The following is a 112726-nucleotide window of genomic DNA, read 5'->3' as shown; positions in this document are numbered from 1 at the left end:
CGGAGGATGCGGAGGCGCTCGCGCAGACGGGGGTGGTGGAGCCCAATCCGGAAGAGTCCATGCCGCCGATGCGGCCCGAGGAGCGTCACCCCGAGCCGCGCAACGAGAACGCGCGCAGCGCGGGCCGCGGCTCGGAGCGCAAGCGGCGCCGTGACGAGGAGGAGGAGGGTCGGGGCGGCAAGCGCCGGCGCTTCCCGCCGCTTCCCGAGGTGGCGTTCGAGGTGCTCAGCGAGGCCGACGAGCCGCTGCGCGCCGAGGAGCTGCTCGAGCGCGCCCGCAGCCGCGAGCTCGCCGCCGAGGACCTGGCGGTCGAGGCGCTGCTCACCGCGCTGCTCGAGGACAACCAGCGCCGCATCGACGCCGGTCGCCGCCCGCAGTTCTCCTTCTCCGGCGAGACGCGCCAGCTGGCGCTCGAGCGGGGCGGGGGGGCCGAGGGCGCCAACGCGCAGGAGCTGCAGGCCGCCTTCGCCGCCGCGCTGGGCATCCCGCTGGAGGCGGGCCGCCCGGTGCTGGGCAAGCCCGCGCCCGCGGCCGCCGCAGCGGAGGCCGCGACGGATCCCGCGCTCGCGCTCGCCGCGCGCACCGCGCTCAAGGACGCGCGCCGCGCCGTCGCACGCGCGCTGCGCCGCCGCCTCGCAGAGCTCGAGGTGGGCACCTTCGAGAAGTCCGTGGTGAAGATGATGCACGCCCTGGGCTTCCGCGAGCTCAAGGTGGCCAAGCGCTCCAAGGAGGGGCCGCTGCTCACCGCGCGCAAGCGCGAGGGCAGCGTGGAGCTGCGCTACGCCGTGCGCATGGTGAAGGGCGCGCCCGCCATCGACCGCAAGGCGGTGCAGGAGCTGCGGCGCGACCTGAGCCACTACTCCGCCCAGGTGGGTCTGCTCGCGTGCGCGGGCGACGTGCGCGGCGACGCGAAGAGCGAGGCCCAGGCCTCCGGCGCGCTGGTGATGCTCTGGTGCGGCGACGCACTGGGGGAGAAGTTCCTCGAGGCGGAGACGGCCGTCACGGTCACGCGCGTGGAGCTCTTCGACATCGACGAGCGTTTCTTCGACGCCGCCAAGGTGGAGGCCGAGGAGGCCCAGAAGCGGCGCGAGGAGCGGCAGAAGGAGCGCCAGGCGCGCGAGGACGGGGGCGCCGAGGCGCCGCCGCGCCGCGAGGCCGCCGAGCGCGAGGAGGACGAGGAGGTCTCGGCCGCGGCCCCTTCGGCGCGTCCCGAGCGCGCCCCGCGTCCGGCGCCGGCCCCGGCTGCCGAGGCCGCGGCGCCTGCCGCTGCAGGCTCCGGCTCGGACGAAGAGGAGGGTGAGGAGGGCGACGAGGAGGGCGACGACGAGCAGGAGGGCGCCGGAGGCGCACGCGCCGAGGGTGCGGAGGGCGCTCCGGGTGAGCGCAAGCGCCGCCGCCGCCGCCGCCGCGGGCGCCGCGGGCGGGGCAACCGTCCCGAGGGGACTGCCGAGGCCGGCGCCGCGCCGGCTTCCGACGCAGCCGCCGCGACGCCTCCGGGCGAGGCGGGCGCCGCGCCTGCTCCCGAGGCCGCTGCGGCCGCGCCGACGGAGCCCGCCGCTCCCGAGGCACCGGCTCCGGCCGAGGGCGGCGCGCCGCCCCAGGACGCTGCCGCGAGCGTCACCGAGGTGCCCGCTCCGCCGGCCGCCGCGGGTGACGAGCTCGCTCCCGCGCAGGCGGCCGCACCGGGCGAGGGCGAGGAGGCGCGCCCGGTTCCCGGCGTCCCGCCCCCGGCTGCTCCGGAGGGAGGGGGCGAGGACCGCTGAGGTGCGTGAGGCGGCGGGGCGAGTGGGTTAGGCTTCGGATGTGTCCATGAAGCCGCTCCACCTGCTCGTCCCCGTCCTGCTCGCGCTCTGTCTCGGCGCCTGCCGGGAGCGGCCCGCCCGCTTCCCGGTGGCCCAGGTGCAGCTGACCGGGGCCACGCTGGTGGACAACTCCCTGCTCGGCCTGGGGCGCGAGCAGGTGCAGCACCAGCTGCTGGAGGTGCTCGAGCGCACCGAGCGCTTCGAGCTGCCGGATGCGAAGCGCGCCCTGCACACCTCCCCGCCGTGGAAGCTCACGCTGGAGGTGCCCTTCACGCGCGAGGCACAGCGCGAGAGCAGCCCGGGCACCTACGCCGAGGTGGGCGCCTCGCTGGTGCTCGAGCAGAGCGGCTCGGACGGCGCCCCCCGCTACGAGGTGGTGGGGCTGGGCGAGATGCCCGTCTCGAGCCAGGCCGGCCCGGATGCGCGCCGCGAGGCGCTGCGCGCGGCGCTCGCCAGCGCCCTGGTGCAGGTGGCCGAGGCCGCGGTGCTGCAGCTCAGCGCGGTGGAGCGTCCCAACGATGCGCTGGTGAAGGACCTGCAGGCCGGAGATCCCCGGGTGCGCGAGTTCGCGCTGCGCGTGCTCGCGGATCGCCGCCAGCCGCAGGCGGCCCCGCTGCTCATCGAGCGCCTGCAGGACGGGGATCCGCTCGCCGTGCGCCGCGCCATCGGCGCGCTCGTGGAGATGCGCACCCCGGAGGCGGTGAGCGCGCTCATCGAGCTGTCGCGCGGCAAGGACCTCGGCTTCCAGCAGGAGATCCTCTTCGCGCTCGGGGAGATCGGCGGCGACGAGGCCGAGGCCTACCTGTACACCGTCTCCCAGGGGCACGATCAGGCCTCCGTGCGGGCCGCCGCGCGCGACGCCCTGGACAGCCTGCACACCGCCCGGAAGCTCCACTCCGGCGCGCGCGGCGAGGGCCGCGCCGCCCAGCGAAACCCCCCTCGATGACCACCCCCATGCCCCTGCACCCCTCCCGCCGCCGCTGCGCCCTCCTGCTCCTCGCCCTCGTCGCGCTCGCGCCCGCCTGCGCCCACCGCGGGGAGGGAACGTCCGCCCAGCAGGCCCCCGCCTCGGTCGAGGCCTACTACCCGCTCGCCGTGGGCAACCGCTGGACCTACGCGCTCAACGGAGCGAAGGACAAGCCGGTGGAGGTCTCCATCCTGCGGCAGGAGGGACCCTTCTTCGTGGACAGCCGCGGCGCGCGCCTCGCCCACGACGCATTCGGCCTGCGCGACGGCGACACCCGCTACCTGCTGCGCGGTCCGCTCGAGGTGGGCAAGAGCTGGACGAGCATCGTCTCCGTCTCCTCCACCGAGCGCTACCAGATCACCGCCACTGGCGTGCCCTGCGAGGTCCCGGCCGGGGCCTTCCAGGACTGCGTGCAGGTGGAGGGGCGCACCCGCGGCGCGGGCGACCGGGTGCTCGCGGTGCACTACACCTTCGCGCCGCGCGTGGGCCTGGTGCGCATCGAGACGGTGCTCGAGGAGGGCCAGCGCAAGCTGCCCCAGCTGCGCCTGGAGCTCGCCTCCTACGCACTCCAGGGAGACACCTCCGCGAAGTAGGCGCCAGGCAGGCAGGCGAGCGCCTGCTGGGCCGCGGAGCGGCGGGATTGAAAGCGTTGCAGCCGGCCTTTACCCTTCGGGCTCCCAGACGAGAGGCAGCTCCCATGGCCCCTGAGATTCTCGAGCAGACGCAGGAAGAGCTCATCCTCGGCTTCCTGTCGGAGAGCGGAGAGGACTTCACGTCGGGCGAGGCCCTCTCGAACAAGCTCGGCCTCTCGCGCACGGCCGTCTGGAAGCACGTGGAGAGCCTGCGCACGAAGGGCTACCGCATCGAGGCCCTTCCCGCGCGCGGCTACCGGCTGCTCGCCATCCCGGACCGGCTCACCGAGCTGGAGATCTCTCCGCTCCTGGACACCCACGACCTCGGGCGCACGCTGCACGCGCACGAGACCTTGCCCTCCACGAACGTGGAGGCCTTCCGGCTCGCGACCGAAGGGGCGGCGCACGGCGAGGTGGTGGTGGCGGACCAGCAGACGGCCGGCAAGGGCCGCCGCGGCCGGGTGTGGGTCTCGCCCCCGGGCCTCAACCTCTACTTCTCCGCCATCCTGCGCCCGGAGCTCCCGCCGCAGCGCGCCCCGGAGCTCACCCTCGTCGCCGCGGTCGCGCTCGCCGAGACGCTGCAGCAGACGGGCGTGGCGGCGCGCATCAAGTGGCCCAACGACGTGCAGATCGACGGGCGCAAGGTGGCAGGCATCCTCACCGAGCTCTCCGCGGAGCCCGAGCGGGTGCACTTCGTGGTGCTCGGGGTGGGGGTGAACCTCAACGCTCGCCCGGACGACTTCCCCGAGGACGTGCAGTCGCTCGCCACCTCCGTGGCCGAGGCCCGGGGCGGGGAGCGGGTGCCGCGCGCGGCCTTCGCCGCGGCCCTCTGGACCCGGCTGGAGGAGTGGCTGGACCTGCACGCCGAGGAGGGCTTCGGCATCGTCCGCCGGCGCTGGAAGGAGCTGTCCTCCACGCTGGGCCAGGAGGTGCTGGTGCGCACCGCGCAGAAGGAGCTGCGCGGGGTGGCCGAGGACGTGGACGAGGTGGGTGCGCTCCTGGTGCGCACCCCCGAGGGCGCCCTGGAGCGGGTGCTCGCCGGGGACGTGGAGCAGCTGCGCCCCAGGCTCGTACGCTAGTCGGTACCGCCGGGGTGGGGTCGCGCTAGACTGCGTGGCTCCATGCTCCTGGTCATCGACGTCGGCAACACCAACACCGTCCTCGGCGTGTACGAGGGCAAGAAGCTGCTGGACAACTGGCGGGTGGAGACGAGCGCGCGCCGCACGTACGACGAGTACGGCATCCTCCTCAACCAGCTCTTCCAGCTCGCGGGCATCGCGCCGAAGAGCATCGACGCGGTGGCCGTCTCCAGCGTGGTGCCGCCGCTGCAGTTCAACCTCGAGCGCATGAGCGAGCGCTACTTCCACTGCCGGCCCATGTTCGTGGGCCCCGGCGTGAAGACGGGGATGCCCATCCTCTACGACAACCCGCGCGAGGTGGGCGCGGACCGCATCGTCAACGCGGTGGCGGCCTACGAGAAGCACCACGGCGGACTCATCGTGGTGGACTTCGGCACGGCCACCACCTTCGACGCCGTCACGCCGCGCGGCGAGTACCTGGGCGGCGCCATCTGCCCCGGCATCAACATCGCCATGGAGGCGCTGTTCCAGAACGCCTCCAAGCTGCCGCGCGTGGAGTTCGCGCGGCCCCCGCACGTGGTCGGGCGCAACACCGTGCACTCGATGCAGTCCGGCCTCGTCTACGGGTACGTGGGGCTGGTGGACGGCATCTGCGCCCGGATGCAGGCGGAGCTGGGCTTCCCGCTCAAGGTGGTGGCCACCGGCGGCCTCGCCCCGCTCGTGGCGAGCGAGTCCAAGGCCATCAGCGAGGTGGACGAGTTCCTCACGCTCGAGGGCTTGCGCATCATCTACGGGAGGAACCACGGCTCATGAGCAGCCCTGCCGACGCACCGGACACCGCACCGGCCACGCCCCCCTCCAGCGCCCCCGGCGCGCACGTGGGCGTGCCGCCCGGCTGCCCCATCAGCGCCGAGTTCATCCCGGTCAACCTGCGCAAGCACGTGGACCCCGCGGCCCCCGTGCCCCTGCGCATGATGGGGGCCAAGAGCCTCGTGCCCCTGTCCCCCTCGGACATGCTGGGGGCGCTCTACATCCTCACCTACGACGCGGACGCCGGAGTGCGCGAGACGGCGGCCAAGACGGCCGCGAACCTGCCGGACCGCATCCTGGGCGGCGCGCTGCGCGACGAGGGCGTGGCCCCGCCGGTGCTCGCGTGGTTCCTCTCCCTGCTCAAGGGGAAGGAGGCCTACGCCGAGATGCTGGTGCTCAACGCCTCGACTCCGGACGAGGCGGTGGCGCAGGTGGCGCGCGAGTGCTCGCAGCGGCTCGCGGAGATCATCGGGCAGAACCAGCTGCGCCTGCTGCGCCACGAGGACATCGTGCGCGGCCTGTGCGCGAACCTCAACGCGAGCGCCGCGCTGCTGGACTCCGTCTGCGACTTCGCGGTGCGCAGCGGCGTGAACCTGCCGGACGTGCCCCAGATGCAGGCCGCGCGCGTGCGCGTGTTCGGCCCCGAGGTGGCCGCGCGGCCGCCGGACCCCGGCCCCACCGCCGAGGAGGTGATGCGCGACCTGGAGGTGGCGGACGAGGAAGCGCCGCCGATGGAGGAGGGCAAGAAGCTCACCCTCACCCAGCGCATCATGAAGATGAGCATCTCGGAGAAGATCAAGCTCGCCACGCTCGGCAACAAGGAGGCGCGCAGTCAGCTCATGCGCGACAGCAACAAGCTCGTCGCCGTGGCCGTCATCCGCAGCCCCCGCATCACGGACGGCGAGGTGCTCGGCGCCGCGGCGAACCGCGCGATCAACGAGGAGGTGCTGCGCGTCATCATCGGAAACCGCGAGTGGACGAAGAAGTACCCGGTGAAGCTCGCGCTGGTGAAGAACCCGAAGACGCCGCTCGCCGTCTCCATGAAGTTCCTCTCCACCCTGCGCGACAGCGAGGTGAAGGACCTCTCGCGCGACAAGATGGTGCCCAGCGGCGTGCAGCAGCTCGCCAAGAAGCAGCTGGAGAAGAAGAACACCCCCAAGAAGGACGAGAAGTAGCCGTCCGTTCCCGGGGGTGTGGGGGAGGGTGCCGCGGGGCTGTCTAGGCCGCGGCCTCCTCGTCGGCGTCGATGCCGGCAGGCTGCTCCTCGAGCAGCTGCTGCGCGATGCCCAGCGCCTTCTTCGCGCGCTCGCGCGTGGCCTCGTCCGCCTTGATGCGGGCGTAGAGCTTGGCCACGCGGTCCTCGTGGCGCACGTGGGACTCCTCGAGCTCCGCGATGCGCAGGCGGAGGCCGTCCGCCTCCTCGGCGGCGCTCGCCGCGAGCGCGTTCACCTCGCCGCGGGCCTCGGCCAGCTGTGCCTGGGCGTCCGCGAGCTGGGCCTGGACGTCCGAGGCCTCGGCGCGCGCGACCTCCAGCTCGTCGCGCAGGCTGTCGCGCTCGGACTGCGCGCTCGCCACGGCGGCCTCCAGCTCGGCGCCGCGGCTGCGCAGCCCCTCGAGCTCGGCCTGGCTGGACTCGTGCTGGGCGTGGAAGCCGTCCAGCTCCGCCTGCAGCGCGGCGAGCTTGCCGGTGGCGGCGCGCGCCTCCTCGCGGGCGGCCACGAGCTGCTGGTCCACGCGGCGGCGCTCCGCCGTGAGCAGGTCCGCCTTGCCGGTGAGCGTCTTGATCTGCGCGTCGCGCTTGGCCACCTCCGCGGTGGCGTCGTTGCCCTGCTGCTCGAGCTGCAGCTGCCGGTCGCGCAGCTCCACCAGCTCGTGCTCCTTCTCGTTCAGCTCGGCCTTGAGGCGCAGGATCTCCTTGTCCTTGCGATTGGCCGCCTCGCGCAGCGCGAAGGTGTCCTTGTCCGAGCGGCCGCTGCTGGCGCGCGCGGTCTCGAGCTCCGCGGAGCGCGCCTCCAGGTCCGCCTCGAGCGCGCGCGAGCGCTCCTCGGCGCTGCCCGCCTGGGCCTGCGCGTCCTCGAGCGCGCCCTGCAGCTCCACCACGCGCGCGCGCAGCGAGCGCAGCTCGGCCGCGTCCGCGGCGCTCAGGCCGGCCGCAGGCGCGCCCGTGCGGGGCAGGGAAGCGCCGAGGGAGGCCGCGGCCAGGGGCGCCGCAACGGCGCGCAGCGGGGCGGGCGCGGGCCGCTCGGCGACCGGCGCCGGAGGGGGCGCCGCGGGCGGCTCGGCGTGGAGCTCCTCCTCGAACACGTCCAGCGCGCCGTCGTCATCCGTGCCGGCCACCGACTCGAGCGGAGGCAGGCTGTCCACCTCCTCCATCGCGCCCTCGGGAGGCGCGACCACGGGCTCCTCGCCCGCGTCGATCTCCAGCGCGCTGCCGGCGAGCCCGCCGTCCAGGTGGTTCTCCAGCTCGGTGGTGTCCACCGTGGTGGAGATGTCGTCGAAGGCGGCGTCGAGCATGTCCAGCTCGGTGTCGCCCGCGGCGGCCGGGGCCGCGGCGTCGCCGGACTCCACGGAGATCTCCTCACCGCCGAAGTCGCCCAGCCCGTCGGCCGAAAGGGGCTCGTCGAGGCCGGGCAGGTCCAGCCCGTCCTCCACCAGCTCCGCCTCGCCCTCGGGGGCCGGCGGGAAGCCGATCAGCGCGCCCACGCGCTCCACCAGCAGGTCCGCGTCCACCGGGCGCGAGACGTAGTCGTCCGCGTGCGCCTTGAGCTTGCGGTGCTGCGCGAAGCCGTCCGGGTTGCCGGTGATGATGATCGGCACGCCCTTGAGATCGTCGTCCTTCTTCAGCTTGCCGCAGATGAGGTAGCCGTTCTGGCCCGCGCCCAGCTCCACCGCGAGCACCACCAGCTCCGGGCGATCCCGCCGCACCTGCTCGACGCTGCCCTTGCCGTCGGTGGTCTCGTCCACCGAGAAGCCCCGCGCCTCCAGCGCTCGGCGCAGGGTTGCGGAGAGGGCGGTATCACTTTCGACGATCAGGATTTTCTTGGACATGAGGGCAGCCCCGCTCGGGGTGTAGGGCGCGAAAAAGCGCTCCGCGTGCGACGGGGAAGCAGCGCCGCGAGGCTATCGGCAGCCTCTGGGACCGTCAATGTTGCGCCTGCCTGGACGCTCCCGCACCGACGGCTGCCGTGCAGGCGGCCAGGCTCAGCGCAGAAGGCCTCGGGGAGCTACTGCGCCGTGGTGTGCACCACGGGGCTCACCGCGACGCCGGGAGCCATCTGCGGCTTGGGGGCATCGGCCACGCGCGGCGCGCTGCTCGCGTCCGCTGCTGCCGCCGCCTTGTCCGCGAGCATCTTGCGGATGTCCGACTCGTCCAGGTCCGTGACGAGCTCGTAGACGATCTCCCGGTCGCGCCACACGGCCACGTTGTAGCCGTGGCTCGAGTCGACCTCGGCGGCCGCGAGATCGTTCGCCTTGATCTCGCGCTGCGCGTCGTCGAACACGAAGAGCCCGATGCGCCGGGGCGGCGCGTCCGCGCGCGCAGGCTGCGCCTCGTAGCTGATGTACGCCGCGGGCCGGTCCGTCACGTTGGAGATGCGCGCGCCGGAGAGGGTGGTGTTGGGCAGCCGCGGAACGGAGACGCGGTGATCCAGCTTGCCGCCGAACCAGGCCTCCACGCTCTCCGGGGTGGTGTCCGCGATCTCCACCGGCAGCCGCTTCGCGTGCCGCTTCGCCGCGTCATCCACGAAGCGCTGCTGCGCCTCGGGGCGCAGCGCCATCCAGGCGCCGCCCGCCGTGGCCACCGCGAGCATCACGCAGCTCGCCCGCAGCCACACCGCCTGCTGCGCGCGCCGCACCTCCTGCCTCAGTCCCCCCTGCAGCGAGGCGCGCAGCGCATCCGGCGCCCGGGTGCTGCTCACCGCGTGGCGCGCCGCGCGGCGCAGCGCCTGCTGCACCTGCGCCTCGGTGTGCACCCGCTGCGCACAGGCCGCGCAGGTGCTCAGGTGCGCCTCGACCTCGAGGCGCTCGTCCGGCTGGAACTCGCCGTCGAGGTAGGGGTAGAGGAAGGAGTCGAGTTCCTGGCAGGTCATTCGCGCTCGGGGATGGGCTGCGTCGGGCACCACCAACCGGCGACTACCCGGTCTTCTTCCTGCGCCGGTACTCGTCCAGATCCGCCGGCGCGGGCACCGGGTGGCCGTTCTCCCGGAAGACACCCTGGCCCTCTGCGTATTCCTTGAGCGTCTTCTGCAGCAGCTTGCGGCCGCGGAACAGCCGGCTCATCACGGTGCCCACCGGGCACTCGAGGATCTCGGCGATCTCCTTGTAGGAGAACTCCTGCAGGTCCGCGAGGATCACCACCAGCCGGAAGTCGATGGGCAGCGAGTCGATCGCGCGCAGCACGTCATCCGAGAGGAGCCGGTCGAAGAAGTACTGCTCCGGGTTCGCGGCGAAGTCGGTCGCGTCGCGGGACACGAAGCGCTCGTGCACCGCCTCGCGCTCCACGCCCTCCACCACGCTGCGCTCCTTCACCTTGCGCCGGTAGCGGTTGATGAAGGTGTTGGTGAGGATCTTGAAGAGCCACGCCTTGATGTTGGTCCCGCGCTCGAACTTGTCGAAGAAGCGGTAGGCGCGCATGCAGGTGTCCTGCACGAGGTCCTCGGCGTCGCGCTCGTTCTTCGTCAGCCGGAGCGCCGCAGAGTAGAGCGGGTCCAGGTGCGCGAGCGCCAGCTCCTCGAATTCCTGCTTCGTCCGGTTGGGTTGCCTGAAGTCCAGCATGCTCCCGCCTTCCAAGGGCCCGTAACTACTGGCGATTAGGTTGTGTCTTAACCGTCAATGTATGCACGGGAACATCCTGGGCAACAACCCTGTTCGCCGCGGGGGGCCGAGCGCCCGGCCCCTCGCATGCCCTACAGACCCCGCCCGGGCTTCTTTATTCCCGGGCGGGTTTCAGCAGGTGATTCTAGCGGGAAGCGCGCTTGGCGGCGGGCTTCGCGGCCTTCTGCGCCTTCTTGCCGCCGGAGGCGAGCGCCTGCTCGGCCGGCACGTAGTCGTAGCCGAGGTCGCGCGCCACGGCCTCGTACGTCACCTGGCCGCCGTGGGTGTTGAGGCCCTTGAGCAGCGCGCGGTCCTGGCGCAGCGCCTCGTGCAGGCCGAGGTTCGCGATGCGGGTCGCGTAGGGCCGCGTCGCGTTGTTGAGCGCGAAGGTGGAGGTCTGGGGCACCGCGCCCGGCATGTTCGCCACGCAGTAGTGCACCACGTCGTGCAGGATGAAGGTGGGCTTGTCGTGCGTGGTGGGCTTGCAGGTCTCGATGCAGCCGCCCTGGTCCACCGCCACGTCCACCACCACCGAGCCCGCGCTCATCTCCTTGATGAGCGCCTCGGTGACCAGCTTCGGCGCCGCGGCGCCGGGGATGAGCACGCCGCCCACCACCAGGTCGCTCTCGCGCACCGACTTCGCGATGTTCTCGCTGTCGGATGCCATCACGGCCGCGCGGCCCATGAAGATGTCGTCGAGGTAGGTGAGGCGCTCCAGGTTCACGTCGAGGATGGTGACCTCGGCGCCCATGCCCACGGCCACCTTCGCGGCGTTGATGCCCACCACGCCGCCGCCGATGATGGTCACCTTCGCGCGGCGCACGCCGGGCACGCCGCCCAGCAGGATGCCCTTGCCGCCCGCGTGCTTCTCGAGGCTCGCGGCGCCCACCTGGATGGCCATCTTGCCGGCCACCTCGCTCATCGGCTTGAGCAGGGGGAGGCTGCCGTCGTCGAGCTGGATGGTCTCGTACGCGACCGCGCTCACCTTCTTCTTGAGCAGCACCTTGGTGAGCTCGGGGTCCACGCCGGACAGGTGGAAGTAGGTGTAGACGATCTGGCCGTTCTGCATGCGCTCGTACTCGGGCGCGATCGGCTCCTTCACCTTCACGATCATCTCGGCGCGGCTCCAGACCTCGTCCACGCTCTTCACGATCTCAGCGCCCACGCGCACGTAGTCCTGGTCCGAGATGCCCGAGCCGATGCCCGCGCCCTTCTCGACCAGCACCGTGTGGCCCCCACGCTTGAGCGCGGCCACACCCGCCGGAATCATTCCGACGCGGTTCTCACGGGTCTTGATCTCTTTGGGAACTCCGACGATCACAGCAGCCCTCCGGGGCAAAAAATGGTGGCGCACCGTATCCCCCCGAAGGGGAGAGTCAAGGCAAGCCGGGGCCACGCGCCGCGTCATGTGCGACGGGGCAGCGGTGACCCCTCTGCCTCCTCCGCCAAGGGGGGCGCCCGGGCGGGCGCACACGCGGGTCGAAGTAGCGCGGCCCCGGTGGTAGTTAGACGCGCATGGCGTCTCTTCCCAAGCTGCTCGTCGCGGACCCCAAGGGCCGCGTGCTCGAGCACCCCTACCTCGTGGCCACCCTGCGCAGCGGCGAGGACCTCGTCCCGCCGCAGGATCGCCCCATCCCGCTGCCCGAGGCGGGCCGGCTCGTCCACCTGCCGGGCCGCCTGCCGGTCGGCATGCACCCGGAGACCGGCGAGCTCGAGCTCGTGCGCGAGTTCACCGTGGACGGCAAGCGCTTCGTCCCCAACGCCGTGGGCGCGCTGCTGCCCCCCGGCTACACCCGCACCTTCCTCCCCGGCGAGGTGAAGGGGGAGGGCGGCCCCGTGCTCCCGCAGTGGGCCTACACCGCCGCCGCCTGGGGCGAGGAGGGCGCGGTCGCCTGGGCCATCCATACCGACCGCCGCGGCCACTGGGATCCCCAGCTCTACTCCACGCCGGACCTGAAGAAGGCGGTGGACGCGCACCTCGCGCGCTATCCGGACAACCGCGTGCTCAAGCAGCTCAAGACCTGCGCGCTGCTGTACCGCTGCTTCACCAGCCAGAACATCTTCTACGCGCGCGACGAGGGCGCCATCCCGGCCTCCGTCATGTGCAACGCGCGCTGCGTGGGCTGCATCTCGGACCAGCCCGCGGACGGGCCGCCCGCGAGCCACGAGCGCATGGACGACGGGCCCAGCGGCGAGGAGATGGGCAAAATCGGGCTCTACCACCTGCAGCACGCGCCGGGCCGCACCATGGTCAGCTTCGGGCAGGGCTGCGAGGGCGAGCCGCTCACGCGCTACAAGCAGATCGCCGAGGCCATCCGCTACATGCGCGCCCACACCCCCGTGGGCTCCATCAACATCAACACCAACGCGAGCCTCACCCACGGGCTCGAGGCCCTGCTCGACGCGGGCCTGGACGCGGTGCGCGTCTCGCTCAACGCGGCGACCAAGGGGCTCTACGAGGCCTACTACAAGCCGGTGAAGTACACCTGGGAGGACGTGGAGCGCTCCATCGCGCTCGCCCGCGAGCGCGGCGCCTACCTCTCGCTCAACCTGCTGCTCTTCCCCGGCGTGACCGACCGCGAGGGCGAGGTGCAGGCGCTGGAGAACCTCGTGTGCCGCTACCGCGTGGACCAGGTGCAGACCCGGCCGCTCGCCATCGATCCGCTGCAGTACATCGAGGTGGCGCGCGGGGTGGGGGCGGGCGGCGAGCCGGTGGGCATCCGCGAGCTGCTGCGCCGCCTGAAGGAGGCGCGCCCGGGGCTCATCATCGGCAACTTCTCGCGCGGCCTGCAGGAGCGCCACAACGCCGCGGGCGCACAGCGCAGCGCCTGAAGCGCGGCCGCTGTGCGGAGTGCAGCGGGGGCCTCAGCCCTCGCTGCTCGAGGGTGGCAGCTCGCTCGCGACCACCTTGCTGAGCACCGCGTCCTTGGGCACGTAGCCGTCCGCGCCCGCCTCGCGGCAGATGCGCTGCAGCTCCGCGGGCTCCTCGCCCGAGCACAGCAGCACCTTGATGCCCTTGAAGAGGCTGTTGCTCTTGATGAAGCGGCAGAACTGCTCGCCGTCCACGTTGGGCATGCGCACGTCCAGGAGCACCAGGTCCGGACGGGTCTGCTTCTTGAGGATGATCTTCGTGGCCTTGTCCGCCGTGTCGGCGACGTGCACCTCGAAGCCCTTGGTGACGAGGTCCGCCTCGATGATGCGGGCGGTCATCTCGCTGTCGTCCACGATGAGGATGCGCGGCTTGCGCGCGCCGGGCTTGGGCGCGGCCGGCGCGGCGGCGGCGGCCGCAGGCGCGGCGGCGGCCGGAGCGGCCGCGGCGGCGGGAGCGCCCTTCGGAGGACCCGCGAGCTGGGTCACCCCGGCGAGCACGGCCTCGAGGCCGCCGCCCTTGAGGATGTAGCCGTCCGCCCCCGAGGCGCGGGCCTTCGCGGCGAGCTCCGCCTCCGGGATGTCGGAGTAGAGCACCAGCTTGGACTGAACCTTCTTCTGTGTGCGGAGGTACTCCACGACGTCGTCGCCGAACATCTCCGGCATGTTCACGTCCATCAGGATGAGGACGTAGGGCCCCTCCACGAGGCGCTGCTCGAGGCTCGCCAGGTCGAGCGCACCACTCGCCTGGTATCCGGCCGAGTTCAGGGCGCCCACCGTGAGCTCCACCAGCATGGGGCTGTCATCGATGACGAGTACGCGGGACATCGCTCTCCTCTGGAATAGCCTACCAACCCTACACCGTTGGGGTGGGGCCCACCACGCGAAACTCGGCCCCTTGCTTGACCGGCCGCAACTGAGTTCCGGATACTTCGCTGCCTTGATCACCACACCCCTTCAGCGCGCGCTCCGCAACGCCCCTGATCGTGCCACCGTGGCCCAGGCGCGTCCGGACCAGGAGTTCTTCTGCTTCCGTCTCGGTGAGCTGCGGCTCGCCGTGCCGAGCGAGAACGTGCTCGAGGTGCTGCGCGCAGGCCTGCTCACGCCCCTGCCGCGCACCCCCGCCTACGTCATGGGCGTCACCGGTCACCGCGGCGAGGTCCTCCCCGTGGTGGACATCCTGCGCTTCCTCGGCAAGGGCGAGGCGCGCATCGGTCCGCGCACGCGGCTCTTCGTCGGCGCGAGCGGCGCCTTCGTCGCCGGCGTCGTCGCGGACGCGGTGCTCGGCCTCAAGCGCTTCTACGTCTCGGACATCCTGCCGCCGCCGCTGGGCGGGGACTCCGCCGCCGAGCACCTGCTCGGCGTGGTGCAGGGCGCGAGCGCCAGCGAGGGCTTCAGCCTGCTCAACTTCCCCAAGCTGCTGCAGACGGCGCGTCAGCGGGCGGTGGCCCGGTGAGCGACGTGCGCGCGGACGCGGAGGTCGCGGCCGAACAGGTGGACCTGCTCTTCTTCGAGGTGGGCAACGCCGTGTACGGCGCGGACGCCTCCCAGGTGCTGCGCATCGACCGCGCGCTGCCCGACGACTTCTCCGTGCCCGAGCTGGGAGTGCTGCGCCAGGGCGCGCGCGCGCTGGTGTTCCAGCTCCCCGAGGGCGAGGGCCACCTGCGCGTGGACGCGGTGCGCGGCGTGCGCCCCGTGCCGCTCAACGCCCTGCGGCGCATGCCGCCCCCGGCCGGCGCACCGCCCTACGCGGTGGGGCTGTGCCTGGATGCGGCGGAGGACCCCGCGCAGGACTCCGCCCCCGTGCTGCTCATCGATCTCGCTGAAACCGTGAATTCTGCAGTCTGAAGGAAGGCACCGACTCACATGTCCCTCGACACCCCCAACGCGAAGCCTGCGGCCAAGGGCCGCGCCCCCAAGAAGGCGAGCTCCGCCGCCAAGGCGGCTGCTCCCAAGACCACGAACGTGGTCTCCGCGGCCGACCCCGGCCTCGCCGCCATCGCGGACGCGCTCACCCGTACGCTCTCCGGCGACTGGACGGCGCGCGCCCCCGCGGAGGGCCTGGATGGCCAGGCCGCGCAGATCGCGCAGCTCTTCAACCGCTTCGTCGACCAGATGTCGATCGCGGAGCACCGCAAGCAGGTGGCCTCGCAGGAGATCGACCGCGCCATCGACGCGCTGATCATGCTGGTGCGCGAGGGTGACCTCTCGCGCTGGAACACCAGCACCGAGGACGCGCAGCTCGGGCCCCTGCTCGAGGGCTTCGGCAAGGTGATCGAGACGCTGCGCACCTTCGTGCGCGAGATCAACGAGGCCGCCCTGCGGCTCTCCTCGTCCGCGAACCAGGTGCTCGCGGCCAGCACCCAGCACGAGACCTCGTCCACGGAGCAGGCGGCGGCGATCCACGAGACCACCGCCACCATGGAGGAGCTCAAGCACGCGAGCGCGCAGATCGCCGAGAACGCCGGCGCGGTCGCCCGCGTGGCGGAGGAGACCCTGGGCGCGGCGCGCGCGGGCCGCGGCGCCATCGGTGAGTTCATCCAGGCGATGCAGCAGATCCGCAGCGACGGCGTCGCGGTGGCGGACTCCATCACCAAGCTCAGCAAGCGCGTGGAGCGCATCGGCACGGTGGTCGAGGTGATCGACGAGATCGCCGACCGCTCGGACCTGCTCGCGCTCAACGCGGCGCTCGAGGGCAGCCGGGCGGGTGAGGCCGGCAAGGGCTTCTCCATCGTGGCGGCCGAGATGCGCCGCCTCGCGGAGAACGTCCTGGACTCCACCAAGGAGATCAAGAACCTGATCACCGAGATCCGCGAGGCCACGGCCGCCGCGGCCGGTGCGGCGGACGCCTCCAAGAGCGCCACCGAGAGCGGCGAGCGCCTGGGCGCGGTGGCCGCGCAGGCCGTGGAGGGCATCCTCTCCGGCGTGCAGGAGACCAGTGACGCGGCGCGCGTCATCAACCTCGCGACCCAGCAGCAGCGCACCGCCACCGAGCAGGTGGTGGCGAGCATGGCCGAGATCGAGGACGTGACCCGCCAGACGACGCAGGCCTCCAAGCAGGCCACGGGCGCCGCCTCCGAGCTCACCGGGCTCGCGGGCCGCCTCGCGGAGCTCATCAAGCGCTTCAAGGCCGACTAGGGAGAGGGGAGGGGCGAGCGGCACCCGTCGCCCCTTCTGCCATGGACACCGAGGCCCTCAAGAAGTCACTGCTGAAGAAGTTCCAGGAGATCACCGCCGACCGGCTGCAGAAGATCCAGCTCGGCGTGATCGACCTCGAGAAGCCCACGGCCGCGCAGGCCGCGGACGACGTCGCGCGCGAGCTGCACACGATGAAGGGCGAGGCCCGCATGCTGGGCCTCGGCGCCATCGGGCAGCTCGCCCACGCGGCCGAGGACGTGCTGCGCAGCGAGCGCGAGGGCAAGACGGCCACCGCCGTGGCCACCGACCTGCTCCTGCGCGCCTGCGACGTGCTCTCGGACCTCGTCGAGGACATGCCCAGCGCCCACACGGGCACCTCGGCCACCGAGGAGATGTGCGCCGCGCTCGCGGCGGCCTCGGGCAGCCCCATCCCGCACCTGGGCCCCAAGCCCGCGGCCGCCAAGGCCGCAGCGCCCGCTCCGGCGCCGAAGCCCGCGGCGCCCGCGCCTCCGCCGGTCCAGGCGGCGCCCGCGCCCGTCGCGGCTCCTGCGGCTCCGGTACAGGCACCGGCCGCCGCGGAGGACGCGGCCGCGGCCAAGGCGAACCCGGTCGCGGATCGCACCATCCGCGTGAACGTGGAGACGCTGGACGCGCTGGGCCTGCTCGCGGGCGACCTGCTCGTGGAGAGCGCGCGCAACCAGCTGCGCGGCGAGGACATGGCGCAGATCCTCGAGCGCTTCAGCCGCATCTCCGACCGCTTCCTGCACTTCGGTGAGCAGCTGCAGCTGCAGGCCGAGGAGCGCGCGCAGCTGGACCGGCTCGAGAGCGACCTGCACATGCTGCGCGACGACGCGTTCCGCTTCGTGCGCCGCAACGAGGACGGGGTGAACACCCTGCACGGCAGCCTCGCCATCCTCGCGGACCACGTGGCCGACGCGCGCCTGGTGCCGCTCGCCAGCGTGTTCGACGCCTTCCCGCGCGCCGTGCGCGACCTGAGCCGCCAGCAGGGCAAGGAGGTGGACCTCGTCATCGAGAACAGCGACGCCGGCGTGGACCGCTCCATGCTCGCCGACGTGCGCGATGCGATGGTGCACCTGCTGCGCAACGCGGTGGACCACGGCCTGGAGAGCGCGGACCTGCGCACCCAGCTGGGCAAGCCCGCCACCGGCCGGGTGCGCATCCGCGCCCGCGTGGACGGCGAGATGCTGCACCTCGAGGTGGACGACGACGGGCGCGGCATCGACCCCGACCGCGTGAGGGCGAGCGCCGTGTCCAAGCGCCTGCTCACCCAGGCGCAGGCGGACGCGCTCAGCGAGCGCGAGGCGATCGAGCTCGTGTTCCGCCCCGGCTTCTCCACCCGCGAGGAGGTCAGCGAGATCTCCGGGCGCGGCGTGGGCATGGACGTGGTGAAGCGCAAGGTGGAGTCCCTGGGTGGCTCCGTGTCGCTCAAGAGCCGGCTGGGCCGCGGCCTCACCGTGTCGCTGCGCCTGCCCCAGTCGCTCGCGCTCATGAAGGTGCTGCTGGTGCGCCTGGGCGACGACGTCTACGGCATCCCCGCGGCGGACGTGGAGGCGGTCATCCGCCTCAAGCCCGAGGACCGGCTCGAGGTGTTCGGCACGCTCGCGGTGAAGCACCGCGGCAAGCCCACCGCGCTCGTCGCGCTGGGGCCCCTGCTGGGCCTCAACGGCGGCAACCGCTTCGACCGCCCCCCGGCGGTGGTGGTGCGCCACGGCGCCGACGAGGCCGCCCTGGTGGTGGACGGCTTCGTGGACGAGCGCGAGGTGGCCGTGAAGCCCTGCGGCGGCGAGTTCCTCAAGGGCGCGCCCTTTATCGCAGGCACTGCGGCGCTCGAGGACGGGCGCATCGCGGTGCTGCTGCACGTGCCGGACATCATGACCGAGGTGCGCCGCATGGCACGCCCCGTCACCCAGGCGCCCGCGACGAAGCGGCTGCGCGTGCTGCTGGTGGACGACTCGCCCATCGCGCGCGCCACCGAGAGCGCGCTGGTGAAGGCGCTCGGCCACAACGTGGAGGAGGCGCAGGACGGCGAGGAGGCGTACGCCAAGGCCCAGGCTGCGAGCTACGATCTCATCCTCTCCGACGTGCAGATGCCCAAGCTGGACGGCTTCAGCCTCACGCGCCGGCTCAAGAGCACCGCCTCGCTCGCGCGCATCCCGGTGATCATCCTCTCCTCGCTCGCCTCTCCCGAGGACAAGCGGCGCGGCCTGGACGCCGGCGCGGACGCCTACCTCGTGAAGGGGGAGCTCGGGGTCGAGGTGCTCGCCCAGGCCATCGATCGGCTCACCTGATTCCATGTCCGGTGTCACCGTGCGCGCCCTGCAGCAGCTGGCGGCGCTCCTGCTGGAGCGCGCCGGGCTGAAGATCAACCCGGACGGCTACCACAGCCTCCGGCTCGCCCTCAGTGCGCGCATGCCCGCCCTGGGCATCTCGGATGCCGAGGAGTACGTGCGCCGCCTGCGCGAGCTCGCGGGCGAGCACGAGCTGCGCTCGCTGCTGCCGCTGGTGACGGTGGGCCACACCGAGTTCTTCCGCGACGCGAAGCAGTTCCGCGCGCTGGAGCGCCGCATCCTGCCCGAGGCGCTCAGCCGCGCGCGGCGCGACGGGCGGCGCGTGAGCGTGTGGAGCGCGGGCTGCGCCACGGGCGAGGAGCCCTACAGCGTGGCCATGGTGCTCGCAGAGCTGGGCGCCACGCACCTGGACGTGGACCTCTACGCCACGGACCTCAACCCCGCCGCGGTGGAGAACGCTCAGCTCGGGCGCTACTCGGCGCGGCGCATGGCGGGCATGTCCCAGGAGCGGCTGCAGCGCTTCTTCCAGCCCGTGGACGACGGCAACGAGGGGCAGCACCAGGTGCAGGCCGGCCTCAAGCAGTACGTGCGCTTCGGCGGGCAGAACCTGGCGGCGCCGGTGTTCTCCCACGTCAAGCCGGACTCGCTCGACGTGCTGCTGTGCCGCAACGTCATCATCTACTTCGACCTGCCCACCATCCGGGCGCTGATGGACCGCTTCCTCTCCGTGCTGCGCCCCGGCGGCATCCTGCTGCTGGGCTACTCGGAGAGCCTGTTCAAGGTCTACGACCGCTTCGAGATGATCGAGGTGGAGGGCTCCTTCGTGTACCGCCGGCCCCTCGAGGCCCGGCCGCCGCCCCCCGCCGAGTTCGTGGCGCCGCCCGCGCCCGCGCCCGTGCGCACCCCGGCGATGCTGCCCCCGCGCCCCTCGGCCGTGGCCATGCCCTCGCTCGCGCCGCGCTACCCCACGCCGGGCCGGGGCTCGCCGCCCATCGGGCCGCTCGCCGCGCGCGAGGCCCCCGCGCCCCCGCCGCGCACCCCCACGGCGCCCACCCCTGCGCCCCGCGCGGCGCCCCCGCCCGCCCGTCCCGCCGAGCCGGCCAGCCCCGCGGCCAGTGCGAGCGCCCTCGCCGCCGCGGACAAGGGCCGCTCACCCGCGGCGCGGCTCGAGACGGCCGTGCGCCACATGGAGCGCGGCGACTTCCCGGCGGCGCTGGCGGGCGTGAAGCGCCTGCTCGCGGACGAGCCCAACGACTTGGACGCGCTGCTCACCCTGGGCAACCTGCAGTCGCTGCTCGGCAACCTCGCGCACGCGCGCGAGGCCTTCTCCCAGGCGCTGCAGCGCGAGCCCTTGTGCGTGGAGGCGCGCGTGTTCGGTGGCGTGGCGGCGCTGCAGGGCGGGGAGCTGGTCGAGGCACGCTCGGAGCTCGCCAAGGCGCTGTTCCTCGAGCCCACGCTCGCCATCGGGCACTACCTGCTCGCGCAGGTGAACGAGCGCAGCCGCGACTTCGAGGGCGCGCGCCGCTCGTACCGCAACGCGATCGCGCAGCTGCGCTTCCCGCAGCGCACGCTCGCCGGGCACTACCCCGAGATGCCCGAGTCCTCGGATGCCATCTCCCGCGCGGCGCGCTACGCGCTCTCCGCGCTGGAAGAGGTGCAGCACTGACGGGCGCTGCACCCCGCGGCCCGGGGCGCTAGTCCTGGCTCACCGCGTCCGCGGCGCTCTTGCTGGGGTCCAGCACCGCGCTGAACTTCTTCTGCAGGTAGCTCTTGGCCTGGCCGCGCAGCAGCATGCCGGGGTCCGTGCCCTCGCCCTGGATGGCGCGGTCGGTCACCTGGAAGCTCGCGTCCAGGTTGATGCCCATCACCTTGCCGGTGACCTTCGCCGCCTCGCCCACCCAGGCCGCCTTCACCCCGTACTTGCCGCCCCAGTACTGCAGCAGCTGCTCCACGCGCTTCTTCGCCTCGGCCTGGGGCAGGGAGTGGGGGACCTCGAACTTCATCATCGCCATGGTGCCGCTCCTGTGTCCGCGCCTGCGCTGGCCCCGTCCCGGCGGGAGTGCCGGGTGGAGCGGTGAGCTGCAGGGTAGGTCCGTTCTGCCCGGCCGGGCGGGGAAGTCAACACCCTCGGAGCTCATACGGTCTTCCGTCGGCCACGGCGGCGCGGCCGCCTTACGGGCGCATCCGTGCTGCGCGCGCTGCAGGTTTCTGCGCGCGTTGCACCCGGGTGGTCAAGGTGCGCACCGGGTGCGCGCCTTCCGCGCGCCGGAGCTGCGGGAAGGTCCTTCACGCGCCGCGTCGCTGGGGTAGCGTGGCTGCGAACGTCTGTGGCCTGCAGCCGGGCCGAAGAAGGAGCGCCGTCGTGTCGCCAGTGCGGAAGTGCCTCGTCCTCGCCGTCCTCGTCCTCGCAGCGCTGCGCCCGGGCACCGCCCACGCGCAGGCGCCGGCGGAGCCCCCTGCTGCGCAGCAGGAGCAGACCCCGCCGCCCACGGACGAGAGCGCGCCGCCTCCGGTAGAGGACCCGCAGGAGCAGGCGCCGGCGCAGCAGGAGGGGAGCGAGCCCGCGCCCACGCCGCCTCCCGGCGCGCGCATCCGCTCGGATCCGCAGGCGCCGCTCGTGAGCCAGGACCCGACGGACCTGCCGCCCTCTGCGCAGCAGGACGGGGCGCAGGCCGCGGCCACCGACTCGCGCGCGATGCTGGACGGCAAGCCCCGCCAGGGCGCCTTCCTCGCGGGCCCCGGCAGCCTCACCTTCCTGCTGCACCACTCGATCATGGGCGCCGCGGGCGGCTTCTTCACCCAGGCCTTCGCGCAGGACCTGAGCTTCGACCAGGCCTCGCGCGAGCGCATGCTCGCGGGCACCTTCATCGGAGCGGGCCTCGGCTTCGGCGTGGCGGCGTGGTGGCAGTTCAACCACTACATCGACACGCCCATGGCCAACTTCGGCATCGTGAACTCGGCCATCGGCGGCATGTTCCTCGGCGGCTTCATGGACCTGCTGTCCACGGACAAGAGCCTGCTCACGTGGTCCGCCTTCGTGGGCAGCGAGCTGGGCGCGTGGCTCACCGCCACGGTGGGCGGCGGGCAGATGCGCGTGGACGACGGTCTGCTCATCGCGTCCGGCGGCGCGTGGGGCCTCGCATACAGCGCGCTGCTGCTCGCGATCGTGCACTTCTCCGGCACCGAGGTCTCGGGGAAGAACTGGGCGGACGCGCTGCTCATCGCGCCGGGACTCGGCGCGGGGGCGGCTGCGCTCGCCTCCATGCGCTTCAACCCCACGACGAACCAGATCTTGCGTGCGGATGCCTTCGGCGCGGGCGTGGGCGCGGTACTGCTGGTGGTCTCCTCGCTCGCGCTGGGCGGCTTCGACAACTCCACCCCCTACGTGCTCGCGCTGCTCGGCTCCGCCGGCGCCATCACCACCGTGAGCCTGCTGTGGGAGGAGAGCGCGGAGAAGGGCAGCGCGTACCAGCGGGGCAACCCCTACTACCGGGATCCGGAAAAGCACCGGCCCTACCGCACCGTGTGGTGGTAGCCCGGCCCGCATAGCCCGGCAGGCGGGCAGCCGAGCGGGCGGAGTGGCAGGGGCCGGGCGGCGGCCCCACCTTCACGCGTATGGCGCGTGTCCTCCCATTCCCCGCCCTCCTGTCCTCGCTCGACGCTCAGCTCCCGCCGCAGACGGCGAGCGTGCTCGGGGCTCGCGGCCTCCAGCCCGCCCACGTGCGCCCGCTGCTCGAGGCGGTGGACCCCTCGGCCGAGCTGGGGCGCTGGCGCGACTCGGGCGCGGTGCTGCGCGACGCGCGCCCCGCGCTCTACCTCCTCGAGCTGCTGCCAGAGGGGGCGCCGGCGCGCGCCACGCCCGTGCGCTACCTGCTGTGCGGTCTGATGAAGGACTCGGCCGAGCCACTCGAGCACGAGCCGTACATCCCGCGCTCCGCGCAGGTGGAGCCCGCGATCACGCTCGCGGCGGACGACCACGGGGTGCTGCGGGACCTGCTCGCGGAGGCGGCCGAGCGCAGCGTGCTGGTGTGGCGGGGCGGCTTCGACGGCCAGCAGCTCGCGCTCAAGCGCATCGAGCCCTCCGCCATCTCGAAGCGGCTGCAGGCCGCGCTGGACGAGGCGCCGCTGCGGCCGCTCAGCGCGCTGGACGAGCGCGGTCCCAGCCTCGCCGCCATCGTCGCGCTCTCGGACCCCGGGCTGCACTTCGCCCCGGTGCACCGCGGCGTGCGCAACCTGGACACCTTCAACGAGGACACCTTCCTGCAGCTCGTGGCGGGCTACGCGCGCTCCTACGATCTCGACGAGCCCCTGGACACGGCACGCGGGCTGGAAGCGGCGCAGGAGCGGCTCGCCACGCTGATCACCGGCCACCACGCCGTGCTCCTCGTGCTGCCGCAGGGACGCGGCCGCATCCTGCGCTTTCGCCAGGGCCTGGACCTCGCGCACATCAAGGCTGCTCCGCGAAACCCCACGCTGCGCAGCCTGGACCTCGCGCTGCTCAACGCGCTCGTGCTGCGCACCGTGATGGGCATCCAGGACCCGGAGGCCCCGGGCCACCCCAACGTGTTCGCCGTGCACAGCCTCGAGCAGCTGGTGGAGGAGGTGCAGCGCGGGACGTACCAGGTGGGCTTCGGCCTGAACCCGCCGCCCGTCTGGGAGGTGCGCGCGGTGATGGAGGCCGCCGCCACGCTGCCGCCGCGCACGCTGCGCGTGGACCCACTGCCCCCCGCGGGCCTCCTGTTCCTCGACCGGGAGGCGTGAGTCACCGTGAGGGTGCTCGCTCCATCGTCCCCTGCCTGGCCCGAGCCCGAGGTGCCCGCACGGGCCGCTCCCGAGGCCCCGGGGCCCGGCGAGACGCTCGACGCCATCTGCGGGGGCGAGGTGCAGGTGCTGCAGCGGCGCACCGGCTACCGCTTCAACCTCGACTCGCTGCTGCTCGCGCACTTCGCCGTGCAGACGGGCGGAGCGGGCAGGGGGCGCATCATCGACCTGGGCACGGGCTGCGGCATCGTGCCGCTGTTGCTCTCGCGGCGCCTCGGCTGCACGGACGTCACCGGCCTGGAGCTGCAGCCCGGCCTCTTCTCGCTCGCCCAGCGCAACGTGCACCTCAACCGCTGCGAGCACTCGGTGTCGCTCGTGCTCGGAGACCTCTGCCAGGTGGACCAGAAGTTCGGCCGCGGCAGCTTCGCGCACGTGCTGTGCAATCCGCCGTACCGCGCGCCGGCCTCGGGAAGGGTGAACACCGAGCGGGAGCGGGCGCTCGCGCGGCACGAGCTGACCTGCGCGCTGGTGGACGTGGTGCGCGCCGCGCGCTACCTGCTGGAAGCGCGCGGCGGGCTCTCGCTGGTGTACCCGGTGAGCCGCTTCTCCGAGCTCGCGACCACGCTCAAGGCCGAGCGGCTGAGCATGCGCCACCTGCGCCTCGTGCACCCGCGGCCCGACCGCCCCGCGAAGCTGCTGCTCCTGCACGCGGTGCGCAGCAGTCGCGCGCCGCTGGTGGTGCTCCCGCCCCTGGTGGTGCACAGCGCCCCGGGGCCCGCGTTCAGCCCCGAGGTGAGCGCGATGGTGGGCTAGGGCGCGCCCGCATCGGGAGGCGCGGAGCAGAACGCGAGCTTCTGCTTGAGGTAGTCGAGCGGCAGCGCCACCTCGAGCTGGAAGGTGTCGCCCTCGGGGCGCACCCGGGCGAAGTCCAGCAGCTGCGAGAGCTCCTGCGAGCCCTCGGCCTGCGCCTTGAGCCGCGCCACGCTCAGCGCCGCGCCCAGCGACTTGCCCAGGTCCTCCACCTTCGCCGCGTCCGCGCCCTTCACCTCGGCCACCACCGCCACGTCCGAGCGCGCGTCGATGTGCAGCTCCACGTGGTCCGCCACCTCGCGCAGCCGCTGCAGCAGCTCGGGCTGATCGTTGCCCAGCATCTGAGACAGCTGGTCCACCGACACCACGCCGTACATCTCGCCGTAGGTGCTGTCCTCGCCCAGCAGCGGCTGCTCGCCGTCGCCTGCGCGCCCCTCCACCCGGTCGATGACCTGCTGGGCGCCCTGCGGCGTCTTGCTCACGACGAAGAGCTGATCGTTCCAGCTCGCGAGCGAGCCGCGCGGCGCGGGCGCGTCTGGGCCCACCCGGGGCTCCTCGCCGCCCTCGGGCGCAGGGGGCTCGTAGAGCCGGGCGCTGTCGCCGTAGCTGCGCGCCGTGGCCCGCGCGAAGAGCTCGGAGGTGCGCGCCTTGGCGAAGTTGCCCGAGAGGATGACGCCCTCGTCGGTGACCACGAGCCGGTCCAGGTCCTCCAGCGGATCGACGCCGGTGCGCTCGCGCACTTCGCGCAGCTGCTTGCCGCCGTCGCGCATGAGGCAGGCGAGCAGCAGCTCTCCCACCGGCGAGTGGCGCAGCGCATTTGCCTCGAACACCACGGCGGTGTGCCCCTTGCCACGCGGCAGCGCGGCGAGCACGGGGTCGCGCGGGGCCGCGGGCTCCGGCGGGGTGCCCGGCTCCGGCGTGGCCACCGGCACGCGCTGGGTGCGCCGCGCCACGGCGCGCTCCTGCTCGGCGTCGCGCAGCGCGCGCGGGAACTCCACCTGCGGCGGGGGCGGCGCGTCCCGGTCTCCCTGGCCCCAGAGCATCAGCAGGGCGCCCAGCGCGAAGAGCACCGCAGCCGCGACCAACCACTTCCTCTGCCTGCGCATCAGTAGTCCTTCCCCTCGAAGCGCCACAGGCCCACGGCGAGCGTGCCCAGGCCGAACACCGCCACCCCCGCGAGCAGCCCCGCGAGCGAGCGAACCCCCAGCGGCGCGGACGCCGCGAGGCTCGCGCCCGCGTCCGCGAGCGAGGCGATGCGCGGCAGCAGCAGCGTCACTGCGCGAAAGGCGCCGCGGCTCGGGCCCTCCTCGAGCAGCGGCGCGATGGAGGCGCGGTAGCTCGCGAGGATGCCGCCCACGAGGCACAGCCCCCCGGCCGCCGCGCACAGGGCGGCGCTGCGCACCAGCGTGGCGGTGGCGAGCATCACCGCGTACACCGCCGCGAAGCCCACGCTCGCGAGCAGCGCGGCGTAGAGCGGCCCCGCGGTCCAGTAGCCCGTCTTCACGCCCAGGATGAGCACCAGCCCCACCGAGCCGTAGAGCGCGCCGGCGAGCGCGAGCGCCACCACCCCGAGGAAGGTGCCCAGCAGCAGCTCCCAGCGGCGCAGGGGCAGCGCGAGCAGGTGCTCGATGCGCCCGGGCGACAGCAGGCTGGGGGCGAAGTCCGAGTAGGCGAGGATGCCGAAGAGCAGGCCGCCGTAGAAGACCAGGTAGGCCGCGGCGCGGTAGATGGGACGCAGCGCCACGTCCACCGCCACGATGTCGTGGTGCGCGAGCGTGCCGAACAGCCGCGTGGCGGCGAGCGCACCGTCGAGCACCTCGAGCTTGAGCGAGAGCGCGAGCGTGACGAGCAGCAGCGTGATGCCCAGCACGAAGGCGAGGATGAACTTGCGGCTGCGCGCCTCGCGCAGCACGTACCCGGCGATTCCGAGCGCCCCGTTCATGCCGCCTCCCCGAGCGTCTCGCCCACCGCGGTGGTGAGCACCGCCTCCAGGTCCGCCCCCTCGCGCCGCAGCTCCACCAGCAGCGCCCCGGCGGCGCGCGCGCGGTCGAGCACCGCGTTGAGCGCCGCCGCGTCCGGCGCCTCGAGGAGGAAGGTGTGGGGATGGGGGCCGGGGCGCAGGCCCAGCGCGGAGAGGGCGGCCGCGTCGGCGCCGGGCGCGAAGCGCACGCTCCAGGCGCTGGAGGCGCGCGCGAGCTCGTCCAGGCGCCCCTCGCGCACCACGCGCCCGTCCGCGAGGATGGCGACCCGGTCGCAGATGCGCTCGGTCTCCGCGAGCAGGTGCGAGTTGAGGAAGAGGGTGGCGCCGCGGCGCACCTCCTCCTGCAGGATGCGGCGCACCTCCACGCGGCCCATGGGATCGATGCCGTCCGTCGGCTCGTCGAGCACCAGCAGCTCGGGCTCCCCGAGCAGCGCGGCCGCGAGCCCCAGGCGCTGGCGCATGCCCTTGGAGTAGCCGCCGATGCGCTTGCCCGAGGCCTCCGCGAGCCCCACGCGCTCGAGCAGGCGCGCGTTGCCCGGGGCGTCGGGCGCGAGCCCCTTGAGCCTTCGCACCGTCTGGAGGAAGGCGGTGGCGCTCCAGCTGCCCGGCAGGTGCAGCCGCTCGGGCAGGTAGCCCACGCGGGCGCGGATGCGCGGGTCGTCCGGAGAGCCGCCCAGCAGCTGCACCTCGCCCGCGCTGGGCCGCACGATGCCCAGGATGCTCTTGATGAAGGTGGTCTTGCCCGCGCCGTTCGGGCCGATGAGGCCGAAGGCGCTGCCGCGCGGCACGCGCAGGTCCACCCCGCGCAACGCCTCGCTGCCCTGCTTGCGGAACGGCCGCGTGTAGGTCTTTCGCAGGCCCACGACGCTCACGGCGGCTTCGAGATGGGTCACGGTCGGGGAGTCTAGGGGAAGGGTGGGCCGGCTCGCTCCTCTTCACGGACGGGCCCGCGCACGATTGCGGCGCGTCGCGCGGTTCGCACCCCTGGGAACGCGCGTTCGCAGCGCGGCTGTAGGCCGTCTCCGTGCGTCATTGCGTCAAAGTGGCGGGTTTCGCGCACTTCCACGGGGCGGCCGGAGGGCCGGTCCGCTGGTCTGCCGCGTGCATCCGGCCTCCCCACCCAACATCCGGCAGGAGACACACCCGATGACGTGGACCCAGGTGACGATGGATCGGCTGCAGCAGGCGCGCGCGGAGCTCGTGGCGGCGGAGGAGGGGCTCGCGGCTGCGACCCCGGCCGCCCGCGCCCGCTACGCCCGCGCCCTGCACGAGGCCGACCTCGCCGAGCGCCAGGCCATCCAGGCGGAGCGCGACCCGAACTGGCGCGGCGACGGCTGGCGGCTCGCCCAGCAGGCGGGGTAGGGCGAAAGAGGGAGGCAGGGGCCGCGGCCGCGGTTTATACCGGCGCTGCCATGACCTTCCCCGTCCACCGCCCCCGCCGCCTGCGCCGCTCCGCGGCCCTGCGCGAGATGGTGCGCGAGACCTCGCTCGCGCCCTCCGACTTCATCCTCCCGCTCTTCGTCGTCGAGGGGCGCGACGTGCGCCGCCCCGTCACCTCGATGCCGGGCGTGTTCAACCTCTCGGTGGAGCACGCCGTGGCCGAGGCGAAGCAGGCCCACGCGCTGGGCGTGCGCTCCGTCATCCTCTTCGGCATCCCGGACGCGAAGGACGCGCGCGGCAGCGGCGCCTACGCGCGCGAGGGGATCGTCCAGCGCGCCCTCTCCGAGATCAAGAGCGCCGTGCCCGAGCTGCAGCTCATCGCGGACGTGTGCCTCTGCGAGTACACGGACCACGGGCACTGCGGCGTGATCGAGGGCGGCCACGTGGCCAACGACGCCTCCCTGCCGCTGCTCGCGCAGATGGCCGTCACGTGCGCCCAGGCCGGCGCGGACATCATCGCGCCCTCGGACATGATGGACGGCCGCGTGGGGGCCATCCGCCGCGCGCTGGACGAGGTGAGGCTCACCGACACGCCCATCATGGCCTACTCCGCCAAGTACGCCTCGGGCTTCTACGGGCCCTTCCGCGAGGCGGCCCAGAGCGCGCCGCAGTTCGGTGATCGGCGCGGCTACCAGATGGACCCGGGCAACGCGCGCGAGGCCCTGAAGGAGACGGCGCTGGACCTGGAGGAGGGCGCCGACATGGTGATGGTGAAGCCGGCGCTCTCGTACCTGGACATCATCCACCGGGTGAAGGAGCGCTTCGACGTGCCGGTCGCCGCCTACAACGTCTCGGGCGAGTACGCGATGGTGAAGGCCGCTGCCCAGAACGGCTGGATCGACGGCGAGCGCGTGATGCTGGAGGTGCTCACCTCCATCAAGCGCGCCGGTGCGGACCTCATCCTCACCTACCACGCGCTCGAGGCCGCCTCGCTGCTCTGAGCACGGGTGGGCAGGCCCGTGAGGTGGGCGCGAGCGGGTGCTTGATCCCGCCTGCGAAACGCGAGCAAATGGAGCGCGCGATGAAGAAGCGGCCCAGACGCAAGAGCGCGAAGCCCCCGCCCGAACGCCCCCGTGCCACCGGACGGCGTGCGCGCAGCGCCACACCCCGCGCTGCCGCGGCCGCGCCCGGCGCCCTCCAGTACAAAGTCGTGGAGCTGTCCACGGTGGACGAGGGCGCGCTCGAGCGCACCCTCAACACCTGGACCGCCCAGGGCTGGAACCTGGACGGCGTGCAGTTCGCGATGCGCGAGTCCTCCAAGCGCCCCGCCATGGCCTTCGTCTTCTTCACCCGCGAGGGGCCCGCGGCCGAGCTGGAGGTGGCGGACACCGGCCGGGACGAGGCGCGCGGCCGGCTGCGCCGCCTCGCGGAGACCGGCTCTCCCACGCTCGCGGTGCTCGCGGATGCGCCCCTCAGCCCCATCCCTGCGCGCGTGGTGAGCGCCCACGAGCGGCTCGCGCAGCTCGCGGGGCTGGACGAGCCCGAGCCGCGCGAGGAGGGGCTCACGCTGGACCCGGGCGAGGCGGACTGGAGCCTGGGCGCGGACGGCGAGCTCGAGCTGGACCTTCCGCAGGCCTCCGACTCCGACGACGACTCCGACCCGGAGCGTGACGCGTGAGCGCGCGCCGCTCGCGTCCCGTCTTCGCCTCCCGGGGCGACGACGGCAGCGACAAGCCGCCCCTGCGGCTGGTGCCCGGCGGCTCTCCCTATCCCAAGGCCTCGCTGTTCCTGCGCGCCGGCGCGCGCCTGCTCGACGTGGCGGTGGCCTGGGGGCTGGGCGTGGCCTGCGGGGCGGCGGGGCCCATCGTGGCGCTGCTCTTCCTGCTGCTCGCGGACGGGATGCTGCAGGGGCAGAGCGTGGGGAAGAAGATCTTCGGCGTGAAGGTGATGCACGTGCCCACGCGCTCGGCCGCGCGCCACCGCGACAGCACCCTGCGCAACGCGCCGCTCGCGCTGGTGGTGCTGCTCGGGATGATGCCGGCGCCGCTCGGCATGGTGGCCTCCGCGGCCGCGCTCGCGGCAATTGGCGGCGTGGAGGCGTGGCGCGTGCTGCGCGATCCGCTCGGGCTGCGGCTCGGCGACGTGTGGGCGCAGACGCAGGTGGTGGACGGGAAGGTTGTGGCCGGCGCAACCGTTGCCGCTCGCAGCCCCGTGGCGCCCGTGCGCGCCTCCGGACGGGTCATGTCCGAGGCGCCGGAGCGGCGTGTCGAGGGGCGTTTCGAAGGACGTTTCCAGCAGTAGAGAAGGGGGCAGGGCCTTGCGCATCGCGCTGACGTACAACCTCAAGCTGTCCGATTCGGAAGAAGAGGCGGAGTTCGACACCCAGGAGACGGTGAACGCGCTCGGCGCCGCGATCGAGCGGTTGGGCCACCGCCTGGAGCGCTTCGAGGTGAGCGGGCCGGCGAGCCGCACGGTGGCGCGGCTCGAGGCCTACAGCCCGGACCTCATCTTCAACACCGCCGAGGGGCGCCGCGGCCGCTTCCGCGAGGCCTTCTACCCGGCGCTCTTCGACGAGCTGGGCTTCGCGTACACCGGCTCGGACGCGTACGCGCTCGCGGTCACGCTGGACAAGCAGCTCACCAAGCTCGTGCTGCAGAAGCACGGCATCCGCACGCCGGGCTGGCAGTACGTGGAGAAGCTCAGCGAGCTCAAGGCCGAGGACCTGCGCTTCCCGGTCATCGTGAAGCCCAACTTCGAGGGCTCCTCCAAGGGCATCACCCAGGACTCGGTCGCGGAGACCGTGGACCAGGTGCGCGAGAAGGTCGCGCAGGCGCTCGCCAAGTACCCGGCCGGCGTGCTGGTGGAGGAGTACATCACCGGGCGCGACCTCACCGTGCCCTTCCTCGCCGCGGTGGACAACGACTACGACGGCGTCCTCTGCCCCGTGGAGTACGTCATCGACCCCGCGGTGGTGTCCGGCCGGCGCTACGCCATCTACGACTACGAGCTGAAGACGCGCAGCGAGAAGGCGGTGAGCGTGCGCGCCCCGGCGCAGCTCTCCGAGCGCACCTCCGAGGACGTGCGCTCGATGGCCCAGAAGATCATCCAGCAGCTGGACTGCCGGGACCTCGGGCGCATCGACTTCCGGCTCTCGGACGCGGGCGTGCCCTACTTCCTGGAGATCAACGCGCTGCCCAGCCTGGAGCCGGGCGCGGGCATCTACGCGGCCGCGGAGCTCGAGGGGCTGCACTTCGACGCCGTCATCGGCTCGGTCATCCAGAGCGCCGCCAAGCGCAACAAGATCAAGGACTCGTCGCGCCGCTCGAGCAAGCCGGCGCGCAAGAGCGGCCCCTTGCGCGTGGGCTTCGCCTACAACGTGAAGCGCATCAAGCCCACCTGGGACGCGAGCGAGGACTCCGAGGCCGAGTACGACTCACCCACCACGCTGCAGGCCATCCGCGAGGCCATTGCCAGCTGGGGCCACGAGGTGGTGGACCTGGAGGCGACGAGCGAGCTGCCCAGCATCCTCGCGACCACGCCGGTGGACTTCGTGTTCAACATCTCCGAGGGCTTCAAGGGCCGCAACCGCGAGAGCCAGGTGCCCGCGATGCTCGAGCTGATGGACATCCCGTACACCGGGAGCGATCCGGCCACGCTCTCGCTCGCGCTGGACAAGGCGCTGGCGAAGAAGATCGTGCGCCAGGCGGGCATCCACACGCCCAACTTCCAGCTGATGACCACGGGCAAGGAGCGCCTGCTCAAGGAGTTCACCACCTTCCCGCTCATCGTGAAGCCGGTGGCCGAGGGCTCCTCCAAGGGCGTGGTGAGCAAGAGCGTCTGCTACAGCGAGGCGGAGCTGCGCGAGGTCGTGAAGGAGATGGTGGGCAAGTACAAGCAGCCCGCGCTCGTGGAGGAGTACATCTCCGGCCGCGAGTTCACCGTGGGCCTGCTCGGCGAGCGCCGCCCGCGCGTGCTGCCGCCCATGGAGATCGTCTTCCTGGACAAGGAGGAGAAGAACCCGGTCTACAGCTTCCAGCACAAGCTCGATTGGAACGACCGCATCCGCTACGACGTGCCGGCCAAGGTGGACCCCGCCACCATCGAGCGCCTGCGCTCGGCGGCGCGCGGCTCGTTCATGGCGCTGGGCTGCCGGGACGTGGCGCGCATCGACTTCCGCATGGACGAGAAGGGGCGCGTCTACTTCATCGAGTGCAACCCGCTGCCCGGCCTCACGCCGGACTGGAGCGACCTGGTGCTCATCGCCAAGGGCGCCGGCATGGACTACCGCGGCCTCATCGGCGAGATCATGGCGGGCGCCATCCGCCGCTACAAGGAGCGCGAGCAGCGCAAGGCGAGCGGCGAGGGCGCCCCCGCGAGCGCGGGCGCGAGCTTCGTCAAGCCGCAGGGCTCCGAGGAGAAGCCCGCGGTGCCCAGCCCGGGCGAGCCCCGGCTCGAGGTGAAGGCCTAGCGTTCAGGCGCGCGCGCGCCTAGGGTCGAGCACGCCATGCTCGAGAGCCCCGAAATGAACGAGCCGCGGGTGCGCGCCCGCGAGCTCGGCCTGCCGCTCGGCCGCTTCAAGCCGGGCAAGTACAACGCCATCACGGACGTGGACGGGGTGCTCGTCGGGCACACCACGCTCATCCAGGGCTCGGGGCCCCTGCGTCCGGGGCACGGCCCGGTGCGCACCGGCGTGACGGCGATCATGCCCAACCTGGGCAACATCTTCATGGACCGGATGAGCGCGGGCGGCTTCGTGCTCAACGGCGCCGGAGAGGTCTCCGGCATGACGCAGGTGATGGAGTGGGGCCTGCTCGAGACGCCCATCCTGCTCACCAACACCATGGCCGTGGGCGCGGTGAGCGACGCGGTGGCGCGCTACCTCGTCGAGCAGTACCCGGGCATCGGGGACGAGCACGACGTCATCATCCCTGTCGTGGGCGAGTGCGACGACAGCTGGCTCAACGACATCACCGGGCGCCACGTGCGCGACTCGCACGTGTTCGAGGCCATCCGCAACGCGAAGAGCGGCCCGGTGGCCGAGGGCGCGGTGGGCGGCGGCACCGGCATGGTGACGTGCGACTTCAAGGCCGGCATCGGCACCTCCTCGCGCAAGCTGCCCGAGGCGCTGGGCGGCTACACGCTGGGCGTCCTCGTGATGTCCAACTTCGGCAAGATGCACAACCTGCGCGTGGGCGGCCTGCCCATCGGCGAGGTGCTGGCCGAGAAGTTCAAGAACGCGCCGCGCCGCGGGCAGACCTACGGCTCCATCATCGCCGTGGTGGCCACGGACGCGCCCCTGCTGCCGCACCAGCTCAACCGCCTCTGCAAGCGCGTGGGGCTGGGCATCGGGCGGGTGGGCAGCTACGCGGCGCACGGCTCGGGGGAGATCGTGGTGGGCTTCAGCACCGCGAACATCATCCCGAGGCGCACCCAGAAGATGGTCTACAAGATGAAGATCCTCCTGGATCAGCGCCTGGACCCCCTCTACGAGGCGGTGATGGAGGCCACCGAGGAGGCCATCCTCAACTCCATGTGCATGGCGAGCCCCATGGTGGGCGCCAACGACAACTACTGCCAGGCACTCCCGCTCGCCGAGGTCCGCCGCTTCGTGGACGCGGTGAAGCCCGTCTTCGCCACGGTGAAGAAGCGGCCTGGGCAGTCGAGCGCTCCGGCGTCCAGGGAGCGGCCGAGCGACGTGGACAAGGAGGGGGACGTGACCGTCTCCAGCGCCCTGCCCACGGCCGTGCGGGGGGCGGAGGGCATCCCGTACCCCACCAAGCCCGCCCCCGGAGAAGCTGAGGGTTCCACTTCGGGTGGAAGTTCTGATACGTAGCCCAGCCTTTCGCAGCACCCGCCTTTTAGTCCTAGCCCGGAGAGCCCAGATGGCCCGTAGCAAGAGCAAGCACCGCCGCGTGCAGATGAAGATCAAGCAGGCGTGGAAGAAGCGCGCCAAGCGCCAGAAGGAGGCCGCCAAGGCCGAGGGCGCGACGAAGAAGAAGTAGCCGCGCGCCGTCCCCGTGCCCGCTCCCCGCGCTTCCGCCCTTATCCGGGCGGCTGGCCGTGAAGGGGCGGGTCACCGCGCAGCGCCGGGGCCCGTCCTGGGCCCCGGGCGCGTGCGGCAGCAGCTGTAGGCCCCTGTGGGTGATCCGGGCGGCCCTTTTTCCCCAAGCGTTGAGAAGTCGCGATCAGCGTGCGCGCGCCGGGTGGGGGACTTCCGCGCCCTGGGCACCGTCCGTAGGTTGGCTCCGTTCGGCGGGGAGTGGTGCGGGGTTGGGCCGACGGGGTGGGTGGGCGGTGACGGTGCTGGATGCCAGGCGGTGGTCGAACTACATCTTCGCGGGACTCTTCGTCCTCGCGCTGATTCTCTTCTCGCGCATCATCCTGCCGTTCTTGATGCCGGTGCTCTTGGGCGGCTTCCTGGTCGTCCTCTTCATCCCGCTCTACGACGGCATCTGCCAGCGCACGCGTCAGCGCCGGGAGCTCTCGGCGGCGCTCGCCACCACGGTGGTGTTCCTGCTCATCCTGGTGCCCATCGCGGCCATCGGCTGGATGGTGGCGCGCGAGCTGCTCGGGCTCGCGGACCAGGCGCAGGACCTGCTCGACCAGGTGGACCTGCGCCGCCAGTTCCTCACCAGCCTGCCGCGCGGCATCCGCCGCTACGTGCGCCTGGACCCCGAGGGCCAGCACATGGAGCGCCTGCTGAGCGCGGCCGCCGCCGCCGGCGCGAGCGTGCTCACGGAGGTGCTCCAGGAGGGCACCGAGCTCGTGGTGGACCTCTTCCTGATGACGGTCGCCATGTACTACTTCTTCCTCGATGGCCGCCGCCTCGTCGCCGAGGTCACGCGCCTGGTCCCCCTCGACCGCCGCTACATCTCCGCCTTCTGCCACGAGTTCACGGACGTGGCGTACGCCATCGTCTACGGCAACACCGTGACGGGCATCATCCAGGGCGCGCTCGGCTTCGTCGGGCTGCTCATCGCGAAGGTGCCGCACGCAGGCGTCTGGGGCGCGGCGATGGTGCTGGTCTCGCTCATCCCGGTGGGCGGCACCGGCCTCATCTGGGGGCCCATCGGCGTCATCCTCATCGTCACCGGCAAGGTGAGCGAGGGCGTGTTCCTGCTCGCCTGGGGCACCTTCCTGGTGGGCAGCATCGACAACGTGATCCGCCCCAAGCTGGTGGGCGCGCGCATGACGCTGCACCCGCTGCTGGTGTTCCTCTCCATGTTCGGCGGCCTCGCCGTGTTCGGGATGATGGGCCTGCTGGTGGGCCCGCTCATCGCGTCCATCTTCATGGCCATGGTGCGCATCTACCGCCGCGACTTCCTCGCCAAGGCGCAGCCGGTCATCGCCACGGCGCTGGACTACCCGCAGCCCTGAAGCGCGCGGTGCCTGGACTTCGCCCGCGGGGTGGGTGAACCTCGCGGGCCCTGATGAAGGCCTCGACCCCGCCCGAGATGCGCCGCCCCTGCAGGTCCCGGCCCGCCGCGCCCGCGTGGGGGGCCGCCGTGGCCGCCGCGCTGCTGCTCGCCGCGCCCGCAGCGCCCGCAGCGCCGCCCGAGCCCGCCCGGGCCGTTGCGGCCGAGGCCCCCGCGCCCGCGGCCTCTGCCCCGGTCTCCGACCCTGTCTCGCCGCCGCCGCCGGTGGCCACGCCGCCCGCGCCGGTGCATGGCCCGCGCGTGCGGGTGCGCCTCGGGGGAACGAGCAACTGGCGCAGCTACTGCGCGCGCCCCGGAGTGGGGCGCTGCGCCGACTTCGACTCGCGCCAGGACCCCGCGCTCGCGGGCACCAGCGTGGACCAGGCGGCCTCCGTGTACCTCGGCTTCGCGCTCGAGGCCGAGGTGCTGCCCTTCGCCGAGAAGCTTTCGTGGGTGAACGGGCTCGGGGCCTCGCTCGAGTACGCGCACGCCTTCAACCGGCTCGGCATCAACCGCACCTCCGGCAGCGCCTCCACGCCTACCGAGTCCATCACCGCGCAGGATCTGACCCTGGCGCTCGCGGCCCTCTACCGCTACCCGTTCACGCTCTGGGATCGCGGCCTGGGGCTGCCAGGCTACGTGGGCGTGCGCGCAGGGGCGCAGAGCCGCAGCTTCGCCCTCTCGGGCGAGGAGCACCTCGAGTTCAACACCCACCGGCTCTTTCCTGCGGTGGGCCTCGAGACACTGGTGCCGCTCGCACGCCGCGCGCAGCTGGAGGCGGGCGCCCAGTACTTCTTCTCGCCGGGCACCGGCCGCGGGCTGGGCAGCGCGGAGCAGCGCACGCTCGAGACGCGCAGCTTCGGAGACAGCGTGTCCTCCAGCGGCTGGTCCGCGCGCCTGGGGCTGAGCGGCGAGGTGTGGGGCCCCTTCGGCTACGTGGCGCGCGTGCAGCTCACCCGCTTTCGCGACCACTACAGCGGGGCGGGCACGCTGGCCGGCTGGGACGAGGGCGGCGTCGCGGAGGAGACCGTCACCTCCGCGTACTGGGCCGTCACCCTGCGCTACTGACGCGGGCCCGCCGGGCGCCTAGACCGAGATGAGCCCCTTGCGGATGCCCTCGGTCACCGCCTCGACGCGGTTGGTCACCTCGAGCTTGCGGTAGATGTGCTCCAGGTGCGTGCGGATGGTGGCCTTGGAGAGGCTCAGCAACCGCGCGGCCTCGCTGTTCGAAACGCCCTTCGCGATGAGCTGGAGGATCTCCCGCTCGCGGTCGCTGAGCGGCTTGAGCGGCTCCTCGTCCAGGCCCGCGGCCGGCTCCGCGGCGGTGCGGGGGGCGGCGTCCGGCTCGATGCGGAAGTGGCGCAGCAGGCGCCGCGCGAGGTTCGGCTGGATGACCGTGCCCCCGGCGCTGACCTCCTTGATCGCCTCGACGATCTTGTCCGCGGGCGTGCCCTTGAGCAGGTAGCCGGAGGCCCCGGCCTTCACGGCCTCGAGCACGCGGTCCTCCTCGTCGAAGATGGTGAAGATGAGGATCTCGATGCGCGGGTGCTGGGCCTTCACGTGGCGCGTCACGTCGATGCCGCTCATGCGCGGCAGGCCCAGGTCCAGCAGCAGCACGTCGGGCCGCGCGCGCTCCACCTGCTCGAGCGCGCTCTCGCCCGAGAGCGCCGTGCCCACGATCTCGAGGTCCGGGCTCGCCTCGAGCAGGCGCAGCTGGTTCTTCAGGATGCGGGTCTGGTCCTCCACCACGAACACGCGGATGGGGGCGCTGGGCTGCTGCTCGGCGAGAGTGTCCAAGGGGGCGCTCCGTCTTTCAGGCAGGTGAGGGCAGGGTCAGGTGCACGCGGGTGCCGGCGCCGGGCGCCGAGTCCACCGCGAGCGCGCCGCCGATCTGCATCGCGCGCTCGTGCATGTTGAGCAGGCCGTAATGTCCGCGCGGCGTGCGGCCCGGCTCGAAGCCCTGGCCGTCGTCCTCCACGCGCAGCTCCACCCGGCCCGCGCCGAAGGCGAGCTGCACCCGCACGCACACCGAGGCGCTTCCCGCGTGCTTCGCCGCGTTGGTGAGGCACTCCTGCAGCACGCGGAACAGGGCCAGCTGCACGTCCGGAGCGAGCCGCTCGGTGGCGCCGCTGCGCTCGAAGCGCACGTCCAGCTGCGTGCGCTCGCGGAAGGTCTTCACGTAGTCCTCGAGCCCCTGCGCGAGCTCGAAGTCCTCGCGCATCAGCTGCAGGTTGCGCCGCAGCTCCTCGATGGCCTCCTCCGCGCCGCTCTTCAGCTCGCGGATCTCCTGGCGCAGCGGCTCCTCGCGCGCGAGCCCCAACATGTACTCGGACTGGATGATGAGCGTGGAGAGCGAGGCGCCCAGCCCGTCGTGGATCTCGCGCGCGAGCCGGTTGCGCTCCTCCACCACCGCGAGCTCCTTGAGGTCGCCCTGCAGCTCCACCACCTCGCGGTGCGCCGCGGCCTCGCGCTCGTTCAGGTACACGACCACGTAGACGATGATGAAGTTGAGCGCCGAGTACCACAGCAGGGTGAGCAGCTCGATCGCCGTCACCGCGCGGTCCAGCAACAGGTCCAGGCGCGTGGTCACCGGCAGCGCGAGCAGCGGCGGGAGGATCGCGAGCGGGCGCGGGAAGAGGATCGCGAAGAGCGTGGTGAAGAGCAGCTGCGTGGCGAGCAGCGGGCTCTGCAGGCCGCCGCCCACCTGCGGCTTGGCGATGAGGAACACCATGATCAGCAGGTCCCAGCACAGGGTCACGTAGGTGACCCAGCGCCCGGCCCGCGGCAGATCGATGACGAGGAAGTTCGCGACGCTGTAGAGCAGCATCGCGAAGTAGCCCGCGAAGGCGTAGGGCCCGGTGAGCCCGAAGTACAGCGACCACGTGGGCACCGCGAGGATCAGCAGGCCCAGCGTGAGGAACATCATCCGCGCGTAGAACAGCGCCTGCGCGCGCGCCACGAAGCGGTCCTGCTCCCACGAGGCCTGCGCCTGCTGCGCGGAGACGCGGTCGGTGAGCCGCCGCCGCTCGAGCACCTCGCGCACGCGCGCGCGAAGGCCATCCGGGTGCTGCGACGCGAGCGTGAAGGAGGGCGTGTCCACGGCACCGCGATTGTGCGGGGACCCCGCACCCGCTGACCAGCCCCCTCCCGGTGAATAACGCGTGCCGCTGCGGCGCGGCACACGGCCCTGCGGGAAATCTACCGCGCTACTGCGGACACGCGCTCTTCGCGTCCGGCTTGCGCGCGAAAACGTACTCGAGCCGGTCGGTGCTCTGACCGGTGCTCTCGTCGAAGAGCGGCGAGCCGCCGGCGTACACCGTGCCGCGCGGGTTGCCGTAGCGATCGAGCTGGTGGCTCGCGAGCCAGCGGTCCACGCAGGCCTCGCGCGCGCTGCTCGCGCTGCCGCTGCCGGCATCGGTCGCGCCGCTCGCAGTGCTCGCGCTGCCCGCCGTCCCCGCGTCGCGCGTGGCCTTCTGCGCGGCCTGCTTCAGCCCGCCCGTCATCGCGCTGTTGCCCGCATCGGTCGAGGCCGTGGCGGCACCGGCGGCCGCGGTGGCGCTGCCCTCGAACGCGGTGCCGCCGTCCGCCCCCTCGGTGGCCACGGCCTGCGGGGCACCCGCGTCCTCGGGCGCCGAGAGGCTGGCGCTGGAGGAGCCGGTGCTCGCGGTGGGAGCGGCGTCGGGACGCTCGGGGGACTCCACGCCCTTCTTCGGGCAACCGGCGAGCAGGAGGACGGAGGCGGAAAAGGCGAGCGCGTGGCGCAGGTTTTTCATATGTCCTGAGGGGTAGGGCGGGTGCATGACGGGCATGGGGCTCGGAAGCACTGACTCGTCGGCGCGCAGGATATTCGGCTGCGGCCGCCGGACCAGCCCCTGTCGCCTCACGATGTCCGGTCCACTCCCTTCTCCCGCCTCTCCCGCCCCGGGGCCTGCCGCCGGCGCGCGCCGCGTGCGGGCGCTGGAAGAGGCGCGCGTGCTGGTGGTCGGCGCGGGCGGGCTGGGCTGCCCCGCGAGCCTCGCGCTCGCGCGCGCCGGCCTGTGCCACCTCACGCTCGTGGACCCCGACCGCGTGGACGTGACCAACCTGCACCGCCAGCTGTGGCACCGCGGCGCGGACGTGGGCCGCTGGAAGGTGGACAGCGCCGCGGAGGGGCTCGCGCGCGCCTTCCCCGCGCTGCAGGTGGAGCGGCAGGTGGCGCGCGTGGATGCCTCCAACGCGCCCGCGCTCTTCGCCGCGCACGACGTGGTGCTGGACGCCACGGACGGCACCGCCACGAAGTTCCTCCTCTCGGACCTGGCCAAGGCCACGCGCGTGCCCCTTGTGTACGCGGGCGTGCTGCGCATGCAGGGGCAGGCGATGCGCATCGAGCCGGAGGGCCCCTGCCTTCGCTGCCTCTTCGAGGAGCCACCGGATCCGGAGGCGGTGCCCACCTGTGCGCAGGCCGGCGTGCTCGGCGCGATGGCGGGCTGGGTGGGGGCGCTGCAGGCGCAGCTCGCGCTCGAGTCGCTCGCGGGCGCGGAGGTGGGCCCGGCCGCAGCGCTGCACGTGCTAGACGGAGCGCAGCTGCGCAGCCGCACGCTTCGGGTGGAGCGGGTGGCCGGCTGCCCGGGCTGTGCCGGCACTGCCTCGGGCGTGCCGTGGGAGGAGCTGAGATGCCAGAGGTGAAGGCCACGCTCGACATCACCCGCGAGGTGTGCCCAATGACCTACGTGCGCACGAAGCTGCGGCTCGAGACGCTCGCGCCCGGGGAGTTGCTCGAGGTGCTGCTCACCGGCGACGAGCCCCTTCGCAACGTGCCGCGCAGCGCGCGCGAGGAGGGGCACGAGGTGCTCGGGCTGGAGCGCCTGCCCTCCGGAACGCATCGCCTCCTCATCCGCAAGCAGGGAGGGGCGTGAGATGGCGACCGTGAAGATCCCCACCTCCCTGCGCAGCCTCGCGGGCGAGCGCGCGGAGCTGCGCGTGCCGGGCGCGACCCTGCGCGACGTGCTGAGCGCCCTCTCGGCCGAGCACCCGGCGCTGGGCGCGCGGCTGCTGGACGCGCAGGGCCGCGTGCGCCGCTACGTGAACGTCTTCGTGAACGACGAGGACGCGCGCTTCCTGCAGGAGCTGGACACGCCGGTCGCCGACGCGGACCGGGTCACGCTGGTGCCCGCGATGGCGGGAGGGTAGGCACGGCATGGCGCTGCGGGAGGAGCAGATCCAGCGCTACTCGCGGCAGATCCTCCTGCGCGAGGTGGGCGGGCGCGGCCAGGAGGCGCTGCTCGACGGCGGGGTGCGCGTGGACGTGGCGGAGACGGCCGGCTGCACCGCGGCGGCCTACCTCGCCGCGGCGGGCTCTCCGCTCGAGGCCTCGGCGCGCGCGCTCGGCCCCGGGGCGCCCGGCTTCCTCGCGCCGGCCTCCGCCGTGGGCGAGAGCGCCGCGGAGCTGCTCGCGCGCGAGCTCCCGGACTTCAACCCCGATGCCGTGCCCACGGCGCCGCCTCGCGCGCAGCTCGCCGAGCTGCCGGCGCACTTCGAGGGGCCCGCTCCCTGGGTCGCGCTGGGTGCCCGGGGAGGGCAGGGCGCGGTGCTCTTCCGGGGCCCCACGGCGTGCGCGGGCTGCTTTGCGCGCGCGGCGGAGGCGCTCGCCGCGCCGCCGGGCGGAGCGCTCGGGGTCGCGCTCGGCGCGCTCGGAGCACTGCTGCTCGAGCGGCTCGTGCTGGGGCAGGGGCCTGCCGCAGGGCTGCTGCTGCTCGAGGCGCCAGGCGTGCTGCGCCCGGGTGCACTGCCCGTCTGCGAGCGCTGCGCGTGAGCCGCGTGCCGTACGCGCCTGCGCTGCTCGCAGAGATCTGCCGCCTGCTCGAGCGCGCCTACCCCGAAGAGGGCTGCGGCGTGGTGCTCGAGGGGTCGGAGGACCTGCGCGCCACGGCGCTGCGCAACGCGGCGGCGGGAGACCCGCGGCTCGGGTTCGCCTTCGAGCCGGGAGAGTGGCTCGCGCTGTGCCGGGCCGCGGACGCGCGGGGGGAGCGGGTGGCGTGCGTGTTCCACTCCCACCCGGACGGGGCCGCCTCGCTGTCGGCGGCGGACCGGGCGGCGGCCGCCCCGGGCGGGCAGGCCCTGCTGCCAGGCACCCTCCAGCTGGTGGTCGCGGTGAACGCGGGCCGGGCAGGGGAGCTGCGGGCCTGGCGTTTCGAGGATGGGGATTTCAGGGAAGCCTGGCGCACTGCGGCGCCGTGAAACATCCCTGTAGCAAGTCGTTTCGGAAGCTTGGCCGCTCGCCCCTCACTCCGGGGAAAGCCGGGCCCAAATTGTCAAGTGCCCCTGTTTTCGTGTAGAAAGCGCCAGCTTCTGGATCAGCCGTGCCCTTTCCGCGGGCGTTCGATTCGGCGCTTTGACGCAGGGAGTTCAGACCCTTATGGCCCAGCAAAACGGATTTACCCTTTGGCTTACCGGCATGTCCGCCTCCGGCAAGAGCACCATGGCTGCCTACATCGCGGCCAGGCTCCGGCAGGTGGGCCGGAACGTGGAGATCCTCGACGAGGGCGAGGTGGCAGACGAGCTCTGGAAGGGCGCGGGCGACTCCAAGGAGGAGCGCAACATGTCCGTCCGCCGGCTCGGCTACGTGGCGGGCCTGCTCACGCGCAACAACGTGGCGGCGCTGGTGGCCGCGGTGAGCCCCTACAAGCAGAGCCGCGAGGAGAACCGCCGGGCGATCGGGCGCTACGTGGAGGTCTACGTGGACTGCCCCACCGAGAAGCTCATCCAGCGCGACACCACGGGCAAGTACAAGAAGGCCCTCTCCGGTGAGATCCCCAACTTCATCGGCATCACCGAGCCCTACGAGCCGCCCACCTCTCCCGAGGTCACCATGCGCTCGGACCAGGAGACGGTGGAGGAGGGGGCGCTGCGCATCTTCCAGTCCCTGCTCGACCTGGGCTACGTGACGGCCGAGGACCTGAAGGTCATCACCGGCAAGAAGATGAAGGCCAACCCGCTGCCCGCGAAGAAGAACGCGCGCCGCGAGGAGCCCAAGGCCCCCAAGGCGGACAAGGGCGTGAAGGCCCGCCCCGCCACCCGCGCCGCGCGCGTGGGCAAGCCTGCGGCCAAGAAGGCGCCGGCGGCGCCCAAGCGCAAGGCCCGCTAAAAAAGGCTCTCCCCCGGGCGCTCCCCGGGTTAGAGGTCCCTGCAGTCCCGCACGCCCCGGACGCCGTCTCCGGGGCGTTGCCGTTTGGAGCCCGCCCCATGCTGAACGCCGAGCAGATCCAGTCCCTGTGCGAGGCCTCGCGCCCCAAGCTCGAGCAGATGCGCGCCTCCCTGCGGGCCCAGGGCTCCGCGCTCGTGGCCTTCTCGGGCGGCGTGGACTCCACCTTCGTGCTGAAGATCGCCGTGGAGGAGCTGGGCGAGCGCGCCCTCGCGCTGACCTCGGTGTCCTCGTCCCTCGCGCCCGAGGAGGCCCAGGAGGCGCGCGCGCTCGCCGAGCGCATCGGGGCGCGCCACCTGCTCGTGGCCAACGACGAGCTGAACAACGCGCAGTACGCCGCGAATCCAACCAACCGCTGCTACTTCTGCAAGACCGAGCTCTACGCGCTCTGCGAGAAGAAGCGCCAGGAGCTGGGGCTCGCCGTGGTGCTGGACGGCTTCAACGCGGACGACTTCAAGGATCACCGCCCCGGGCACAAGGCCGCGCAGGAGCACCGCGTGCAGAGCCCGCTCGCGGCCGCGGGCCTCACCAAGGCGGAGATCCGCGCCTGGAGCCACGCCCTGCAGCTGCCCACCTGGGACAAGCCGCAGATGGCCTGCCTCGCCTCGCGCATCCCCTACGGCACCGCCGTCACGCGCGACCGGCTCCTGCAGATCGCCGGCGCCGAGTCCGTGCTGCGCGAGCGGGGCTTCCGCACCTTCCGCGTGCGCTACCACCAGGAGGTGGCGCGCATCGAGCTCGCCGCCGAGGAGCACGAGCGCTTCCTCTCGCCCGCGCTGCGCCTCGAGGTGGACCGCGCGCTCAAGGCGCTGGGCTTCAAGTTCGTCGCGCTGGACCTCGAGCCCTTCCGCTCGGGCCGCCTCAACGAGGCCGCGGGCATCGCCGTGCACTCCGCGGGCTCCCCGGAAGCCTCCGGGAACGCCCCCGAGCGCGTGCCGCTGCCGGTGCTCGGCTGATCGCGGCGCACGTGCCGTTCAGAAGGTGATTTTCTTGCCGAGAGACAGTTCCGTGGCAATGTGTGCGCACCTGTAGGAGGTCGCACACACATGGACAGCACCCCCCGCCTCACCTCTGTGGTCTTCCGGCTCCAGCGCGAGAAGCTCGACACGCTCAAGGATCTCTCCCGCTCCACGCGCATCCGCCAGAGCGAGTACCTGCGCGAGGCGATCTCGGACCTGCTGGAGAAGTACGAGGACCGCCTCGTCGACTGACGAGCGCTGATGCGCCGGGCCGCCCTCAGGTGAAGGGCGGCCCCTCCGGCAGTCCCGGAGGGCAGGCGCGCTCGGCGGCGGAGAAGGGATCCAGCTCCGCCGGATAGCGCACCTCCCAGAGCACGAGCCCGTGTCCCGGCGCCTTGAGCCCGGGGACGGGCTCGGCGCGCATCAGGGCTCCCTCCCACGCGGCTTCGTCCAGCACGCCCGCGGCCGCGAGCAGCGCGGAGCCCACGAGGTAGCGGACCTGATAGCGCGCGAAGCTGTCGCCGCGCAGCCGCGCTTCGTAGAGCCCCCCACCCAGCGCGACGAGCTCGGCGCGCTCCAGCGTGCGCGGCTTCTGCGGGCTCGAGCGCTCGTGGAAGGCGAGGAAGTCGCGCGTGCCCACCGCCTGCGCGAGCCTGCGCGCGAGCCTCTCCGCAGAGAGCTCGCGCCCCGCGAGCCGCGGCTCCTCGCGCGCGCTCCAGCAGGCGCCGGCCCACGCGGGCGAGGCCGCGCCCTCGAGCTGCACCCGGTAGCGGTACTCCTTTCCCGAGGCGCTCCACTGGGCATGGAAGGAGGGCGCGGGCCTGCGCGCGGCGCACAGCCCCACGAGCCCCTGGGGCAGCTCGGGCGCGAGCCGCGCCGCGAGCGCCTCCGCGCTGTCCCCCGGCGGCAGGCGCACGCTCACCACCTGCATGCGCGCGTGCACGCCGCGGTCGGTGCGCCCGCTGGGCATCACCGTGCTCGGGACGCCGGCGCGCGCGAGCGCCGCCTCCAGCGCCTCCTGCACGGTGGGCCCCTCGGGCTGACGCTGGAAGCCGCGGAAGGGGCCTCCGCGGTACCAGATCCACAGGGCGGCAGGTGTGCGCTTCACGGAGAGCGAAGAAAAGGCAGGGGAAGGGGAGCAGGCCACATTGCGGAGGTGAGGCGGCGGCGACGATACTCGCACGCCCCATGATGGCCGGACACGACTCGAGGAAGGTGGCGCCTGGCGCCGGCCGCTGGCTCTACCGCCAGGGAGAGCTGCTGCTGGGCCCGGTGACGGACGCCCAGCTGGTGGAGAAGCTCTACGCGGGCGAGGTGAGCGGCGCGACCGAGGTGGCGCCGCTGGGCGAGCGCGGCTTCCGCCGCCTGGGTGACGTGGAGGCGTTCCGCGTGCACGTGGCCAAGGCCGAGGCCAAGGCGCGCGTGGATGCGGCCGAGCGCGCCGCGCGGGCCCAGCGCAACCGCAAGCTCGGCATCGCCGTGGGCGCCGGCGCGCTCGTCACGCTGCTGCTCGCGGGCGTGGCCTGGCGCGTGGCGCGCTACGCCGCGGTGCACGGCAGCTTCGGCGAGGGCGCGTCCGAGGCGGGCTTCGAGGACATCAGCGTGGAGCCGCCCACCATCACGCTCGCCCGCGCGCGCGGGCCCCAGGAGGAGCTGGTGGAGTACCCGGACGCGCGCCGCGCGGGCAGCGGCAGCAGCGCGAAGGGCGCGAGCGCCTCGCGCACGGGCGACCGCCGCCCGGCCGCCGCCGGCCCGCGCGCCATGACGGCCGAGGGCTCGGACGCGGACGGCATGCAGACCGCGGTCATCGACCAGGAGGGCATCAACCGCGTGGTGAAGGCGCACCAGCGCACGCTCTACCCCTGCCTGCGCGAGGAGGCGCAGCGCCAGCCCGGCATCGCCATCCGCGTCCCCATCGAGTTCACCGTGGGTGCGGACGGGCGCGTCACCCGCCTCTGGGTGGACAACCCCAGCCTCAAGCAGGGCCCGCTCTACGAGTGCTTCCTGCGCGAGCTGCAGAAGTGGCCCTTCCAGCGCACCGAGGGCGACGGCGCCTCCGTGGCGCTGTCCTTCAACATCGCGGGGCGGCCGGGCTAGGGCAGGGCGGGGCGCTTTTTTTGCCCCGCCCGCAGGGCCGGGCGATACCCGGGGGCATGTCCGTCGCCGAGGCCGATCTCCAGAAGAAGGCGCAGTCCATCCCCGCCGGCACCTTCCGGCACACCGTGGTCGTGGCCGCCAAGCGGTTCAAGAGCACCTGGGCCGAGCTGGGCAAGCTGCTCATCCAGGTGCGCGACGAGGGGAAGTTCGAGGAGTGGGGCTACGCCTCCTTCGAGGCCTACTGCCTCAAGGAGCTGCACATCAAGAAGCAGACCGCCCTCAAGCTCACCCGCTCGTTCAGCTTCCTCGCCAAGCACGAGGGGGACGAGGCGCTGCAGCAGGAGGACTTCCCCCAGCGAGCCCCCGCCTTCGAGGTGGTGGAGGTGCTGGCGGACGCGGAGGCGCGCGGGCAGCTCTCGCCCTCCGAGTACCGCTCCATCCGCGACAGCATCTGGAACCCCGAGAAGCCCGCCACCGAGCTCAAGCGCGAGTTCTCCGAGCGCTTCCCCAAGCCCCCGCCGCCCCCGCCGAGCGAGGACCTGCAGCTGCGCCGGCTCGCGCAGGCGGCGCGCCGGCTCGCGAGCGAGCTCGCGGGCTGTGGGAAGGTTCCCTCCCCGGTCGCCGAGCGCGCTGCCGCCCTGGCAGACGACGTGGAAGAGCTGGCGAGTGGCGTGAACGCGAGCTGACGGGCTGTTAGTGAACCCGGGCGGAGCCGGCAGCGTGTGTGCTCGGCAACGCCATCCTGAAGGTGGGCTTCCTGCGGCCCGGACAGCGTCCTATATTTTGGCGGACGGCTGTTCGAGACGTGGGCGGCCAGGCGGGTGTGGGGCGGTCAGGGTGATGTACGCTCCGTTGATTCGGGGCCCGGGCGAACTCGGAGGTCGCAGTGAAGAAGGAGCACCACGTCAACCTGTCCTGCTCGTTCTGCGGAAAGTCGCAGCGCGAGGTGCGCAAGCTCATCGCAGGGCCGACGGTCTACATCTGCGACGAGTGCATCAAGCTGTGCAACGACATCATCGCGGACGAGGCGGAGCGCGACGAGGGCAAGCCCCAGGTCAGCCTGCCCACCCCGGCGGAGATCAAGGCCTTCCTGGATGACTACGTCATCGGGCAGGACCAGGCGAAGAAGGTCCTCGCCGTCGCCGTCTACAACCACTACAAGCGCATCTACCAGAAGAAGCCCGCGGCGCGGCCCCGCCCCGGCGTGAAGGCGCCCGGCGGCGAGGACGTGGAGCTGAGCAAGAGCAACATCCTGCTCGTGGGCCCCACCGGCAGCGGCAAGACGCTGCTCGCCCAGAGCCTCGCGCGCTTCCTCAACGTGCCCTTCACCATCGCGGACGCCACCAGCCTCACCGAGGCCGGCTACGTGGGTGAGGACGTCGAGAACATCATCCAGAACCTGCTGCACAACGCCGACTACGACGTGGAGAAGGCGGCGCGCGGCATCGTCTACATCGACGAGATCGACAAGATCGCCCGCAAGGGCGACACCCCCAGCGCCACCCGCGACGTGGGCGGCGAGGGCGTGCAGCAGGCGCTGCTCAAGATCATCGAGGGCACGCGCGCCAACGTCACCCCGCGCGGCGGCAAGAAGTACAACCAGCAGGAGTACGTGCAGGTCGACACGACGAACATCCTGTTCATCTGCGGCGGCGCGTTCCACGGCCTCAACGACATCATCAAGCGGCGCGTGGGCGAGAAGGGCCTCGGCTTCGGGGCCAAGATCACCCACAAGGAGGAGCGCAGCGTGGGCGAGCTGCTCGCGCTCACCGAGCCCGAGGACCTGATGCGCTTCGGGATGATCCCCGAGTTCGTCGGCCGCCTCCCGGTGGTGGCGACCCTCATGGACCTCAAGGAAGAGGACCTGGTCATCATCCTCACCCAGCCGAAGAATGCGCTGACGAAGCAGTACCAGAAGATGTTCGAGATGGAGAAGGTCAAGCTCACCTTCTCCAAGGAGGCCCTCAAGGCGATCGCCCGCGAGGCCATGCGGCGCAACTCCGGAGCGCGCGGCCTGCGCGCCATCATGGAGGACGCCATGCTCGACATCATGTACGACGTGCCGTACCGCGAGGGCGTGAAGGAGTGCAAGATCACCGAGACCGTGGTGACCAAGCACGAGCCGCCCCAGCTGGTGATGGAGAAGGAGAAGAAGTCGGCGTAGCGGCTTGCGGAGCGCCGGCGCTCTCCCCGCGGCCCCCGCCTCCCCTTCGAGGGAGCGGGGGCTTCGCTTTGGGGGCGCCCCTCAGCTCTGCGTCACGCGCACCGTGGTCTTCATCTCGCGCCCGGTGGACGGGTCGCGCGCGCGCATGGTGAGGATGCCTTCGATGTTCACGTCGAAGGTGATCTCCACCTGCACGCTGCCGGCGCGGTCCGCGCGGATGCCGGAGAAGGTGAACTCGCCGAGCAGCTCGTTGCGCGAGACCTGGTCGTGGTCGCCCTGGAAGATGCGCATGGCGAGCTCGGTCTGCTGGTCGAAGCTCGTGGTGGCCAGGAGCTGCTTCGCGTTCGGGATGGGCGCGTTGCGCGGGAACACCGTGTGGAACGCGCCGCCCGCCTTCTCCAGGCCGATGGCCATGGGGATCACGTCCAGCAGCTGGATCTTGAGGTTGGTGTCGTCCTGCAGCGAGTGCGCGTAGAGCGCCGCGCCGATGGCCACCGCCTCGTCCGGGTGCACGCCCTTGCTGGGCGCCTTGCCGAAGAACTTCTGGAGCCGGTCCTGCACGATGGGCATGCGCGTCTGCCCGCCCACGAGCAGCACCTCGTCCACGTCCTGGGTGCTGAGCCCCGAGTCCACCAGCACGCGCGCCACGATCTGCAGCGTCTTGTCCACGAGCGCGCTGGTGAGCTGCTCGAGCATCTTGCGCGTGAACTTCAGCTCGATGTTCAGCGGCTGGCCCTGGCTGGTCATCGTGATGAAGGGGATGTGGAAGGGTACCTCCTCGCGCGCCGAGAGGTCCATCTTGGTGCGCTCGGCCAGGTCCTTGATGCGCTGCATGGCCACGGGGTCCGTGGACAGGTCGATGCCCGTCTTGCCCGCGAAGTCCTTGAGCACGTGCTGGATGATCGCGTTGTCGAAGTCGATGCCGCCCAGGAAGATGTCGCCGCCGGTGGCCTTCACCTCGAACACCTGGCCGCGCATCTCGATGATGGAGACGTCGAAGGTGCCGCCGCCCAGGTCGTAGACCACCACCTTCTGCTTCAGGCCCTTGCCCGCCCCGTAGGCGAGCGCCGCGGCGGTGGGCTCGTTGATGATGCGCACCACCTCGAGGTCGATGAGCTTGCCCGCGTCCTTCACCGCCTGGCGCTGCCGGTCGTTGAAGTAGGCGGGCACCGTGACGACCGCGCGGCGGATGGGCTGCTTCAGGTGGCTCGCGGCCACGTCGCGGATCTTGTGCAGGATCTTGGCGCTGATCTCCTGCAGGTTGAACTCGCGCTTGCCCACGTCCAAGACCACGTCGTTCTTCTTGCCGGGGCGCATGCTGTACGCCACGACCTTGCGCATGGTGTCCACCACGTCGCTCTTGTACGTGCGGCCCACGAGGCGCTTGGCGCCGTAGACGGTGTTCTTCGGGTTCAGCTGCCACTGGCGCTTGGCCTCGTAGCCGATGAGCTCGTTCCCCTTGTCGTCGATCGCGAAGATGGACGGGATGGTGTACTCGCCCCCCTTGTAGGGGATGAGCTTCACGTTCCCGCCGTCCTCCACGATCGCCGCGCACGAGTTCGTCGTGCCGAGGTCGATCCCGATGATGGGCTCCTTGTGCATGCTGCGGCGGCTCCGGGCAGGGCTCCAGGGGCCGAGTGGCCGGCCCGAGGAGTGGCGAGGCTGCGAGGTTAGTTCAGTAGCGGATGGAGCGCGAGTCTCCGGTGGGGAGGAAGCAAGGTGGGCCCACCGGGGTTAGAATCCTGCTGGAACACGCCAACCGAGCAGGCCAGGGGAGAGTGCCACGTGGAGGCCAAGCGCTTTCTGCAGAGCGTGGGCGCAGAGGTGTCCCACGACTTCGTGAGGAACCGGTCGCTCCTGTCCTTCGAGGAGTACGTCGCGCTCTTCCTCGCGGACCCGCGGGGCCAGGCCCGCAACGCGGCCCAGTACCTGCGCGACGTGATGGACCACTTCGGCACCGAGCAGGTGGCGCACCCCTCGGGGCACATCCGCCGCTTCAAGCTCTTCGACGTGGCGCACGGCGAGGGGGACGGGCGCGTGGCAGGCCAGGAGGAGGTGCAGAACGCGCTCTACCGGCTGCTGGGCAACTTCACGCGCGCCGGCCGCATCAACAAGCTCATCCTCCTGCACGGGCCCAACGGCAGCGCGAAGAGCAGCCTCGTCAACGCGCTCAAGGCGGGCATGGAGCACTACTCGCGCCAGCCGGAGGGGGCGCTGTACCGGCTGCGCTGGGTGTTCCCCTCGGACAAGCTGATCAAGGGCTCCATCGGCTTCGGCGGGGAGCGCGGCGCGGGCGAGAGCGGCGGCGAGCTCGGCTCCTTCGCGCACCTGGAGGGCGAGGCCATCGACCTGCGGCTCGCCTGCGAGCTGCGCGACCACCCGCTCTTCGTGGTGCCGGCGCCCGAGCGGCGCAAGCTGCTGGAGCAGGCGCTCGGCGAGGCGAAGGGCAAGGGCCCGGGCGCCGAGGACTTCATCCTCTCGGACTACGTGCTGCACGGCGAGCTGTGCCACAAGTGCCGGCGCGTCTACGCGGCGCTGCTGGCCACCTACAAGGGCGACTACCTCAAGGTGCTGCGGCACGTGCAGGTGGAGCGCTTCTACGTGAGCCGGCGCTACCAGGTCTCCACGGTGACCGTGGAGCCGCAGATGAGCGTGGACGCGGCGTACCTCCAGGTCACGGCGGACCGCAGCCAGCAGCTCAGCGTGCCGGCCCCCCTGCACAACGTGGCCCTCTTCGAGCCGCACGGCCCCCTGGTGCACGCGAACCGCGGGCTCATCGAGTACTCGGACCTGCTCAAGCGCCCGCTCGAGGCCTTCAAGTACCTACTGGGCTTCAGCGAGACGGGGCAGGTGCCGCTCGAGCACTTCGTGCTGCAGCTGGACGAGGTGCTCATCGCCAGCGCGAACGAGAAGCACCTGGCCGCCTTCAAGGAGCTGCCGGACTTCGCGTCCTTCAAGGGCCGCATCGAGCTGGTGCGCGTGCCCTACCTGCGCCGCTACCGCACGGAGCAGGAGATCTACGATGCGCAGATCACCCCCACCACCGTGGGCAAGCACGTGGCGCCGCACGCGACCGCCGTCGCCGCGATGTGGGCGGTGCTCACCCGGCTCAAGAAGCCCATCCCGGACCGCTATCCCCAGGAGGTGAAGAGCCTGGTGGACCACCTCGCGCCGGTGGAGAAGGCGCGCCTGTATGAAGAGGGCAGGGCGCCGGACCGGCTGGGCCAGGCGCAGCTCAAGGAGCTGCGGCGCCTGCGCCAGGAGCTCTACGAGGAGAGCGACGCGTACCCCAACTACGAGGGGCGCAGCGGCGCGAGCGCGCGGGAGATCAAGACGGCGCTCTTCAACGCCGCGCAGAACACGGACTACCGCTGCCTCAACGCGCTCGCGGTGTTCGAGGAGCTCGAGGCGCTCTGCAAGGACAAGAGCGTGTACGAGTTCCTGCAGCAGGAGGTGGTGGACGGCTACCACGACCACGAGGAGTTCGTGAAGGTGGTGGAGGCCGAGTACCTGGACCGGGTGGACGCGGAGGTGCGCGACTCGATGGGCCTGGTCTCCGAGGGCCAGTACCGCGAGCTGGTGGAGCGCTACATGGTGCACGCGAGCCACTGGGTGAAGGGCGAGAAGCTGCGCAACCGGGTGACGGGCGAGATGGAGCGCCCGGACGAGCACCGCATGGCGGAGCTGGAGGCGATCGTGATGCCGCGCGGCGAGGACGCGGGCGACTTCCGCCGCGGCCTCATCAGCGGCGTGGGCGCCTACCGCATGGATCACCCGGACGCGGAGCTCGACTACGCGCGCATCTTCCCGGACCTCTTCCGCCGCCTGCGCGACCACTACTACGAGGAGCGCAAGCGGGTGCTGCGCAAGCAGAAGGAGAACGTGCTCAAGTACCTCTCCGAGGAGCGCGCCTCGCTCAGCCCGCGCGAGCAGGCGCAGGTGCAGAGCACGCTGGAGACGATGAGCGCGCGCTACGGCTACTGCGAGCACTGCGCGAAGGACGCCATCCTCTTCCTGATGAAGCGCCGCTACGTCTAGCGGTGTGAGCAGGCATCCGGGCGTGGGGTGGGGTGGTGGGGTGCTTTTCTCCCACCGCGGTGCGGGCGGAAGATCTCGCTCTGCCGCAGCCGTTGCCCCCACTGCAGCGCTTCCACCCCGCTTCGCCTGAGGTGCCGATTTGAACCGCTTCCTGCTGGGCTCGCCCCTCCTGCTCGCGCTCGCCGCGTGTGCCGGTCCCTCGGCAAAGGAGCGTGCCGCGCAGACCTCGCTGCTCACCCCGAGCGCGCAGCGGGTGCTCGCCGAGGAGGCCGCGCGCCCCACGCGCCGCGAGCTGGTGCGCGGCATCCTCCCGCACAACGTGCGCTTCGTCGTCGAAGAGGACGGGGAGGCCAAGCGCACCGCCTCCGGCGTGGTGATCGGCTCGGAGCTGACCGCCCACGGCAGCGTGAGCTACGTGCTGACCAACGCGCACGCGCTGGACACCGAGGGGCTCACCGCGCCGCGCATGCTCGTCACGCTCGAGCGCCAGGGTGAGGTGCACGAGTACCCGGCCGAGCCGCTCGCCCAGGGAAGCGTTCCGGACATGGACCTCGCGCTGCTGCGGGTGCGGGGCCTCGAGCTGCCGCCCGCGCAGCTCGCGGACGACAGCGAGCTGGAGCCGGGCGGCGACGTGGTGGTGGCCGCGAGCCCCTTCGGCAAGTCCATCTCGCTGTCCGGCGGCATGGTGTCCCAGGTGGAGTGGGACCGCGCCCTCAAGAGCCCGCGCATGCTCAAGACGGATGCGCCCATCGGCTACGGCGCGTCGGGAGGCGGGGTGTTCAGCCTCGAGACCGGGCGGCTGCTCGCGATCGTGGAGGGCTACCGCACCGCGAAGGTGGGCTTCGACGTGGCCGAGCAGAGCTACAGCTTCGACGTGCCCATGCCCGGCGAGACCTTCGCCGCGCCCGCGAGCAAGGTGCGCCGCTTCCTGGAGGAGAAGGGCTACGGGCGCCTGCTCCAGGCGCGGCCGGCCACCACCGCGCGGCGCTAGTTCGCCCGGCCCCGCACGCCGTCCACCACCGCCAGCTCGATCCACTGCGCCACGGCGCCGCGCCCATCGGGCGCCTGCTCGTAGGCGGCGCGCACGCGCTGGCCCGCGCTCAGCTCCTTCAGCTCCCCGGTGCGCCCGGCGAGGAAGATCGTGGTCCCGGCGTCCACGCGCATCACCAGCTCGCCCTCGGCGCGCTGCAGCGTCACGGTGCCCTGTGCCAGGTCCACGCGCGAGATCTGCCCCTCCACGGAGCTCAGCTCGCGCACCTCCGACGTGAAGTCGGACGTGGCGTCGGACGCGACGGCCCCCGCGGTCTCCGCCGCCAGCGCCTGCCCTGCCATCACGCACAGCCCCACTGCGAAACCCCGGCCCCAGCCCCGCATCGCGCTCGTCCCACCTTCCCGCGAACTTCGACTGGAAAAATGTGTACGGGGCGGGCGGGCGGCCAGCCGCAGGTGGCGGCAGGGGCCGCTCAACTGCTCAGGGGCCGACAGCGGGCACGGGGGCCCTTCTTTGACACGCGGGGCCGCCGGGCCTAGAGCCTGCGTACCTATGGCCGACACGCGCAGCTCGTGGGATCAGTACTTCATGGACATCGCGCGGCAGGTGGCGAGCCGCGCCACCTGCGATCGCAAGCACGTGGGCGCACTGCTCGTGCGCGACAAGACCATCCTCTCCACCGGCTACAACGGCTCCATCCGCGGGCTGCCCCACTGCAGCGAGGTGGGGCACCTGATGGAGAACGGGCACTGCGTGGCCACGGTGCACGCGGAGGCGAACGCGATCATCCAGGCCGCGAAGAACGGGGTGGCGATCGACGGGGCCACCATCTACACGACGGCGAGCCCCTGCTGGCCCTGCTTCAAGCTCATCGCCAACAGCGGCTGCCGGCGCATCGTGTACGGCGAGTTCTACCGGGACCCGCGCATCTTCGAGTACGCCGCGCGCCTGCAGCTGGAGCTGGTGGGGCTCGGCAACGCCGCGCTCCCGCCCGCGGCGCCCTAGGCGCCCGCTTCCTGATCCCGTCCATCGGCTCCCCGGCCCGCACTCTGTCCGCTAGCGGATGGAGCCGCTGCGGCGCGCGCGCCGAACGTCTGCCCCCGGACACTTCGGGCCCTCCCTAAGTACCTGTTCCCCAACGGGAATTTGCCACTCGCGGCAAGAATTACTGACCGAGGGTTGACGCCCCGGGTACCCATTCCTAAATCCTCGCCGCAGCAGGGCGGGGAGGGGACGGGCAAGCATCAAACGTGAGGAGTTTCCGTTGGTTATCTCGACGGCTGTGACCAGTGTATCCGACGCGCAGGCGGGCGGCGACGAGGTGCTCGACGCGGCGCGCTACGCGGCGGTGCCGCCGCTCGTGGAGAGCCTCCTGCACGACGTGCGCAACCCGCTCAACGCGCTCGCAATCAACCTGGAGGTCCTCAACGAGAAGCTGAAGGGCGAGGACGGCGAGGTGCCCGCGGGGCAGGCGAAGAACCTGCGCGCGATGCGCGAGCAGGTGGCGCGCGTGGACGGCATCCTGCGCCAGTTCGCGGAGTTCCTCGTGCACCGCGCGGGGCCCTCGGGCGAGGCGAGCCTCTCCGAGACGCTGGAGCGGGTGCTCGCGGTGCTGGGGCACGAGGGGCGCCGGCGGCGCATCAAGGTGCAGCCGGCAGTCGAGGCGGGCCTGAACGTGCGGCTCGCGGACCTGTCGGAGCTGGGCTTCCTGCTGCTGCAGCCCGTGCTGCGCGCCTTCGAGCGCGCCGAGGCCGGCAGCGAGGTGGCGGTGGTGGCGAGGGGGGAGGGCGCGCGCGTGGTGCTGGAGGTGGTGGAGGCCACCGACATCGCGCAGGAGCGGGCGCCCGGGGCGGTGGCGGGGCTCGAGCGCGCGTGTGCGCGGCTCGGCGTAGAGCTTCAGCTGCGGGGCGGCACCTGCCGCCTCGTCTTCTCGCGCGCGTAATTCGAGCGCCGCGCGCATCGGTCGGACCCCGCGGCGAGCGCGCCGGGCCCGGCCCCCTGTCTTCGTACTCTCACGCAGCATGCTGGAGGTAGTCCCTTGGGCAGTGCACGAATCCTGGCCGTCGATGACGAGCGTGGCACCTGCGAGGCGCTGGCAGAGATGCTCAGCGCGTGGGGCCACAAGGTCGAGACCGCGTTCGATGGACACGACGCCCTGCGAAAGGCAGGCGAGTTCCGTCCGGACGTGGTGCTCTCGGACCTGGCGATGCCCGAGACCGATGGGCTCTGGCTGCTGCGCGCGCTGAAGGAGGAGCTGCCGGACTGCCCCGTGGTGTTCCTCACGGGCAACGGCACCATCTCCGCGGCCGTGGAGGCCATCAAGGAGGGCGCCTACGACTTCATCGTCAAGCCGCTGGACACCGCGCGGCTGAAGGTCTGCATCGACCGGGCGCTGGAGAAGAAGGAGACGATGCGCGAGGTGCAGGGCCTGCGCCGGCGCCTCAAGCAGCTGGGCTCCACCGAGTTCATCGGGCAGTCGGCGCCGATGCGCCGGGTGTTCGAGCTCATCGAGCGCGTGGCCCCCTCCAAGGCGAGCGTGGCCATCTCCGGCGAGAGCGGCACCGGCAAGGAGATGGTGGCGCGCGCCATCCACAACCTCTCCACCCGGCGCGACAAGCCCTTCATCGCGATCAACTGCGCCTCCATCCCGGCCACGCTGATCGAGAGCGAGATCTTCGGCCACGAGCGCGGCGCCTTCACCGGCGCGGACCAGCGCCGCCCCGGCGTGTTCGAGCTCGCCCACGGCGGCACGCTGTTCCTGGACGAGCTCGGCGAGATCCCCATCGAGCTGCAGGCGAAGCTCTTGCGCGTGCTCGAGGAGGGGCGGCTGCGGCGGCTCGGCGGCAAGGTGGAGCTCGAGGTGGACGTGCGCGTGCTGTGCGCCACGAACCGCGACCTCAAGGCCGAGATCAAGGCGCAGCGCTTCCGCGAGGACCTCTACTTCCGCCTCAACGTGTTCCAGGTCCCGCTGCCGCCGCTGCGCGATCGCCGCGAGGACATCCCCATCCTCGTCCAGTACTTCGTGGAGAAGTTCAAGGGCGACAGCGCCAAGCGCGTGTCCGGCGTGCACCCGGACGCGATGGAGATGCTCAAGAACCACGACTGGCCGGGCAACATCCGCGAGCTGCGCAACGCGGTGGAGCGCGCCGTCATCCTCTGCGACGGCGAGCTCATCCTGCGCGAGCACCTGCCGCCCGACATGGCCGGCAAGGGCCCCGAGCGCCACAGCTTCCGGCTCCCCTACGGGCTCAGCCTGGACGCGGTGGAGCGCGAGTACATCCTCGGCAGCCTGCAGCGGAACGGGAACAACAAGGCGCGCACCGCGGAGAGCCTCGGGGTGAGCGAGAAGACGCTCTACAACAAGCTCAACCGCTACGCCGCCGAGGCCCGCCAGCAGGGCGGCCCCGGCGAGCCGAACAGCCTGGTGAAGGGCGTAGAGGCGGCCAGCTTCGGCAGCTCCAACGTCCTCGTGCGCTGAGACGCCCGCTGAGCGAAGCGGCGCGGAGCGCTGGTTGAGCCCGCGGAGCGGGCCCGCCGTCCGGGCCCGCGCCGTGCGTCCGCCGTGCTGCCTGGAGGGCGGCCGGACGGGGCGCCCGCGACCCCGCGTTTTCCGGGGTCCTGCGCGGGCCGGGAGCGGGTCCGGCCCGTGCTCCCTTCTGCCCTGGTTCCGCACCTTTAGGCACCTCTCCGGGCGCCTGCAGCGAGCCCCTCCGGCGCCCGCCGCGAGCGCCCCGCACGCGCCCCGCCCGGGGTGCGAAAACCCGCGCCACTGCTTGACTTTTGGCCTCCCGGCGGGGGATTCTGGGGCCCTATTTCACCCTCGGAGAGCCCGGTGGCCGTCTCCTCGCCTGGCATCCCGGCTGCCTGCGCTGTGGCACTTGAGCCGCCAGCGCCTCCGGCGCCGCCTGCGAGGGTTAGGAAGGCCACAGGGCAATGAGCGACGCGCACGTTCTCCACTTCTTCGGCGGCAAGGGCGGGTCTGGAAAGACCACCCTGGCAGCTGCCTACGCGATGCGCCTGGCGGACGACGCGCCGAAGCAGAAGGTGCTGCTGCTCTCGCTGGACGGCTCGGGCGCGCTCTCGGACGTGGTGAAGAAGAAGCTCGCGGGCAAGCCCGTGAAGCTCGTCGCCGGCAAGGGCGAGGGCGGCCTGTACGCGGCCGAGTTCGACCCGTCGCTCGTGATGAAGCCCTTCCTCGCGCAGTACGTGCCCGCGCTGCAGAAGGCGGCGACGAAGGGCCAGCTGCTCAGCGACGAGGACCTGGGCAAGCTCTACAGCCAGGCGGTGCCCGGGCTCGAGGAGCTGGTGGGCCTGCTCAACGTGGTGGAGCTGCTCGAGGCGGGCACCTTCGACCGCGTGGTGCTGGACGCGGCCCCCACGGCGCACACGCTGCGCCTCTTCGACCTGCCCACGAGCCTGCGCAAGTTCCTCGGCCTGGTGAAGGGCGTGCCGGAGAAGCCTGCCAAGGCGGGCAAGGCGGCGAAGGCCGAGCCCGTGGAGGCCCCCGGCGCGGGCGGCTTCCTCGGCGAGGTGGGTAGCCGGGTGGAGCGCCTGCTCGCGCTGCTCAAGGACGGCACCCGCTCGGCGTTCCACCTGGTCACGCTCGGTGAGCCGGTGGCCGAGGCCCAGACGCGCATGCTCTACGCGCAGCTGCGCGAGCGCGGCATCCCGGTGAACGAGGTGGTGGTGAACCAGGTGGAGGACCACACCGGCTGCCCCGCGTGCGCGGGCCGCCGCGGCCTGCAGGCCCCCCACGTGCGCAAGTACCACCTGCTGGACAAGGCGCTGCCGGTGGCGCTGCTCGCCAAGCGCGAGGAGGCGCCGCGCGGCCTGGACGACCTCAAGGTGCTGGCGAAGGAGTGGAAGGCGGGCAAGGAGACCAAGGCGCTGGAGTTCTCGGCCGCCGAGGGGCCCCCGGCGCTCGTGCGCGCCCCGTCCATGCCGCCCATCGCCGCGCCGCCGCTGCCGCCCACGCGCCTCATCTTCTTCGTGGGGCAGGGCGGGGTGGGCAAGAGCTCCTGCGCTGCGGCCGCCGCGGTGACGCTGACGGAGAAGGAGGGCCCCGTGCTCCTCATCTCCACGGACCCCGCGCACTCGCTCTCGGACGTGCTGCAGAGCCGGCTCACCGACACCGAGACCCAGGTGAAGGGCACCAAGGGCCTGTACGCGCGCGAGCTGGACGTGGCGGGCTGGTTCAACGCCCTGCGCAAGCGGCTCAAGGAGAAGGCCGAGAAGGGCTTCGGCGTGCCTGCGAAGGGCGAGAAGGACATCCCCGCGGACCTCGCCGCCCTGCGCAACCTGCTGGACTGCGCGCCCCCGGGCATCGACGAGCTCGCGGCGCTCAGCTGCCTCACGGACGCGCTGGTGCAGGAGCGCTTCAAGCGCATCGTGGTGGACCCGTCCCCCAGCACCACGGGCGTGCGCGTGGTGGAGCTCGCGCACACCGCGCGCGCCTGGTTCACGGCGCTCGCCGAGCTGCTCTCGAAGTACCGCACCAAGGGGCTCGCCGAGCTCGCGGACGACGTGAACGCCATGCTCAAGCACGTGCAGCGCTTCGAGGCGGCGCTGGCCAGCCCGAGCGAGAGCCGCTTCGTGGTGGTCACCCGCGGCGAGGAGCTCGCGGCGGCGCGCACCGAGCGGCTCGTGGAGTACCTCAAGGAGCACAAGCTGCAGGTGGAGCGCGTGCTGGTGAACCGCGTGCTGCCCAAGAGCACCTGCCCCAAGTGCGAGAACCGCCGCAAGGTGGAGCTCAACGTGGCCAAGGCCGTGGAGAAGAAGATCGGCCTGCCCGTCACGGTGGCGCCCGCCCTGGGCCGCCACCCGGCCGGCCTGCGCGAGCTCAAGGCCTTCCGCACCGCGTGGTACGCGCTGAGCGCCACCGCGAAGATCAAGGCGGCCTAGCAGCCACGCCCCCAGCCCCTTCCGGCGCCGCACTGCGTAACAGCATGTGCATTGAAAGGCCCGGAGGGGGGTGCTAGTTCCGGCGCCCATGGCGACTGGCACTGGCTACGCGCTCGACTTCGAGCGCCCGCTCATCGAGCTGGAGAAGAAGATCGACGAACTGAAGACGCTCTCGGAGAGCGGCTCGGTGGACGTCAGCTCGGAGATCTCCAAGCTCGAGAAGAAGGCGAAGACCCTCCAGACGAAGATCTTCAGCGACCTCACCCGCTGGCAGGTCACGCAGCTGTCGCGTCACAACGCGCGGCCGTACTTCCTGGACTACGTGAACCTCCTGTTCACCGACTTCTGCGAGCTGGCGGGCGACCGCCACTTCGGAGAGGACCCCTCCATCGTGGGCGGCTTCGCGCGCCTGGACGGGCAGCCGGTGCTGGTGATGGGCCACCAGAAGGGGCGCAACACCAAGGAGAACATGGCGCGCAACTTCGGGATGCCGCGCCCGGAGGGCTACCGCAAGGCGCGCCGGCTGATGGAGCTGGCCGAGCGCTTCGAGAAGCCCATCCTCACCTTCATCGACACGCCGGGCGCCTACCCCGGCCTGGGCGCCGAGGAGCGCGGCCAGGCGGAGGCGATCGCGGTGAACCTGGAGGTGATGAGCCGGCTCAAGGTGCCGGTCATCTCCACCGTGGTGGGCGAGGGCGGCTCGGGCGGCGCGCTGGCCATCGGCGTGGGCAACCGCGTGCTGATGATGCAGAACAGCATCTACTCGGTCATCAGCCCCGAGGGCTGCGCCTCCATCCTCTACCGGGACGCGACCAAGAGCGACAAGGCGGCGGACGCGCTGAAGCTCACGGCGAAGGACCTGCTCGAGATGAACGTCATCGACGAGGTCATCCCCGAGCCCGCCGGCGGCGCGCACCGCGACCCCGCGAAGGCCGCCGAGGCGATGGGCAAGGTGCTGCGCAAGCACCTGGGCCAGCTGGTGGGGATGAGCGCGGACGAGCTCATCAAGGACCGCTACGAGCGCTTCCGCAAGCTGGGCGTGTTCACCGGCCGCTAGGCCTCCGAGACCTCCCATGCGAACGCTCGTCCAGCCCTACATCGAGACCCTCAAGGCGTACGTCCCGGGCAAGCCCATCGAGGAGACAGAGCGCGAGTACGGCCTCAAGGGCGTCATCAAGCTCGCCTCCAACGAGAACCCGCTGGGCCCGAGCCCGCGCGCGGTGGAGGCGATGCAGCAGGCCGCGAAGAGCGTGCACCTGTACCCGGACGCGGCCAGCTTCACGCTGGTGCGCAAGCTCAGCGGGCACCTGGGCGTGAAGCCCGAGGAGCTGGTGCTGGGAAGCGGCTCCAACGAGCTCATCGAGCTGCTCATCCGCACCTTCACCACGGCGGAGGACGAGATCCTCCTCGCCCAGGGCTCCTTCCCGGCCTACCGCATCAGCGCGCAGGCGCACGGGCGGCCCTTCGTCGAGGTGCCGATGAAGGCGGGGCACCGCTACGACCTGCCGGCGATGGCGCGCGCGGTGACCCCGCGCACCCGCATGGTGTTCCTCGCGAACCCGGACAACCCCACGGGCACGGCCTTCTCGCGCAGCGAGTTCGAGGCCTTCCTCGCCGCGGTGCCCCAAGAGCTGCTGGTGGTCTACGACGAGGCCTACTTCGAGTTCGTGGACTGGAGCGAGTACGCGAGCGGCCTCGAGTACTTCCGCACGCACCCGAACGTCATCGCGCTGCGCACCTTCAGCAAGATCTACGGGCTCGCCGGCGTGCGCCTCGGCTACGGCGTGATGGACGCGAAGCTCGCGGGCTACGTGCAGCGCGGCCGCATGCCCTTCAACCTCACGAACCTCGCCCAGGCGGCCGGGGTCGCGGCGCTGGACGACGCGGAGCACGTGCGCCGCACCCGCGAGAACAACCTGCAGGGGCGCGCGTACTACGAGCAGGAGCTTCCCAAGCTGGGCATCACGCTCACGCAGAGCCACGCGAACTTCGTGCTCGCGGACGTGCACCGCCCCGCGGGCGAGGTCTACGAGCAGCTGCTGCGCCGCGGCGTCATCGTGCGCCCGAGCAACGGCTACCCCACGTGCCTGCGCATCAGCGTGGGCACGCGCGAGGAGAACCTGCGCTGCGTGGCGGCGCTGAAGGAGATCCTCGCGTGAGCGGCCGCCCCGTTCAGCGTCCCTTCATCGTGGCCATCGACGGGCCCGCGGGCGCCGGCAAGTCCAGCGTCTCCAAGCTGCTCGCGCGCCGGCTCAACTTCTCGCTCGTGGACACCGGCGCCATCTACCGCTGCGTGGCGCTCAAGGCGCGGCGCGAGGGGTTGGCCTTCGACGACGACGCGGGCCTGGAGAAGCTGCTGGGCCGCGTGCACGTGCACTTCAAGGTGGTGGGGGAGGAGAACCGGGTCTTCCTCGACGGCGAGGACGTGTCTCAGGCCATCCGCACCCCCGAGAACTCGATGGGGGCCTCGCAGGTGTCGAGCCGCCCGGTGGTGCGCGCGGGGCTGCTCGCGCTGCAGCGGCGGCTCGCGCTGGAGTCCGAGCGCGGCGCCATCCTCGAGGGCCGCGACATCGGCACGGTGGTGTTCCCGGACGCGGACCTGAAGTTCTTCCTCGAGGCGAACCCCGAGGTGCGCGCGCGCCGCCGCTACGAGGAGCTGTTCCAGAAGGGCGTGGAGAGCTCGCTCTCCGAGGTGCTCGCGGACCAGCAGGCGCGCGACCGCGCCGACTCCGAGCGCGAGGTGGCGCCGCTCAAGGCGGCCGACGACGCCATCCGCCTCGACTCCAGCGCCTTCCCGCTCTCCGAGGTGGTCACCCACCTGGAGACCGAGATCCGCAAGCGCCTGGGCAGCGCCTAGCCCCTAGCGCTTCGCGCGCGAGAACCAGCCCATCATCTCCTCGAGGTGGCGGCGGTCCTCCTGGTCGAACGCGGCCTTGTGCTCGCTGTCGATGTCGAGCACCGCGATGAGCTCGCGGTTCTTGCCGAACACCGGGACCACGATCTCCGAGGCCGAGCGGCCGTCGCAGGTGATGTGGCCGGGGAAGGCGTGCACGTCCTCCACCACCAGCGTCTTGCCCTCGGCGGCGGAGGTGCCGCACACGCCCTTGCCGAAGGTGATCTCCAGGCAGCCCAGCGTGCCCTGGTAGGGCCCCACGCGCAGCAGCTTGCCCGGCGTCACCACCCGGTAGAAGCCCGTCCACAGGTGGCCGAAGGCGTGGTGCAGGAGGCAGCTCATCGTGGACATCCCAGCGATGTCGTCGTCGATGCCCTCGAGCACGGCCTCGGTGTGACGCTTCAGCTCGGCGTACGCCTCGGCCTTGGGCTTGCCTCGCAGATCCAGGGTGACTTCAGCCATGGTGTGAAACCTCGACGGCGCGGGGGGGCACTCGGACAGATGCGCGCCGTGCTGGAATGGAGCGCCGACTGTACCCCAGTTCAGGGCAGGACACGGAGACCCGTTGGAAACACTGCGAATCGACCCCTCCACCCGGCTCCTCGTGCTCACCGGGGCCGGCGTCTCCGCTGAGAGCGGAATTCCCACGTTCCGCGGCATCGACGGCCTCTGGGAGCGCCACCCGGTGCAGGAGGTGGCCTCGCCGCAGGGCTTCCGCCGCGACCCGGCGCTGGTGTGGCGCTTCTACTCACAGCGGCGTCAGGCGGCCGCGGGCGTGCAGCCCAACCCCGGGCACCGGGCGCTGGTGGAGTGGGAGCGCCGGCTCGGGGACCGCTTCCTGCTCGCCACCCAGAACGTGGATGGGCTGCACCGGCTCGCCGGCAGCGAGCGCGTGGTGGAGCTGCACGGCGAGCTCTTCAAGAGCCGCTGCGCGGGCTGCAGCCGCGCCCCCTTCGAGGACCGCACGGCCTATGCCGCCGGCGAGGTGCCGCGCTGCGGTGCGTGCGGTGGCTCCCTGCGCCCGCACATCGTCTGGTTCGGCGAGGCGCTCGACGAGCGCAACCTCGCGCGCATCCAGCGCTTCATCGAGGCGGGGCCGGGCTCGCGGCTCGTGTTCCTCGCCGCCGGCACCTCCGGCGCGGTGTACCCGGCGGCCGGCCTGGTGGAGGTCGCGCGCGAGGCGGGCGCCCAGTGCTGGCTCGTGAACGCGGACCCGGCGGACAACGGCCACGCCTTCCACCACTTCGTACAGGGGAAGAGCGGCGAGGTGCTCCCCGGCCTCGTGCGCTTCGCCTAGCTTCAGGGCAGGGGGCGGGGGACCTGTCACGAAGTCCGGCCCTCATCCGTCGTCGCTTCTGCCAGGGGTGCACCGCGAAGCCTGGCCGAGGAGGAGCCCCGCATGTCCACCGCCGAGACCTTCCAGCGCAACCGCCCGCGCCTGCTCTCGCTCGCCTACCGGATGCTCGGCTCGATGGCGGAGGCCGAGGATGCGGTGCAGGAGGCGTGGCTGCGCTGGACGGGGGCGGACACCTCGCGCATCGAGTCCCCGGACGCCTGGCTCACGGCCACCGTGAGCCGGCTGTGCGTGGACCAGCTGCGCGCGGCCCAGGTGCGCCGGGCGGACTACCCCGGGCCCTGGCTGCCCGAGCCGGTGCACACGGGCGAGCCCCCGGACACGGCGTCCATCTCGCTCGCGTTCCTCGTCCTGCTGGAGAGCCTCACGCCGGACGAGCGGGCGGCGTACCTGCTGCACGAGATCTTCGACTACAGCCACGCGGAGGTGGCCACGTTCCTCGGCAAGGAGGAGGCCGCGTGCCGGCAGCTCGCGCACCGGGCGCGCCAGCGGGTGCAGGAGGGCCGGCCGCGCTTCGCCCCCTCGCGCGAGCAGCACCAGCGCATCCTCGGCGCCTTCTTCCAGGCCGCGCTCCAGGGTGACCTGACGGGGATGAAGCAGGTGCTGGCCGAGGACGCAACGCTGTGGACGGACGGCGGCGGCAGGGTGCGGGGCGCCGCGAGCAAGCCGGTGCACGGCGCCGAGGCCATCGCGCGGCTCTTCCAGCTGCTCAGCCAGCGCTTCCCCGAGTCCGCGGGCCTGCGCTACGGGATGGAGGAGGTCAACGGCTGGCCGGCCATCGTCGGGCGCACGGACGGTGCAGCCAGCTTCGTGCTCACCACCGAGACGGACGGAACGAAGATCCTCGCGCTGCGCGCCGTGCTCAACCCGGAGAAGCTGCGCCTGGCGCCGCTCGCGTGAGCCCGGGCTGTCACGCCCGGGCGGGCTCATCCGTCACCTGGGCATGAACCCCAACACTGCCACTCCCATCGTCCCCGAAGTCACCGTCACCCCTGCCCAGCGGCTGCCCCTCGCAGCCCACGGCGGCCGCGCGCTCGCCGCGATGCTGAAGCTCGGGGAGAGCATCCAAATCGATCCGCAGCTGCGCGAGCTCGTGAAGCTGCGCGCCTCCCAGCTCAACGGCTGCGCCTTCTGCGTCGACATGCACTGGCGCGAAGCGCGCAAGGCGGGCGAGAGCGAGCAGCGCCTCTGCTTGCTCTCCGCGTGGCGCGAGGCGCCCTTCTACACGGCGCGCGAGCGCGCAGCGCTCGGCCTGACGGAGGCCGTCACGTTCGTCACCCAGGGCCACGTGCCGGACGCGGTCTGGCAGGAGGCGAGCGCGCACTTCCCTCCGGACGAGCTGGTGCAGTTGCTCTTCATGATCGCGGCGATCAACGCCTGGAACCGCCTGGCCATCGCGACGCGCGCGGAGGTGCCCCGGAGCGCCGAAGCTCGCTGAGGCCTGCCGCTAGTCCGTCTCGAAGAAGCGGTCCGTGTACACGTGGTTCATCGCGAGCGCGGTGACGAGCGAGCTGAGCTTGAGGACGTACTCGCGCGTCTTGTCCAGGTGCAGGGTGAGGCGCAGCTCGGTCGCGCGCGCGATGAGGTGGTCCACCAGCGCCTTCACCAGCGGCCTCGCGAGCCCCGAGTACTGGCTGACGGCCTGGATGAGGGCCTGGCGCTCTGCGCGCAGGAAGGGCTCGGCGCTCGCGGGGGCGCCGTCCGGCGGCTCGAAGAGGCCGTAGAGGTCCTGGTCGAGCTGCTCGCGGAAGGGCAGCTCCACGTGCTCCTCGCGGGCGCGCTCGCGGTAGTGCGCCTCCACCGTCTCCTCCATCTCGTCCACGTCCAGGTCGCGCTCGTTGAGCTGCACCACGGGCGGGGTGCGCCCCAGGCGCTTGGCCACCGCGTCCATGTAGTGCAGCTTCTTGAGCGCGCCCCAGCCCGCGTAGCGCTTCTCCCAGTCCAGCCCCGGGGTGAGCCACACGGCGAAGGTCTCGGCGAAGTCCTCGTCCGGGTGCTTCTGGGCGTACCAGCCGGAGATGTGCACCACGTAGCGGCGGCTGAAGGGCTGCGGCTTGTAGTTGTCCGAGTAGGGCTTGCCGTAGTCGCCGAACAGCTTCACCCACTCCGGGGTATCGAAGAGCTTGTACGCGTAGTTGAAGGCGTGCCCGGCCTCGTGGCGCAGGTACATCATGATCTCGCGCTCGGTCTCGAGGTCTCCGCCCAGCTCCTGCTCGATGGAGTGCAGCCGCGTGTCCGCGAGGTAGAAGGGGATACCGATGACCGGCACCCCCGAGGGGCAGCCCCACTGGTCCGAGAGGTAGCACTCGGGGCGGAAGGAGAGCCCCCGGGCCTCGAGCTCCGCGTAGAGCTGCTGGATGGCGCGCTCGAGCGCGGTGCCGGCCAGGTGCAGCTTCAGATCCTTGATGCGCGCCTTGAGCACCGCCTCGCGCTCGGGCCGCAGCGGGCTGGCCGCCGCGTCGTGCGGATCGGCCATGGTGCGCTCGCGAAAGCCCACTTGGGTACTGGAGAGCATCGGACCCCCGGGGGCCCGGCCGTCCTGCCGGGAGCACCCTCGGGCAAAGTTGCCGCCGCCGGCCCCCCGCGCAACCGGCGGCCGGCGGCGGAGACGGGGGCAGGGGACGCTCGCCCGCCTGCCTGCCCTGACGCCCGGGCCCCGCCAGAGGGTTTGCGGCTGCCCCCGGGGCTGCTACACGCACGCATCGCCATGAGCATCGTCATCGCCCAGGACATCTGCCTCGCCTACGGCAAGAAGACCCTCTTCGACCACGCGGGCTTCGCCATCGGCCCCAAGGACCGCGTGGGCCTGGTGGGGGCGAACGGCACCGGCAAGAGCTCGCTGATGAAGATCCTCGCCGGCGTGCAGCAGGCGGACTCGGGCGTCATCCAGTACAGCCGCAAGGCGCGCGCAGGCTACCTCCCCCAGGAGATCGCGAGCCTGCCGGCCGGCAGCGTGGTGGAGGCGGTGATGAGCACCGTGCCCGGCCGCGACCAGCTCGAGGGCCGGCTGCGCGAGACGGAGGCCGCGCTCGCCTCCGCGACGGACGAGGCCGACCAGCTGGAGCTCGCGCAGTCGCTCTCGGACCTGCACGAGGAGCTGGACCACTTCGAGGAGCGCCACGGCCGCCACCACGCCGAGCGCATCCTCAAGGGGCTGGGCTTTCGCGACGCGGACCTCGCCAAGGCGACGAGCGCGCTGTCCGGCGGCTGGCGCATGCGCGCCGCGCTGGCAGGCCTGCTGCTGCAGGACCCGGACCTGCTGCTGATGGACGAGCCCACGAACCACCTGGACGTGCCCACCCTCACCTGGTTCGACGACTTCCTGCGCCGCTCCAACAAGGCGCTGCTGCTCATCAGCCACGACCGCGACTTCCTCAACCGGCAGATCAACCGCGTGCTCTCGCTCGAGCTCGAGGGGCTGCGCAGCTACGCGGGCAACTACGACGCCTACAAGCGCATGCGCGCCCAGGAGAAGGAGCTGCTGCAGGCCCAGGCCGAGCGCGTGCAGGCGAAGAAGGAGGAGCTGCAGGGCTTCATCGACCGCTTCGGCGCCAAGGCCACCAAGGCGCGCCAGGCGCAGAGCCGCGCCAAGATGCTCGAGAAGCTCGAGGACGTGCAGGTCATCGAGGAGCGCCAGACGATGAAGTTCCGCTTCCCCGAGGTGGAGCGCTCGGGGCGCGACGTGGCGAAGCTCGAGGGCGTGCACAAGCGCTACGGCAGCCACGTCATCTACGACGGGCTCAGCGCCACGGTGGAGCGCGGCCAGCGCATCGCGGTCATCGGCGCGAACGGCGCGGGCAAGACCACGCTGCTCAAGATGCTCGCCGGGGAGCTCGCGCCGGACTCGGGGAACGTGTCGCTCGGCCACAACGTGGTGCTCGGCTACTACGCGCAGCACCACGCGGAGAAGCTGGACCGCACCAAGACCATCCTCGAGGAGGTGCGCCCGCTCGCGGCCGACAAGCCGGAGAGCCACGTGCGCGGCGTGCTCGGCGCCTTCCTCTTCTCCGGCGACGACGTGGAGAAGCCCATCGGCGTGCTCTCCGGAGGTGAGCGCGCGCGCGTGGCGCTCGCGAAGCTGCTCTTGCAGCCCTCGAACTTCCTGCTCATGGACGAGCCCACCAACCACCTGGACCTGGACTCGTCCGAGATGCTGATCGAGGCGCTGCAGGGCTACACCGGCACGCTGCTCTTCGTCTCGCACACCCGCAGCTTCGTGAACGGGCTCGCGAGCCATGTCTGGGACGTGGCCGGGGGCAAGGTGGTGCCGCACCCGGGCAACCTCGACGACTACCTCTACCACCAGGAGCAGCGGCGGCTCGCCGAGGAGGTCGCGGGGGCAGGGGAGGCGGAGCGCTCGAGTGGGAAGGGCCCGAGTGGCCCCGTGAGCGAGAAGGAGCGCAAGCGGCTCGAGGCCGAGGCGCGCCAGCGCCGCAGCACCGTGGAGGGCCCGCTCAAGAAGGAGATCGCCGCCGTGGAGGCGCGCATCGCCGCGCTCGAGGCCGAGCAGAAGTCGCGGGAGGCGGAGCTCGCCGACCCCGCGCTCTACAACGACTTCGCGCGCGCGAAGCCGCTGATGGATGCGCACCGCGAGGGCAAGGAGGCGCTGGAGGCGCTCTACGCCCAGTGGGAGGCGGCGCAGGAGAAGCTCGCCGAGGTGTCGGCGTCGCTCGCGTAGCGGGGCCGACCCTTTCCCAGCGGGAGAGGGGACCGCCCCGCTTCAGCTCGTCCCGGCGCGGCGGCGCTTCTCGCGGCGGCGGCGGCTGGTCGTCGCGGGCTTGGGCACCGGGGTGTGCTCGGCCTCGGAGGGGTGCGTGGGCGGGAAGGGCGTGCCCTCGGGCAGGGCGCCTTGCGTCTCGCTGGGCAGCGCGGGCAGGCGGATGATGAAGGTCGCGCCCTCGCCCACGCGGCTCTGCACGCTCACGGTGCCGCCGTGGTTCTTCACGATGCGCTGGCAGATGGCGAGCCCCAGCCCCGTGCCCTTCTCCTTCGTGGTGAAGAAGGGGACGAAGATGTGTGGCTGCTGGTCCGCCGGGATGCCGGGCCCCGTGTCGGTGACGTGCACCTCCACGAACTCGGCATTCGCGCGGAACGCGCCGAAGCGGTCCGAGCGCACCGTGCGCGCCGTGATGCTCCCGCCCGCGGGGCCCAGCGCCTGCACGGCGTTCTGCACCAGGTTGATGAACACCTGCTTGAGCTGCTCGGCGTCGCCCTCCACGCGGTTGAGCTCGAGGTCCAGGTCCACGTTGAAGTGGATGCTCTTGGGGATCTCGTTCTGGATGAGCCGCATCGTGCGGGTCACCACCTCGTTGACGTCCGTGGGGCCGAAGCTCTGCTTCAGCGGCCGCGCGTAGTCGAGGAAGGCGGTCACCACGCCGTTGAGGCGGTTGACCTCCTCCACGATGACGTCCAGGAACTCGCCGTCCTCGCCCGGGAGCCTTCGCGGGTCCAGGCACTGCGCCGCGCCCTTGATGGCGCCCAGGGGGTTGCGGATCTCGTGCGCGAGGCCCGCCGCCATCTCGCCCAGGGCCGCGAGGCGATCGCGCTCGCGGATCTTCTCGTACAGCTTCGAGTTCTCGAGCGCCGTGCTGAAGCGCTCGGCGATGTCCAGGACGAGGGAGATCTCGTCCGAGGCGTAGGCCTCGGGCACGCGCTCGTCCCAGAGGTTGAGGAACCCGATGACCCGCTCGTTGCTCACCAGGGGCACCGTGATGCCGGCCTTCATCAGGGAGAGCGCCCCGCGCGTGTCGTGGATGCGCTTGAGCTCCTCGCGCACGCGCCTTCCTTCTCCATGGTGGCCGCGCAGCTCCGCCATGCGCCGCTCCAGGTTCTCCAGGAGCACCGCCTTCTGCCCGCCCGCCGCGTTGAACAGCAGGCCGCGCGCGGCCGCCGTGTCCAGGAAGCCCACCGGCTGCGGGCCCCGGAAGTCGAAGAGGCGGTAGCCCGGGCGGTCCTCGGCCAGCAGGTAGATGGAGGCGTGCGTCATGCGCCGCGTCTCGTTGAAGGCCTCGAGCACCAGGTGCGCGAGCTCCGCCACGTCGATGACGCTGGCCATGCGGGTGCGCAGCGCGCCCAGCACCCGCAGCAGCTCGAAGCGCTCGCGGAAGAAGAGGGCCACCACCTGCTCCTCCACCTTCTCGCGCAGGGGCTCGAGCAGGATGAGCACCACGAAGGCGGCCACCACCGTGTTGAAGAGGAAGAGCGGGGTGTTGCCCTCCACCCAGACGGTCAGCACGGTGAACACGGCGGCGAGGATGACGGCGAGCACCGTCTGGCTCGCGATCTTCCCCGCCAGCTCGTGCAGGTCCATCAGCCGCAGGCGCAGCAGCGTCTGGGCGAGGAGGAAGAGGTAGAGGGTGCTGAAGAGCGGCCCGAGCTGGGGGAAGGCCAGGTCGAAGTTCGCCAGGAAGTCCAGGCCGGCGAAGAGGATGGCGGCGGCCGCGCCCAGCGCGAGGTAGCGCAGGCGCACCCGCTCGATGCGGCTGTCGGCCCCCCGCATGCGGTGCACCAGCAGCCACGCGCTCGCGAGCAGCGCCCCGATGACCCAGGTGCCCACCGCGACCCGGGCCCAGGTGCGGTCGGCGAGCGGCGTCACCGCCACGGCCAGCCCCAGCAGGCCCGACAGCAGGCCGAGCCGGCGGCCGAGCCTCGCCGGGCCTTTGCGCACGCCGAGGAACTCGAGGAAGAAGGCCACCGCGGCCGCCGGGATGAGCGAGCCCAGCAGGAGCGCCGCCCCGACGCTGATGCGGCTGCCCCAGGGGTAGCCCCCCTCGGGGAAGACCCGGCGGAAGAAGGTGGCCAGGTAGTAGCCGCCCACGCACAGCGCCAAGAGCGAGTAGAGGGTGAGGACCCGGGGCCGGCTCGCCCTCAGCAACATCGACAGGCCGAGGGCCAAGCCGATGATGGATGCCAGGAGAGCGCTTTGCGTGCGAATGTCCATGAGCGCCGGCGAGTGTAACCTCTGTCACCCTCTGGAAATTTTTTACCCCTCGCCAGTTGTCCTCGCGCGTGCCGGAGCGCACTAGCTGCGCGAGGCCCCCGAACATGAAAGCCCTCGCCCCCCTGCTCGCTGCCGCTGCCCTGGCGTCCCTGGCCTTTGCCCAGGAGCCGGAGACCCCAGAGCCCGGCTCCTCGGAACCCGCTCCCCAGACGCAGACGGGCAACGCCCCGTCCGAGGCTCAGCTCAGCCCTCCTCCGGATGCGGAGAAGGTGCTGCTGCCCTCGGGCTACGTCGAGGTGGCGAACCCCGCCTTCCCCACGCCCGCGCCCTCGGCGCCCGCCATCGCCCCGCGCGGCCGCAAGTACACGCCGGACGACCTGGCGCCGTACTTCGCCGCCTCGCCGCTTCGCGAGGCGAAGGACGCCTTCGACCGCGGCCTCTACACCAAGGCCAGCGCGCTGCTGAAGGGCCAGGGGGACTCGCTCCCCGTGCGCTACCTGCGCGGCCTGTCTGCGCTGCGTGCCGGCGACGACGCGAGCGCCGCGCAGGAGATGAGCGCGCTCGCGCAGGACTACCCTGCGATGCGCGACCGCTGCCTCACCCACGCGGGCCTCGCCTACGAGGGGCTGAACAGGTTCGACGACGCGGCGCGCAGCTTCGCCGCGGTGCCCGAGGGCAGCCGCCTGTACCCGGACGCGCGCCTGGGCATGGCGCGCGTGCTGCGGCGCAAGAAGGACGCGGACGGCGCGCTCGCCGCGCTCGAGCCGCTCGCGAGCCGCAATGCGCCCAGCTGGGGCCGCAACGTGGGCGCCGAGGCGCTGCTCGCGAGCGCGGACATCGCCGCCGAGCGCAAGGACAAGGCCGCCGAGCGCGGCTTCCTCTGGCGCCTGTGGGCGCAGCACCCGCTCACCCCCATGGCGCAGCTGGCCGAGAAGCGCCTGGGCAAGAAGGAGAAGCCGCCGGTGGACGCGCAGGTGACGCGCGCCGAGCAGCTCATCGAGGCGCACCGCAACAAGCAGGGCATGGCGGCGCTCGAGCCGCTCTTGCCCACGCTCAAGCTGCCGGACGCGCTCGCGTGCCGCGCGCACTTCGCCTACGGCAAGGCGCTGCGCAAGGAGCGCCAGCACACGCGCGCCATCGCCGCGCTGGACCCGGTGGTCGCCGCCTGCCAGGACCCGGACCTCAAGGCGCGCGCGCTCTACGTCCTCGGCTCCTCGCGCTCCATCGTGGACCTGCAGGACGGGCCCAAGACCTACGAGCAGCTCGCGCGCGAGTTCCCCACCCACAGCTTCGCGGACGACAGCCTCTTCTACGCGGCGGACCTCTACCTCAAGACGAACCGCCCCGAGCAGGCGCGCGCGCGGCTGCAGGAGCTCTCGCGGCTCTACCCGCAGGGGGACTTCGTCGGTGAGGCGCTGTTCAAGGAGTTCTGGATCCTGCGCGGCCAGGACAAGGCGCCCGAGGCGCTGAAGGTGCTCGACCAGATCGAGCAGCGCTTCGCCCAGGCGGACGAGACCTACGACGTGGAGCGCGCCCGCTACTGGCGCGCGCGCATGCTGCAGGCCACGAAGCCGCAGGAGGCGGGCGCGCTCTTCGAGCGGCTCGCGCTCGACCATCCCGCCACCTACTACGGCCTCATGGCGCGCTCGCAGCTCTCCGCGCTGGACCCGCAGCGCCTCGAGCGCATCTCCAGCCAGCTGGTGTTCAGCGACGAGCGCCAGGAGCCCTGGCCCCTGTACGCGGGCACCCTGGGAGAGGACGTGCACTTCCAGGCGGGGGTGGAGCTGCTGCGCCTGGGCTTCCCGGAGGCGGTGAGCTCGGAGCTGCTCGCGGCGAACCGCTCGGGCCAGCCCGCCGAGCCCCTGCGCCTGCTGGTGCACGTGCTCGCGCTGGCGGGCGACGAGCGCTCGGCGCACGCGGTGGCGCGGCTCGCGCTGCGCGGCGACCTGAGCGGGCGCATCACGCCCAAGTCCCGGCCCGTCTGGGAGGTGGCGTATCCGAATGCCTTCCGGCCGCTCATCGAGAAGCACACCGCCCCCGCGAAGCTGGAGGCGGACCTGCTGCAGGCGCTGATGCGCGAGGAGAGCGCGCTGGACCCCAAGGCGCTCTCGTGGGCGGGCGCGCTGGGGCTCACCCAGCTCATGCCCTCGACGGCGCAGGCGGTCGCGCGCGAGCTGAAGCTGGGGCGCGTGAAGCCCGAGCGCCTGCTCGAGCCCGAGCTGAACATCCGCCTCGGGGCCTGGTACCTGGGCTCGCTGGTGAAGAAGTTCGAGGGCAACAAGCCCTACGCCATCGCGAGCTACAACGCCGGCGCGGGCGCGGTGAACCGCTGGCGCGCGGACAAGCGCGAGCTCGCACTGGACGAGTGGGTGGAGGAGATCCCCATCGCCGAGACGCGCGGCTACGTGAAGCGCGTGCTGCGCAGCTACAACACGTACCAGCTGCTCTACGGCCGCACCGCGCCGCTCGCCGCACCGCCCTCCGCCAAACTGTAGCGCGGGGGGCCTGCTGGCCTCGCGCAGGCTCCCGCCCTAGACTGAAGGGCGTGGAGTCGCCGCGCCGCGAGGACCCGAAGAACGCGCTGCTCAGACAGCTGCCCTCGATCGAGGTGCTGCTCAAGCGCCCCTCGCTCGCGCCACTGCTCGCCCCGCACCCGCGTGCGCGCGCCGTTGCCGCGCTGCGCCTCGCGGTGGAGCGCGTGCGCGCGCGGCTCCTGAGCGGAGAGGGCGGGGCGCTGGAGGATGCGGACGTGGCCGGGGCGCTGCGCTCCCTGCAGACCCCGAACCTGCGCCCCGTGCTCAACGCCACCGGCGTGGTGCTGCACACCAACCTCGGCCGCGCGCCGCTCGCGCCCGAGGCCGTGGCGCGCGTGGCCGCCATCGCCCGCGGCTACTCGAACCTCGAGTACGACCTGGACGAGGGCGAGCGCGGCAGCCGCTACACCCCCGTGGTGGCGCTGCTCACCCAGCTCACGGGCGCCGAGGACGCGCTCGTGGTGAACAACTGCGCCGCGGCCACGCTGCTGGTGCTCGCCGCGCTGGGCGCGGGTCGCGAGGCGGTGGTGTCACGCGGGGAGCTGGTGGAGATCGGCGGCGGCTTCCGCGTGCCGGACGTGATGCGCCAGTCCGGGGCGCGCCTCGTGGAGGTGGGCACCACCAACCGCACGCGCCTCCAGGACTACGCACAGGCAGTGGGGCCGGAGACGGGCCTGCTGGTGAAGGTGCACCGCTCGAACTTCGCGCTGGTGGGCTTCACCGAGGAGGTGGACACCGCCGCCCTCGCGCAGCTCGCCGAGGAGCGCCAGGTGCCCCTGTTCCAGGACCTGGGCTCCGGCGCGCTCGTGACGCTCGAGGCCGAGGGCCTGGGGCCCGAGCCCACCGTGCGCGCATGCGTCGCGGCGGGGGCGCACGTGGTGGCCTTCTCCGGCGACAAGCTGCTCGGGGGGCCGCAGGCCGGCATCATCGTGGGGCGCAGCGAGCTGGTCGCGCGCGTGAAGCGCCACCCGCTGTGCCGCGCGCTGCGCGTGGACAAGCTGACCGTGGCGGCGCTCGAGGCCACCCTGGAGCTCTACCGGGACGGCCGCGAGGACGCGCTGCCCACCCGCGCGCTGCTCGCCCAGCGCCCGGAGCAGCTGCGCGCCCGCGCCGAGCGCCTGCAGGCGCTGCTCGCCGCACGGGGAGCCGCCGCGCGGGTGGAGCCCTGCGTGGGGCAGGTGGGCGGGGGCTCGATGCCGCTCGCGCGCCTGCCCTCCTTTGCCTGTGTCCTCACCGTCGAGGGGCCGGAGCGCCTCCTGGAGCGCCTGCGCGCAGCCGAGCAGCCCGTTATTGGGAGGATCTCGGATGGCGCGGTGCTCCTGGATGTGCGCTGTCTGGCGGAGGAGGAACTCGGGCCGGTCGCCGACGCCGTCGGGTCGGCCTTGCAGGGTAGGCGTCCATGATCAACTCGTCGGTGCTCGTCTTAAACAGGTACTACCAGCCGGTCCACGTCACCTCGGTGAAGCGGGCCTTCGGCCTGCTGTACCTCGGGGTGGCCAAGGCGATCGACTCGCAGTACCGGCTCTACGAGTTCGAGGACTGGGCGGCGCTCTCCGCGGCGAACCACGAGGCGATCACCACGGTGGACCGCCGCATCCGCGTGCCGCGCGTGGTGGTGCTCTACGCCTACGAGTACCTGCCCAAGGGGCGTGTGCGCTTCAGCCGCCTCAACATCTACGCGCGCGACCACGACACCTGCCAGTACTGCGGCAAGACGCTGCCGCGCGCCGAGCTGAACCTGGACCACGTGCTGCCGCGCTCGCAGGGCGGCAAGACGAGCTGGGAGAACGTGGTCTGCTCCTGCGTGCCCTGCAACCTGCGCAAGGGCGGGCGCACGCCGGAGCAGGCCCGGATGCGCCTGCTCAAGAAGCCGGTGCGCCCGCGCTGGACCCCGCTGTTCCGCGGCGCCGCCAAGCGCGTCACCTACCGCGAGTGGCTGCCCTTCCTCACGCTCGCGGACGCGTCCTACTGGAACGTCGAGCTGCTGGACGAGTAATCGGGACCGGGCCCGCGCCGACTGCGCGCGGGCCCGTCCTCCTGCGCTACTGGATGGTGTAGTGGCAGGCGCAGGCGCCCGTGGTGCCCGAGCAGTTCGCACCCGCGGAGTCGAGGCACGCGAGCCCCGAGCAGCAGCCGAGCGTGGGCGAGCACGTCTGGCCGGCGCTCGAGCAGGTCGCGCCCAGCTGGCACGTGCCGCTGGTGGCGCCCGCCGGAATGTTGCAGCTCAGGCCCGTGCAGCAGTCGCCCGAGGTGGTGCAGGCCGCGGCCTGCGGCTGGCACTGCGGGGGCTGCTGGCAGGTGCCATTGGTGCAGACGCTGGAGCAGCACTCAGTGCTGCTGCCGCACGTGGTGCCGTTCGCCTTGCAGACGCTGCCCGCGTCCGGGGTGCCGGCATCGGAGCCGCTGCCGCCGCCCGTGCTCGGGACCTTGCAGGCGTAGGAGAGCTCGCCGTTTTCGAGGCACGACGTGCCGGCGCAGCACTCGCCGCTCACCGCGGGGTTGCAGCTCGTACCCACAGCCTTGCAGGTGAGGGCGGCCGCGCAGTGGCGCACGCCGGTGGTGGCGTCCGGCACGCAGGCGGCGCCGTTGCAGCACTGGTCGGCGAAATCGCAGACGTTGCCGGCAGGCAGGCAGCAGTTCGCCGTGCCATCGAGGCCGTTGGGGCAGGTGCCATTGGGCGGCTTGCAGTTGCCCTGCGCGTCGACGTACTGCGGCGGGCAGCCGAAGCAGCGCGGCACGCCGACCTGGTCGAGGCGGCAGGTGCGATCGTAGCCGCCGGCGACCTTGATGCCGTTGCAGCAGTTGGTCTCGTTGTTCACCGTGAAGGTGCCGCCGTCCGGCAGCAGCACGGGATTGCCGCTCGCATCGAGCGGCTTGCCGCAGATGGTGCCCGGCGCGCGGCAGGCCTGGCCGTTGTCGCAGCGGTTGTTGGTGTTGCCGCAGTCGACCGAGCCGTTGGGGATGCCGCCGCAGCAGGCGCTGTCCGCGTTGCAGTAGTCGCCCGCGACCTGGCAGCCGGAGACGCGCTGGCAGGCCTCCACGCCCGTGCCCGTGTCCGCGCACACCTTGCTGCAGCAGTTGTTGCCGGAGGTGCACGGGGTGCCGCCCACACCGCAGCTCGTGCCGCCCGTGGTCGCGATGCACGCGCCCGCCGTGCCGTCGTTGCGGGTGCACTGGCCAGAGCAGCAGTCTGCGTTCTTGAGGCACACGTCGTTGGTGGTGCGGCAGGCGGGGTCGGCCGCCACGCACTTCGAGCCGATGCAGTTGGTGCTGCAGCAATCCGTGCCAGCGCCGCAGCTGTCGCCCAGCGGCTTGCAGAGCCCGCCGTTGGCCGTGTTCTGACACGCGCCGTTCACGCAGGACCGGGTGCAACAGTCGGCGTTCGCGGTGCAGGCGCTGCCCGTGCTCTTGCACACCGGCACGGACACGGTCCCTCCGTCGTCCAGCACCACCTGGCCCGCGTCACCTCCGGCGTCGCTCCCGGCGTCGCTCCCGGCATCGCCCGCGTCCGGGTTGTTTCCGCCGTCCGTCTGTGTGGGAGGTGGGGGCGTGTCGTTGGTGTTCTTACAGGCGCTGAGGCTCAGCGCGCAGACGGCGGCGAGCAGCAGGAGGGGGGAGGTTCGCACGGGGAGGGCTCCTGAGTGGGGGCGCAGGCTTCGGCGCAAGCCAGACCCCTGCGGGGCACCTCCGGTCACTCACATTTTTTTTTCGCGCCGCGTGCGGGGCGCACCTGCGCACGCCTCGGGTGGAATGCTCCAGCAGCCGTGTTTCCGGGTGCAGTAGGGCAGGGGAGTCAGAGGTAGGCGTGGCGCCTACGGAACACTGGAGGCGCGAGCGAGGGGGCAGACGAGCCTCGCGGAGGCGAGGGAAGTCGACGCGGCAGCGCGGACCCGCTTTGATACGGGTCTCCGTGAAGCCCGCCTCGCTCTCGTCCGCCCTCCCGCCTGCCGCCACGCCGCGCTCCCCCGAGCCCGTGCGCTCCGCGGGTGAGACCTCCCCCCCGGGCCTCGCCACGCGTGCCCGGCCGCGCCGCATCCTCGCCATCGGCGGGGGCAAGGGCGGCATCGGCAAGTCGCTCGTGTCCTCGAACCTGGGCATCGCCCTGGCGCAGGCCGGCCACCGCGTGCTGCTGGTGGACGCGGACCTGGGCGGCGCGAACCTGCACACCTGCCTCGGGGTCGGGCAGCCCGGCGTGGGCCTGGGCGACTTCGTGCACGCCCCGCGCATGCGCCTGGAGGACGTGGCCGTGGAGACGGGCGTGCCGGGCCTGCGCCTCGTGGCCGGCGCCCAGGACATGCTGGACGCGGCGAACCTCAAGTACGCCCAGAAGCAGCGGCTGCTGCGCGGCATCCAGCAGGTGCAAGGGGTGGACTACATCGTCCTCGACCTCGGCGCGGGCTCCAGCTTCAACACGCTGGACTTCTTCGTCGCCGCGGACCACGGCCTGCTGGTGCTGCTGCCCGAGCCCACCTCGGTGGAGAACGCGTACCGCTTCGTGAAGGCGGCCTTCTTCCGGCGCCTGCAGCACGTGGAGTCGCAGTACGGCATCGAGGACCTGGTGGAGACCGCCCTCACCACCCGCGCGGGCGTGGTGCGCACCCCCTTCGACTTCATCGCCGAGGTGAAGGCCGAGGATCCGCAGCTCGGCGCACGGCTCGAGAAGGAGCTGCACTCCTTCCGCGTGCGCCTCGTGGTGAACCAGGTGCGCACCGCGGGCGATCGCGGCGTGGGCCGGGCGGTGGTCTCCGCCTGGAAGAAGTTCTTCGGCCTCGAGATGGACGAGCTCGGCGCCATTCCCTACGACGACGAGGCCTGGCGGGCCGTGCGCAAGCGCCGCCCCGTCCTCCTCGAGCACCCCGACTCCCACGCCGCCCAGGGCCTGCGCTCCATCGCCGAGCGCCTCCTGGCGCTGGATGCCCCCTCTCGCTGAGCCCCGCCCATGAAACCCTTCGAGCAGCAGACGTACTACGAGATCCTCGACCTGCCGCCGTCCGCCTCGGACGCGGAGATCCGCGATGCGCACGCGCGCGCGCTGGAGATGTACGCCCCGGACTCGGTGGCGGTGTACGCGCTCGAGGACCCGAGCCGGCTGCAGGCGCTGCGCGCCCGCATCACCGAGGCCATGGAGATGCTCACTGACGCGGACCTGCGGCGCGAGTACGACACGTCGCTGGGGCTGCCCCCGCGCGAGCTCGCGCGCGCCGAGTCGCTGCGCGCCGCAGCGCAGGGTGACCTCAGCGCGGCCGCCGCAGCGCAGCCGCTCGCCCGCGGCGCCGCGGGCCGCCTCTTCGCACGGCTGTCCTCGCCGCAGCCCGGCTTCTCCATCTCCTACGTCGGCCTCTCGCCGCTCCCCCTGCTGGGCGACGCCGCGGCGCCCGCTCCGGCAGAGTCGCCGCGCGCTGCGCCGGCCCCCGAGCCTGTCCCTCCTGCCGCGCGCATCGAGGCACCTGCGCCCGCGGAGGTGGCGGTCGAGCCTGCCGCGGCCGCTCGCAACGCGCGCCCGCAGGACGCTGCGCCCGTGCGCGGCGCTGCCGACGAGCCGCAGGCCTCGGTCCCCGCCCGCCCGGCGGAGCACGCGCAGACGTCGGCGGCCGCCGACGAGCCCGTGCGTCCCGCGGTGGCGGCGGAGCGGAGCGCGGGTCGTCCCGCCGAGGCTTCGGAGCCCACGCCCGCCGCTCCCGCGACGGGGGAGGGCGGTGCGCCCTCGTCGTCCGAGTCGGCGCTCGCCCTGGTGCCCGGGCGCTCCGGCGCGGCGCGGGGCGAGCCGCGGGCTGCCGAGGCTCGCGCCGCCGAGCCGCGCGCCGCCGAGCCCCGTTTCGACGAGCCGCGCCCGCGCGCCCCCGAGCTCCCGCCCGACACCGAGTTCAACGGCGAGCTGCTGCGCCGCGTGCGCGAGAGCCGCGGCTTCACGCTGCGGGTGCTCGCCGATCGCACGAAGATCGGCACCCGTCACCTGGAGAACGTGGAGGCGGATCGCTACGACGCGCTGCCCAGCCCCGTGTACCTGCGTGGCATCCTCATGAGCCTCGCGCGCGAGCTGGGGCTGGACCCCTTGCGCGTGAGCAAGAGCTACCTCGCGCTCACGAGCCGTCCGCGGGGCCGCTGAGCCGGCCCTTCCGAATGTTGACTCACTCCGTGGTGCTGCCTAGAAAGGTCGAGCGATGACGGAAGAGGAAAAGATCAAGGCGATGCGGCTGGCCCGGGCGATCGCCTCGGACATCTCGCTCTACAACGAGCAGAAGATCATCAAGGGCATCGAGCAGGACAACCTGTTCGAGGTGCTCAAGGACGAGCTCGACGAGGGCCGCGAGCTCTACAAGAGCCGCGTCAGCGCCGAGGTCTTCACCCAGATGAACTTCTTCGAGCGCGCGGTGAACGACATCGTCCTGCGCTCGAAGGCGCACGTGAAGTCGAAGATTTGGTAGCTGCGCAGGCGCCCGAGCCGCGCGAGCTGCGCGCGCCCCCGGAGGCCCGCGGCGAGCGCGTGGACCAGTACCTCGCGCGCGCGCTGCCCGAGCTCACCCGCTCGCGGCTCGCCGCGCTCATCGAGGCAGGCCACGTGCAAGTGGACGGCCGCCAGGTGAAGCCCGCGGCGCGCCTGCGCGGCGGGGAGCTGCTGCGCGTGAGCGTGCCGGCGCCCGTGGCTGCGAAGCCCGCCGCGGAAGAGCTGCCCCTCACGCTGCTGCACGAGGACCGTGACCTGGTGGTCGTGGACAAGGCGGCCGGCATGGTGGTGCACCCGGGGGCGGGCCACGCGAGCGGCACCCTGGTCAACGCCCTGCTGCACCGGGTGAAGGACCTCGCGGGCGTCGGCGGCGAGCTGCGGCCGGGCATCGTGCACCGGCTGGACAAGGACACCTCCGGCTGCCTCGTGGTGGCCAAGCACGAGCAGGCCCTGGTGGCGCTGCAGAAGGCCTTCAAGACGCGCGAGGTGCAGAAGACCTACCTCGCGCTGGTGCACGGCGAGCCGCCCGCGGAGGGGCGCATCGAGACCCTCTACGGGCGCCACCCCATCCACCGCCAGCGCTTCAGCGGGCGGGTGAAGGCGGGCAAGCCCGCGCTCACCGGGTTCCGCGTGCGCGAGCGCTTTCCGGGCGCGGCGCTGCTCGAGGTGGAGCTGCACACCGGGCGCACGCACCAGATCCGCGTCCACCTCTCCGAGGCGGGCCACCCGCTCCTGGGAGACGCGCTGTACGGCGGCACCAAGCGCAGCAAGGGCCCGGTGGGTGAGGTGCAGGCGGCGCTCGGCCGCCAGGCGCTGCACGCGTGGCGCCTCGCGTTCGCGCACCCGCGCACCCGCAAGGCGCTGCACTTCGAGGCGCCGCTGCCCGCGGACCTCGAGGCGGCGCTCGCCTCGCTGCGCGCCCTGCGCTGAAGCTGGGCGGGGAGCGTTGCTCGGGCGGGTGCGGGCATCCTGTGCCCGTTGCGGGGCCCGCTCCGGAAAGGAAGCGGCGCGCCCCCTCCCGGAGGCGCGCCGCGGATGCTGCGAGAGACAGAAGTCGCTACTGCTTGCCGGCGGCGGGCGGAGGCGCCACCGCGCCGCTCTGGCCCTTGAGCCCCACGCGCAAGAGCAGCGCCGCGAGCAGCATGAAGACGGCGAAGCCGAAGAGGTTGGACCACACGACGTGGGCAACCTCGCTCTCGCCGATGGCGTTGAGCAGCCGCCCCAGCGCGCCCTCGGTGCCCAGCTGCTGGGGGATGTTGATCGCCCGCGTGCCGGCGCCGCCGGTGGCAATCTCCAGGAAGGCGATGAGCACGCCCGCGATGGCGCCACCCGCGATGTAGCCCGAGGACAGCAGCGTGCCGGGGGAGAACTCGGACTCGGCCGCCGAGCCGCCGCGCACCTTGTCCACGAAGTAGCGGACGAGGCCGCCCACGAAGATGGGCGAGCTGGTGGAGATGGGCAGGTACACGCCCACCGCGAAGGGCAGGGAGGACACGCCGCTCAGCTCGAGCATCAGCGAGATGAACACGCCGAGCAGCACCAGATCCCACGGCAGCTTCTGGGTGAGGATGCCGTCGATGATCAGCGCGAACAGCTGCGCCTTGGGGGCGCTGTAGCGGGTGAGCGAGTGGCCCTCGTACTCGGTGACGCGGCCGCCGATGCCCGGGTCCACGAGGTACTGGATGCTCTGGGCCTCGTCCACGAGGTACTTGCCGGTGGGCACGGGCGAGTCGCTGCCCGAGCGCACGTAGCCGACGTGGTAGGTGCGCGTGGGGCCCGGCGCGAGGGAGCCCAGCTCGCTCACCTTGAGGGAGGCGCCCCCGCGCAGGTGCAGCGTGGTCGCCGCCACCTCCTGCGCGGTGAGGGACTTCCAGCTGCGCAGCTCGGTGGCACCGCGGCTGCTCAGCTCCAGGCCCGCGCCGAAGGCCGCCGCGCGCAGCTGGGCGAGGTCGGCGCCGCGCGCCTTCAGGGTCCCCTCGTCCACCGCCCAGACGTAGCTGTGCTGCACCACCTGCTCGTCGCTCAGCTCGCTCACCGGCTGGTTCGGGTGGGGCTCGGGGAGGATGGTGGTGGCGCCCTTGTTGAGCGTGACCAGCGTGAGCCCGATGACGGCCGCGCTGGTGAGCACGCCGACGAAGAGCGCGACCTGCTGCCGGCGCGGCGTGCCGCCCACGAGGAACGCGGTCTTGAGGTCCTGCGCCGTGGTGCCGCCGTTGGAGGCCGCGATGCCCACGATGGCCGCCGTGGTGAGCGCCATGAAGCGGTCCGCCGGCGAGGTCCAGCCGAGCATCAGGTACACGAGGCAGGTGATGAGCAGGGTTGCCACCACCATGCCGGAGATGGGGTTGGACGAGGAGCCGATCTCCCCGGTGATGCGCGCGCTCACCGTGACGAAGAAGAAGCCGAACAGCACGATCAGCACCGCGGAGACGAAGTTCACGTGCAGCGGCGGGGCGAGCCAGATGATGAGCACCAGCAGCGCGCTGCCCACGAGCACCACCGTGATGGGCAGGTCCTGCTCGGTGCGCAGCAGCGTGGGCATGCTCGCCGCCGGGCGGCGGCTGGCCATCAGGGTCTCGAAGCCGCGCTTGAAGGCGCTGACGATGGTGGGCAGCGAGCGCAGCAGGCTGATGAGGCCGCCGGTCGCCACCGCGCCCGCGCCGATGTACAGCACGTACGCGTCACGGATGGCGTCCGGGGACATGTCCCGGATGAGGGCCCCGTCGTGGCGCAGGAAGGGCTCGGTCATCCCGCTGCCGAAGAACTTGATCATCGGGATGAGCACCAGGTAGCTGAGCACGCCTCCCGCGAAGGTGATGCCCGCGACCTTGGGCCCGATGATGTAGCCCACGCCCAGCAGCTCGGGGCTGATCTCCACCGACATCGAGCCGCCCTGGAACCCCGCGGGGACCACCTTGCCCGCCACGGTCTTGGTCCAGCTGAGCGCCGTGCCCACCACTTCCTTCCAGAGCTTCATGCCGGCGTACGCGAACTTGTAGAGCCCGCCCACCGCGAAGCCGAGCACCACCGTCTTCGCGTTGGTGCCGCCCTGCTCGCCCACGATGAGCACGTCCGCGCACGCGGTGCCCTCGGGGTAGGTGAGGTTGCCGTGCTCCTGCACGATGAGGCCCGGGCGCAGCGGGATCATCATCAGCACGCCGAGCACGCCGCCCAGGGAGGCGATGAGGAAGGCGTGCATCAGGTCGATGTCGTAGCCGAGCAAGAGCAGCGCCGGCAGCGCCGCCGCCACGCCGAACGCGAGCGACTCGCCGGCCGAGCCCACCGTCTGCACGATGGTGTTCTCGAGGATGCTCGAGCGGCCCCAGGCCCGGAAGATCGCGATGGAGAGCACCGCGATGGGGATGGAGGCGGAGACCGTGAGGCCCACCTTCACCGCCAGGTACACCGAGGACGCCGCGAACACGATGCCCAGCACCGAGCCCAGCACCAGGCCGCGCAGGGTGAGCTCGACGGGGGACTGGGTCGCGGGGATGTAGGGCGAGTGGACGGCGTGCGCCTGGGCTACCGGCACGCGGTCTTCGGGGGTCGGCGGGTGGCCGTGGGACAAGTCGCGCTCCTTCAGCGAGGAAGGACCGCGTCATAGCAAGGGATTGCCCGCAGGCCCAACGCGCCGCGCAGCCACCGGACGTCGGACGTCAGACGCACCGCGGCGCCCGACCGCCCCTCCGGAAGGAGAGGGCAGGGGCGCCGCGCGCACTGCTGCTGCGATGGGCCTTGGGGCTACTGCTGGGCCGCCATCAGGCTCTCGGGGTCCACCTCGGCCATCAGCGCCGCGAGCTCCGCCTTGAGCTTGTCCTTCGCGCGGATCTCCAGCTGGCGGGCGCGCTCGCGGCTGAAGCCGAAGTGCTCGCCCAGCTCCTTGAGGGTCATGGGGCGCTCGTTCATCACGCGCTGCTCGATGATGAAGCGCTCGCGCGGGTCCAGGCGCATCAGCGCGGTGCGCACGCGGGCGTTGATGATGCCCGCCTCCTCCTTGTCCGCGAACTCGTCGTCCTGGCTCGCGCTCGCGCTCTGCACGAAGTCCACGTGGCTGTTGCCGCCGTCCTCGCCCATGGGGGCGTCGAGCGACAGGTCGCGCCCGCCCATGCGCTGCTCCATCTCGCGCACCTCGCCCGGCTTCACGTGCAGGCGCTTGGCGATCTCGTCCACGTTCACGCCCGGGGCGTCGTTGGTGCCGAACTTCTCCAGCTCGCGGCGCGTGCGGGCGAGGCTGAAGAAGAGCTTGCGCTGGGCCTGGGTGGTGCCGAGCTTCACCAGCGACCAGCTCTTGAGGATGTAGTTCTGGATGTACGCGCGGATCCACCACACCGCGTAGGAGATGAGGCGGATGCCCTTGTCCGGATCGAACTTCTGCACGGCCTTCATCAGGCCGATGTTCCCCTCCTGGATGAGGTCCGACATCTTGATGCCGTAGGAGCGGTACTCGTAGGCCACCTTCACCACGAAGCGCAGGTTGCTCGTCACCAGCCGGTGACCGGCCGCCAGGTCGCCCTTGATGAAGCGCCGCGCGAGCAGCTGCTCCTCCTCCACCGTGAGCAGGGCGTACTGGTTGATCTCCGAGAGGTACATCGCCAGGGAGCCAGAGTTCGAGGACTGCTCAGTGGTTGCCTGCATGTGGTCTGCTCCGACGGTGGGGGCCTCGCCGAGGCCGTGGAGGGAAGGGGGAACCCTTCTGACAACTTGACAGCGGCTCCCTTGAGCAACCCCGGTGCCAACCGCGCCTCCGGGATTTCGCCAGTGTCCGCGCGCACTTGGCGAATCGCGCGGCCATGCAGGGCCCGGAGGGGAGTAAGCATTACAGCCCCGCGCCGCCTGCCCTTGCCGATGAAGGCTGTAAGAAGTTCCGAAACGTCGCTCGGCTGCCTCTTGCCCTTCCTCCTCGGCGTCCCAAGGACTAACGCCCGGGCGCGGCGCCGTCGGCGGGGCGCGCCACGCGCGGCCGGTGGGAGGGCGGGCGCAAGGGCGCTGCCCTCCGGGAGCGCCCTGGGCGGGGAGGCGCGCTACGGGGCGCGCGGGCCGGGCGAGGGCGGCGGGCCCTTGCGAGGAGGCGGGTGGGCGAGCGTGGCGAGCAGCCGCGCGGCCTCACCCTCCTGGAGAGGCCTCCCACCGAAGCGGGCCTCCAGGTAGCGCCGGGCCACGGGGCGCAGCGCGGGGCCCAGGGGGTGTCCCTCGGCCTCCAGGCGCGCGCCGAGGCGCTCGAGCGGCTCCTGCGGCTGGGGCCGCACGCCGGCGCGCGCGAGGCGCCGCTCCACGGCCTCGAGGAAGCGCGTGGCGTCCAGGGGGCGGGTGCGCTGGCGTGCGCGCGTGGCGAAGCGCCAGGTCGCGTAGACGGCGAGCCCCACCGCCAGCGCCGCAGCCCATGCGCGCGCAGGGGGCAAGGGCACCTGGCCGCGCGCGCCCTCGGGGCCGCGCTCTCGCGGCGGGCGCACCAGCGCGCTCGCCAGCTGCATCTGGTCGCGGAAGGAGTAGTCCACCACGGCCGCCCGCCACAGGTTCTCCATCCGCTCGTACAGGGTGACGAGCGCCTCGAGCACCGCGAGCGGCTGCGCGGCGCGGTAGTCGGGCGGGGTGGGGTCCACCGTGACGAAGCCCTGGCCGGGGACGAGCACGTGCGTCCACGCGTGCGCATCGCCTGCGCGCACGATGTAGCCGTCCTGCACGCGCTCGCCGCCGTAGAAGCCCGTGGCGAGGCGCGCCGCGATGCCCTGGGTGCGCAGCATGATGGTGAGCGCGGTGGCGAAGTGCTCGCAGTGGCCCTCCTTGCGGCCGAAGAGGAAGTCGGCGAGCGGGTCCTCCACGTCGCCGCCCAGCTCCAGCGTGTAGCGGTACTCGCGCTGCAGGAAGGCCTCGAGCTTGTGCGCCGCGCGCAGCGGGTCCTGCTCCCCCGCGAGCACCTTCTCGGCGAGCGCTCCCACCCGCGGGTCCAGCCCCATGGGCAGCGCGAGCAGCTGGTCTCGCTCGGGGATGGACATGGCGTCCGGCACGGGGGCGGCCTCGCCCGGCATGCTGTAGGCCTCGTAGAAGAAGCCGGAGCCGTCCGTTGCGAAGCGCACCTCGCTCGTGCCCACGCGCACCAGGCCCAGGCGCTGGCGGTCCGCGCCCGAGACCGTGTAGCCGTTGCCCAGGCGCGCCGGCGTCTCGAGCGCGATGAGCGTGCGCGCGCCGTAGGCCGGCAGCAGCTCGAGGCGCTGGTGCACCAGCCCCTCGCCACCGCGCCGCAGCGTCACCACCTGGCGCGGCGGCAGCGGCTCGCCCACGCTGGACCACTCCGTCCCGTCGAAGGTGTCGAAGGTGCGCCCCAGCCAGTGCGCATTGAGCGTGTCCGCGCCGGGATCCGGGGTGAGCTGCGCCCGCAGCACGACGCGCGGGTTGCTCTTGATGGTGCCCGAGCCCCCCAGCCGCACCTTGTCCGCGAAGCCCGCCGTGGCCACACCGAGGCCCGCGCTGCCGCGGCGCGAGGCCATGTTCCAGCTCACGCGCGGGAAGAGGATGAAGAAGGTGATGGCGCCCAGCACCGCGAAGAGCACGCCCACCGAGAGCGGCCCCAGCGCCTCGCGCACCGGGACGCGCTCCTCCTCGGGCACCACCGCCTCGATGGCGGACAGCCCCATGGAGAGGCAGCTGAGCACGGTGAAGGCGATGAGGCAGAGCGCGAAGGGCAGGTCGCCCGAGAGCGCCGCGCCGCCCGCGATCATCAGCAGCCCCACCAGGTGCACGTGGCCGTCGGTGGCCGGGGAGGGGGTGGACAGGAGCCGCTGCGCGGCGACGAGCGCGGCGAAGGCGCTCGCGGCCACCACCGGATCCAGCCCCTCGCGCGTCACCTGGACGTAGAGCATCGCAGCGCTGCCCAGGAGCAGCAGCGCGCTCGCGAGCGTGCGCTGCCCGAGCACCCGGCGCCCGAGCAGCGCGAGCAGCAGCGAGAGCCCGAACACCCCGAGCGTCCACGCGGGGAGCTGGCCGCTCACGGCCATGGCGCCGAAGCCCGCGCCGCAGCCCAGGTCGCGCAGCCGCAGTCTGAGCCGGGTGGGGGGCCTCATGCCGCCTGCTCCGCGTCGAAGCCGAGCCACGCGAGCGCGCGCAGCAGCCGCCGCTCCTGGCCCGGGCCCGCCGCCGGCCGCAGGCTCAGCGCTCCGGCCCGCAGGCCCACCTCGTGCCCCTCGCCGAGCAGCTGGTGCGCCTGCGCCGCCACCTGCTCGCACGCGCGCTCGAGCGGCTCTCCCTCGAGCCCCGGCTCCAGCTCGAGGAGGAACACGCGCAGGTCCTCGCGCTCGCGCTGCACGGCGAGCAGCCGTCCCGCGGCGGCGCTCTTGAGCCAGTGCACGCGCCGCACGTCCTCGCCCTCGCCGAGCTCGCGCAGGCCCAGCACGTCCCCGGTGCCGTCGGTGCGCAGCGGGTTGCCCACGTCGCCCACGCGCCCCTGCAGCGCGGCCGGGGCCTGCGCGCAGGCGAAGCCGCGGCGCGGGTAGACGAGCAGCGTGCCGGGCAGCTCGAAGGTGCGCGTCTTGGCGAAGAGGCCGAGCGGGTAGGTGGTGGTCACCCGCACGCCCGAGAGCGCGAGCGGCCCGCGCCGCGGCGCCACGAGGTCCGCGCGCACCACCTGCTCGGCGCCCGCGCGCAGGTGCGGCAGCTGCCCCGCGCCCGCGAGCGGCGCCGCAGGCACGTCCCCGCTCCCGGCCATGGCCTCGACGGCGGCCTCGGAGATGCGCAGCGCGAAGGCGTGGCCCTTCTTGCGCCTCAGCGCCCAGCGGAAGGCGAAGGGCTCGGCGGCGAAGGCGGCCTCGCTGCCCAGCCGGCGCACCTCGAGGTCGCGGAGGCAGCGCTCGCTGAGCACGCCGGAGACCACCATCAGGCTGAGCAGCAGCCCCAGCACCAGGTAGAGCAGGTTGTTGCCGGTGTTGAGCGCCCCCAGCCCGATGCCCACGGTGAGCACCAGGTAGGTGCGCCCCATGCGGGTGACCTGCAGCGTGCGCGGCGGCCGCAGCCGCGCGCGCAGGCGCTGCGCAAGCCCCGGCGGCGCATGTGGCGCCCGGGTGCTCACCGCGGCGCCGGCACCTTGCGAACCAGCTCGCCCAGCAGGTGCGCCGCCTCGTCCCGCGCCGCGGCGCCCGCCCCCGCGCTGCGCAGCAGCAGCCGGTGGGCGAGGCAGGGCACCAGCACCTCGCGCACGTCCGCGGGGGTGACGAAGTCGCGCGCGTCCCACAGCGCCTGCGCGCGCGCGGCCCGGCCCAGGGCGAGCACCGCGCGGGTGGAGGCGCCGCGCTCGATGTCCCCGTGGCTGCGCGTGGCGTGCGCGAGCCGCACCACGTAGTCCGCCACCGCGCCGTCCAGGTGCAGCCCCGCCGCGAGCTCGCGCAGGCCCAGCAGCTCCTCCGGCGTGGCCACCGCGCTCAGGCCCTGCAGCGGGCTCGCCGCGCCGCGGGTGGTGAGCAGCCGCGCCTCCACCTCGGCGGAGGGGTGGCCCAGGGACAGCCGCATGAGGAAGCGGTCCAGCTGCGAGTCCGGCAGCGGGAAGGTGCCCGAGAGGTCCACCGGGTTCTGCGTGGCCACCACCGTGAACGGGCGCGGCAGCAGGTGCGTGGTGCCATCCAGGGACACCTGGCCCTGCGCCATCGCCTCCAGCAGCGCGGACTGGGTGCGCGGCGGAGCGCGGTTGAGCTCGTCCGCGAGCACCAGCTGGCGGAAGAGCGGGCCGGGGCGGAAGTTGAACGCGGCGGTGGGCGCGTGGAAGACCTGGGCGCCCAGCACGTCCGCGGGCAGCAGGTCGGCGGTGAACTGGATGCGCGCGAAGGACAGCGCACAGCCGCGCGCGAGCGCCTCGGCGAGCGTGGTCTTGCCCACGCCGGGCACGTCCTCGAGCAGCAGGTGCCCGTCCGCGACGAGGCAGGTGACGGTGAGGCGCGCCTCGCGCTCCTTGCCCTGCACGACGCCGCTGAGCAGCGCCGCGAGGCGCTCCATGGACGCGCGTGCCTGGGCGGGAGAAGGGGTGGGGGAGAGGGCTCGAGCGGGCTGGTTCATCCAGCCGCGCACTCTAACCTTTCCCCGCGGCGCGCACCCCCGAAGCTGCGGATGCCGCGCGCGCTGGCGGGGCGGGGGCGCGCACGCCCGCTCGCCCGCCTGGCTGCCAACGGGCCACTACCCGGTCAGCAGCTCGTCCGCCGTGAAGAGGCCGGTGTCGGACTGCGTCGCACCGGGTGCGCGGGTGCCCTCCGGGCTGAAGCCGAAGTAGCGGAACATGCGGGCCTGGTGCCCGGCGAGCCCGCGCAGCTGCACGGGGCGCGCCTCCAGGTCGCGGGTGAGCACCGCCACGGCGGTGTCCTTGAAGTCGCGCACGAGGCTGAAGTCCACCACCACCTCGCGGCCCTCGGCGCCGCCGAGCGACTCGCGCAGCTGCTGCGCGGTACGCCCGTCCAGCGTGCCCTCCAGGCGCAGCATCACGCGCCCTGCCTGGATCTCCCTGTGAATCTGCAGCCCCATGGTGTCTCCCTCTGTCGCCAGGTCCCGAGTCCGCCGGGCCTGCATGCGGCCCCCCAAACAGCCGGGGCATGCAGACTTGTTCCGCTCCCGCCGAACCACTGCGGGAGGCACCATGGGCATGGAGGGAGAAACCGTTCAGCCACAGAGGGTAAACTTTTGCTCCGGTGTCCTGAAGCGGGCGTGCGGGATGTCCGCTAGCGCTCAGCCGTTGGAGTCGTCCGTTGCCTTCTCGGCACGAAGGGTGAGCTCCGACTCCTGCTTCGCCTTCAGCTTGCGGAACTCGGCGACCACCTTCTTGGGGTAACCCGCCAGGAAGCGCTTGCGCGCGTCCGGCTTGGCCAGGATGCGCTTGGCGAGCGCGGGGCCCGCGTTGTAGGCGACGAGCGCCTTCTCCACCGAGCCGAAGCGCGCGATGAGCTCGGCCACGTAGGCGGTGCCCAGCTCCACGTTGAGCTCCGAGTCGAAGAGGTTGGTGGGGCGCCCCAGCTTCCAGCCCGCGCGGTCCGCGAGGAAGCTGCCGGTGTCCGGCATGACCTGCATCAGGCCCATCGCGCCCACGCCCGAGACCGCGTAGTTGTTGAAGGAGCTCTCGCAGCGGATGATCGCGACCACCAGCATGGGGTCCACGCCGTTGCGCTTCGCCTCGCGCACGATCGCCACCGCGAGCCGCTTCTGCTGGCGCGCCGGCAGCCCGGACTGCGCGACCGCCTGGAGCACCCCGAGCCGCTCCGCCTCGCCCAGGTGGTCCGCCTCCTCCAGCTGCGCCACCTTCTGCTGCAGGCTCTGCACCTGGGCCTCGCGCTCCGCGAGCTTGGCGCGCAGCTGCAGCAGCTCGGTGCTCTCCATCTGGTGCTGCTGCGGCGTCTGCCCCTCGTAGCCGAGCACCACCGAGGTCGTTCCCAGTACTGCCGCCACAGCAAGCCCCGCCGCCCAGTTCCGCATCGCCGTCTTCCTCCCCGCGCTCCGCCCCGTGCGAAGCGCCCCGTGCACCATGTGGCGGCAGCGCTAAGCAGCTGCCATGCCAAGCGGAGAAAACCCTTTCCCCATCTGATCCGCGAAAGTGCCCTGCGTGGGGCGAGCGGAATCTTTTTCCGATGGAGGGCAAACGAATGTCCACTGGGGGCTGGTGTCCTTACCTGCAGTTGGCGCCCTTGCGCCCGCTCCCTAGCTTTGCGCCCGTGCCGGACTGACGAGAGGGCCGCAGCCTCCTGCGACCCGGGTCCGGTCAGAAGGGAAGCGCGCGCGTGTACTGGACCATCACGGTGATCCTCCTCGTCCTCTGGGCCGTCGGCCTCATCACCGGCTCCACCGAGGGCCACTGGGTGCACCTCTTCCTCCTCTTCTCCCTGGCGAGCCTCGTGCTCGCGCTGATGAGCCGGGGCCGCCGTCCGCTCGCGGGGGCGGGGACGGGGGCCTCCGGACGCGCGCGTCCGTGAAGCTGGAGCTGAGGCCGGACGCCTCGGGCTTCGTGCGCCGCGAGTGCCCGCGCTGCCGGCGCCACTTCAAGACGCGGCCCAGCCCGTCCGACGCGGGGGTGCTGCAGCGCGCGCTGTGCGCGCTCTCTCCGTTCGAGGTGGAGGAGCGCAGCGCGAGCGGGGACGCGCACGGCGCATGCGCGCCCGAGCGCAGCTGCCTCTACTGCGGCCACCGCGCCGGCGCGGAGGCGTGGCTCACCGAGGAGCAGCAGGCGCACCTCGAGGCGCTCGCGCGAGCGTGGGGAGATCACGTGCGCTACGAGCAGCTCGCGCACGTGGCGCGCACGCTCGCGCAGAACCCGCGCCCGACGTTCATCGCCGTGCCGCCCGCGGAGCTGCCCGGGCCGATGCCCGCCGAGCCCGACGACATGCGCGTGCTGCCGCTGCTGTGCTGCGGCGAGGACGTGAAGGCCCTGTGGGACTGGGACGAGCCCCTGTTCTGCCCGCGCTGCGGTGCGCGCCACTCGGGCGTCGCCGGGCGCTCGCGCGTGGAGCTGCAGTTCATCGAGGAGTAGCAGCGCCGAGTAGCAGCGCCGCGCAACACCCCTGTTGAAAGGCGCGCGCAGCGTCCATAGCTTGGCTGACGGGGCTCCTGCGCGCGCACATGGGCAGGACGGGGACGGGGAAAGGGGCAGGCCCGATGGGTGCGAGGCATACCCGCCTGGCGGCGGCGCTGGCGGCAGCATGGGAGTCGGAGGTGGTGTCGGCGCGGCGCATGACGGCGCTCGCCGAGCGCGTGGAGGAGCCGCGCAGCCGCGCCCGGCTGATGGTGCTCGCGGCCTTCTGCCGCGCCCACGCCTCGCGGCTGCTCGCCCGGCTGGCGGCGCTGGGGCGTGGGCCGCTCCCGGTGCCCCCGCTGGACGTGGACCCCTGCGGTGAGCTGGTGCTCGAGCTGCGGCGCGAGGCCGCGTTCGCGCGCACCTCCGCGCTGCGCTACGAGACGGTGGCCGAGATGGCGCGCACGCACGCGGACCTCTCGAGCGCCTGGGTGTGCGAGCTCAACCGCACCGAGGAGCTGGACCGCGCCCGCGAGCTGTTCGCGCTGGTGGCCGGGCCGCTCGCGCGCGGGGGCAGCGCCGCGGCGGCCGCGCCCGAGCCCGTGGCGGCCGCTCCCGAGGGAGGCTGACAGGCAGGCGCGCTCTGGGGTTGAATCCGCCCCCATGGCCAAGGCGGAGCGCTACGACGATCTCATCTTCCAGCTCGGAGACCTCGCGCGCGACCGGCTCGCGGGACGCCCCGGCTGCCCGCCGCCCATCTCCAGCTCGATGGACCGCGTGTACCGCGCCGAGGCCGCCGTGGTGGCGCGGCGCGAGGAGCTCGCCGCGCTCGAGGCCCGCCTCAACGAGGCAGACGCCGCGCACGAGGCCTTCCAGGAGGCGGCCGCCCAGGAGCGCAGCAGCCTGCAGGCCACGGTGAAGCGCTGGAAGCGCGCGGTGGACGCCATCGACGGGAGGGTGCGCGAGCTGCGCAAGCGCCTGTCCACGCGCCGCGCCGAGCTGCGCTACGCGAAGGAGGGGCTCGCGAAGCTCGAGGCGCGCCACGCGGACCTGGAGCTCACCACCCAGGACGAGGCGAAGCTCGCGGTGAGCCGCGACAACCTCAAGAAGCAGCGGCTCGCCCAGATGCGCCAGGCGCGCGAGCTGGAGGACCTGGAGTACGAGCTCGCCCAGGCGCTCACACCCAAGCCCGGCCAGCCCGGCGCGGAGGGCATCCTCGCCCACAAGCGGCTCATCGAGCTGGAGGACGAGGAGCAGGCGCGCAAGGAGGCGTTCGACGCCCGGATGGCGCAGCTCGACCAGGCAATCGCGGCGAAGGAGGGGGAGACGCAGGCGGCGGAGGATTTTCTCGATCAATCCCTGTTCCTGCTGGGCGAGGACGTGTATGCCTCGCGTGTCCCGGACGCGGCGCTCGCCGCGCTCTACCCCCGGCTCGACCGCGCTGGTTGATCCCCAGGGACGCACGCCCCGGGGCGCCCTCCATTCAGGGCGCTTGACGTGGGGGGTACAGCTGCTACATTGCGCCGCTTCCCGCCGCCCGTGGGGCGTTTGACGGGCCAAGTTGTTGTAATTATTGAATTTTTCGCGCCACGGGCGCTCGCAGTGAGGACGACGTGAAGGGTCTCATTGGCAAGAAGATCGGCATGACCCAGGTGTTCAACGACGAGGGCAACCTCGTTCCGGTGACCGTGATCGACGTCACCACCTGCCAGGTCGTGGGCAAGCGTACCCCGGAGAAGGACGCGTACTCGGCGGTGACGCTGGGCTACGGGGAGATCCGCGAGAAGAGCCTGAGCAAGGCTCAGATCGGCTCCTTCAAGAAGGCCAACGCCGCTCCGCGCCGCCACGTGCGCGAGTTCCGCGTGAGCGCCGAGGAGGCCGCGGGCTTCAACGTCGGTGAGGCGGTCAAGGCGGACATGTTCGCCAAGGGCCAGCTCGTGGACGTGACCGGCGTGACCAAGGGCCGCGGCTTCGCGGGCGTCATGAAGCGCTGGAACTTCAAGGGCTCGCAGACCAAGACCCACGGTACGCACGAGTACCAGCGTCACCCGGGCGCCATCGGCCAGCGCAAGACGCCCGGCCGCGTGTACCCGAACAAGAAGATGCCCGGTCACTACGGCGTGGAGCAGGTCACCACCCAGAACCTCACCGTGGTGGACGTGGACGCCGAGAAGGGCCTGCTGCTCGTGAAGGGCGCGGTCGCCGGCCACAACAACGCCATCGTCTACATCCGCCCCAGCGTGAAGGTCGCCCTGCGCGCCCAGCACGCCGCGGCCCGCGGCTAGTCCGCAGCCTCTACTCCGGGCGCTCCCCGCGCCCGGGTGATGTGCACGCCCCGCTCCGGCTCCTCCCTGAGGATCCGGGCGGGGCGTTCGCTTTTGCGGGCTCGGGGCGCGCGAAGTGTCCGCCGCTGCAAACGTTGGCGAGTGGGCGCGAAAAGCGGCGGGGGCGCGCAAAGGCCGCGTGCTACGGACGGTCTCACCTTGCCCACGGGGCAGGGGATGCCCAGATGGATGCGCCACGGAGGGTCGCCTGCGCACCAGCGCGCCGCCGCCTCTTCCACGCACAGACCGGTCGCACCCCCGCAGCTCGCGAGCCGCACCGCGCCTGACTCTATGAATGCACGCCTCCTTGCCGTCCTCAGCTCGCTCACCCTCTGCCTCGCGGCCAGCCGCGCCGAGGCGCAGCAGGACGCGGTCCTCGAGAACGTCGTCGTCCGCAACCGCCTCTTCTCGGTGAAGAACCGGCTCGAGGCCTCGGTGAGCGCGGGCGCCAACGTGACCACGCGCCTCACCGCGCACTACGTCTTCGACGCGGGGCTCGCCTACAACCTGCTCGAGTCGCTCGCCATCGAGGGGCGCGCCGGCTACGCGGCGAGCCGCCACACCGGGCTCGCGGACTCGGTGGCCGAGCAGTACCTCTCGCAGCGCAGCGAGAACACCCAGGCCGTGGACGAGCTCTCGGACCTCTGGGAGATGGGCGCGCACGTGGTGGGCGGGCTGCGCTGGGCGCCGGTGTACGGCAAGCTCTCGCTGCTCGAGGAGCTGCCCGTGCACTTCCAGAGCTACCTGTGGCTGGGCGGCGGCATGGCGCGCCTGAGCCGCGAGTCGCTGCTGGTCTGCACCCAGGTGGTCGACCGCGCGCGCGGCATCTGTGACAACCGCACGGTGCCGGAGGACCGCTCCAGCGCCACCGAGACCTACTGGGCCAAGGACTCGCGCACCGCGCCGGTGGTGAGCGCCGCGTGGGGCCTGCGCTTCTTCGTCGGGCAGCACCACGGCGTGCGGCTCGAGCTGCGCGACTGGGTGTTCCGCGACAGCTACCGCGTGAACCTGGAGCGCGCCCTCTACGAGGCGGGCCAGGAGACCGGCACCTTCGAGCCGCACCCGGGGCTGCAGCACATCGTGCAGTTCGACCTCGGCTACACCTTCCTCTTCTGACCCTGCCTATGCGATCGCTCCTGATCCTCGCGCTCCTTCCCGCCGCCGCGCACGCCCAGGTCGCCCGCGCGGCCGAGCCCTCTGCCGCCCCTGCGGCGCAGCTCGCCCCGGCCGCGCCGGCCGCCCAAGAGCCCCGCGCGCTCGGCACCGCCGTGCCCGAGCAGACCCCCGCGAAGAAGCCCGCCACGCCCCCCGCGGACGCGGCGCAGGCCGCGCCGTCCGATGACCCGGACGCCGCGACCCAGGGCGCGCCACCCGCCGAGCCGGACGCCCCGGCGGCGCAGGCCTCCGATGCTCCGACCTCGGACGCCGCATCGGGTGACCCGCTGCAGGGCGAGGCCATCGAGGACCCGGCCTCCCAGCGGCTGGTGAGCGGCGCGCCGCTCTACAACCCCAACGTGGCCGTGCACGTGGTGCAGAAGAAGCGCTTCGCGGACGCGGGCAAGCACGAGCTCGCGCTCTTTCCCGCCGTGGTGCAGGTGAACGGCAAGTACACCACCCACGCGGGCAGCGCGGCGCAGTACATCTACCACCTGCAGGAGAACCTCGCGCTGCAGCTGTCCGGGCAGTACCACTGGCGCACCGCCGAGACGGCCTTCGTGGACGAGCTGCGCGACAAGGCGGCGGCGTCCGGGCTCGCGGCGAGCTCGCTGCTGCTCAAGTGGGGCGCCACCGCGGGCGTGGAGGTCACGCCCTTCTACGGCAAGTTCGCATTCTACGACGGCATCCTGGGCCAGTTCAGCCTGGTGCTCAGCGGCGGCGCGGGCATCGGCTCCACCGAGGTGCTGCTGCGCCCCGAGGTGGACCGCGAGGTGGACGGCGGCACCGTGCACGACCCGGCGCGCTACGCGGACACGGGCCAGCGCTTCCTGGGCACCGTGGGCGGCGGCTTCCGCGTGCAGCTGGGCAAGCGCTTCGCGCTGCGGCTCGAGGCGCGCGACCTCGTCTACACCGCGCGCGTGGACCGCGTGAACGGCTGCAACCTCGCGGACATCACTACGATGTCCGAGGCGAACCGCAACGGCACCGACTTCGGCAGCCTGCAGCTGAGCGGCAGCTGCAAGCGCGAGGAGTTCGACGGGACGCAGTCCGGCACCGACAAGAACCTGCGCGAGGATCTGCCGCTCGCCCAGGACCTCATCGCCGAGCCCTCCAGCGACGTGCTCAACGTCGTGAGCTTCTACGCCGGCTTCTCCATCCTCTTCTAGGGGGCACGCCATGAACCGACTGCTCGCCCTGACCCTCTCGCTCTGTGCCCTCGCAGCGCTCGCGCCCACGCCGGCGCTCGCGCAGCAGGAAGCCGCCACCCTGCAGCGCGCGCTGGCGCTCTACGACGCCGGCAACGACGAGGCTGCGGCCCCGCTGCTCTACGACGTCGCCGCGCAGACGGCGGACGTCGCCTCCGCGCAGAAGGCCCAGCTGTACCTCGCGCAGAGCTTCGCGCGCCACCGCCTGCCGGTGAGCGCGCTGCTCGGCTTCGCCTCCATCGTGAACCAGGGCCCCTCGCACCCCTTCCAGCTGGAGGCGGTGGAGGGGCTGGTGCAGATGCAGGCGCTGCTGGACGAGCAGAACCTGGTGCCCAACGTGCTCGCGCAGGCCTACACCGAGGACGCGAAGGACCGCTGGGTGAAGCTCAAGCCGGACACGCTCGCGCGCATCAACTACCTGGTGGCCTCCATCCACCAGCGCCGCGGCCAGTTCGAGCAGGCGCGCGCGCTGCTCGAGGCGGTGCCCCAGGGCAGCCGCGTGTTCGCCAAGAGCCGCTACCTGCTGGGCGTGGTGCTCGCGGACCCGCGCTTCCCCGGCCGCCCCGGTGAGAAGGAGGCGCTGGACAAAGCCGCGCTCGCCGCGTTCCAGAGCGTGGTGGACGTGAAGGACCCGAAGCAGCAGGACGGGCAGCGCACGCGCGAGCTCGCGCTGCTGGGCCTGGGCCGCCTGCACTACGGCCGCGGCGAGTACGCCGAGGCCAGCCGCGCCTACGAGGCGGTGCCGCGCTACAGCACCTACTGGGACCAGGCGCTCTTCGAGAACGGCTTCGCGCGCTTCCAGAACGAGGACTTCGGCGGCGCGCTGGGCAGCCTGCAGGCGCTGCACGCCCCGCAGTTCGCCGGCGCCTTCCAGCCCGAGTCGTGGATCCTCAAGGCCACCGTCTACTACTACAGCTGCCTCTTCGACGAGTCGAAGACCGCGCTCGCCGCCTTCGAGCAGCTCTACGAGCCGATGCTCACGCAGATCAAGCCGCTGCTCGGCGACGACACCCAGCCCACCGCCGTGTTCGACCTCGTCTCCGGCGCGGACACCAAGCGCCTGCCGCGGCCGGTGTACCTGTGGATCCGCAACAACGAGCGCGTGCAGGGCGTGATCCGCACGCTGGGGCAGATCGACGCCGAGAAGCGCGCCTTCTCCAACGTGGGCGCCTGGCGCGGCAGCCGCATGGCGCCCGAGTCCGTGGCCGCTCTGGATGCGAACCGCACCACGCTGCAGCAGGTGGGCGGCACGCTCGCCAAGAGCCGCCTGAAGGAGGCCGCGGACAACCTGCGCACCTTCGGCGACCAGACGGAGATCATCCGCGTGCAGACCGCGCTGGACGAGAAGGACCTGCTCGCCCAGGGCGTGGACCAGAAGAAGCTGCTCACGCGCCAGTCGCTCTACCGCCCGAAGATCCCGGGCGCGGACTGGAACTACTGGAAGTTCCAGGGCGAGTTCTGGATCGACGAGATCGGCTACTACCAGTACACGCTCAAGCGCGGCTGCCCCGCGCGCGCGCAGGAGTAGGCGCTCCAGGGGCCTCGCAGCCCTGTGCAGTACCCGACGCACCGCCGTCCCGGACAGGCATCCCGGGGCTGCGGTGCGTTCGTGCGTTCAGTGCAGGAAGTCCCCCGCGCACGGTGGGCAAAATCTTGCCCCTCGCGTCGGCCGTAGCACTTCTCAGACCGGGGGGGCGCTCTTAGCTTCTGGCGTCATTTCAGAGCAGGAGCTCGCATGAAGGCGGTCCTTCGGTTCGGTGCCCTGGCAGTGGGCGTTGCGCTCGCGGCAGGGGGGGTGGGGGAGGCGGAGGCGCAGCAGCGGCGGGCGAAGAAGCCCGCGGCGGCGGCGGCCAAGGAGAGCGCGGCCAAGGAGACCGCGAGCAAGCCTGCGAAGGCGAAGGCGCCGAAGGCGCCAGCCGTGCCCGAGGCGCCCGAGCGCCAGGGCCCCGCGCGCATGGTGAGCAACACCAAGTTCGGGGAGATCCCGCGCATCGAGGACGCGAAGCGCGGCGCGCTCGCGGACCGCAAGCGCGACGAGGCCATCGAAGGGCTCAAGCGCCTGGTGGCGAAGCTCGAGCCGGGCAGCCCCGCGCGCGCGGCGATGATCTACCACCTCTCCGAGCTGTACCTGGAGAAGTCCAAGTACCTCTACAGCCTGGAGATGGCGAAGCAGAAGGAGGCCGAGAAGGCCTACGACGCGGCCGTCGCCCGCGGCGACAAGGGCGAGGCGCCCCAGGCGGATCACCGCGGCAGCGAGCGCTACCGCGCCGAGACGATGAAGCTCTACGAGCAGCTGCTCACCGAGTTCCCGGACTACGAGCGCCGCGACGAGGTGCTCTTCGCCGTGGGCTACAACCTGGAGGAGCTCAACCGGCGCGACGAGTCGGTGAAGCGCTACCAGACGCTGATCCAGGAGTTCCCCCAGTCGGAGTTCACGCCGCACGCGTACATCCAGCTGGGCAACTACTACTTCGACAAGAACAAGCTCACCGAGGCGCGGGAGAACTTCCTCAAGGCGCGCGAGTCGAAGACCCCGATGATCTACGCCTACGCGGTCTACAAGCTCGCGTGGTGCGACTACAACTCGGGTGAGCTCGAGGCCGGCCTCAAGAAGCTCTACGAGGTCGTGGACTACGCGGACTCGCCCGAGCACAACCTCGCCAACCTGCGCACCGAGGCGCTCAACGATCTCACGGTCTTCTACGTGCAGATGAACCGCCCGGACGAGGCGCTCAGCTACTTCCGCCAGAAGGCGCCGGAGAAGAAGCGCAACCGGCTGCTCGCCAAGACGGCCGGGGGGCTCGCGGACGAGGGCGGCCACTTCGACAGCGCGATCAAGATCTACCGGGTGCTGATCCAGGAGTCCCCCATGGGACCGGACGCGCCCGAGTTCCAGCAGGCCATCGTCAAGGCGCACGAGGGGCTGCGCCAGCGCGCCCAGGTGCGCACCGAGATGAAGAAGATGGTCGACCTCTACCGCCCCGGCGGCGAGTGGTGGAAGGCCAACGAGGGCCAGGCCCCCGTGCTGCGCAACGCCTTCAGCGTGACGGAAGAGGCGATGCGCACCATGGTGACCGAGTACCACCAGGAGGCGCAGAAGACGCGCCAGGTGGAGACCTACCGGCTCGCCCGCGACATCTACAAGCAGTACGTGGACGCCTTCGCCAGCAGCGAGAACCCCGAGTACGTCGCGGACAGCGCCTTCAACCTGCGCTTCTTCTACGCCGAGATCCTCTGGGCGCTCGAGGAGTGGGACCACGCCGCCGAGGCCTACGACCAGGTGGTGGCCTTCAAGATCCCGGACCGCGAGAGCGCGAAGGAGGCCAGCAACGAGAGCTACCGGGAGAAGGCCGCCTACGCCGCCGTGCTCGCCTACGACAAGCTCGTGAAGATCGAGCGCGGTGAGCTCGCCAAGAGCAACCTCAAGGACGGCGAGAAGGTCAACGAGCGCAAGGACAAGGGGGACATGGAGAAGCAGGGCCGCCTGGTCAAGCGCGACGCGAAGCAGGTGGAGGAGCAGCCCCTGAGCAAGTTCGAGCAGAAGCTCGTGGCCGCCTGCGACACGTACAACCGCCTCTACCCGAACAACAAGGACGAGATCGACCTGCGCTACCAGGCCGCGGTCATCCTCTACGATCGCAACCACTTCGTGGACGCGGCGCGCCGCTTCGGGGAGATCATCGAGAAGTTCCCCGAGGAGAAGCGCAGCCAGGACGCCGCCGACCTCACCATGTACGTGCTCGAGACCCGCCAGGAGTGGGGCGAGCTCAACGCGCTCAGCCGCAAGTTCCTCGCGAACAAGAAGCTGACCCGCAACAACCCGGACTTCGCCAAGCGCGTGGCCTCGGTGGTGGAGGGCAGCCAGTACAAGTGGGTGCACGAGGTGGTGTACCTGAAGGAGAAGAACCCGGCGAAGGCCGCGGACGAGTTCCTCAAGTTCGTCGCCGAGTTCCCCAAGAGCGAGAACGCCGACCGCGCGCTCACCAGCGCCATGGTCATCTTCCAGGAGGCGAACCAGCTGGACCGCGGCGTGTCCGCCGGCGAGCAGCTGCTGCGCGACCACCCGAAGAGCCCCTACGCGCTGCAGGCCCGCTACACGCTCGCGCAGTTCTACGAGAAGACCGCCGAGTTCAAGAAGTCCGCCGCCATGTACGAGGCCTTCGTCGCCGCCTACGACGCCGCGGTGAAGGAGCAGGCGGAGAGCAAGCAGAAGGGCAAGGACGCGAAGCCCGCCGCGGACGACGCGCTCGCGCAGAAGAAGGCCGAGCAGGCCCAGGTGCGCAAGAGCGAGCTCGCCAAGGCCGAGAAGTGGGTGGCGGACGCCGTCTTCAACGCCGGCCTCTGGTGGGAGGGCGTGGGCGAGTCCGGCAAGGCGATCAGCGCCTACAACACGTACCTCTCGCGCTTCAAGGACCGCAAGGACGTGCCGGAGATCGCCTACAACATCGCGCTCGTCCACGAGAAGGACAAGAAGTGGGGCGAGGCGGCGCGCGCCTTCGAGCGCTTCGCCGAGACCTACGCGCACGACCCGCGCACCACGCCGGGCAAGGTGTACGTGGCGAAGTACCGCCAGATGCTCGCCCTGCGCCAGGGCCGCAACCTGCCGGACGCCGAGCGCGTGCAGGGGGAGCTGGTGCGCGGCTGGGCCCGCCTCAGCGCGGACGCCCGCAAGGACGTGAGCGTGCTGGACGCCTACGCCCACGCGCGCTTCCTCGCCGTGGAGCCCGAGTGGAAGACCTTCACGGACATCAAGCTCAACCGCGTGGCCACGCTCAAGCGCGACCTGCTCGCCAAGCAGCGCGAGATGCAGCGGCTGGAGAAGGCCTACATCGACGTGCTCAACACCGGCGCCGGTGAGTGGGCCATCGCCTCGCTCACCCGTATCGGGCTCGCGTACGCGGACTTCGCCCGCAACATCGTCGAGTCGCCGGACCCCAAGGGCCTGGACGAGGAGCAGACCGAGCTCTACCGCACCGAGCTGGAGAACCTCTCGATGCCGCTCGAGGAGAAGGCCCAGGAGGCGCTCGACAAGGGGCTGTCCAAGGCCTACGAGCTCGCCCTCTACGACGAGTGGACGCTCGCCGCGCAGGAGCAGATGAACAAGTACCAGCCGGGCCGCTACGCCCGGGTGCGCGAGGTGCCGTACCGCGGCAGCGAGTTCTTCGCCACCGCCGGCGTGGAGAAGCAGCCGGACGAGGCCGCCACCGGCTCCGCCAAGGCCGAGCCCGTGCCCGCGGCCGCGCCCGCCGCGGCGCCTGTGCCGCCCAAGCCCACGGACGGCAGCAGCACGCCGTCCGCCGCGCAGCAGCCCGCGCCCACGGCGCTCCTCGAGGAGGCCCGCTGATGCGCTCCCGCACTCACACCCTCTCTGCTCCGACGTCCCTGCCGACCATGCGAATCGCCCGCACGCTGACCACCGCCGCGCTCGCCTTCACCTCTGCCTGCGCGAGCGCGCCGAAGACCCGTCCCGAGCCGCTCGCGGCTGCGCCCAGGACCGCCGCGCCCGCGCCGGTCGCCGCGCAGCCCCAGACGCCCGCGGCGCCCGCCAAGGCGGCCTCCACCGAGGACGCCGCGCACGCGCGCTTCGCCGAGGCGCTCGCCGCCTTCGACAAGGGCGAGTGGGACGCGGCGAAGAAGGGCTTCCAGCAGGTGCTGGAGAAGGTGCCCGGCAGCGTGAACGCCCAGTACAACCTGGGCGTCGTCGCCGAGCGCCAGGGCAACCTCGCGGAGGCCGAGAAGGCCTACCTCGCCGCGCGCAAGCTCAACCCCGGCCATACGCCCACGCTGCTCAACCTGGGCAAGGTGTACCGGCAGCAGGAGAAGTTCGACGAGGCCATCGCGCTCTACGAGGAGGTGCTCAAGGCGCCCGGCCGCGAGCACGACGTGGCCCTGCTCAACAACCTCACCGTGGCGTACCGGCTCGCGCGCAAGTTCGACCGCGCCGAGGCCACCGCGCGCCTGGTGCTCGCGCGCTCCAAGGACAACGCCGAGGCGTACAAGAACCTCTCGCTCATCTACTACGACCAGGGGCAGTACCGTCTCGCCGAGTTCATCAGCGCGAACGCGCGCAAGCTCGATGAGAAGGACCCGGGCGTCTACAACAACCTGGGGATGATCTACCTGAAGATGAACGAGCGCCCGCGCGCGCTCGCTCAGTTCCAGAAGGCCGTCTCGCTCGACGAGAACTTCGCCCCGGGCTACCTGAACATCGGCGCGATGGCGCTCGCGTACCGCGACTACGAGGGTGCCGAGAAGGCCTTCGCCCGCGCGGTGGCGCTCGATGGCACCAGCTACGAGAGCTACCTGTACTACGGCTACGCGCTGGACGGGCAGCGCACGCGCGACCCCAAGAAGGGGCTCGCCGCGGGCGAGGCCTTCGAGAAGGTGCTCGCGATGCGCGAGAACCAGCCGGACGCCGTCTGCGGCGCGGGCTGGGCCTACTCCGTGGACCGCGCCGGCTGGGACAAGGCGCTGCGCTACCTCGAGCAGTGCCGCCAGCTGCCCGGCACGCGGCCCGAGGATCAGCAGTCCATCGAGTCCAAGATCAAGGGCATCCAGACGATGCAGAAGGCGCCGCCGCCCAAGGCTCCCGAGGCCGCCAAGGCCCCGAAGGCCGACGACGCCAAGAAGGACGGCGCCCAGGCGCCCACGGAGGGCAGCTCCGGCAGCTCCGTCGTGGACAAGGTGACCGACCAGGCGGCGCAGCAGGAGGGCGTGGACCCGAATGCGCCGCGCCCCGAGGCGGCCCCTGCGGCGTCTCCCGAGAGCGCCGCTCCCGAGGGCGCGCCTGCGGACGGCAGCGCGCCGCCGAGCGAGGCCGGGGGCGCCCCCGCGCAGCAGGCGCCGGCCACTGCTCCTCAGGCTGCAGCGGCCGGAGCGCAGCAGGCGCCGCAGGCTGCCGCGACGCAGGCCTCGCCGGCCGCTGCTCAGCCGGCCGCACCGGCTCCTGCGCCTGCGCAGTAGCCGGGCGCTGATCCGCGGAGGGGGTGTGTGAAAGCCCCTTCCACCGGCCCCGGTAAAAGTTTCTCCACTCCGGTGGGGAGGGGCTGGCGCGAAGCAAGGAAGTCCTTAGGTTTCAGGGGCTTGGGAGTGGTTCGCGGTGTGCAAGGAGCGCGGGGGCGGTTCGGGCGCGCTCGGCACCGGTGACGGAGGCGGCAATGCGGATTCGGGCAGCAGCGATGGCGGTGGTGATGCTGGCGGGCGCGGGTGCCGCGCTCGCGCAGGACCGGGTGAAGGTGATCCAGGAAGAGGACAAGACGGTCTTCAAGAAGAAGACGGTCATCGACTTCACCGACGTGGCGGTCGAGGGCGAGCTGACGAAGCCCGAGGGCTCGTACGTGCTCAACCGCAAGAAGACCAATTTCAAGAGCCTCATCAAGGTGCGCGACAACTTCAACCCTGAGCTGCAGAAGTCGGTCGACAACCTGTAGGCGCAGCGAAGTTCGGGAGCAGAGGTCTGGGGATGGATGGGCGGGAGGGAAGGAACTTCATGGCGGCGGCGAAGAAGAACGGTTTGACGCTTCGGATCACGGGACCGGATGGCTCCACTCAGGAGACCGTGGCGGATTCCGAGAGCATCCTGGTGGGGTCGGGTGCCGCGGCAGCGGTGAAGATCCAGGACCCCCGGGTCTCCAATCTCCACCTGATGCTGAAGGTGGACCCGAGCGGCGCGGTCACCGCGATCGATCTCGGCAGCGAGAGCGGGACGCAGGTGAAGGGCCAGCGGCTCCTCATCCCGATGGCGCTCGCCTCCGGCGACGTGCTCACGGTGGGTGGCTCGCAGGTCACCGTGCTCTTCGGTGAGCCGGTGCCCCAGCTGGTGCCTGCGCCCGTGCCCGTGGCCGCTCACGTCGCGGCTCCGAGCGGGGTCTCGAGCCCGGCGCCGCTGCAGGAGCTCACGCTGCCTCGCGCGATGCCCGCGCCCGCACCGGTGCGCATGCACGCGGCGCCCGTGAACGCCGCGCGCCCCGTGGTCAACCCGCCCGTGCCGGTGGTGAACCCGCCCGCGCCGGCGAACCGCCCGGTGGTCAGCGCGCCTCCGAACCTGCGCGCCCGCGCCTCCGTGCAGCCAGTGAAGCCGGTGGCCCTGCAGCAGCAGCGCGCTGCCGCGCCGTTCCGGCCTGCGCGCCCGCCGCACCTGCAGGATCCGCTGCCCGCGGACGCCCAGCCCACCGCGGCCGAGAAGGTGCTGCAGGTGGCGCTCTTCTGGGGCGACCAGATGATGGGCGTGGAGCACTACCGCGACGACGTGCAGGTGAAGGTCGGCGAGGGCAAGCTCAACGACTTCCACGTCTTCGCCCCCGAGCTGGGCAAGAGCTTCCCGCTCGCCATCAGCCGTGCGGACAAGCTCGAGCTGCGCGTGCCCGCCGGCACCGGCATCATCCTCACGCAGCACGGGAACGTGCGCTCCAAGGAGAGCCTGCGCTCGGCCGGGCAGCTCAGCGTGGCGGAGAACCAGGAGGTGCTCACGCTCGGCCTGAACGACCGCGCCGAGGTCGCCTTCGGCAACGTCACCTTCGTGGTGCGCTACGTGCGGCCCAGCCCGCTCGTCATCGCCAAGAGCGCGAAGGAGCGCGACTACACCTTCTTCAAGATCGCGAGCGTGTGCCTGCTCGGCCTCGGCGCCTTCATCACGGCCATCTTCCTCAGCCCGCGCTCCGAGACGCGCACCGCCGAGGACGATGCCGCGACCCAGGCGATGGTGGCCAAGTTCATCGTGACCAAGAAGCCGGAGCCGCCCAAGCCCCAGAAGCTCTCGGGTGCGGAGGAGGGTGCGAAGGCCGAGAAGGAGGAGGGCAAGTTCGGCAAGGAGGAGGCCAAGAAGGCCGAGGCCGATCCCTCCAAGGCGGGCGCCCCCGTGGTCCAGAAGGACAAGAAGGAACTGGACCGCAAGAAGGTCGCCAGCGCCGGTCTGCTCGGCGCGCTCAAGGGCAAGAACGGCGCGGTCTCGGACGTGTTCGGTCCGGGCGGCCTCGGCTCCGGCATCAACAACGCGCTGGGCGGCGTGAAGGGCGGCGCCGGCATGGGTGATGCGCAGGGCGTGGGCGGGCTCGGCTCTCGCGGCACCGGCGTGGGTGGCGGCGGCACGGCCATCGGCCTCGGCGGCCTGGGCACCCAGGGCACCGGCCGCGGCACGGGCGGCGGCGGCATCGACCTGGGCGGCCGCGGCAAGGACATCACCAAGATCATCCCCGGCAAGACGACCGTGGTGGGCGGCCTCGACAAGGACGTCATCCAGAAGGTCATCCGGCAGCACCAGAACGAGATCAAGTACTGCTACGAGTCCGAGCTGAACAAGCAGCCGGACCTGAAGGGCAAGGTCGCGGTCGCCTTCACCATCGACCCCATGGGTGGAGTGAGCGAGGCGGACGTCACCGAGACCACGCTGGGCAGCAGCGCCGCCGAGCAGTGCATGCTCAGCCGCATCCGCCGCTGGAAGTTCCCCGAGCCCAAGGGCGGCGGCACGGTGGCCGTCACCTACCCGTGGATCTTCTCGCCCGCTGGCAGCTAGTGCCGCGTGCGCTGATCGCCTGACCCCAAGTGGCGTGGACCCGACGGTCCACGCCACTTTTGTTTCCAGCCTCCGTTGCCGCGTGCGACGGGGCATCCCTATCGTCCGGGCGCTCGTGATCGCGTCCCACTCTCGCGTGGAGGCTCTGTGCTGAAGTCGCTCCCTGCTGCGGCCCTGGCGGTCGCTCTCGTCGCCGCACCCGCTGCCCAGGCGGCCACGCCCCCGGAGGGCGTGCCCCTGTCCGTGCGCCGCGGCTTCTACACCGAGACGAACGTGGGCGTGTTCTGGACCATGGGGGGCGAGAACCACTACTCCAACGGTCAACCCTACCTGCAGCTGGGCGTGGGCTACGACCTGGGAGAGCGCATCTCGGTGGGCGCCCACTTCGGCCTGGGCTCCTCCGCCGCCAACTGCTTCGGCGGCACCGTCGAGGGGGCGCCGGGCACCTGCGCCCGCGCGGACAACTTCACCGTGATGTTCGGGGACGCCACGGTGGCCTACAACTTCCTGCTCGCCGAGCGGCTCTACCTCGCGCCCAAGGTGGCCGCGGGCATCACCCGCCTGGACCCGTCCCCGCGCCTGGACCAGCCGGCGGACAGCACCACCAACGCCTTCAACCTGGGCGCGGGCGTGGGGCTCGAGTACGCGACCTCGATGGATCACTTCAGCGTCGGCGCGGACCTGCTGGTGCGCTACGTCATCGGGCCCAACATCCCCACCTTCGCGCTGTTCCCGCGGGTGAAGTACACGTTCTAGCGGGCCGGCTCGCACAGCCCGCAAAAGGGAAGGGCGGAAGGATCCGGTGGATCCTCCCGCCCTTCGGCGTTTCAGGCCGCTGCGCCCGCGGCGACTACTCGCCGGCGGCGAGCATCTCGCGCTTGCGGTCGCGCTCGTCGCGGTAGCGCTCGTTGAAGCTGAGCGACTTCTTGCGCATGCGGATGGACTTCGGGGTCACCTCGATGAGCTCGTCGGCGGCGATCCACTCGAGCGCCTTCTCCAGGCCCATCTCGCGCGGCGGAACGAGCAGCACGTTCTCGTCGCGGCCGGCGGCGCGGATGTTGGTGAGCTTCTTCTCGCGGCAGCAGTTGACGTTGAGGTCCGAGGGGTGGGCGTTCTCGCCGATGATCATGCCCTCGTACACCTGCACCTGCGCGCCCACGAAGAGGAAGCCGCGCTCCTGGATGCTGAAGAGCGCGTAGGGCACGGTCTCGCCGAGGCGGTCGCTCACGATCGCGCCGTTCTTGCGCTTCGGGATGTGGCCGAACCAGGGCTCGTAGCCGTCGAACTGGCTGCTCATGATGCCCTCACCGCGGGTGATGGTGAGGAACTCCGAGCGGAAGCCCACGAGGCCGCGCGCGGGGATGCGGAACTGCAGGCGGGTGCGGCCCGAACCCAGGGTGGACATGTCCACCATGCGGCCCTTGCGGGGCCCGAGGCGCTCGGTCACGGCGCCGACGCTGCCCTCGGGCACGTCGCACACCATCATCTCCATGGGCTCGTGGACGACGCCGTCCACCTCCTTGGTCACCGGCTCGGGGTTCGAGGCGGTGAGCTCGTAGCCCTCGCGGCGCATGTTCTCGATGATCACCGCGAGCGCGAGCTCGCCGCGGCCGATGACGCGGAAGGCGTCCGGGGTCTCGGTGTCCTCCACGCGCACGGCCACGTTGCGGTAGGCCTCGCGGTAGAGGCGCTCGCGCAGGTTGCGGGAGGTCACGTACTTGCCCTCCTTGCCCGCGAGCGGACCGTCGTTGACCTTGAAGATCATCATCATCGTGGGCTCGTCCACCACGATGCGGGGCAGGGCGACCGGGTTCTCCGCGGCGCAGATGGTGTCGCCGATGGACACGTCCTCGATGCCCGCGATGGAGACGATCTCCCCGGGGCCCGCGTCCGGGATCTCGGTGCGCTTGAGGCCCTGGAAGCCGTAGAGCTTCACGATCTTGCCCTGCTCCACCTTGCCACCCTCGCGCACGATGGAGACGGGGGTGTTGGGCGTGATGCGGCCGGCCTGCACGCGGCCCACCGCGAGGCGGCCCACGTAGTCGTCGTAATCCAGGTTCGCCACCAGCAGCTGCAGGTCCGGGTGCTCGGACGCAGGCGGGGGCGGCATGTGGTTGATGATCGCCTCGAAGAGCGGGGCGAGCGTCTCACCCTTCACGTCCAGCTTCGTGCTGGCCTGGCCCTGGCGCGCGACCGTGTAGAGCACGGGGAACTCGAGCTGCTTGTCGTCCGCGCCCAGGTCGATGAAGAGCGAGTACACCAGGTCGAGCACCTCGGGCGCGCGCGCGTCCGAGCGGTCGATCTTGTTGATCACGAGGATGGTCTTCAGGCCCATCGCCAGCGCCTTGGAGAGCACGAAGCGGGTCTGGGGCAGGGGGCCCTCGGCCGCGTCCACCAGGAGGACCACGCCGTCCACCAGGCGCAGGCCGCGCTCCACCTCACCGCCGAAGTCCGCGTGGCCCGGGGTGTCGATGATGTTGATCTGCTTGCCCTGGTACGAGACGGCGGTGTTCTTCGCGAGGATCGTGATGCCCTTCTCGCGCTCGAGGTCGTTCGAGTCCATGACCCGCTCGGTCATCGCCTCGTTGCTGCGGAAGATGCCCGCCTGGCGGAGCATGTGATCGACGAGGGTGGTCTTGCCGTGGTCGACGTGCGCGACGATGGCGATGTTGCGGATGTTTTCGCGGGGGATCATCTGAGGCCGATTCTGAAAAAGGTATGGGTGCCGCAGGGCGGCCGCTGAGGTCTTGGAACCCCAGTGGAACGCCGAAGGCGGGGGCTTATATGCCGCAGGCAGGCCGGCTGCAACGAACGCAGTCGTCGGCTGACCAGGCGGGCGTCCAGCCGCCGCTTCCGGACGCTCCCTCAGCGCGCCCGCGAGGCCCTGCGGCGGCGCCGCGGCTTCGGGGCGAAGGCGTGCTCCTGGAGGAAGCGCTCGAGCCGCATCTCGATGGCCCGCGGGTGCTCCAGCGGGGCAGTGTGCGTGCCCCCGCTCAGCAGGAACAGCTCCGCGCCCGGAATGGCCTCGGCCATGCGGCGACTGAGCCAGGCGGGGGTGAAGGTGTCCTGCTCGCCACCCACCACCAGCGTGGGCACGTCCACCGCGGGCAGGTGGTCCTCCGCCGTGTGCGCCGCGAGCGACTCCAGCGTGCGCACGAAGACGACCGGGTCCATGCACGCGAGGTGCGCGAAGTAGGGCGCCATGTCGTCTTCGGTCAGCACCTTCCCGTTCACCTCGAAGGTGAGCGCCACGCGCGCGGCGAGCCGGCTGCTCGCCACCGCGTGCACCACCTTCGCCGCGGGGCCGGGGAAGCGCTCCACGGCGCTGCGGATATAGGGGAAGGCGCGTTTGAGGTAGGTGCTGTCGTGGAAGGTGTCGAGCGGGTTGCCGTAGCTGCCGCACATCAGCACCAGCCCGCTCACGCGCTCGGGGTGGCGGCGGTGGAACTCGAGCGCCACCTGCACGCCCATGGAGTGGCCGAAGAGCAGGCCGCGCTCGATGCCGCCCGCGTCCATCACCCGCGCCAAATCGTCGCAGTGGAAGTCCATCCCCACGCGCGTCGGGTCGGGCGGAACGCTCGAGCGCCCGTGGCCGCGGTAGTGCCAGCGCAGCACGCGGTGCCGCGCCGCGAGGAAGGGGGCGAGGTGCTTCCAGGCGAAGCCGTCGCAGCCCAGCCCGTCGCACAGCACGAAGGGCGAGCCCGGGTCGTCGGCCTCGGGGCCCTCGACGCGGTAGAAGAGCGTGGTGCCGTCGGGCACCTTGAGGAAGGCGCTGCTCATCTGGGGACGGTTAACAGCGAGGCGGCCGGATCGCTCGGCGCCTCCTCCCAGGCGAAGGCCTCCACGCTGCGGCTGCGGCCGGCCACGCGCACCGGGCCCAGCGCGCGCAAGGGCGCGGGCGCATCCAGCGCCGCGCTCACGTCCGCGGAGAGGATGACCTCCACCTTCACCTCGTTCGTCAGGGACTCGAGCCGCCGCGCGATGCTGACCACGTCGCCGACCAGCGCGTACTGCAGGAGGCCCTCCGCGCCCATGTCGCCCGCGACGAGCCGGCCGCGGTGCAGCCCCACGCCCACGGAGAGCGGGAGGTCCTCGGAGATGGCGAGCGCGCGCACGTGGCGCACGAGCGCCGCTGCCGCGTGCAGCGCCGCGCGCGCATCGCCCGGCGCGGGCTCGGGCGCGCCGAACACCGCGAGCACCCCGTCTCCCGTCACCTCGAGCAGCGAGCCCCCGTCCTCGTGGATCGCCGCGGCCAGCAGCGTGCGCAGCCGGCGCATCAGCCGGATGACCTCGTCCGGCTCGCGCTCGCCCGCCCACGCGGAGAGCCCGCGCAGCTCGGCGAAGAGCACCGTGGCCTCGAGCCGGGTGCCCTCCGCCGCGAGCAGCGAGGGCTCGCGCGCCACCCGCAGCGCGCCCGCGCCCGGCAGCACGCGGGCCAGCGCCGTCTGGGCCGCCGCGCGCCGCACCAGCCGCGCGAGCCCGAAGGCACACGCCCCCGCGAGCGCGACGGCGACGAGGCAGGCCGTGCGGCCCGTGCCCGGGTGCAGCCGCACGTAGGCGAGCAGCGCCGCGCCCCCCGCGAGCGTGCAGAGCAGGGCGAGCAGGGCGCTCGCGCGCAGGCCCGCGGAGGCCACCACCAGCACGGCTCCCGCGACGAGCGAGACCAGCACCAGCGGCTCGACGTCCAGGCCCGGAGGCGCCGCGCGGGCGAGCAGCAGGTGCGCTCCCGCGAGCGCGGCCAGGTCCGCGAAGGGGGCGACCCAGCCCGTGGCGCGCGGCAGCGCCTGGCCGCGCACGCTGCGCACCGCCGGCACGAAGGCGCTCAGCGCGCAGGTGAGCAGCGTGAGCCCGGCGAGTGCGAGGGCGCCGCGCGAGAGCTCCGCGCGGGGGGCGAGCAGCGCGAGCGCCGGGAGCGCGAGCAGGTACGCGAGCGCGCGCACGCGGGAGAGGAGGTCCTCGGCGAGCGCCGGGACGAGGGAGACGGCGTACATGGGAGGGGCTTTCACGGCGATGCTTTCACGCCTCGGCCTCTTCGGCGCCGCTGTCGCTGCCGCCGCCGGCGGGCCCGAGTCCGTACTTGGCAATCTTGAGGATGAGGTTGGAGCGGCTGATGCCCAGCTCGCGCGCGAGCCGGCTCTTGTTGTGGCTGGTGCGCAGCAGCCCCTGCTGGATGAGCTCGCGCTCCAGCTGCTCCACCGCGTCGTTGAGCCGGCCGTTGATGCGCGCCTGGGCGAGGAAGGGCACCGCGCCGGGCAGCACCGCGTCGCGGATGCGGCTGGAGACGAGCTCGGCGGGGATGGTCTCGAGGTCGCTGCCCAGCACCAGCAGCCGCTCGATCTCGTTCTCCAGCTCGCGGATGTTGCCGGGCCAGCCGTAGGCGGCGAGCAGCGCGAGCGCGTCCGGGGCGAGCCCGCGCGCGCGCTGGCCCTCGCGGTGGTGCTTGCGCAGGAAGTGATCGATGAGGACGGGCAGGTCGTCCTTGCGCTCGCGCAGCGCGGGCACCTGCACGCGGATCACGTTGATCCGGTAGAAGAGGTCCTCGCGGAACTCGCCGCGCTTCACCAGCTCGCCCAGGTCCTTGTGGGTGGCGGCGATGACGCGCACGTCCACCTCGCGCGGCTGGGTGCTGCCCACCGGCAGGAAGGTGCCCTCCTGCAGCACGCGCAAGAGCTTCACCTGGAGCGTGGGGGACATGTCGCCCACCTCGTCCAGGAAGAAGGTGCCCTCGTCCGCGGCCTCGAAGAGCCCCTTCTTGTCGCGGACCGCCCCGGTGAAGCTGCCCTTGGTGTGGCCGAAGAGGGCGCTCTCCAGGAGGTTGTCGTTGAAGGCGGAGCAGTTCTGCACCACGAAGGGCTTGTCGCGCCGCGGGCCGTTGTAGTGGATGGCGCGCGCCACCAGCTCCTTGCCCGTGCCGCTCTCGCCGTTGATGAGCACGGTGGAGTCCGAGTTGGCCACCTTCTCCAGCAGCCGGAAGATCTCCAGCATGGGGCCGCTGCGCCCCACGATGTTCTCGAAGCGGTAGCGGTCCGAGAGCTCGTGGCTGAGCGACTTCACCGCGGCGTCCTTCTTCGCGAGCTCCGCCTCGTAGTTGCAGATGTCCGTGACGGCGAACTCGAGGAGATCCGTCAGCTTCTCGAACTCGCGCTCGTTCATCAGGGGGATGCGCTCGCGCGCGCGCTGCAGATCCAGCGTGCCCACGCCGTTGAGCTCGCCGAGCCGGCTGCGCAAGAGCTCCAGGTCGCGGTCGCCGAGCGCCTGGCGCAGGAAGCCCTCCACGAACACGAAGCCCTCGTACTCGTTGTTCACGTAGAGCGGCGCGCCCACGATCGTGAAGCCCAGGTGGCACTCGTGGGTGAGCGCGCGGCGCAGCTTGGGGCTCGCGCGGAACTTCTCGTGCAGCACGCGCACGGACTGGCTGCAGCGCCTGAGGCCCTCGCGGCTGAACAGCGAGAGGCGGCAGAAGTCGTTGGCCGGCGGGGTGATCTCCCCGCGCTGCCACGGCTGCACCACGCCGTCGCGATCCGCGAAGGACAGCTCCGCATTCCACCACTTGCGGAGCACATCCTTGAGCATGATGATGGTGTGAAGGTTCTGGTGCCTCTCGAAATCCATCCGGCCCGGCCTCCGAACTGCATCAAGTCAGGACAGCGTGAACCCCCCAGCTGTCTGAATTTTAGTCGATAGTGCCGTGCGGTTGAAACTGGGTTAGTACCTTTCGATGGCTTTGACCACCTCCCCACACAAGCCCCATGGCGGTGCGGCGGGCGCGGACCACGCCCACGGAGAGGCGTGCTCGCACGGCCACGGGGTGCCGCGGCGCCCGGCGTCGCAGGCGGACGAGCGGCGCAAGGACAAGCGCCGGCTGCTCTTCGCGCTGCTGCTCACCGGTACCATCGCGATCGCGGAGGCGGTGGGCGGCTACCTCACCAACTCGCTGGCCCTGATGTCCGACGCGGGCCACATGCTCACGGACGTCTCGGCGCTCGCGCTGAGCCTGCTGGCCGTGTGGTTCGCGGGCAAGCCGCCGGACGTGAAGCGCACCTACGGCTTCTACCGGATGGAGATCCTCAGCGCGCTCTTCAACGGCGTGCTGCTGCTGGGCATCACGGTCTTCATCCTGCTCGAGGCGTGGGAGCGCTTCCGCGCGCCCGCCGTGGTGCAGCTGGGCCCCATGGCGATCGTGGCCACGGTGGGCCTGGTGGCGAACCTGGCGGCGCTGGGCTTCCTGCACGGCTCGCACTCGATGAACACGCGCGGCGCCTTCCTGCACATCGTGGGGGACACGCTCTCCAGCGTGGGCGTGCTCGTGGGCGCGGCGATCATGTGGTTCACCGGCTGGTACGCGGTGGACCCGCTCATCTCGGTGCTCATCTCGCTCGTCATCGTCGTGGGCGCGGTGCGGCTCGTGCGCGACGCGGTGGACGTGCTGCTCGAGGCGGTGCCCGCGCACGTGGACATGGAGGCGGTGAAGCAGCTCATGGCCAAGGTGGCGGGCGTGCGAGCGGTGCACGACCTGCACGTCTGGACCATCTCGAGCGGGATGTACGCGCTCTCGGCGCACCTGGTCGTGGATGACCCCATGGTCTGCAACAACGACCGCATCCTCGAGGCCGTGAAGCACGAGCTCTTCGACCGCTTCGGCATCGACCACACGACCATCCAGATCGAGAGCGAGACCTACGCCCACCTGGGCGAGGTCCACTGACGCGTCAAAGCGCTTGCCCATCCCCACGGGCAAGGCGATCCTGCCCAGCCGATGAGCGCGCAAGTTCTCGACAAGCTCCTGGCCCTGCGCCCCACGAACGCGGTGGCGCGGCTGGGGGCATCCTCCCGGCTCCCGCTGCTCAATCCCCGGGACCTCGTGCGCGCGCTCGCCGATGCGCCTGCCGCGCTGCCCAGCATCCCCGTCTACTCCAAGGCCGCGCTCCCGGGCCTGCTGCGCGCCGCCCGCACGGAGGACGCGGTGCTGGGCCTCGTCTGCCCGCACCCGCTCGCCGAGCGCACCACCGCGGAGAAGTTCATGGAGGCGCTGCGCTGGGCCTCGGCCGTGGCCTCGCACGAGCGCCCGGTGTACCTGGAGGCGGGACCCCTGCGGGTGACGCGCGAGGAGGAGGCGGCGCTCAAGGACGGCCTCTTCCGGGTGGTGGACGCAGGCTTCACGCTCGTGTCCCTGGACGTCACGCGCCTCACGGTCGAGGACGCGGTGGCCACGGTGGCGGCCATCGCGGCGCCCGTGGTGGAGCGCGAGCTCTCGCTCGAGGTGTCCCTGCCCGCGCTGGAGGGCGCGCTCGCGCACGAGGCGGCGCGCGCGCTGCTCGAGGGGCTCACCCAGGCGGGCGTCCCGGTGCGCTTCGTGCGCGCGGCGGGGCAGGGGGACGAGCCGGACGTGGACGGGGTGCGCGCGCTGGTGGACTGCGCCCAGGCCTTCGGGGCGAGCCTCTCCGCCGAGGAGCCGCTGGCCAATTCCTTCCGCACGCTGCCCGCCTACGTGGCGGCCGGGGTGCGCAAGCTCTCGGCGCCGGTGCCCTTCGGGCGGGTGGCGCTCAACGCGCACCCGGCCGAGGAGCGGCTCGCCCTGGCGGAGCGGGCGCTCGGCGCAGGGGTGCCCGCGCACGATCTGCTCGGCCTGCTCGAGGAGCGGCTGCCGGCGCTCGATGCCCGCGCGCGCGAGCGCGTGGAGGCGCTCTCCTTCGGCGAGGCGGTGGACCTCTTCAGCCGCGTGGGCGCGACCCGCACCGCGCGCCGCTCCATGGCCTTCCTCGCCGAGCGCGCCGGCTACTAGAGGAGCACCCATGCGAATC

Annotated in this window: 101 protein-coding genes (2 of these 101 cut by a window edge); 71 read left to right on the top strand and 30 right to left on the bottom strand. The window is 72.1% G+C overall.

Going from position 1 to position 112726, the window contains the following annotated elements; genetic code table 11:
• From FGE12_RS17100 to FGE12_RS17075, 6 genes are all read left to right on the top strand, one after another.
• Positions 1 to 1763, top strand: partial view of an HTH domain-containing protein gene (locus FGE12_RS17100; RefSeq protein ID WP_153867545.1) — the 3' portion only. The gene continues 226 nt to the left of window position 1, outside the view; only the last 1763 of its 1989 coding nucleotides appear in the window; its start codon lies beyond the left edge, outside the window; its stop codon occupies positions 1761 to 1763.
• A 46-nt stretch (positions 1764 to 1809) separates the two neighbouring features.
• Entirely contained in the window at positions 1810 to 2748 is a 939-nt protein-coding gene (locus FGE12_RS17095) for a HEAT repeat domain-containing protein (protein WP_153867544.1), read from the top strand.
• Positions 2745 to 3362 carry a hypothetical protein gene (locus FGE12_RS17090; RefSeq protein ID WP_153867543.1) on the top strand — a complete coding sequence of 206 codons (618 nt, stop codon included), beginning with the start codon at positions 2745 to 2747 and terminating at the stop codon, positions 3360 to 3362. The genes FGE12_RS17095 and FGE12_RS17090 overlap by 4 nt, the downstream gene beginning before the upstream one ends.
• Positions 3363 to 3466: 104 nt before the next feature.
• Positions 3467 to 4480 carry a biotin--[acetyl-CoA-carboxylase] ligase gene (locus tag FGE12_RS17085; RefSeq protein WP_153867542.1) on the top strand — a complete coding sequence of 338 codons (1014 nt, stop codon included), beginning with the start codon at positions 3467 to 3469 and terminating at the stop codon, positions 4478 to 4480.
• A 42-nt stretch (positions 4481 to 4522) separates the two neighbouring features.
• On the top strand, positions 4523 to 5293 hold the full coding sequence (locus FGE12_RS17080; RefSeq protein ID WP_153867541.1) for a type III pantothenate kinase: 771 nt from the start codon (positions 4523 to 4525) through the stop codon (positions 5291 to 5293).
• The gene (locus tag FGE12_RS17075; protein WP_228530863.1) at positions 5290 to 6465 is read left to right on the top strand and encodes a hypothetical protein; all 1176 of its coding nucleotides are present in this window, start codon (positions 5290 to 5292) and stop codon (positions 6463 to 6465) included. The genes FGE12_RS17080 and FGE12_RS17075 overlap by 4 nt, the downstream gene beginning before the upstream one ends.
• A 43-nt stretch (positions 6466 to 6508) precedes the next feature.
• On the opposite strand, the gene FGE12_RS17070 is transcribed toward FGE12_RS17075, so the two are convergent.
• From FGE12_RS17070 to ald, 4 genes are all read right to left on the bottom strand, one after another.
• A complete protein-coding gene (locus tag FGE12_RS17070) occupies positions 6509 to 8338 on the bottom strand; it encodes a response regulator (RefSeq protein WP_153867540.1) in 1830 nt (609 codons plus the stop codon).
• Positions 8339 to 8514: 176 nt separating this feature from the next.
• Positions 8515 to 9378 (bottom strand): zf-HC2 domain-containing protein, encoded by an 864-nt coding sequence (locus tag FGE12_RS17065; RefSeq protein WP_153867539.1) that lies wholly within the window; start codon positions 9376 to 9378, stop codon positions 8515 to 8517.
• A 43-nt stretch (positions 9379 to 9421) separates the two neighbouring features.
• Positions 9422 to 10063, bottom strand: coding sequence for a sigma-70 family RNA polymerase sigma factor (locus tag FGE12_RS17060; protein WP_153867538.1), 642 nt, complete (start codon positions 10061 to 10063; stop codon positions 9422 to 9424).
• Positions 10064 to 10247: 184 nt separating this feature from the next.
• Positions 10248 to 11423 (bottom strand): alanine dehydrogenase, encoded by a 1176-nt coding sequence (gene ald / locus FGE12_RS17055; RefSeq protein ID WP_194797963.1) that lies wholly within the window; start codon positions 11421 to 11423, stop codon positions 10248 to 10250.
• Between the two features lie 194 nt (positions 11424 to 11617).
• Between ald and FGE12_RS17050 the strand changes: the two genes are divergently transcribed.
• On the top strand, positions 11618 to 12934 hold the full coding sequence (locus FGE12_RS17050) for a radical SAM protein (RefSeq protein WP_153867536.1): 1317 nt from the start codon (positions 11618 to 11620) through the stop codon (positions 12932 to 12934).
• 33 nt (positions 12935 to 12967) lie between these two features.
• Here the strand turns inward: FGE12_RS17050 and FGE12_RS17045 are convergent, their stop codons facing one another.
• Positions 12968 to 13798 carry a response regulator gene (locus FGE12_RS17045; protein WP_153867535.1) on the bottom strand — a complete coding sequence of 277 codons (831 nt, stop codon included), beginning with the start codon at positions 13796 to 13798 and terminating at the stop codon, positions 12968 to 12970.
• Positions 13799 to 13913: 115 nt separating this feature from the next.
• Here FGE12_RS17045 and FGE12_RS17040 point away from each other — a divergent pair, with 115 nt between their 5' ends.
• From FGE12_RS17040 to FGE12_RS17020, 5 genes are read left to right on the top strand one after another with little or no spacing between them, the layout of a single operon-like run.
• Positions 13914 to 14426, top strand: a complete 513-nt coding sequence (locus FGE12_RS17040; protein ID WP_370459045.1) for a chemotaxis protein CheW — start codon at positions 13914 to 13916, stop codon at positions 14424 to 14426.
• Complete coding sequence (locus FGE12_RS17035) at positions 14423 to 14818, top strand: Frizzy aggregation protein FrzB (protein ID WP_370459038.1); 396 nt, start codon at positions 14423 to 14425, stop codon at positions 14816 to 14818. The genes FGE12_RS17040 and FGE12_RS17035 overlap by 4 nt, the downstream gene beginning before the upstream one ends.
• Positions 14819 to 14836: 18 nt before the next feature.
• Positions 14837 to 16108, top strand: coding sequence for a methyl-accepting chemotaxis protein (locus tag FGE12_RS17030; protein ID WP_153867533.1), 1272 nt, complete (start codon positions 14837 to 14839; stop codon positions 16106 to 16108).
• Between the two features lie 41 nt (positions 16109 to 16149).
• A complete protein-coding gene (locus FGE12_RS17025) occupies positions 16150 to 18417 on the top strand; it encodes a hybrid sensor histidine kinase/response regulator (protein WP_153867532.1) in 2268 nt (755 codons plus the stop codon).
• A gap of 4 nt (positions 18418 to 18421) precedes the next feature.
• On the top strand, positions 18422 to 20083 hold the full coding sequence (locus tag FGE12_RS17020; protein ID WP_153867531.1) for a protein-glutamate O-methyltransferase: 1662 nt from the start codon (positions 18422 to 18424) through the stop codon (positions 20081 to 20083).
• Positions 20084 to 20111: 28 nt separating this feature from the next.
• Here FGE12_RS17020 and FGE12_RS17015 read toward each other — a convergent pair whose 3' ends face one another.
• Complete coding sequence (locus tag FGE12_RS17015) at positions 20112 to 20429, bottom strand: polyhydroxyalkanoic acid system family protein (protein ID WP_153867530.1); 318 nt, start codon at positions 20427 to 20429, stop codon at positions 20112 to 20114.
• Between the two features lie 350 nt (positions 20430 to 20779).
• Here FGE12_RS17015 and FGE12_RS17010 point away from each other — a divergent pair, with 350 nt between their 5' ends.
• From FGE12_RS17010 to FGE12_RS17000, 3 genes are all read left to right on the top strand, one after another.
• Positions 20780 to 21952 (top strand): hypothetical protein, encoded by a 1173-nt coding sequence (locus tag FGE12_RS17010; protein ID WP_194797962.1) that lies wholly within the window; start codon positions 20780 to 20782, stop codon positions 21950 to 21952.
• Positions 21953 to 22104: 152 nt separating this feature from the next.
• A complete protein-coding gene (locus tag FGE12_RS17005) occupies positions 22105 to 23178 on the top strand; it encodes a DUF1015 domain-containing protein (protein WP_370459037.1) in 1074 nt (357 codons plus the stop codon).
• A gap of 6 nt (positions 23179 to 23184) precedes the next feature.
• The gene (locus tag FGE12_RS17000) at positions 23185 to 23991 is read left to right on the top strand and encodes a tRNA1(Val) (adenine(37)-N6)-methyltransferase (RefSeq protein ID WP_370459036.1); all 807 of its coding nucleotides are present in this window, start codon (positions 23185 to 23187) and stop codon (positions 23989 to 23991) included.
• Here FGE12_RS17000 and FGE12_RS16995 read toward each other — a convergent pair.
• Genes FGE12_RS16995 through FGE12_RS16985 form a run of 3 tightly spaced genes read right to left on the bottom strand, consistent with a single transcriptional unit; the run spans position 23988 to position 26862 of the window.
• Positions 23988 to 25094, bottom strand: a complete 1107-nt coding sequence (locus FGE12_RS16995; protein WP_153867528.1) for a hypothetical protein — start codon at positions 25092 to 25094, stop codon at positions 23988 to 23990. The genes FGE12_RS17000 and FGE12_RS16995 overlap by 4 nt on opposite strands.
• Positions 25094 to 25930 carry an ABC transporter permease subunit gene (locus FGE12_RS16990; protein WP_153867527.1) on the bottom strand — a complete coding sequence of 279 codons (837 nt, stop codon included), beginning with the start codon at positions 25928 to 25930 and terminating at the stop codon, positions 25094 to 25096. Before FGE12_RS16990 ends, FGE12_RS16995 begins: the two co-directional genes overlap by 1 nt.
• Positions 25927 to 26862, bottom strand: coding sequence for an ABC transporter ATP-binding protein (locus FGE12_RS16985; RefSeq protein WP_370459035.1), 936 nt, complete (start codon positions 26860 to 26862; stop codon positions 25927 to 25929). The genes FGE12_RS16990 and FGE12_RS16985 overlap by 4 nt, the downstream gene beginning before the upstream one ends.
• 253 nt (positions 26863 to 27115) lie before the next feature.
• On the opposite strand from FGE12_RS16985, the gene FGE12_RS16980 reads away from it, so the two are divergent.
• From FGE12_RS16980 to FGE12_RS16940, 9 genes are all read left to right on the top strand, one after another.
• On the top strand, positions 27116 to 27331 hold the full coding sequence (locus tag FGE12_RS16980) for a hypothetical protein (RefSeq protein WP_153867526.1): 216 nt from the start codon (positions 27116 to 27118) through the stop codon (positions 27329 to 27331).
• Positions 27332 to 27381: 50 nt separating this feature from the next.
• Positions 27382 to 28350: a porphobilinogen synthase gene (gene hemB / locus FGE12_RS16975; protein WP_153867525.1), complete on the top strand. Its 969-nt coding sequence runs from the start codon at positions 27382 to 27384 to the stop codon at positions 28348 to 28350.
• Positions 28351 to 28559: 209 nt separating this feature from the next.
• Positions 28560 to 29027, top strand: coding sequence for a hypothetical protein (locus tag FGE12_RS16970; RefSeq protein ID WP_228530860.1), 468 nt, complete (start codon positions 28560 to 28562; stop codon positions 29025 to 29027).
• Positions 29024 to 29650: an RDD family protein gene (locus FGE12_RS16965; protein ID WP_194797961.1), complete on the top strand. Its 627-nt coding sequence runs from the start codon at positions 29024 to 29026 to the stop codon at positions 29648 to 29650. The genes FGE12_RS16970 and FGE12_RS16965 overlap by 4 nt, the downstream gene beginning before the upstream one ends.
• Positions 29651 to 29666: 16 nt before the next feature.
• Positions 29667 to 31817, top strand: a complete 2151-nt coding sequence (locus FGE12_RS16960) for an ATP-grasp domain-containing protein (RefSeq protein WP_153867524.1) — start codon at positions 29667 to 29669, stop codon at positions 31815 to 31817.
• A 36-nt stretch (positions 31818 to 31853) separates the two neighbouring features.
• A complete protein-coding gene (locus tag FGE12_RS16955) occupies positions 31854 to 33182 on the top strand; it encodes a P1 family peptidase (RefSeq protein ID WP_153867523.1) in 1329 nt (442 codons plus the stop codon).
• Between the two features lie 49 nt (positions 33183 to 33231).
• Complete coding sequence (locus FGE12_RS16950; protein WP_153867522.1) at positions 33232 to 33351, top strand: aminopeptidase; 120 nt, start codon at positions 33232 to 33234, stop codon at positions 33349 to 33351.
• A gap of 298 nt (positions 33352 to 33649) precedes the next feature.
• Positions 33650 to 34726 carry an AI-2E family transporter gene (locus FGE12_RS16945; protein WP_194797995.1) on the top strand — a complete coding sequence of 359 codons (1077 nt, stop codon included), beginning with the start codon at positions 33650 to 33652 and terminating at the stop codon, positions 34724 to 34726.
• A 128-nt stretch (positions 34727 to 34854) separates the two neighbouring features.
• Positions 34855 to 35832, top strand: coding sequence for a hypothetical protein (locus tag FGE12_RS16940; protein ID WP_153867520.1), 978 nt, complete (start codon positions 34855 to 34857; stop codon positions 35830 to 35832).
• An 18-nt stretch (positions 35833 to 35850) separates the two neighbouring features.
• Here FGE12_RS16940 and FGE12_RS16935 read toward each other — a convergent pair whose 3' ends face one another.
• The 3 genes from FGE12_RS16935 to FGE12_RS16925 form a co-directional block, all read right to left on the bottom strand.
• Positions 35851 to 36561 carry a response regulator transcription factor gene (locus FGE12_RS16935; protein WP_194797960.1) on the bottom strand — a complete coding sequence of 237 codons (711 nt, stop codon included), beginning with the start codon at positions 36559 to 36561 and terminating at the stop codon, positions 35851 to 35853.
• A 16-nt stretch (positions 36562 to 36577) separates the two neighbouring features.
• Positions 36578 to 37864, bottom strand: coding sequence for a sensor histidine kinase (locus tag FGE12_RS16930; protein ID WP_194797959.1), 1287 nt, complete (start codon positions 37862 to 37864; stop codon positions 36578 to 36580).
• Between the two features lie 106 nt (positions 37865 to 37970).
• Positions 37971 to 38537, bottom strand: a complete 567-nt coding sequence (locus FGE12_RS16925) for a hypothetical protein (RefSeq protein ID WP_153867518.1) — start codon at positions 38535 to 38537, stop codon at positions 37971 to 37973.
• A 175-nt stretch (positions 38538 to 38712) separates the two neighbouring features.
• On the opposite strand from FGE12_RS16925, the gene FGE12_RS16920 reads away from it, so the two are divergent.
• The 8 genes from FGE12_RS16920 to FGE12_RS16885 all read left to right on the top strand — a co-directional run bounded on the left by FGE12_RS16920 (position 38713) and on the right by FGE12_RS16885 (position 43155).
• Positions 38713 to 39429 (top strand): ThiF family adenylyltransferase, encoded by a 717-nt coding sequence (locus tag FGE12_RS16920; protein WP_370459034.1) that lies wholly within the window; start codon positions 38713 to 38715, stop codon positions 39427 to 39429.
• Positions 39417 to 39659 (top strand): sulfurtransferase TusA family protein, encoded by a 243-nt coding sequence (locus FGE12_RS16915; protein WP_153867516.1) that lies wholly within the window; start codon positions 39417 to 39419, stop codon positions 39657 to 39659. The genes FGE12_RS16920 and FGE12_RS16915 overlap by 13 nt, the downstream gene beginning before the upstream one ends.
• Before the next feature lies 1 nt (position 39660).
• Positions 39661 to 39933: a ubiquitin-like small modifier protein 1 gene (locus FGE12_RS16910; RefSeq protein WP_153867515.1), complete on the top strand. Its 273-nt coding sequence runs from the start codon at positions 39661 to 39663 to the stop codon at positions 39931 to 39933.
• A gap of 7 nt (positions 39934 to 39940) precedes the next feature.
• On the top strand, positions 39941 to 40555 hold the full coding sequence (locus tag FGE12_RS16905; protein ID WP_153867514.1) for a ThiF family adenylyltransferase: 615 nt from the start codon (positions 39941 to 39943) through the stop codon (positions 40553 to 40555).
• Complete coding sequence (locus FGE12_RS16900; protein WP_194797958.1) at positions 40552 to 40980, top strand: Mov34/MPN/PAD-1 family protein; 429 nt, start codon at positions 40552 to 40554, stop codon at positions 40978 to 40980. The genes FGE12_RS16905 and FGE12_RS16900 overlap by 4 nt, the downstream gene beginning before the upstream one ends.
• A gap of 154 nt (positions 40981 to 41134) precedes the next feature.
• Positions 41135 to 41887, top strand: coding sequence for an adenylyl-sulfate kinase (gene cysC / locus FGE12_RS16895; protein WP_228530859.1), 753 nt, complete (start codon positions 41135 to 41137; stop codon positions 41885 to 41887).
• Positions 41888 to 41985: 98 nt separating this feature from the next.
• Positions 41986 to 42900 carry an ATP-dependent sacrificial sulfur transferase LarE gene (gene larE, locus FGE12_RS16890; protein ID WP_153867512.1) on the top strand — a complete coding sequence of 305 codons (915 nt, stop codon included), beginning with the start codon at positions 41986 to 41988 and terminating at the stop codon, positions 42898 to 42900.
• 90 nt (positions 42901 to 42990) lie between these two features.
• Positions 42991 to 43155: a ribbon-helix-helix domain-containing protein gene (locus tag FGE12_RS16885; RefSeq protein ID WP_153867511.1), complete on the top strand. Its 165-nt coding sequence runs from the start codon at positions 42991 to 42993 to the stop codon at positions 43153 to 43155.
• A gap of 25 nt (positions 43156 to 43180) precedes the next feature.
• Here FGE12_RS16885 and FGE12_RS16880 read toward each other — a convergent pair whose 3' ends face one another.
• A complete protein-coding gene (locus FGE12_RS16880; RefSeq protein WP_370459033.1) occupies positions 43181 to 44011 on the bottom strand; it encodes a tRNA pseudouridine(38-40) synthase TruA in 831 nt (276 codons plus the stop codon).
• Between the two features lie 80 nt (positions 44012 to 44091).
• Here FGE12_RS16880 and FGE12_RS16875 point away from each other — a divergent pair, with 80 nt between their 5' ends.
• From FGE12_RS16875 to clpX, 3 genes are all read left to right on the top strand, one after another.
• A complete protein-coding gene (locus tag FGE12_RS16875; RefSeq protein ID WP_153867510.1) occupies positions 44092 to 45000 on the top strand; it encodes an AgmX/PglI C-terminal domain-containing protein in 909 nt (302 codons plus the stop codon).
• Between the two features lie 56 nt (positions 45001 to 45056).
• Positions 45057 to 45686 (top strand): hypothetical protein, encoded by a 630-nt coding sequence (locus FGE12_RS16870; protein ID WP_153867509.1) that lies wholly within the window; start codon positions 45057 to 45059, stop codon positions 45684 to 45686.
• Between the two features lie 200 nt (positions 45687 to 45886).
• Positions 45887 to 47164: an ATP-dependent Clp protease ATP-binding subunit ClpX gene (clpX, locus tag FGE12_RS16865; protein WP_194797957.1), complete on the top strand. Its 1278-nt coding sequence runs from the start codon at positions 45887 to 45889 to the stop codon at positions 47162 to 47164.
• An 81-nt stretch (positions 47165 to 47245) separates the two neighbouring features.
• On the opposite strand, the gene FGE12_RS16860 is transcribed toward clpX, so the two are convergent.
• Positions 47246 to 48766 (bottom strand): Hsp70 family protein, encoded by a 1521-nt coding sequence (locus FGE12_RS16860; RefSeq protein ID WP_153867508.1) that lies wholly within the window; start codon positions 48764 to 48766, stop codon positions 47246 to 47248.
• Between the two features lie 183 nt (positions 48767 to 48949).
• Between FGE12_RS16860 and FGE12_RS16855 the strand changes: the two genes are divergently transcribed.
• Positions 48950 to 51202 (top strand): serine protein kinase PrkA, encoded by a 2253-nt coding sequence (locus FGE12_RS16855; protein WP_194797956.1) that lies wholly within the window; start codon positions 48950 to 48952, stop codon positions 51200 to 51202.
• 139 nt (positions 51203 to 51341) lie between these two features.
• On the top strand, positions 51342 to 52193 hold the full coding sequence (locus FGE12_RS16850; protein WP_153867507.1) for a S1C family serine protease: 852 nt from the start codon (positions 51342 to 51344) through the stop codon (positions 52191 to 52193).
• Here FGE12_RS16850 and FGE12_RS16845 read toward each other — a convergent pair.
• The gene (locus tag FGE12_RS16845) at positions 52190 to 52534 is read right to left on the bottom strand and encodes a copper-binding protein (RefSeq protein ID WP_194797955.1); all 345 of its coding nucleotides are present in this window, start codon (positions 52532 to 52534) and stop codon (positions 52190 to 52192) included. The genes FGE12_RS16850 and FGE12_RS16845 overlap by 4 nt on opposite strands.
• 211 nt (positions 52535 to 52745) lie before the next feature.
• On the opposite strand from FGE12_RS16845, the gene FGE12_RS16840 reads away from it, so the two are divergent.
• The 7 genes from FGE12_RS16840 (at position 52746) to cmk (ending at position 60951) form a co-directional block, all read left to right on the top strand.
• Positions 52746 to 53198: a cytidine/deoxycytidylate deaminase family protein gene (locus FGE12_RS16840; RefSeq protein WP_153867505.1), complete on the top strand. Its 453-nt coding sequence runs from the start codon at positions 52746 to 52748 to the stop codon at positions 53196 to 53198.
• A gap of 277 nt (positions 53199 to 53475) precedes the next feature.
• Positions 53476 to 54135 carry a histidine kinase gene (locus tag FGE12_RS16835; protein ID WP_370459032.1) on the top strand — a complete coding sequence of 220 codons (660 nt, stop codon included), beginning with the start codon at positions 53476 to 53478 and terminating at the stop codon, positions 54133 to 54135.
• A gap of 96 nt (positions 54136 to 54231) precedes the next feature.
• Positions 54232 to 55671, top strand: coding sequence for an enhancer binding protein Nla6 (gene nla6, locus FGE12_RS16830; RefSeq protein WP_153867503.1), 1440 nt, complete (start codon positions 54232 to 54234; stop codon positions 55669 to 55671).
• Positions 55672 to 56126: 455 nt separating this feature from the next.
• On the top strand, positions 56127 to 58094 hold the full coding sequence (locus FGE12_RS16825) for an ArsA family ATPase (RefSeq protein ID WP_153867502.1): 1968 nt from the start codon (positions 56127 to 56129) through the stop codon (positions 58092 to 58094).
• 88 nt (positions 58095 to 58182) lie between these two features.
• Positions 58183 to 59151, top strand: a complete 969-nt coding sequence (locus FGE12_RS16820) for an acetyl-CoA carboxylase carboxyltransferase subunit alpha (RefSeq protein WP_153867501.1) — start codon at positions 58183 to 58185, stop codon at positions 59149 to 59151.
• Positions 59152 to 59167: 16 nt separating this feature from the next.
• Entirely contained in the window at positions 59168 to 60253 is a 1086-nt protein-coding gene (hisC, locus tag FGE12_RS16815; RefSeq protein ID WP_153867500.1) for a histidinol-phosphate transaminase, read from the top strand.
• Complete coding sequence (gene cmk / locus FGE12_RS16810; protein WP_194797954.1) at positions 60250 to 60951, top strand: (d)CMP kinase; 702 nt, start codon at positions 60250 to 60252, stop codon at positions 60949 to 60951. Before hisC ends, cmk begins: the two co-directional genes overlap by 4 nt.
• Positions 60952 to 60954: 3 nt before the next feature.
• Here cmk and FGE12_RS16805 read toward each other — a convergent pair whose 3' ends face one another.
• Entirely contained in the window at positions 60955 to 61449 is a 495-nt protein-coding gene (locus tag FGE12_RS16805; protein WP_153867499.1) for a GAF domain-containing protein, read from the bottom strand.
• Between the two features lie 103 nt (positions 61450 to 61552).
• Between FGE12_RS16805 and FGE12_RS16800 the strand changes: the two genes are divergently transcribed.
• The 3 genes from FGE12_RS16800 to FGE12_RS16790 all read left to right on the top strand — a co-directional run bounded on the left by FGE12_RS16800 (position 61553) and on the right by FGE12_RS16790 (position 63779).
• Positions 61553 to 62284, top strand: a complete 732-nt coding sequence (locus tag FGE12_RS16800) for an NAD-dependent deacylase (protein WP_153867498.1) — start codon at positions 61553 to 61555, stop codon at positions 62282 to 62284.
• A gap of 102 nt (positions 62285 to 62386) precedes the next feature.
• A complete protein-coding gene (gene sigJ, locus FGE12_RS16795) occupies positions 62387 to 63241 on the top strand; it encodes an RNA polymerase sigma factor SigJ (protein ID WP_153867497.1) in 855 nt (284 codons plus the stop codon).
• Positions 63242 to 63284: 43 nt separating this feature from the next.
• Complete coding sequence (locus FGE12_RS16790; protein ID WP_153867496.1) at positions 63285 to 63779, top strand: carboxymuconolactone decarboxylase family protein; 495 nt, start codon at positions 63285 to 63287, stop codon at positions 63777 to 63779.
• 9 nt (positions 63780 to 63788) lie between these two features.
• On the opposite strand, the gene FGE12_RS16785 is transcribed toward FGE12_RS16790, so the two are convergent.
• The gene (locus FGE12_RS16785) at positions 63789 to 64817 is read right to left on the bottom strand and encodes a putative zinc-binding metallopeptidase (protein WP_228530858.1); all 1029 of its coding nucleotides are present in this window, start codon (positions 64815 to 64817) and stop codon (positions 63789 to 63791) included.
• Between the two features lie 231 nt (positions 64818 to 65048).
• On the opposite strand from FGE12_RS16785, the gene abc-f reads away from it, so the two are divergent.
• Positions 65049 to 67019: a ribosomal protection-like ABC-F family protein gene (gene abc-f, locus FGE12_RS16780; RefSeq protein ID WP_153867494.1), complete on the top strand. Its 1971-nt coding sequence runs from the start codon at positions 65049 to 65051 to the stop codon at positions 67017 to 67019.
• A 42-nt stretch (positions 67020 to 67061) separates the two neighbouring features.
• Here abc-f and FGE12_RS16775 read toward each other — a convergent pair whose 3' ends face one another.
• Positions 67062 to 69281 carry an ATP-binding protein gene (locus FGE12_RS16775; RefSeq protein WP_153867493.1) on the bottom strand — a complete coding sequence of 740 codons (2220 nt, stop codon included), beginning with the start codon at positions 69279 to 69281 and terminating at the stop codon, positions 67062 to 67064.
• A gap of 104 nt (positions 69282 to 69385) precedes the next feature.
• Here FGE12_RS16775 and FGE12_RS16770 point away from each other — a divergent pair, with 104 nt between their 5' ends.
• Genes FGE12_RS16770 through FGE12_RS16760 form a run of 3 tightly spaced genes read left to right on the top strand, consistent with a single transcriptional unit; the run spans position 69386 to position 73811 of the window.
• Positions 69386 to 71776: a transglycosylase SLT domain-containing protein gene (locus FGE12_RS16770; RefSeq protein ID WP_153867492.1), complete on the top strand. Its 2391-nt coding sequence runs from the start codon at positions 69386 to 69388 to the stop codon at positions 71774 to 71776.
• 50 nt (positions 71777 to 71826) lie between these two features.
• Positions 71827 to 73218 carry an L-seryl-tRNA(Sec) selenium transferase gene (gene selA, locus FGE12_RS16765; RefSeq protein ID WP_194797953.1) on the top strand — a complete coding sequence of 464 codons (1392 nt, stop codon included), beginning with the start codon at positions 71827 to 71829 and terminating at the stop codon, positions 73216 to 73218.
• A complete protein-coding gene (locus FGE12_RS16760) occupies positions 73215 to 73811 on the top strand; it encodes an HNH endonuclease (protein WP_153867491.1) in 597 nt (198 codons plus the stop codon). Before selA ends, FGE12_RS16760 begins: the two co-directional genes overlap by 4 nt.
• Before the next feature lie 46 nt (positions 73812 to 73857).
• Here FGE12_RS16760 and FGE12_RS16755 read toward each other — a convergent pair whose 3' ends face one another.
• Positions 73858 to 75441: a hypothetical protein gene (locus FGE12_RS16755; protein ID WP_153867490.1), complete on the bottom strand. Its 1584-nt coding sequence runs from the start codon at positions 75439 to 75441 to the stop codon at positions 73858 to 73860.
• 284 nt (positions 75442 to 75725) lie between these two features.
• Here FGE12_RS16755 and FGE12_RS16750 point away from each other — a divergent pair, with 284 nt between their 5' ends.
• The 4 genes from FGE12_RS16750 to FGE12_RS16735 are packed head-to-tail and all read left to right on the top strand — an operon-like array spanning position 75726 to position 79190.
• Positions 75726 to 76745: a P-loop NTPase gene (locus FGE12_RS16750; protein WP_370459031.1), complete on the top strand. Its 1020-nt coding sequence runs from the start codon at positions 75726 to 75728 to the stop codon at positions 76743 to 76745.
• 9 nt (positions 76746 to 76754) lie between these two features.
• Positions 76755 to 77921 carry a helix-turn-helix domain-containing protein gene (locus tag FGE12_RS16745; RefSeq protein WP_153867488.1) on the top strand — a complete coding sequence of 389 codons (1167 nt, stop codon included), beginning with the start codon at positions 76755 to 76757 and terminating at the stop codon, positions 77919 to 77921.
• A gap of 55 nt (positions 77922 to 77976) precedes the next feature.
• The gene (locus tag FGE12_RS16740; RefSeq protein ID WP_153867487.1) at positions 77977 to 78240 is read left to right on the top strand and encodes a hypothetical protein; all 264 of its coding nucleotides are present in this window, start codon (positions 77977 to 77979) and stop codon (positions 78238 to 78240) included.
• Complete coding sequence (locus tag FGE12_RS16735; protein WP_153867486.1) at positions 78234 to 79190, top strand: RluA family pseudouridine synthase; 957 nt, start codon at positions 78234 to 78236, stop codon at positions 79188 to 79190. Before FGE12_RS16740 ends, FGE12_RS16735 begins: the two co-directional genes overlap by 7 nt.
• Positions 79191 to 79317: 127 nt before the next feature.
• Here the strand turns inward: FGE12_RS16735 and FGE12_RS16730 are convergent, their stop codons facing one another.
• The 7 genes from FGE12_RS16730 to FGE12_RS16700 all read right to left on the bottom strand — a co-directional run bounded on the left by FGE12_RS16730 (position 79318) and on the right by FGE12_RS16700 (position 88697).
• Positions 79318 to 81828: an OPT family oligopeptide transporter gene (locus FGE12_RS16730; protein ID WP_153867485.1), complete on the bottom strand. Its 2511-nt coding sequence runs from the start codon at positions 81826 to 81828 to the stop codon at positions 79318 to 79320.
• A 173-nt stretch (positions 81829 to 82001) separates the two neighbouring features.
• A complete protein-coding gene (locus FGE12_RS16725; RefSeq protein ID WP_153867484.1) occupies positions 82002 to 82895 on the bottom strand; it encodes an RNA polymerase factor sigma-32 in 894 nt (297 codons plus the stop codon).
• Positions 82896 to 83281: 386 nt separating this feature from the next.
• Positions 83282 to 85318 carry a DUF3488 and transglutaminase-like domain-containing protein gene (locus FGE12_RS16720; protein WP_153867483.1) on the bottom strand — a complete coding sequence of 679 codons (2037 nt, stop codon included), beginning with the start codon at positions 85316 to 85318 and terminating at the stop codon, positions 83282 to 83284.
• The gene (locus FGE12_RS16715; RefSeq protein ID WP_370459030.1) at positions 85315 to 86319 is read right to left on the bottom strand and encodes a DUF58 domain-containing protein; all 1005 of its coding nucleotides are present in this window, start codon (positions 86317 to 86319) and stop codon (positions 85315 to 85317) included. The genes FGE12_RS16720 and FGE12_RS16715 overlap by 4 nt, the downstream gene beginning before the upstream one ends.
• Entirely contained in the window at positions 86316 to 87296 is a 981-nt protein-coding gene (locus FGE12_RS16710) for a MoxR family ATPase (RefSeq protein WP_153867482.1), read from the bottom strand. Before FGE12_RS16710 ends, FGE12_RS16715 begins: the two co-directional genes overlap by 4 nt.
• Before the next feature lie 117 nt (positions 87297 to 87413).
• Complete coding sequence (locus tag FGE12_RS16705) at positions 87414 to 87755, bottom strand: STAS domain-containing protein (protein WP_194797952.1); 342 nt, start codon at positions 87753 to 87755, stop codon at positions 87414 to 87416.
• A 201-nt stretch (positions 87756 to 87956) separates the two neighbouring features.
• Positions 87957 to 88697: a lytic transglycosylase domain-containing protein gene (locus FGE12_RS16700; RefSeq protein WP_153867480.1), complete on the bottom strand. Its 741-nt coding sequence runs from the start codon at positions 88695 to 88697 to the stop codon at positions 87957 to 87959.
• Positions 88698 to 88999: 302 nt separating this feature from the next.
• On the opposite strand from FGE12_RS16700, the gene FGE12_RS16695 reads away from it, so the two are divergent.
• The 13 genes from FGE12_RS16695 to cglE all read left to right on the top strand — a co-directional run bounded on the left by FGE12_RS16695 (position 89000) and on the right by cglE (position 104681).
• Positions 89000 to 89191 carry a lmo0937 family membrane protein gene (locus FGE12_RS16695; protein ID WP_194797951.1) on the top strand — a complete coding sequence of 64 codons (192 nt, stop codon included), beginning with the start codon at positions 89000 to 89002 and terminating at the stop codon, positions 89189 to 89191.
• Positions 89188 to 89745, top strand: a complete 558-nt coding sequence (locus tag FGE12_RS16690; RefSeq protein WP_194797950.1) for a hypothetical protein — start codon at positions 89188 to 89190, stop codon at positions 89743 to 89745. Before FGE12_RS16695 ends, FGE12_RS16690 begins: the two co-directional genes overlap by 4 nt.
• Positions 89746 to 89870: 125 nt before the next feature.
• Positions 89871 to 90356, top strand: coding sequence for a hypothetical protein (locus tag FGE12_RS16685; RefSeq protein ID WP_153867478.1), 486 nt, complete (start codon positions 89871 to 89873; stop codon positions 90354 to 90356).
• 34 nt (positions 90357 to 90390) lie between these two features.
• The gene (locus FGE12_RS16680; protein ID WP_153867477.1) at positions 90391 to 91176 is read left to right on the top strand and encodes a hypothetical protein; all 786 of its coding nucleotides are present in this window, start codon (positions 90391 to 90393) and stop codon (positions 91174 to 91176) included.
• 194 nt (positions 91177 to 91370) lie between these two features.
• Positions 91371 to 92012 (top strand): 50S ribosomal protein L3, encoded by a 642-nt coding sequence (gene rplC / locus FGE12_RS16675; protein ID WP_153867664.1) that lies wholly within the window; start codon positions 91371 to 91373, stop codon positions 92010 to 92012.
• A 330-nt stretch (positions 92013 to 92342) separates the two neighbouring features.
• On the top strand, positions 92343 to 93167 hold the full coding sequence (locus tag FGE12_RS16670; RefSeq protein ID WP_153867476.1) for an outer membrane beta-barrel domain-containing protein: 825 nt from the start codon (positions 92343 to 92345) through the stop codon (positions 93165 to 93167).
• 8 nt (positions 93168 to 93175) lie between these two features.
• Positions 93176 to 94375: an outer membrane beta-barrel domain-containing protein gene (locus FGE12_RS16665; protein WP_153867475.1), complete on the top strand. Its 1200-nt coding sequence runs from the start codon at positions 93176 to 93178 to the stop codon at positions 94373 to 94375.
• Positions 94376 to 94385: 10 nt separating this feature from the next.
• On the top strand, positions 94386 to 95942 hold the full coding sequence (locus FGE12_RS16660) for a tetratricopeptide repeat protein (protein WP_153867474.1): 1557 nt from the start codon (positions 94386 to 94388) through the stop codon (positions 95940 to 95942).
• Between the two features lie 207 nt (positions 95943 to 96149).
• Positions 96150 to 99758 (top strand): tetratricopeptide repeat protein, encoded by a 3609-nt coding sequence (locus FGE12_RS16655; protein WP_153867473.1) that lies wholly within the window; start codon positions 96150 to 96152, stop codon positions 99756 to 99758.
• Positions 99758 to 101377: a tetratricopeptide repeat protein gene (locus FGE12_RS16650; RefSeq protein ID WP_228530857.1), complete on the top strand. Its 1620-nt coding sequence runs from the start codon at positions 99758 to 99760 to the stop codon at positions 101375 to 101377. The genes FGE12_RS16655 and FGE12_RS16650 overlap by 1 nt, the downstream gene beginning before the upstream one ends.
• A gap of 194 nt (positions 101378 to 101571) precedes the next feature.
• The gene (locus FGE12_RS16645) at positions 101572 to 101844 is read left to right on the top strand and encodes a hypothetical protein (protein WP_153867472.1); all 273 of its coding nucleotides are present in this window, start codon (positions 101572 to 101574) and stop codon (positions 101842 to 101844) included.
• A 128-nt stretch (positions 101845 to 101972) separates the two neighbouring features.
• Positions 101973 to 103925, top strand: a complete 1953-nt coding sequence (locus FGE12_RS16640; RefSeq protein ID WP_370459028.1) for a TonB family protein — start codon at positions 101973 to 101975, stop codon at positions 103923 to 103925.
• A 147-nt stretch (positions 103926 to 104072) separates the two neighbouring features.
• On the top strand, positions 104073 to 104681 hold the full coding sequence (gene cglE / locus FGE12_RS16635) for an adventurous gliding motility protein CglE (RefSeq protein ID WP_194797948.1): 609 nt from the start codon (positions 104073 to 104075) through the stop codon (positions 104679 to 104681).
• Positions 104682 to 104775: 94 nt separating this feature from the next.
• On the opposite strand, the gene typA is transcribed toward cglE, so the two are convergent.
• From typA to FGE12_RS16615, 4 genes are all read right to left on the bottom strand, one after another.
• On the bottom strand, positions 104776 to 106620 hold the full coding sequence (gene typA / locus FGE12_RS16630; RefSeq protein ID WP_153867470.1) for a translational GTPase TypA: 1845 nt from the start codon (positions 106618 to 106620) through the stop codon (positions 104776 to 104778).
• A 170-nt stretch (positions 106621 to 106790) separates the two neighbouring features.
• Complete coding sequence (locus FGE12_RS16625) at positions 106791 to 107705, bottom strand: alpha/beta fold hydrolase (RefSeq protein ID WP_153867469.1); 915 nt, start codon at positions 107703 to 107705, stop codon at positions 106791 to 106793.
• The gene (locus FGE12_RS16620) at positions 107702 to 108916 is read right to left on the bottom strand and encodes an adenylate/guanylate cyclase domain-containing protein (RefSeq protein WP_153867468.1); all 1215 of its coding nucleotides are present in this window, start codon (positions 108914 to 108916) and stop codon (positions 107702 to 107704) included. Before FGE12_RS16620 ends, FGE12_RS16625 begins: the two co-directional genes overlap by 4 nt.
• 25 nt (positions 108917 to 108941) lie before the next feature.
• Positions 108942 to 110537 (bottom strand): sigma 54-interacting transcriptional regulator, encoded by a 1596-nt coding sequence (locus FGE12_RS16615; protein WP_153867467.1) that lies wholly within the window; start codon positions 110535 to 110537, stop codon positions 108942 to 108944.
• Between the two features lie 112 nt (positions 110538 to 110649).
• Between FGE12_RS16615 and FGE12_RS16610 the strand changes: the two genes are divergently transcribed.
• The 3 genes in view from FGE12_RS16610 to rsmD are tightly spaced (at most 51 nt apart) and all read left to right on the top strand, a layout consistent with a single transcriptional unit that may run on beyond the window.
• Positions 110650 to 111630, top strand: coding sequence for a cation diffusion facilitator family transporter (locus FGE12_RS16610; RefSeq protein WP_370459044.1), 981 nt, complete (start codon positions 110650 to 110652; stop codon positions 111628 to 111630).
• Positions 111631 to 111681: 51 nt separating this feature from the next.
• Entirely contained in the window at positions 111682 to 112707 is a 1026-nt protein-coding gene (locus tag FGE12_RS16605; protein ID WP_153867465.1) for a hypothetical protein, read from the top strand.
• Positions 112708 to 112717: 10 nt separating this feature from the next.
• Positions 112718 to 112726, top strand: partial view of a 16S rRNA (guanine(966)-N(2))-methyltransferase RsmD gene (gene rsmD, locus FGE12_RS16600; protein WP_153867464.1) — the start only. 549 nt of this gene lie beyond the right edge of the window; 9 of the gene's 558 nt are visible here — the first part of the coding sequence; it begins with the start codon at positions 112718 to 112720; the stop codon falls past the right edge of the window.

This window comes from Aggregicoccus sp. 17bor-14, from assembly GCF_009659535.1.
Lineage (GTDB): Bacteria > Myxococcota > Myxococcia > Myxococcales > Myxococcaceae > Aggregicoccus.
Note: the sequence above shows the minus strand (reverse complement) of the source record. Positions and strands in the feature narration are given on the sequence as shown.

Bases quoted from the DNA above. Each gene is read 5' to 3' on its own strand.
- FGE12_RS17095 (WP_153867544.1), top strand. From the start codon at position 1,810: ATGAAGCCGCTCCACCTGCTCGTCCCCGTCCTGCTCGCGCTCTGTCTC.
- FGE12_RS17090 (WP_153867543.1), top strand. From the start codon at position 2,745: ATGACCACCCCCATGCCCCTGCACCCCTCCCGCCGCCGCTGCGCCCTC.
- FGE12_RS17085 (WP_153867542.1), top strand. From the start codon at position 3,467: ATGGCCCCTGAGATTCTCGAGCAGACGCAGGAAGAGCTCATCCTCGGC.
- FGE12_RS17080 (WP_153867541.1), top strand. From the start codon at position 4,523: ATGCTCCTGGTCATCGACGTCGGCAACACCAACACCGTCCTCGGCGTG.
- FGE12_RS17075 (WP_228530863.1), top strand. From the start codon at position 5,290: ATGAGCAGCCCTGCCGACGCACCGGACACCGCACCGGCCACGCCCCCC.
- FGE12_RS17070 (WP_153867540.1), bottom strand. From the start codon at position 8,338: ATGTCCAAGAAAATCCTGATCGTCGAAAGTGATACCGCCCTCTCCGCA.
- FGE12_RS17065 (WP_153867539.1), bottom strand. From the start codon at position 9,378: ATGACCTGCCAGGAACTCGACTCCTTCCTCTACCCCTACCTCGACGGC.
- FGE12_RS17060 (WP_153867538.1), bottom strand. From the start codon at position 10,063: ATGCTGGACTTCAGGCAACCCAACCGGACGAAGCAGGAATTCGAGGAG.
- FGE12_RS17050 (WP_153867536.1), top strand. From the start codon at position 11,618: ATGGCGTCTCTTCCCAAGCTGCTCGTCGCGGACCCCAAGGGCCGCGTG.
- FGE12_RS17045 (WP_153867535.1), bottom strand. From the start codon at position 13,798: ATGTCCCGCGTACTCGTCATCGATGACAGCCCCATGCTGGTGGAGCTC.
- FGE12_RS17030 (WP_153867533.1), top strand. From the start codon at position 14,837: ATGTCCCTCGACACCCCCAACGCGAAGCCTGCGGCCAAGGGCCGCGCC.
- FGE12_RS17025 (WP_153867532.1), top strand. From the start codon at position 16,150: ATGGACACCGAGGCCCTCAAGAAGTCACTGCTGAAGAAGTTCCAGGAG.
- FGE12_RS17020 (WP_153867531.1), top strand. From the start codon at position 18,422: ATGTCCGGTGTCACCGTGCGCGCCCTGCAGCAGCTGGCGGCGCTCCTG.
- FGE12_RS17015 (WP_153867530.1), bottom strand. From the start codon at position 20,429: ATGGCGATGATGAAGTTCGAGGTCCCCCACTCCCTGCCCCAGGCCGAG.
- FGE12_RS16995 (WP_153867528.1), bottom strand. From the start codon at position 25,094: ATGCGCAGGCAGAGGAAGTGGTTGGTCGCGGCTGCGGTGCTCTTCGCG.
- FGE12_RS16990 (WP_153867527.1), bottom strand. From the start codon at position 25,930: ATGAACGGGGCGCTCGGAATCGCCGGGTACGTGCTGCGCGAGGCGCGC.
- FGE12_RS16980 (WP_153867526.1), top strand. From the start codon at position 27,116: ATGACGTGGACCCAGGTGACGATGGATCGGCTGCAGCAGGCGCGCGCG.
- hemB (WP_153867525.1), top strand. From the start codon at position 27,382: ATGACCTTCCCCGTCCACCGCCCCCGCCGCCTGCGCCGCTCCGCGGCC.
- FGE12_RS16955 (WP_153867523.1), top strand. From the start codon at position 31,854: ATGCTCGAGAGCCCCGAAATGAACGAGCCGCGGGTGCGCGCCCGCGAG.
- FGE12_RS16950 (WP_153867522.1), top strand. From the start codon at position 33,232: ATGGCCCGTAGCAAGAGCAAGCACCGCCGCGTGCAGATGAAGATCAAG.
- FGE12_RS16925 (WP_153867518.1), bottom strand. From the start codon at position 38,537: ATGAAAAACCTGCGCCACGCGCTCGCCTTTTCCGCCTCCGTCCTCCTG.
- FGE12_RS16915 (WP_153867516.1), top strand. From the start codon at position 39,417: ATGCCAGAGGTGAAGGCCACGCTCGACATCACCCGCGAGGTGTGCCCA.
- FGE12_RS16910 (WP_153867515.1), top strand. From the start codon at position 39,661: ATGGCGACCGTGAAGATCCCCACCTCCCTGCGCAGCCTCGCGGGCGAG.
- FGE12_RS16905 (WP_153867514.1), top strand. From the start codon at position 39,941: ATGGCGCTGCGGGAGGAGCAGATCCAGCGCTACTCGCGGCAGATCCTC.
- larE (WP_153867512.1), top strand. From the start codon at position 41,986: ATGCTGAACGCCGAGCAGATCCAGTCCCTGTGCGAGGCCTCGCGCCCC.
- FGE12_RS16885 (WP_153867511.1), top strand. From the start codon at position 42,991: ATGGACAGCACCCCCCGCCTCACCTCTGTGGTCTTCCGGCTCCAGCGC.
- FGE12_RS16875 (WP_153867510.1), top strand. From the start codon at position 44,092: ATGATGGCCGGACACGACTCGAGGAAGGTGGCGCCTGGCGCCGGCCGC.
- FGE12_RS16870 (WP_153867509.1), top strand. From the start codon at position 45,057: ATGTCCGTCGCCGAGGCCGATCTCCAGAAGAAGGCGCAGTCCATCCCC.
- FGE12_RS16860 (WP_153867508.1), bottom strand. From the start codon at position 48,766: ATGCACAAGGAGCCCATCATCGGGATCGACCTCGGCACGACGAACTCG.
- FGE12_RS16845 (WP_194797955.1), bottom strand. From the start codon at position 52,534: ATGGCAGGGCAGGCGCTGGCGGCGGAGACCGCGGGGGCCGTCGCGTCC.
- FGE12_RS16840 (WP_153867505.1), top strand. From the start codon at position 52,746: ATGGCCGACACGCGCAGCTCGTGGGATCAGTACTTCATGGACATCGCG.
- FGE12_RS16825 (WP_153867502.1), top strand. From the start codon at position 56,127: ATGAGCGACGCGCACGTTCTCCACTTCTTCGGCGGCAAGGGCGGGTCT.
- FGE12_RS16820 (WP_153867501.1), top strand. From the start codon at position 58,183: ATGGCGACTGGCACTGGCTACGCGCTCGACTTCGAGCGCCCGCTCATC.
- hisC (WP_153867500.1), top strand. From the start codon at position 59,168: ATGCGAACGCTCGTCCAGCCCTACATCGAGACCCTCAAGGCGTACGTC.
- FGE12_RS16805 (WP_153867499.1), bottom strand. From the start codon at position 61,449: ATGGCTGAAGTCACCCTGGATCTGCGAGGCAAGCCCAAGGCCGAGGCG.
- sigJ (WP_153867497.1), top strand. From the start codon at position 62,387: ATGTCCACCGCCGAGACCTTCCAGCGCAACCGCCCGCGCCTGCTCTCG.
- FGE12_RS16790 (WP_153867496.1), top strand. From the start codon at position 63,285: ATGAACCCCAACACTGCCACTCCCATCGTCCCCGAAGTCACCGTCACC.
- FGE12_RS16785 (WP_228530858.1), bottom strand. From the start codon at position 64,817: ATGGCCGATCCGCACGACGCGGCGGCCAGCCCGCTGCGGCCCGAGCGC.
- abc-f (WP_153867494.1), top strand. From the start codon at position 65,049: ATGAGCATCGTCATCGCCCAGGACATCTGCCTCGCCTACGGCAAGAAG.
- FGE12_RS16775 (WP_153867493.1), bottom strand. From the start codon at position 69,281: ATGGACATTCGCACGCAAAGCGCTCTCCTGGCATCCATCATCGGCTTG.
- FGE12_RS16770 (WP_153867492.1), top strand. From the start codon at position 69,386: ATGAAAGCCCTCGCCCCCCTGCTCGCTGCCGCTGCCCTGGCGTCCCTG.
- FGE12_RS16760 (WP_153867491.1), top strand. From the start codon at position 73,215: ATGATCAACTCGTCGGTGCTCGTCTTAAACAGGTACTACCAGCCGGTC.
- FGE12_RS16745 (WP_153867488.1), top strand. From the start codon at position 76,755: ATGAAACCCTTCGAGCAGCAGACGTACTACGAGATCCTCGACCTGCCG.
- FGE12_RS16740 (WP_153867487.1), top strand. From the start codon at position 77,977: ATGACGGAAGAGGAAAAGATCAAGGCGATGCGGCTGGCCCGGGCGATC.
- FGE12_RS16725 (WP_153867484.1), bottom strand. From the start codon at position 82,895: ATGCAGGCAACCACTGAGCAGTCCTCGAACTCTGGCTCCCTGGCGATG.
- FGE12_RS16720 (WP_153867483.1), bottom strand. From the start codon at position 85,318: ATGAGGCCCCCCACCCGGCTCAGACTGCGGCTGCGCGACCTGGGCTGC.
- FGE12_RS16710 (WP_153867482.1), bottom strand. From the start codon at position 87,296: ATGAACCAGCCCGCTCGAGCCCTCTCCCCCACCCCTTCTCCCGCCCAG.
- FGE12_RS16705 (WP_194797952.1), bottom strand. From the start codon at position 87,755: ATGGGGCTGCAGATTCACAGGGAGATCCAGGCAGGGCGCGTGATGCTG.
- FGE12_RS16700 (WP_153867480.1), bottom strand. From the start codon at position 88,697: ATGCGGAACTGGGCGGCGGGGCTTGCTGTGGCGGCAGTACTGGGAACG.
- FGE12_RS16685 (WP_153867478.1), top strand. From the start codon at position 89,871: ATGGGTGCGAGGCATACCCGCCTGGCGGCGGCGCTGGCGGCAGCATGG.
- FGE12_RS16680 (WP_153867477.1), top strand. From the start codon at position 90,391: ATGGCCAAGGCGGAGCGCTACGACGATCTCATCTTCCAGCTCGGAGAC.
- rplC (WP_153867664.1), top strand. From the start codon at position 91,371: ATGACCCAGGTGTTCAACGACGAGGGCAACCTCGTTCCGGTGACCGTG.
- FGE12_RS16670 (WP_153867476.1), top strand. From the start codon at position 92,343: ATGAATGCACGCCTCCTTGCCGTCCTCAGCTCGCTCACCCTCTGCCTC.
- FGE12_RS16665 (WP_153867475.1), top strand. From the start codon at position 93,176: ATGCGATCGCTCCTGATCCTCGCGCTCCTTCCCGCCGCCGCGCACGCC.
- FGE12_RS16660 (WP_153867474.1), top strand. From the start codon at position 94,386: ATGAACCGACTGCTCGCCCTGACCCTCTCGCTCTGTGCCCTCGCAGCG.
- FGE12_RS16655 (WP_153867473.1), top strand. From the start codon at position 96,150: ATGAAGGCGGTCCTTCGGTTCGGTGCCCTGGCAGTGGGCGTTGCGCTC.
- FGE12_RS16650 (WP_228530857.1), top strand. From the start codon at position 99,758: ATGCGCTCCCGCACTCACACCCTCTCTGCTCCGACGTCCCTGCCGACC.
- FGE12_RS16645 (WP_153867472.1), top strand. From the start codon at position 101,572: ATGCGGATTCGGGCAGCAGCGATGGCGGTGGTGATGCTGGCGGGCGCG.
- typA (WP_153867470.1), bottom strand. From the start codon at position 106,620: ATGATCCCCCGCGAAAACATCCGCAACATCGCCATCGTCGCGCACGTC.
- FGE12_RS16625 (WP_153867469.1), bottom strand. From the start codon at position 107,705: ATGAGCAGCGCCTTCCTCAAGGTGCCCGACGGCACCACGCTCTTCTAC.
- FGE12_RS16620 (WP_153867468.1), bottom strand. From the start codon at position 108,916: ATGTACGCCGTCTCCCTCGTCCCGGCGCTCGCCGAGGACCTCCTCTCC.
- FGE12_RS16615 (WP_153867467.1), bottom strand. From the start codon at position 110,537: ATGGATTTCGAGAGGCACCAGAACCTTCACACCATCATCATGCTCAAG.
- FGE12_RS16605 (WP_153867465.1), top strand. From the start codon at position 111,682: ATGAGCGCGCAAGTTCTCGACAAGCTCCTGGCCCTGCGCCCCACGAAC.